Origin of the sequence: Kitasatospora sp. NPDC094028, from assembly GCF_049543595.1 — a bacterium.
GTDB lineage: Bacteria > Actinomycetota > Actinomycetes > Streptomycetales > Streptomycetaceae > Kitasatospora.
Genome location: NZ_JBMVFA010000017.1, coordinates 54,894 through 154,734, shown reverse-complemented (window position 1 = coordinate 154,734; position 99,841 = coordinate 54,894). Strand labels below are relative to the sequence as shown.

Below are 99,841 nucleotides of genomic sequence, written 5' to 3'. Positions count from 1 at the left end.
ACGTCGTCCAGGGCGACGACCCTGGTCTCGCCCTCCCCGTAGACCTTGTTCAGGCCGGTGGCGCGGGCAGCCGCCCGGCCGGTACGGACGGCGGTCGCGATCGACGTCACGGGGATTCCTCCGAGGGTGGGAAGGGATGGAACGGATGTGCTGATTCCGATCCATCCTCCCAAGCCGTTCGGGGCCGATCCGTATGCCACGGGGACGGTCCGCCCCCGCCGACCCGGCGGCGCGGCGGGGGCCCACTCCTCCTCAGGTATGACGTGGGCCCTGAGGACCAAGGTCCCGCCGTACCCCACGGCCACGCCGTCGCTACTCCACGGCCACGCCGAAGGCCGTCGCCAGCCCCGCCAGGCCGTTCGTCACCGCGCGGCCGGACGGCGCGAACCGCCAGCCGCCGTCGGCCCGTCGGAAGGCGCCGAGGAGCATCGCCGAGTCCGGGACCCCGCCGTTGGAGCCCGGCCACCTGGCCGGCCCGTCCGCCCCCGGCCCGTACGAGGCGGCGACGGCAAGCCCGTACACGTGGCCCAGCGGCAGCGCCGGCGGCTCCTCCTCCTCGGTGGAGACCGCGACCACCACCTCCTCGACGGCCGCCGGCAGCCGGTGCAGGTCCAGGGTCAGCCGGGCCGCCCGGGTCGGCTCGCCCGGCACCGACCGGGTCGGGTGCAGCCGCACGGCGCCGTCCGGGTCCTGCGGGTTGTTGAAGAAGACGAAGTGCTCGTCGCTGAGCACCCGGCCGCGCGCGCACAGGAAGGCGGTGACGTCCAGGTCCACCGCGTCCCCGCCGGACGTGCGGCTCTGCCAGCTCACGGTGAGGCTGCTCTGCGCCGCCGCCGGCTCCTCGCGGGCCTCGACGGGGGCCGGGGCCGGGGCGCTGCCGCCGCCGAGGCGGGCGCGCAGCCCCTGCTCCGCCAGCAGCTCCACCAGCTCGGGGCCGGTCACCAGGGTCAGCGGCTTGCCCTCGATGTAGCTGTACGAGCCCCGGCCGAAGCCCGCGGTGGTGACCAGGATGCCCTTGATCGCGCCGTGGTGGCGGACGGTGGACTCCAGGTCGCGCACGGCGGTCGGCGGCACGGTCTTCCTGTAGCGCTTGGCCTGGATGACGATCTTGCCGCCGGTCACCGGGTCCAGGTCCTCGGCGACCACGTCCACCCCGACGTCGCCGCTGCGGGCCGTGGTCATCACGCGGAAGCCGCGCAGCCGGAACAACTCGGCGATCAGGTCCTCGAATTCGAGCGGGTCCATCTCGAACAGGTCCGGCTCGTCCTCGCCGCCGTGCCCGGCCAGCACCCCGCCGACCGTCTCCGGCAGCCGGTCCGGCTTCACCTCGTCCAGCCGCTCCGGGCGCGCCGACAGCTTGCCGCCCAGACCCTGGAAGCACTCCACCGGCGCCACCCGGTCCAGCGCCAGCGCGGCGAAGTCGGCCCGGGACGCGGTCAGCGTGGACAGGAAGCGCTCGGCCTCCCGGCCGGTCGCCGGATCGATGCCGAGCACGAAGCCGTTCAGCACCACCGAGTCCAGCATCCCGTCCCGGTCCGCCCGGAACAGCTCCGCCGCCACCCGCAGCGCCGACTGCGCCAGCACCTCCCGGTACAGCGCCTTGCGCTCGGTCGCCGGGCGGGCCACCTCGGCCTCGCGGTCGTCCGACTTCACGTACCGGACGCGGGCGGCCGCCGGCACCACGTCCGGGCCCGGCAGCTCCCAGTTCACCACCAGCTGGCGGCCGGACGCCTCCCAGGCCGCCACCAGCCGGTGCGGGAAGCCCTCCGGCCAGGCCGCCGAGGCGTACAGCCCGGCCGTGAAGTACTCCTGCACCGCCTCCGGATCGCCCGCCCGCAACCGGCGCAGCAACTCCTCCGTCCGCGCCCCGCGGTCCGCCTCCGCACGGCGGAACCGCTCCGCCCACTCCAGGTACTCCCGGTGGTACGCGGCCAACCGCTGCTGCCGGTCCGCCTCCTGGGCCTGCGCCGCGTACCAGTCCTGCTCGAACCGGGCCCGCGCCTGCGCCACGTACTGCTCGTACTGGCGCCGCACCCCCGCGTTGCGGGCCTGCGCGGCGTCCGGAGCCGGCACGTGGTACGCCGCCGCGTGCTGGTCCGGCATCGCGACCGGCACGCCCAGCGGCCCCGGATCGAACGGCGGCACCTCGCGCTGCACCAGCAGCGCCTGCGGACCGAACGCCGGCGCCGCCAGCCCCGCCGCCAACAGCCCGCGCAACTCCTCTACCCGGGCGGCCAGTTCGGCCGTCCGCCGGGCCGCCTCCGCCTCCCGGGACTGCTGGTACGCGCGCTGCGCCTCCCGCTCGTCCCGGGCCGCCGCCCGCTGCGCCTCCCGCTGCGCGCGCTCGTGCCGCCGCAGCTCCGCCTCCTCGGCGCGCCAGCGGACCTCCTCCCGGCGCTGCTGCTGCCGCTGCGCCTCCGCCCAGATCGCCAGCACCCCGCTGTTCCGCCGCCCCGCCACCAGCCACCCCTTCACGTCCACGCGCCGTCCCGGCCGCACCACCCGCCTCCCGGCGGCGGCGCGGACCGCGCCCGCCACAATAGAACGTGGGCGGCCCACCGGGCGAAGTACTGGCGCCGCTGGACCCGGGGCGCACCTCCACCGCCCCCGCGGCACCGGCCGGCGGCCCGGCCGCGCAGCGGTAGCCCGCGCGGCCCTCACGGGCGGCGGCCGCGGAAGGTGCGGCGCAGGTCGTCGATCCAGGCCCGCGGGTTCTCCCAGGGGATGAAGTGGCCGCCGTGCTCGTGGGCGGTGAGGTTGACGTGGTGGTACCAGTCGGCCCGGTCGCTGTCGAGGAAGCTCCGCACGCGCTGGTCCGTCGTCACGCCCGGGGGGTTCTCGAAGCCGACGAAGGTGATCCCGGTGGGCGCCTCGACGACGGGCCGGCGGTCGTGCGAGGGCCGCCAGGGGTGGCGGTTGATGTTGGCGTAGTAGCGGATCGAGCTGCCGATGGCGTTGGTGGCCCAGTACAGGGTGGCGTGGGTGAGCAACTCGTCCTTGCTGAACACCCGCTCCACGTCGCCGCCGTGGTCGCTCCACTTGGCCCAGCGGGCGAGCAGCCAGGCGAGCAGGCCGGCGGGGGAGTCGCTGAGGCCGGGGGCGAGGGTGGCGGGTTCGAGCATCTGGGCGGCGACGTGGACGGCGAAGCGCCGGTCGAGCTCGATCGTCCGCTCCCGGACTCCGGCCGGCGCGTCCTCGGGGATCGGGCGGCCCTGGGCGACGTCCCAGGCGCGGTCGCCGTTGAGGAAGTCGAGCCGCTGGCCGGAGCCGATGTGGATGCCGTACAGCGAGTCGGCGTACTTGTGGCCGAGCTGACCGCAGATCAGCGCGCCGATGTCGCAGCCGCCGGCCGCGTAGCGCTCGTACCCGAGGACGTCGGTCATCAGGGTGTGCCAGAGGTCGGCGACCCGGACGAAGGTGAGGTCGGGTTCGCCGGTGAGCGGGCCGGGGAGGCCGAAGCCGGGCAGGGTGGGCACCAGGACGTCGAAGGCGTCGGCCGGGTCGCCGCCGTGCGCGCCGGGGTCGGCGAGCGGGTCGATGACCTTCGACCAGTGCCAGAAGGTCCATGGCCAGCCGTGGCTGAGGATCAGCGGCACCGGGCGCGGGCCGACGCCGGCCCGGCGCAGGACGTGCACGGGCACGCCGTCGACGGCCACCGTGTAGTGCTGGTACGCGTTGATCGCGGCCTCGGCCCGGCGCCAGTCGAAGCCGTCGCGCCAGTGGGCGAGCAGTTCGGCGAGGTAGCCGCGCGGGACGCCGTACGACCAGTCGTCGGGGTCGCCGAGCGGGGCGCGGGTGCGGGCGAGGCGCTCGCGCAGGTCGTCGAGGACGGCGTCGGGCAGGTGGACCGGGGTGGGCGGGAGCGGGAACGGATCGGTGGCCAACTCGGCTTCCTTAGCTGAGTGGTGGAGACGCCGCCGGTTGCTCGGCGCCGAGCGCGGCGATCTCCAGCAGGGCGGGCAGCGCCGCGGCGACGGTCCGCCGCCGGGGCGCGTCGAGGTGTGCGGTGAGGGCGGTGAGCCGGGCCACCCGGTCGGCGCGGCGGCGTTCGACGACGGCGCGGCCGGCGGGCAGCAGGTGGACCAGGACGGCCCGCCGGTCGGTCGGGTCGGGCTCGCGGCGGACGAGCCCGTCGCGTTCGAGCCGGGTGACGAGCTGGGTGATCGCCGGCTGGGTGACCTGCTCGCTGGCGGTGAGCTCGGACAGCCGCAGCGGGCCGCGCCCGGCCAGGGTGTGCAGCACGCCGAGGGTGGTGAAGCTGAGCTTCTCCACCGAGGCGAGGCGGATGAACATGCCGGTGAACTGTTCCAGTGCGTCGGCGAGGGCCGCCACGTCGAGGCCGTCCGGCGAGCCGGGCGGGGCGGGGGACCGCGGTGGTGCCATGTCCTGGAATGTATCAGCAACTTATCTAAGCTGCTTATGCATTTTTGGCTCCGACCGGCCCTGTCAGTGCCACGGGGTAGCCTCACTGGAGCCGAAGGGAGGGAGAACGACGTGACGATCGCACCGCAGCGCCCCGACCGGCCCGCCGGCTGGATCTCCACCGGCCTGAGCTGGCAGGACGGCCGCGCCGTGCTCGGGGCCGTGGCCGGCACCCGGGTGCACGAGCGCGCCGTGACGCCCGGCGCCGAGGTCGGCTGGCTGCTCGGCGGCCCGCGCCGCTGCACCGGCGCCTGGCTGGCGGGGGCGACGGAGCGCACGCCCTGCCCGCACCGGGCGGAGATCGACCCGGACGGCGGCCCCACGCAGTGCCCGGCCTGCCAGAGCGTGGACCGCGGCCTCGCCCTCGCCCGGGACCAGATCCTCGACGACGGCCGCACCTACCTGCTCTACCTCGCCTGGTTCGGCGAGGGCCTGCTCAAGGTCGGCCTGACCGCCGAGCAGCGCGGCGACAGCCGGCTGCTCGAACAGGGCGCGCTGGCCTACGCGTTCACCGCGCGCGGCGGCCTGCCCGCGGTGCGCCGCGCCGAACTCACCGTCGCCGCCTCGGGGATGGCCCGCGAGCGGTTCAAGTCCCGGATCAAGACGGACCACTGGTGGTCGCACGGCGACGCCGCGCACCGGCGCGCCGTGCTCACCGAGGCCAGACGGCGGGCGCACGGGCTGCTGGACGGCCACGCCGTCGAACGGCTCGCGGACCGCCCGGTGGTGGACCACGTGGACCGCTTCGGCCTGGCCGCCGGTGCCCCGGAGACGTACCACGAGGTGGCCGGCCTGGCCGACGGCGCGGTGCTGGCGGGGGCGCTGCGCCCGCCGGTCGGCCGGCACCTGTTCCTCGACCGGCCGGACGGCTCCGGCCCGCTGCTGCTGGACACCCGGAAGCTGACCGGCTGGACGCTGACGCCCGTCACCGGCCGCGCCTGCGCCGGGCTCACCCTGCGGGAGCGGGTGCGCCCGCCGGAGCCGGACACCCAGGAGGCGCTGTTCTGACCCCGACGTTCTAGGACAGCTTGCCGCGCACCCCGCCCGGCCCCTTGCGGGCCCGGCGGGACAGCGGAGGCCGGGACGGCCGGACGTCGCCGCGCCCGCCCGCGGCCGGCTCGGCGGTGTCGGCGGCCCGCCGGGCGAGCGCGGCGCGGGCGGCGGCCAGCGCGACCCGGGCGAGCAGCGGGTCCTCCCGGAGCCCGGCGGTGTGCTTGGCGTGCTGGCAGGTGGCGCACCAGAGCGGCGAGGCGGGCCCGTCCGGGTAGGCCATGCCCTCCGGTGGCAGGTAATGCCCACCGCACTCGACGCACTCGAAGACCAGCCTCATCCGACGATCACCGTCCCTGACCCGTGGCACCGACCGCAGGGCGACCAGAATTCGTGGACCCTGGGCACCATGCTTCCTTCCTCGTCCAGTTCGACCGTTGCCTCGGTCTTCTGGGTCCCCCCGGACCCGCCGCAGCCGGAACAGGACTGAACCTCGGGCATATGCCGTCCCTCCGTAGCGGAGGACCACCGTAGCGCGATTCTCCGCGGCACAGCACCGCTCTTGACGTTCCACCACCCGTACGGGGAGCGCGAACGGGGGCCGCGCGCCCCGCCTCCGCACGCCCCCGCGCACGTCCCCGTGCGCCCCGCGCACGGCGAAGACCCCCCGCGTGAGCACCGCGCGGAGGGCCTTCCGTACCGAGGGGGCGTCAGCCGAGCGACGCCCGCAGGAACTGCCGGTTCATCGCGGCGATGCCGGTGAGCGGGATGCCCTTGGGGCAGGCGGTGGCGCACTCGCCGGTGTTGGTGCAGCCGCCGAAGCCCTCGTCGTCCATCGCCGCGACCATGTTCCGCACCCGGGCGGAGCGCTCGGGAGCGCCCTGCGGCAGGATGTTGAGGTGGACGACCTTGGCCGAGGTGAACAGCATCGCGGAGCCGTTCGGGCAGGCCGCCACGCAGGCGCCGCAGCCGATGCACTCGGCGTGCTCGAAGGCGGTGTCGGCCGCCTCCTTGGGGACGGGCGTGGCGTGCGCGTCGGGGGCGCTGCCGGTGGGCGCGGTGATGTAGCCGCCCGAGCCGATGATCCGGTCGAAGGCGGTGCGGTCGACGACGAGGTCCTTGACCACCGGGAAGGCCGAGGCCCGCCACGGCTCGACGTCGATGGTGTCGCCGTCCTTGAAGTGCCGCATGTGCAGCTGGCAGGTGGTGGTGCGCTCGGGGCCGTGCGCCTGGCCGTTGATGACCATGCCGCAGGCGCCGCAGATGCCCTCGCGGCAGTCGTGGTCGAAGGCGACGGGCTGGTCGCCGCGGGTGATCAGTTCCTCGTTGAGGGTGTCGAGCATCTCCAGGAAGGACATGTCCGGGCTGATGCCGCTGACCTGGTAGGTGGTCATCGAGCCGGGGGCGTCCGGGCCCGCCTGGCGCCAGATGCGCAGGGTGAGGTTCATGCGTAGCTCCGCTGGGTGGGGTGGACGTAGTCGAAGTCGAGGGCCTCGCGGTGGAGGACGGGCGCGGTGCCGGTGCCGGTGAACTCCCAGGCGGCGGCGTAGCTGAAGTCCTCGTCGCGGCGGGCGGCCTCGCCCTCGGGCGTCTGGCTCTCGGTGCGGAAGTGGCCGCCGCAGGACTCGGCCCGGTGCAGCGCGTCCAGGCACATGAGTTCGGCGAGCTCGAAGTAGTCGACGAGCCGGTTGGCCTTCTCCAGCGACTGGTTGAGCTCCTGGCCGGTGCCGGGCACCTTGATCCGGCGCCAGAACTCCTCGCGCAGCTCGGGGATCCGGACGAGCGCCTGCTTGAGCCCGGCCTCGTCGCGGGCCATGCCGCACTTGTCCCAGAGGAGTTCGCCGAGCTCGCGGTGGAAGGAGTCCGGGGTGCGGTCGCCGTTCACGGCGAGGATCCGCTCCAGCCGGTCGGTGACCTCGGTCTCGGCCCCGGTGATCGCGGGGTGGTCGCCGGGCACGGCGGGCAGCGGGTTGCGGGCCAGGTAGTCGTTGAGGGTGGGCGGCAGCACGAAGTAGCCGTCGGCGAGGCCCTGCATGAGCGCGCTGGCGCCGAGCCGGTTGGCGCCGTGGTCGGAGAAGTTGGCCTCGCCGACCGCGAACAGGCCGGGGACGGTGGTCTGCAGGTCGTAGTCGACCCAGAGCCCGCCCATGGTGTAGTGGATCGCCGGGTAGATGCGCATCGGCACCTTGTACGGGTCCTCGGCGGTGATCCGCTCGTACATCTCGAACAGGTTGCCGTACTTGGCCTCGACGGCGCTCCGGCCGAGCCGGCGGATGGCGTCGGCGAAGTCCAGGTACACGCCCTGCCCGCCGGGGCCGACGCCACGGCCCTCGTCGCAGACGTTCTTGGCGGCCCGGGAGGCGATGTCGCGCGGCACCAGGTTGCCGAAGGAGGGGTAGATCCGCTCCAGGTAGTAGTCCCGCTCGTCCTCGGGGATCGCCGCCGGCGGGCGGGTGTCGCCCTTGGCCTTGGGCACCCAGATCCGGCCGTCGTTGCGCAGCGACTCGCTCATCAGGGTGAGCTTGGACTGGTGGTCGCCGGAGCGCGGGATGCAGGTCGGGTGGATCTGGGTGAAGCACGGGTTGGCGAAGTAGGCGCCGCGCCGGTGGGCCCGCCAGATCGCGGTGGCGTTGGAGTTCTTGGCGTTGGTGGAGAGGTAGAAGACGTTGCCGTAGCCGCCGCTGGCGAGCACGACGGCGTCCGCGGTGTGGGTGCGGATCTCGCCGGTGACGAGGTCGCGGGCGACGATGCCGCGGGCCCGGCCGTCCACCACGACGAGGTCCAGCATCTCGGTGCGGGCGTGCATCTCCACGTTTCCGGCGGCGATCTGCCGGGAGAGCGCCTGGTAGGCGCCGAGCAGCAGCTGCTGGCCCGTCTGGCCGCGGGCGTAGAAGGTGCGGGAGACCTGGACGCCGCCGAAGGAGCGGGTGTCGAGCAGGCCGCCGTACTCGCGGGCGAAGGGCACGCCCTGGGCGACGCACTGGTCGATGATCTCCACCGACACCTGGGCGAGCCGGTGCACGTTGGACTCGCGGGCGCGGAAGTCGCCGCCCTTGACGGTGTCGTAGAACAGCCGGCGGATCGAGTCGCCGTCGTTGCGGTAGTTCTTGGCCGCGTTGATGCCGCCCTGGGCGGCGATCGAGTGGGCCCGCCGCGGGGAGTCCTGGAAGCAGAACTGGACGACGTGGTAGCCCTGCTCGGCGAGGGTGGCGCCGGCGGCGCCGCCGGCCAGGCCGGTGCCGACCACGATCACGGTGTGCTTGCGGCGGTTGGCGGGGTTGACCAGCTTGGCCTGGAACCGGCGCTCGTCCCAGCGCTGTTCGATCGCCCCGGCCGGGGCCTTGTCGTCGGCGATGGGCTCGCCCACGGAGTACTCGGGGTAGGTGGTCACTTCACGACTCCGAACATCACGGCCAGGGGGACGGACACGAAACCGACGCTGAGCAGGAGCGCCAGCCCGTTGGCGGCCAGCTTCAGGATGAAGTTCAGGCGCGCGTTGTTGGCGCCGAGCGTCTGTGCGGCGCTCCAGAAGCCGTGCCGGATGTGCAGGCCGAGGGCCAGCATCGCGAGGATGTAGAAGATGCAGCTGTACCAGCGGTCGAAGGAGGCGACGATGTTCTGGTACGGGTGCTCGTGCTCGCCGACCGGGTTCACGGTGCCGGTGGTGAGGTCGAGGATGTGCCAGATGATGAACAGGCCCAGGATCACCCCGCCCCAGCGCATCGTGCGGGTCGCGTAGGTGGCCCGCTGGCGCTGGTGCGCGTACTTGGTCGGCCGGGCGGCGATGTCACGGCGGCTGAGCTGGTACGCGGACACGCCGTGCGCCACGACGCAGACGGTCAGGCCGGCCCGGAAGATCCACAGCAGCCACTCGTAGCGCAGGAACGGCATGCCGAGGGTGCGCAGCCAGTGGGCGTAGTAGTTGATCTCCTGGGGCCCGAAGAAGATCTGCAGGTTCCCCAGCATGTGGAAGACCAGGTACAGCAGCATGAGGAGTCCGCTGACGGCCATGACGGCCTTCTTGCCGACGGTCGACCGCCACAGGTTCAAGAGCAGGGACGGAGGGCGGCCCGTCCGCGTCACGGTTGTCATGGCGGCAACCGTAGGGATGCATTCCAAGCCGTGTCCAAGACATGATCTAGCTCGTGACGATAGCCGCAGCCTATGGAAGGCCTTTACGCTGGGCTTATGCAGCTCCAGCAACTCCGGTACTTCCTGGCCGTGGCCGATACCTGTCACTTCACCCGGGCCGCAGAGACAGTGCGGGTGGCCCAGCCGTCACTCTCGCAGCAGGTTCGGGCACTGGAGCGCGAGCTGGGTGCCGAGCTGTTCCACCGCACCCGCGGCAACATCGCGCTGACCGACGCCGGGGAGGCGCTGCTGCCGCTGGCCCGGCGCATCGTGGCGGACACCGAGAGCGCCCGGCTCGCCGTCCAGGAGACGGTGCAGCTGCGCCGCGGCCGAGTACGGCTCGGCGCGCCGCCGAGCCTGTGCACCAGCCTGGTGCCGGACGTGCTGCGGCTCTTCCGGGACCGCTACCCGGGGGTCGCGCTGGCGGTGCGCGAGGGCGGCTCGCGCGACCTCACCGGGCTGCTGGCGGCGGGGGAGCTGGACCTCGCGCTGGTGATCACCCCGGAGGGCGGGGAGCGGCCGCCGGACCCGGCCGTCACCGAACTGCTGCACGAGGAGCTGGTGTTGGTCTCGGCCGGGCACCCGGCCCGGCGCAAGGCGCGGGTGGCGGAGCTGAAGGGCCGGCCGCTGGTGATGTTCCGGGAGGGCTACGACGTCCGCGAGGCCACCCTGGAGGCCTGCCGGGAGGCCGGGTTCGAGCCCGAATTCGCCGTCGAGGGCGGGGAGATGGACGCGGTGCTCGGCTTCGTCCGGGCCGGGCTGGGGCCCGCCGTGGTGCCCGGCATGGTGGCCGCCCGCTCGGGGCTCGCGGTGACGCCGTTCGCCGGCCCGGGCCTGGGCCGCACCATCGCCGTCGCGCACGGGCCCGAACTGCGGCCGACCCGCGCGGCCGAGGCGCTGCGCGACACCCTGCTGGCGCACCTGCGCGACGCGGCCCGGGCGGGTGAACTCCCGCCCGGGACGCGGCTGTTGCTCTGAGGAGCGGGATCAGGCCGGGAGGACGGCCTCGATCGCGGTGATCACCTCGGCCGCCTCCGGGTCGACGGCCGGGCGGATCCGGGCGGTGACGGCGCCGTCCGGGGAGACGACGAACTTCTCGAAGTTCCAGGCCACGTCCCCGGCCTGGCCCTCGGCGTCGGCGTGCCGGGTCAGCACCTCGTACAGCGGGTGCCGCTGCTCGCCGTTGACGTCGATCTTCTCGAACAGCGGGAAGGTCACGCCGTAGGTGGTGGAGCAGAACGCCCGGATCTCCTCGGCGCTGCCCGGCTCCTGCCCGGCGAACTGGTTGCACGGGAAGCCCAGCACGGTGAACCCGCGCCCGGCGTAGCGCCCCTGGAGCCGCTCCAGGCCGGTGTACTGCGGGGTGAGGCCGCACTTGGAGGCGACGTTGACGATCAGCAGCGCCTGGCCCTTGTGGTCGGCGAGCGAGGCGGGCTCACCGGCGAGGGTGCGCAGCGGAATGTCGTACAGGCTCACGGTGGTGGTCCTTCCGGCGGGGTCGTGGAGCGGGCGGGACAGGGCCCGGTCCGGGGTCGTTCCGGGGCCGTGCCCGGCATCACGGTAGCGGCCCCGGACGGGTCAACCGCGCCGACGCCGCGGCTGTTCCGCGGGCGCGGGGGCGTACGCGAACGGCGTGCGGCCCCCGCGCGCCCGGGAGGACCCGAGGGGCACGCCTCAGACCGTGAGCGGGCGCACGGCGGTGGGCGCGTGCTCCGGGCGGGTGGCCGGCTCCTCGAACTCGTTGACCTTGTCGATGTCGGCGGCCGCCATCGAGATGTTGGTGACCCGTTCCAGGATCGCCTCGACCACCACCGGGACGCGGAACTCGGCGGCCAGCTTCTTGGCCTCCTCGAAGGCGGGCAGCAGCTGGTCCGGCTCGGTGACCCGGATCGCCTTGCAGCCCAGGCCCTCGACCACCCGGACGTGGTCCACGCCGTAGACGCCCAGCTCCGGGGCGTTGATGTTCTCGAACTCCAGCTTGACCTGGAAGTCGATGTCGAAGGCGCGCTGCGCCTGCCGGATCAGGCCCAGGTAGGAGTTGTTCACCAGCACGTGGACGTACGGGATCCGGTGCTGGGCGCCGACCGCCAGCTCCTCGATCATGAACTGGAAGTCGTAGTCGCCGGAGAGCGCGACGACCTGCCCTTCCGGGTCGGCGGCGGCGACGCCGAGCGCGGCCGGGACGGTCCAGCCGAGCGGGCCGGCCTGGCCGCAGTTGATCCAGTGCCGCGGCTTGTACACGTGCAGCAGCTGCGCGCCGGCGATCTGGGACAGGCCGATGGTGGTGACGTAGCGGGTCTCCGGGCCGAAGGCGCGGTTCATCTCCTCGTAGACCCGCTGCGGCTTGAGCGGCACGTCGTCGAAGTGGGTGCGGCGCTGCAGCCGCGCCTTGCGCTCCTGGGCGGAGGCGGCCCAGGCGCTGCGGTCCTTGAGGGTGCCGGCGGCCTTCAGCTCCTTGGCGACCTCGACGAACAGCTCCAGCGCGGCCCCGGCGTCGGAGGCGATGCCGAGGGCGGGGGCGAAGATCCGGCCGATCTGGGTGGGCTCGACGTCGACGTGGACGAAGGTCCGGCCGGCGGTGTAGACGTCGAGGCCGCCGGTGTGCCGGTTGGCCCAGCGGTTGCCGATGCCGAGGACGAAGTCGGAGGCGAGGAAGGTCTCGTTGCCGTAGCGGTGCGAGGTCTGCAGGCCGACCATGCCCGCGTTGAGCTCGTGGTCGTCGGGGACGGTGCCCCAGCCCATCAGGGTCGGTACGACGGGCACGCCGGTCAGCTCGGCGAACTCCAGCAGCAGCGCGGAGGCGTCGGCGTTGATGACGCCGCCGCCGGCCACGATCAGCGGGCGCTCGGACTCCTGGAGCAGGGCGATCGCCTTCTCGATCTGCACCCGGTTGGCGGCGGGCTTGTAGACCGGCAGCGGCTGGTAGGCCTCGGGGTCGAAGTCGATCTCGGTCAGCTGGACGTCGATCGGCAGGTCGATCAGGACGGGCCCGGGGCGGCCGGAGCGCATCAGGTGGAAGGCCTGCTGGAACACGCCGGGGACCTGCGCGGCCTCCAGCACGGTGGTGGCCTTCTTGGTGACCGGCGCGGCGATCGAGGCGATGTCGACGGCCTGGAAGTCCTCCTTGTGCAGCCGGGCGACGGGCGCCTGGCCGGTGATGCACAGGATCGGGATCGAGTCGGCGATGGCCGAGTACAGGCCGGTGATCATGTCGGTGCCGGCCGGGCCCGAGGTGCCGATGCAGACGCCGATGTTCCCGGCGGCGGCCCGGGTGTAGCCCTCGGCCATGTGCGAGGCGCCCTCGACGTGCCGGGCCAGCGTGTGCCGGATCCCGCCGGACGCCCTGAGCGCGGCGTAGAAGGGGTTGATGGCCGCGCCCGGCACGCCGAAGGCCGCCTCGACGCCTTCGAGCTTGAGGATCTCCACGGCCGCGCGGGCGGCTGTCATTCGGGGCATCGGGTCTCTCCTGCGTCGGCCCGCAGTGGGTCGGAGGGCTCATCTCCAGAATTCCACCATACGGAAGAACGGTTTCTGTATGTGGAATGAAAGTACGATGGGCCGGGCGGGCCGTCAAGGGGACTTCAACAGAATGTGGAACGCCGGCCGGCGGTGGTCGGGAAGGTCTCTTTACCTCCCGGTTCGCACGGGCGGGCGGCGTTCGCGCAGGTGTACCCGGGGAGCCCGCCCCTCCGCCCCCGAAAACGCGTCCGGTGTGGAGCGCCGGTGAAGGGCCGGTGCCGGAGGTCGGCCCGCCCCGCGCGCCCGGGTACCGTCGGTGCCACGCCGGGCCCGTGACGTCCAACTGAGGCCGCGGCAGGGGGGTTTGAGGGCGTCCAGGAAGCGGGGGAGCTTCCGGGGGCAGCCCCGTCCAGGACCATCGCGCCCGGTCCGCCGCACCCGAGCGAGGGACGCACCCCCTGACCGCACCGACCCGACACCCGCCGCCGCCCTCCGGTCCAGCCGGACGCGCGGGCGTACCGTTGTCGCCCGCCGCGGTCAATCCCTCTCTCCTCGGCCTGCAACGGCGTGCCCGCGGTCGCGGGTACGCGGAAAGAAGCACCCCCATGCGCTGTTCCCTGCCCCCCTTCCGGCGGTGACCGGGTGAACCCGTACCCGCGCCGTCGCAAGAGCCCGCCGGGCCACCCCCGCACGAGCACCCCGAAGGGCCGCCGCCGGCCCCCGCTCGCCGCGCTGCGCGCCGTCCCGTGGCGTCACGACCTGCCCGCCTCGCTGGTGGTGTTCCTGGTCGCCCTGCCGCTGTGCGTCGGAGTGGCCGTCGCCTCCGGCGTCCCGGCCGAACTCGGCCTGGTCACCGGCATCGTCGGCGGCCTGGTGGTCGGCCTGCTGCCCGGCAGCACCCTGCAGGTCAGCGGCCCGGCCGCCGGGCTGACCGTGCTGGTCGCCGACGCCGTCCAGCGCTTCGGCGTCGGCGCCCTCGGCCTGCTGGTGCTCGGCACCGGTCTGCTCCAGCTGGCGATGGGGGCCTTACGCCTCGGTCGCTGGTTCCGCGCCATCTCCACCTCGGTGGTGCACGGCATGCTGGCCGGCATCGGCCTCACCCTGCTGACCGGCCAGCTCTACGCGCTCGCCGACCGCCGCGCCCCCGCCACCGGCCCGGACAAGCTCGCCCGGCTGCCCGCCCTGCTCGGCGACGTCCTCGGCGGCGCCGCCCACCCGAGCGCCGTCCTGCTCGGCCTCGGCACCCTGGCGGTGCTGGTCGGCTGGAAGCACCTGCCGGAGCGGATCGCCCGCGCCGTCCCCGCGCCGCTGGCCGCGGTCGGGCTGGCCGCCGTCGTCACCGCCGCCGCCGACCTGCCGGTGGCCCGGGTCCGGGTCTCCGGACTGCTCGACGTCGTCCACCCGCCCGAGCCGGCCTCGCTCGGCGCCCTGGCCGGCACCGCCGGGCTCGGCACCGTGGTCGCCTTCACCCTGATCGCCTCCGCCGAGACGCTGTTCAGCGCCGCCGCCGTCGACCGGATGCACCACGGCCCGCGCACCGACTACGACCGGGAACTGACGGCCCAGGGGCTCGGCAACACCGTCTGCGGGCTGCTCGGCTCGCTGCCGATGACGGCGGTGATCGTGCGCAGCGCCGCCAACGTCCAGGCCGGCGGCCGCAGCAAGGCCTCCCGCTTCCTGCACGGCCTGTGGCTGCTGCTGTTCACCGCGCTGCTGCCGGGCGCCCTCGGGCTCGTCCCGCTCTCCGCGCTGGCCGCCGTGCTGGTGCACGCCGGCGCCAAGCTCGTCCCGGTGCGCCGGATCGTCGCGCTCTGCCGGGAGCACCGGAGCGAGGCGCTGGTGCTGGTGGTCACGGCCGTGGCGATCATCGCCACCGACCTGTTCGAGGGGGTGCTGATCGGCATCGGCCTGGCGGTGGTCACCTCCGCCTGGCAGACCTCCACCCTGCAGATCGCCGTCGAGGAGGTGGTGCTGACGACCGGGCAGCCGCTGCACCGCGTCCGGCTCAGCGGCAACGCCACCTTCCTGCGGCTGCCCCGGCTGCTCGACACCCTGGAGCGGCTGCCCGCCGACCGGCCGGTCGAGCTGGACTGGTCCGGCCTGCGCCACCTCGACCACGCCTGCACGGTGGCGCTCACCTCCTGGGCGGCCCAGCACCGGGCCCGCTCCACCGCCCCGCTGGCCGTCGAACCGCCGCTGCCGACGATCGCCTGAGCAGGCCCTAGCCTGGTCGCGGCCCGGGGTGATCCGGGCCGCGGCCGGTGCCGTCGACACAAGGAGCGCAGAACAGTGATCGCAGCTTTTTCGGTGACCCCGCTGGGCATCGGCGAGGACGTGGGGGAGGCGGTGGCGGCGGCCGTCCGGGTGGTGCGGGCGAGCGGCCTGCCGAACCGGACGGACGCGATGTTCACCAGTATCGAGGGGGAGTGGGACGAGGTGATGCCGGTGATCCGGGCGGCGATCGAGGCGGTGAAGGAGTACAGCGGGCGGGTGAGCACGGTCATCAAGATCGACGACCGGGCCGGGGTGGCCGACGGCCTCACCGCGAAGGTGGCCACCGTCGAGCGGCACCTCGCGGAGGGCTGACCGGGTGGCCGGCGGAAGTATCTTGACCGATCGGTCTCGAAAGACATAGCGTTCCCTCATGGCGCGAACGAAGGAATTCGACCCGGACGCGGCGCTGCAGGCGGCACTCGACCTGTTCTGGCGCCGCGGCTACGAGGCCACCTCGATGGCCGACCTGGTCGAGGAGCTCGGGATCGCCAGGGCGAGCATCTACGCGACCTTCGGCAGCAAGCACGAGCTCTACCTGCGCGCGCTGGAACGGTACGCCGAGCAGACCGACCCGGTGCTGCTGGCCGAACTGTCCCAACCCGGGCCGGTGCTGCCGGCCGTCCGGGCGATGGTGCGCCGGTACGCGGCGTCCTCCGCCGAGGAGGGGCGGGAGCGCGGCTGCTTCGTCACCAACACCGCCGTCGAGCTCGCCCCGCACGACCCTTCGGCGGCCCGCCGGGTGGACGCCAGCCTCGGCCACCTGGAGACGGTGCTGGCCGCCGCGCTGGTGCGGGCCCGGGCGCAGGGGGAGCTGCCAGACGGGCGGGAACCCCGGGCGTTGGCCCGGATGCTGATGGTGCTGATGCAGGGTATGCGGGTGATGGGGAAGACCGCGGACGGCGCGGCCCGGGTGCGGGACGCGGCCGAGCAGGCGCTGGTGCTGCTCGACTGATCCGCTCGGGGGTGCGGGGTCCGTCGTCGCTCTGCGGGGTGCTGCCGTGCGGGCCTTCTGCTGTGCGGGGTTTCTGCCGTGCGGGGTTCTTGCTGTGCCGATACTGGACCGAACGGTCATGTTAGAGAGGGGGGTCTCATGCGTGTCACCACGGCCGGTCGGCCGGGCTTCGCGCTGCTGGGCGGCGTGCAGGCCGCGCTGATCTTCACGATCATGATCCTCTCCGTGCCACTGCCCCTGGTGGCCCGGGAGTTCGGACTCGGCCCGTCCGGAGTGCTGCTGCTGAGCGCCGCCTACGGGCTCTCCTTCAGCGCGCTGCTGCTGCTCGGCGGCCGGCTCACCGACCGGCACGGCGGGCGCCGGATGCTGCGGTCCGGCCTGGCCCTGCTCGGCGCCGCCTCGGTCGGCTGCGCCCTCGCACCCGACTTCGCCGTCCTGCTGGCGGGCCGCTTCGCCCAGGGCGTCGGCGCGGCCCTCACCGCCCCGGCCGCGGTCGCGGTGGTCCGCGAACTGCGCCCCGAACCCGCCGCCTTCCGGCGGGCGATGGCCACCTGGGGCGGCCTCTCGGTGCTCGGCGCGACGGCCGGCAACCTGGCCTCCGGCGCGGTCGCCGCCGTCGCCTCCTGGCGCTGGCTGTTCGCCGTGCCCGTGCTGGTCGCCCTCGCCGGGCTGCTGCGCTCCGGCTCGCTGCCACCCGCCGCACCCGCCGGCCGCCGCCCCGCCCTGGACCTGCGCGGCGCCGTCCTCGCCACCGCCGGTGTCTGCGCGGCCAGTTACGGCCTGGTCGGCTCCGCCGAACACGGCTGGCGCACCCCCGCGACGCTCGGGCTGCTGCTCGCCGGGCTCGCCCTGCTGCTCGCATTCGCCGCCGCCGAACGCCGCACCCCCGACCCGCTGCTGCCGCCCGGCTTCCTCGCCGACCGGCGCCGCGCCACCGCGCTCGCCGCCGTCACGGCGACCGCCGCCGGCACCGCGCTGACCTTCCTGCTGCTCGCGCTCTACCTCCAACAGGTCCGCGGCTGGGGGGTGCTGGCCACCTCCGGAGCCTTCCTGCCGTACGCGGCGGTGCTGCTGCTCGCCGGCCGGCTCGCCGGGCCGCTGACCGCCCGGTACGGGCCCGTCCCGGTCACCGCCGGCGGGCTCGCCCTCGCGGCGGCCGGGCTCGGCCTGCTGGCCGGGATCACCCCCGGCAGCGGGTACGCCACCGGTCTGCTGCCCGGACTGCTCCTGCTGCCCGCCGGAGCCGCGGCCGCCTTCGCCGGCTCGGCCGTCCTCGCGACCGGCGGCGTGTCGCCCGAGCGGACCGGCCTCGCCGCCGGCGTCCTCAACACCGCCATGGAGCTCGGCCCCGCCGCGGGCCTGGCCGCCCTGATGGCGCTCGCCGCCACCCGCCCGACCGTCGTCGGCGGCTACGCCGCGGCCTTCGCGGCCGCCGCCGCCGGGCTGGCGCTCACCGCCCTCGCGGTCGCCGCCCTGCCCCGAACCACCACTGACCGCACGACATCCGAACGCACCACTCTTATCAGGGAGTTCACCTCATGACCGCACGTTTCGCCGACTCGTCCGTCCTGGTCACCGGCGCCGGCAGCGGGATCGGCCGGGCCATCGCGCTCGCCTTCGCCGCCGAGGGCGCCCGGGTCGCCGTGGCCGGCCGCACCGCGGCGCCGCTCGCCGAGACCGTCGAGCTGATCGAGCAGGTCGGCGGCAAGGCCATCGCGCTGACCGGTGACGTGACGAACGGCCAGGACGCCGCCCGCCTCGTCCGCGAGACCGTCGAGCAGTTCGGCGGGCTGGACGTGGCCGTCAACAACGCCGGGGTGTTCGGCGCGGCCGGCCCGGTCGCCGACATCGACGAGACCGAGTGGCAGCGGGTGTTCGACATCAACGTGACCGGCACCCTGCTCGCGATGAAGCACCAGATCGGCCACATGCGGGCCCACGGCGGCGGCGCGATCGTCAACGTCTCCTCCAACCTCGGCGCCCACAAGCGGATCGAGGGCGTCGGCGCCTACGCCGCCAGCAAGGCCGCGGTTACCGCGCTCACCCGTGCCGCCGCCCGCGACCACATCGGCGAGGGCGTGCGGATCAACACCGTCAGCCCCGGCCCGGTGCAGACCCCGATGTCGAGCCGGCCCGGCGAGAGCGCCGCCGACAAGGCCGCCCGGATGGAGACCGAGGTCCCGCTCGGCCGGGCGGGCGCGGTGGAGGAGATCGCCTCCGCCGTGCTCTACCTCGCCTCGCCCGAGGCGGGCTACACGGTCGGCACCGACCTGGTGCTGGACGGCGGCATCAGCGCCTGACGGCAGCCCGACCCACTCGAAACCGGCTCAACGCCAGCGCGCCGCGCGGGCGTTGAGCCGGTTTCGTTTCCCCCGTCGCGCCCCGCGCCCCCCCGCCGGGATTCGGCCGTCGCGGACGGCGAGCCGGAGCCGCTCCGGTGCGCGCCCGCACCGCCCGGCACCCTGCCGACACCGGTGCCGGTGCCGGGCCGGGCCGGGCCGAGGACGCCCGGGCCCGTCCGCGCACGACCGGCCGAATATGACGCGAACGCGTAATCCCGCCGACACCCGCTGCTCATCGCGAGGTTTCCGCGCCGTCGTTCGGGCAAGACACGGTTTCGGCCGGAACCGACATACGAAAGGCGGACGCGCAACCCATGCCGACCGCACCGCACGCCGCAGCCCCCCGGGGCCGCACCCCGTCACCACGCCGGCGAGGGCGCTGGGGCGAACACGGGCTCGCCTGGGCCTTCCTGCTGCCCTCCCTGGTGGTCTTCGTCCTCTTCATCGGCTACCCGCTGGGGCGGACCCTGTACCTGAGCGCCCACGCCAACGACCTGTTCGGCGCGCCCTCGAAGTACGTGGGACTGAAGCACTACACCGACCTGCTCAGCTCGGCCGACTTCGCCGAGACCCTCCTCACCACGGCGCTGTTCACGCTGTTCACCGTGGTCCCCGGGGTGCTGGGCGCGCTCGTGCTGGTGCTGCTCCTGGAGAACCGGATCAGGGGCGTGCGGCTGCTGCGCTCCGCCTTCGCGCTGCCGTTCGCCTTCTCGGTGGCGAGCGCGTCGGTGGTGTTCGCGGTGTTCTACAACCCCGCCAGCGGGGTGCTCAACGGCCTGCTCTCGCAGGTCGGCCTCGGCCCGATCGGCTGGCTGACGGACTCCCGGTACGCACTGGTCTCGGTCGCCGCCACCACGGTGTGGATGAACCTCGGCTACAACGTGCTGGTGCTCTCCGCCGGCATCGGCTCGATCCCCACCGAGATCGTCGAGGCGGCCCGGCTGGACGGCGCCTCGGGCCTGCGCCTGGCCCGCTCGATCACCGTGCCGATGCTCGGCCCGAACCTGTTCTTCCTCACCGTGGTCTCCACCGTCCACTCGCTGCAGAGTTTCGGCCAGATCCACATCCTCACCAAGGGCGGCCCGGACAGCTCCACCAAGACGCTCGTCTACTCCGTCTACGAGAAGGCCTTCGCCTACGGCTCCAGCGACTTCGGCCGGGCCAGCGCCCAGGCCGTGGTGCTGCTCCTCGTCGTCCTCGCCTGCACGGCCGTCCAGTTCGGCGTCCTGGAGCGGAAGGTGCACTACGCATGACTTCGATCGCCACCGAGGCCCCCGAGAAGACCGCGACCGGGCCCGCCCGCCCGCGGCCGTTCGCCGGCCGTTCGCCGCGCGACCTGCTCGGCCGGGCCGTCGTCTACCTGCTGCTCGCCGTCGCCGTGCTCACCGTGGTCTTCCCGGTGTACTACGCGATCGCCGGCGCCTTCATGGGGCCGTCCGAACTCTCCAGCTACCCGCCCGCGCTGGTGCCGCATTCGCTCACCGGCCGGAACTTCACCGGCGCGATCGACGCGATCCCGCTGGTGCGCCAGTACGCCAACTCGGCGCTGGTGGCGACGGTCATCACGCTCGCCCAGCTGGTCACCTCGATCCTCGCCGCGTACGCCTTCGTCTTCCTGCCGATGAAGGCGCGGGCCGTGGTGTTCGGGGTGTTCCTGGCGACGCTGATGGTCCCGTGGGAGGCCATCATCATCCCCAACTACCTGACGCTGTCGGACTGGGGCTTCGGCAACACCTACTTCGGCCTGGTGCTGCCCTTCCTCGCCAGCGGCTTCGGCACCTTCATGCTGCGCCAGTCCTTCCGCCAGCTGCCCGGCGAACTGCGCGACGCGGCGCGGATCGACGGCGCCGGCCACTGGCGCTTCCTGTGGCGGGTGGTCGTGCCGCTCAACAAGCCGGCCCTCGCGGCGCTGTCGATCTACGTGTTCCTGTCCGCCTGGAACCAGTACTTCTGGCCGCTCATCATCACCCGCACGGCGGAGATGCGGACCCTGCAGATCGGTCTGACCTCGCTGCGCGACTCCGAGATGGCCGACCCCGGCCTGATCCTGGCCGGCGCCGTCCTGTCGCTGCTGCCCACGCTCGCCCTGGTGGTCTTCGGCCAGCGCTTCATCGTCCGCGGCCTCACCGCGGGCGCCGTCCGGTGACCGGGCAACCGTCCTCCCCTCCCCCCGACAGAGAGAGAACCCCCGTGAAGAAGAGTGCCCGCGCGCTCGCGGCCCTGCTGGTGGCCGGCCTGTCCCTGACCGCCGTCACCGCCTGCAGTTCCTCCGGCTCCGACTCGGGGTCCGGCGGCGCCGCCGACGCGGCCCCCGGCGCGCAGGCGCTGGACCAGGCCTCGGGCGTCACCACCGTCGAGTTCTGGCACTCGATGACCGGCAAGAACGCCGACGTGCTGAACGGCCTGGTCAGCCAGTTCAACGCGGCCCACCAGGGCAAGATCGAGGTCAAGGCGCAGTTCCAGGGCAAGTACGACGAACTGGTCACCAAGTACAAGGCCGCGGTGCAGCAGAAGGGCACCCCCGCCCTGGTGCAGGTCTACGACATCGGCACCCGGTTCATGATCGACTCCAAGCAGACCGTCCCGGCGCAGGCCTTCGCCGACAAGGACGGCTACGCGCTGGACGACCTCGACGCCAACATCCGCAACTACTACTCGGCCGGCGGCAAGCTCGTCTCGATGCCGTTCAACTCCTCCATGCCGCTGCTCTACCTGAACGACGACGCGTTCAAGGAGGCCGGTCTCGACCCGGCGCAGGCGCCCAAGGACCTGGCCGGGCTGGGCGAGCTGGCGAAGAAGCTCACCAAGAAGGACGCGGATGGCAAGACCGTCCGGTACGGCTTCGGCGCCGCGATCTACGGCTGGTTCGTGGAGCAGCTGCTGGCCGAGTCCGGCACCATGTACTGCGACAACGACAACGGCCGCACCGACAAGGCGGGCAAGGTCGTCTTCGACTCCGACAAGGGCGCCGAGATCGTCCAGTGGTGGGCCGACCTGGTCAAGAACGGCTATGCCGTCAACACCGGCCGCAACACCGACGACGCCCAGGCCGCCTTCAAGGCCGGCACCGTCGCGATGCACCTGGAGTCCACCGGCGTGCTGCGCGGCTACAAGGAGGCCGCCAAGTTCGAGGTCGGCACCGCCGCGTTCCCGAAGACCTCCGCCGCCGACCAGGGCGGCCCGGTGATCGGCGGCGCCTCGCTGTGGATCAGCGGCCCCGGCCACTCGGACGCCGAGAAGCGCGCCGCCTGGGAGTTCGAGAAGTTCGTCACCTCGCCCGAGCAGCAGGCCGTCTGGCACACCGGCACCGGCTACTTCCCGGTCAACAAGAAGTCCCTGGACGACCCCAAGGACAAGGAGTGGGTGGCCAAGTACCCGCAGTTCCAGACCGCCATCGACCAGCTCAAGGCCACCAAGCCCACCCCGGCCACGGCCGGCTGCCTGCTCGGCGTCATGCCGCAGGCCCGCAAGGGCGTGGAGACCGCCATCGAGCAGACCATCGCCGGCACCAAGCCCGCGAAGCAGGCGCTGGCCGACGCGGCCAAGGAGATCCAGCCCGCGATCGAGAGCTACAACAGCTCGGTGGGGTGACCCCTCCCGGCCGGTGAACGGTGACGGCCCGCCCGGCACGCGGTCGCGTGCCGGGCGGGCCGTCGTCCGTTCTTCGAGGGCAGCAGCCGCCCGTCAGGCGGACAGTGCCTCGCCGCCGGCGTCCTCGGGCAGGGCGCAGGCCGCCGCCAGCTCGTCCAGGGAGAGGTCGAGCGCGAAGGCCAGCGCGGCGATCGTGAAGAACGACGGCGTCGGCGCCCGGCCGGTCTCGATCTTGCGCAGCGTCTCCGCCGACACCCCGGCCACCGCCGCGACCTCGACCATGCTGCGCGCGCCGCGCGCCTCGCGCAGCAGCGCCCCGAAGTGCTCGCCGCGTGCGCGCTCCCACGGGGAAAGCGGAGTCCTCACCATGGCGCCGAGTCTACGGCCATCCGCGGCCGCGGCGCCCGCGCCCGGCGATCCGGGCGCCGGCGCGGTCGATGGCGGGGCCGGTGACGGGGCCGGTGCCAGGGTGAGGCGGTCGGTGCCCGGGTCGGGCCCTCAGTGCTCCGCGGGCCAGGACGGCAGGGTCTGGATCGGGCCACCCGGCCGAGCGGCGTTCACGGCCAGGCAGAGGGTGACGACGGAGGAGCGGCGCTCCTCGGTGTAGGAGCCGAAGACCTCGTCCGGCTCGGAGTCGCACGGGTGCTTGTCGTGCTCGTCGTGGACGACCTTGGTGACCTTGAAGTCCGCGTTGGGCTTCGCGCAGTCCACGAGCTCCATCTTCGGCTTGGTCCCGTTGCCGAGGTCGTGCACGCAGTCGCCGGCCTGGGCGGCGGCGGGCTCGGACTTCTCGGCGAAGGCGGCGACGGTCAGGGCGCCGGCGACCAGCACGACGAACAGGAGCGGTCCCCACGCGCGGCGGCCGAAGCGGCGCAGTCGGGAGGGCTCGGCCGGGGCGGCGGGGAAGGCGGCGTGCTCGGGCTGCTGGGCGAGGGGCTGGGCGGGGGGCTGGGTCTCGTCGGCGGAGTCGAGCGGCGGGGTGGTCACGTCGGGTCCTTGAAATCAGATCATCGGAGTATGCGGGCGAACACTAGCGGATCCCGGACCGTCGGGTGTCACGAATTCCCTGGTGAGCGGCCTGCGACCGCCTTGTCCGCCCTCCTCCGTCCTCGTCCCCCGCGGTCGCCGCCGAGGCCCCGATCCGGCGCCGGTGACGCCCGTTCACCAGGGACCGTGATACAAATACCGGTATAAGAATTGGATCCAGGGAGGAAACCGTCATGGTCGAACTCAAGTCGGACACCGCACTCGCCGCGATGCGCGAAGCCGGGCGGGTGGTGGCCCGGGCGCTGGCCGCCGTCCAGGAAGCGGCCGGCGTCGGCGTCAGCCTGCTGGAACTGGACGAAGCGGCGCGCGCCGTGCTCCGGGACGCCGGGGCCGACTCGCCGTTCCTCGGCTACCGCCCGTCCTTCGCGCCCGTCCCCTTCCCGGCCGTCATCTGCGCCTCCGTCAACGACGCCGTCGTCCACGGCATCCCGGACGGCTACCGGCTGCGCGACGGCGACCTGGTCAGCATCGACTGCGGCGCCGTCCTCGACGGCTGGGCCGGCGACGCCGCCGTCAGCTTCACCGTGGGCACCGCCCGCCCCGAGGACACCGCCCTGATCGCGGACGCCCGCCGCGCCCTGGACGCGGGCATCGCCGCCGCCGTGGTCGGCAACCGCACCGGCGACATCGCCCACGCCATCGGCACCGTCGCCCGCTCCGGCGGCTACGGCCTGCCCGAGGACTTCGGCGGCCACGGCATCGGCCGCCGCATGCACGAGGACCCGCACGTGCCCAACGAGGGACGCCCCGGCCGGGGTTACCCGCTGAAGGCCGGCCTGGTGCTCGCCATCGAGCCGATGCTCACCCGCGGCGGCCGCGACGACCACCGCACCGACCCGGACGGCTGGACGCTGCGCACCACAGACGGCAGCCGTGCCGCCCACGTCGAGCACACCGTCGCGATCACCGAGGACGGCCCGCGCATCCTCACCCTGCTCTGACGCGCCCCTGGCTGAGGTCGCCGACATGATCAAAGCTGTGATTCGATTTTTCCGGCACCCTCCCGCGCGTCATCTCCACCGCCGAGTGGCCGGCCGCGCACCGACCGGCGGGCGGACGGCGGCGCCGCGGCCCTCGGCTGCGCCTTCCTCCCGGTGGACCACCTCCCGGTCGCCCAGCGCCCGGACGGCCTGGCCCCGGTCCTGGACCTGCTCGCGCCCTGACCCGTCGTCAGGCCGCCCCCCCGGTCGGCCGGGGGAGAACCCCACCCCCGGCCGACCGGCTGCCCGGATGGGCCCAAGTCCCCTTCCCCAGCAGACTCTTGGGCATGCCAAAACCCCAACGCGCCGCTGCGGCCGCCGCGCTCGCCGCCGCCGTCCTCAGCACCCTGGCCGTCGCCCCCGCCTCCGCGGCCGACCAGCGGCACGGCCGCCACGACGGCCTCGCCTGGGCCGACTGCCCGTCCACGCCCGGCCAGTCGTACGACCCGGCCCAGCAGTGCGCCACCCTCGCCGTACCGCTGGACTACCGGCACCCGGACGGTGACCGGATCACCCTGACCGTCTCCCGGATCGCCACCGCCAAGCCGGGCCTGCGCCAGGGCGTGCTGGTGATCATCCCCGGCGGCCCCGGCGACAGTGGCCTCGACCGCCCCGGCCGCGCCGTCAAACAGCTGCCGCAGGCCGTGAAGGACCGCTTCGACCTGATCGGCTTCGACCCGCGCGGCGTCGGCGCCTCCACCCCGGTCGGCTGCGGCCTGGACAGTGCGGACCTCGCGCCGGTCAAGCTGCGCCCCTGGCCCGCCCCGGACGGCTCGATCGACGCCAACCTCGCGTTCGCCCACCGCTTCGCCGACACCTGCGCCCGCAACGGCGGCCCGGTGCTGCGCAGCATCAGCACCGCGAACGAGGCCCGCGACATCGACAGCATCCGCCGCGCCCTCGGCGAGCGCCGGATCTCCGCCTGGGGCACCTCGTACGGGACGTACGCGGGCGCCGTCTACGCGACGATGTTCGCCCGGCACACCGACCGGGTCCTGCTGGACAGCAACGACGACCCGGACCCGGCGAAGGTCGCCCGCGGCTGGCTGGCCGCCTACGACCAGGGCGTCGAGGACCGCTTCCCCGACTTCGCCAGGTGGGCCTCGGCGCCCGGCAATCCCGACCGGGTCGCGGACACCCCCGAGGAGGTCCGCCCGCTGTTCCTCGACCTCGCCGCCCGCCTCGACCGCACCCCGCTGCCCTGGCCCGGCGCCGACCCGGCCGAGCTGAACGGCAACGTGCTGCGCACCGCCATGCTGCAGAGCCTGTACGCCGACGTGCGCTTCCCCGATCTCGCCCGGCTGATGCTGGCCGGTCTCGGCCGCCGCCCGCTGCCCGCGCCGGTGGTGGCGACCCCGGCGGCCGAGGCGGTGGCGCAGAACCACATCGCCGCCTCCGCCGGCACGATGTGCAACGACCTGACCTGGCCGGCCGACCCGGCCGGGTACGCGAAGGACGTCGCCGCCGACCGCGCGGCCCATCCGCTCACCGCGGGCATGCCGGTCAACGTGCTGCCGTGCGCCTTCTGGCCGTTCGCCCCGGCCGAGCCGCCGGTCCGGGTGACCGACCGCGGCCCGGCGAACGTGCTGCTGGCGCAGAACCTGCGCGACGTGGCCACGCCGTACGCGGGCGCCCGCAAGCTGCTGGCGGCGTTCGGCGAGCGCGCCCGGATGGTCACCGTGGACTCCGGCGGCCACGACGTGTACCTGGCCAACGGGAACGCCTGCGGCGACGCCGCGGTGACGGACTTCCTGGTCACCGGCAGTCGGCCGGCCGAGGACGTGTTCTGCCCGGCCGGCTGAACCGGCCGCACGGGGCAAGGGTGGTGGACGAACGGCCCTTGCCCCCGCGCGAGCGCCCGTTCGACGCTCGCGAATGCGTCGAAGCTGTCGCGATTTTGTGACAATCCTTCGCCAACGGGCCGCCCACGCAGGGGTTTCGCGGCCGTAATCTTCCGACTATGTCACCGAAGAGCCGCATACCTGCCCAGGACCCGGGCGACACCTGGGTGCCGCGCCCCCGCCGCCGTGAGACCCCGATGGGACTCCTCGGCCACGCGGGCAAGTTCCTCGGCAGCAGCGTGCTCGGCGGCGTCCTGCTCGCGGGCCTCGTGCTCCCGGCGGCCGGCGCCATCGGGCTGGGCGCCAAGAGCGGCGCCGAGAGCTTCGACAACATCCCGGACGACTTCAAGACCCCGCCGCTCACCCAGGCGACCCAGATCTTCGACGCCAAGGGCGGCCTGATCGCCAAGGTCTACGAGCGCGACCGCACCGTCATCCCGGCCGAGCAGATGTCCCCGCTGATCCGCAAGGCGCAGGTGGACATCGAGGACGCCCGCTTCTACGAGCACGGCGCCGTGGACCTCAAGGGCGTGCTGCGCGCGATCACCAAGAACGCGGAGAGCGGCTCCGCCGTCCAGGGCGCCTCCACGCTCACCCAGCAGTACGTGAAGAACGTCAACGTCGAGAAGGCGGGCGACGACCAGGACGCGGTGCGCGAGGCCCAGCGCAAGACCCTCGGCCGCAAGATCCAGGAACTCCGGTACGCCATCAAGCTGGAGGAGGACCTGACCAAGGAGCAGATCCTCACCAACTACCTGAACATCACCTTCTACGGCCACCAGGCGTACGGCATCCAGGCCGCCTCCCAGCGGTACTTCGGCAAGGACGCCAAGGACCTCTCCCTCCCCGAGGCGGCGATGCTCGCCGGGCTGGTGCAGAACCCCTCCCAGTACGACCCCAAGCTGCACCCGGTGGCCGCGCAGAAGCGCCGGGACACCGTCATCGACAAGATGCTGGAGCAGAAGCACATCACCGCCGACCAGGCGAAGGAGGCGAAGGCGGCCCCGCTCGGCCTCAACTACCGCGACCCGCAGAACGGCTGCATCACCGCCAAGGCCGGCATGGGCTTCTTCTGCGACTACGTGCGGCGCGTGGTCAAGCAGGACCCGGCCTTCGGAAAGAACGCCGCCGAGCGCAAGAAGCTGTGGGACACCGGCGGCCTGAACATCTACACCACGCTCGACCCGGACAAGCAGGGCGCCGCGCAGAACGCCGTCTCCACCAAGGTGTACGTCACCGACCCGGTCTCGGCCGCGATGACCATGGTCGAGCCGGGCACCGGGAAGATCCTGGCGATGGCGCAGACCCGCCCGTACGGCCTGGCCAAGGAGAAGAACGAGACCGTCGTCAACTACAACGTGGACGCGGCGATGGGCGGCGGCATCGGCTTCCAGCCCGGCTCCAACTTCAAGCCGATCGTGGCCGCCGCGGCCCTGGAGGCGGGCCTGCCGCCCACCCAGAGCTACGACTCGCCTAACCGGATGGACTGGCCGACGATGACGACCTGCGGCGGCACCTGGAAGAACGTCAACAAGGGCAAGAAGGACGGGGTCATCCCCAACGAGAGCCCGCGCGAGAAGGGCCCGTACCAGCTGAAGGAGGCGATGGCGCTCTCCGTCAACACCTACTTCGTGCAGATGGAGCAGGAGATCGGCCTCTGCGCGGTCAAGCAGATGGCCAACAAGCTCGGCGTCGCGACCAAGGCCAGCGGCGACCCGCTGGAGGAACTGCCCGGCCTCGGCCTCGGCACCGAGGAGGTCACCCCGCTGACCATGGCGAACGTGTACGCCACCTTCGCCGCCCGGGGCACCTACTGCGCGCCGCTGGCGATCAGCCGGATCAGCACCGTCGACGGCAAGGACGTCCCGGTGCCGGCCCCGCACTGCAACGCGGTGATGTCCGAGAACACCGCCGACGTGATCAACACCGTGCTGCTCGGCGTGACCGAGAAGGGCGGCACCGCCCGCAGCCTCGGCCTGGACGACGGCCGCCAGATCGCCGGCAAGACCGGCACCACCGACGAGAAGAAGTCGGCCTGGTTCACCGGCTACACCGGCAACCTCGCGGGCTCCGTCTGGCTCGGCAGCCCCGGCACCAAGGTGCCGATGCGCAACATCCGGATCGGTGGCGAGTACCAGGCCGAGGTGTTCGGCGCGACCGGGCCCGGCCCGATCTGGCAGAAGGCGATGAGCGACGCCGTCCAGGGCCTGCCGGAGAAGGACTTCACCACCGTCTACATCCCGGACCCGCCCAAGCGCGACCCCAACTGCCCCAGCACCGGCCCCACCCCCGGCGCCACCTGCACCGGCGCGCCCGCCACGGGCGGCACGGGCAAGCCGCGCGGCGGCGACCCGGTCGGCCGCTCCGCGCCGTCCGCCCCGCCGGCCGACCAGCCGGACGACGGCGGGCAGTGAGCCCGGGGCCGGAGTCCCCGCGGTGCCTCGGCCCGGGCGTCCGGGCCGAGGCACCGGTCAGCGCGCCTCGATCGGCTCGCCGGTGTCCTGGTCGAGGTTGAACACCCGACGGTAGGAGTCCGTCACCACGGTGATCTGGTCCCGGTCCGTCCAACTCGCCGTCACCAGCCGGGAGTCGTCCGGCCCGCCGATCTCGGCCAGTGACCAGCGGCGCGCCGACCAGCCCTGCCCGGCCTCCAGCAGCACCTGCCACCGCTCCCCGCCCCCCGGCCCGGCCGGGAACTCGCGGTGCACCACGACCAGGGTGCGCTCCGGCACGGCCGGGGCGGCCTCCCGGCTGCGGGTCTCGGCGGCCGACACCTTGTGCGCGGTCAGCACGCCGAGCAGGAACACCACCCCGGCGGTCACCGTGATCGCCCGGGTCGCCTGCCGGACGGCGGTGCGGCGATCGCCCAGCCAGGCCGCCGCGATCAGCGCGGCCAACGCCGAACCGAGCAGCAGCTCCGGCTGGTTGAGCAGGTCCGCGACCGCCATCCGCCCGCCCGAGCGGCTCTCCCACTGCCCCTCGGTGTACAGCAGCACCGCGGCCACCCCGGCCGCGGCCAGCAGCCGGGCCAGGACGCGCCTGGCACGGCGCCGTCCGGATTTCTCAGCTGTTCCGATCACTTCATCCCCCCGGTCGCGGTGTCACAGTTCGGCGAGCAGTGTCCGGCCCTCCGGCCAGTCGCCCAGCCCGGAGGCCGAGTTGAGGTGCCCGTACGCGCCCGGCTCGACGTACCGGGCGCCCCACGCCGCGGCGAAGGCCCGGGCCCGCTCCGGCCGCACCCACGGGTCGTCGGTCGAGGACACGACGACGGCCGGGAACGGGAACGGCGCCAGCGCCACCGGGCGGAAGCCGACCAGCTCCGGCACCTCGGCGGTGTCGATGTCCGCCGGGGCGACCAGCAGCGCGCCCCGCACGGCGGCGGTCCGCTCGGCGGAGGCGCCGGCCACCCAGCGGGCCGCCGTGATGCAGCCCAGGCTGTGCGCGACCAGCACCACCGGCCCGTGCGCCGCCGCCTCGGCCACCGCCGCGTCCACCCGGGCCACCCAGTCCACCGGCTCCGGGTTGTCCCAGTCGGCCTGCTCGACCCGGCGGAAGGCCGCCGGCTCGGCCGCCTCCCAGTGGGTCTGCCAGTGCTCGGGCCCCGAGTTCTGGTAGCCGGGCAGGACGAGGAAAGTGGTGCGGTCCGGCAAGGCGGTCCTCCGGGAATCGGTTCGTTCGGGCAGCACCCCGGCCGCAGCCGGGCACCAGGAGTCTAGGCCGCGCCCCACCCCACCGCCGCAGCCGGTCGGCGACCCGGCGCCCGCGGCTCACGGCCGGCGCGCGTGGGTGGCTACGCGCCGTGCCGGACCCGGTGCGCCCTGTTGCCAACGGGCCTGCCGGTACGGAAGGTTGGACCCGGCCCGGGCAGCGGCGATCACACCGCGCGGGCGCCCGCCCCGCCCTGGGGAACGATCACGGGCTCGACCACGTGGAGGAATGTCGGCGATGACAACGAAGATCCTGCTCGTCACCGGGGACGCCGCCGAATCGCTGGAGGTGTTCTACCCGTACCAGCGGCTGCGCGAGGAGGGCTACCAGGTCGACATCGCGGCCCCGAGCAAGAAGCGCCTCCAGTTCGTGGTGCACGACTTCGTCGACGGCTACGACACCTACACCGAGAAGCCCGGCTACACCTGGCCCGCCGACGTGGCCCTCGCCGACGTCGACCCGGCCGACTACGCCGCCCTCGTCATCCCCGGCGGACGCGCCCCCGAGTATCTGCGCAACGACCCGCACGTGCAGCGGATCGCCCGGCACTTCTTCGCCGCCGACAAGCCCGTCGCCCAGATCTGCCACGGCCCGCTGATCGCCGCCGCCGCCGGAGTCCTCGACGGCCGCCGCAGCTCCGCCTACCCGGCCCTGGAGCCCGACATCAAGGCCGCCGGGGGCGAATTCGTCGACGGCGAGGCCGTGGTGGACGGCGTGGTCGTCTCCGCCCGCGCCTGGCCCGACCACCCGGCCTGGCTGCGCGCCTTCATCGACATCCTCCGCGACAAGGCCCCCCTCACCTGATCCACCCCACCCCGACTCGGCGCCCCCGGCCGGCACTGTCCGAAACAGTGCGGGCCGGGGGCCGCCGTGTGTGCTGGGGGTGATCCGGAAGACCCGGTGAGTCCCACCCGGAAACCGGAGGGGACCCGGCGTGGTGGCCGGTGACGTGAGACCGGTGCCGGTACGGAGTCCAGGCGTTTCGTCGCGTTCCGTCGCCAGGTGGCGGCCGGATCACCCGGGTTCGAGGTGAACGCCCGGTTGTGGTGCTGCCGTGGCCCGGTTGTGTTTCGTTGCGGGCGTCGTGTTTCGTCGCGTCGGGGCGGGTGCGCCGGGTGCCGGCGGCCTGCGGGCTCCGCGCCTCCCGGGCGGTCCCGTGCGCGGATTCGGCGGCCTGCGTCGGGGCTCGGACGCTGCCCGGCGGGCGGGTCCGGCGAAGTCCGTCTCGTCCGCCGGGCGGGCCGCCACCGTCTCGGCGGCCGGGAGCCGCCCCGGTCCCGGTGGTGCGGTCTCCGGGCCGGCTCGGTGAGTTGGGCCCTGCGGCCGGCCGGTCGCGGCATGCCTCCTGAACGTGCATGGCGCGCAGATGAGACCTGCGCTCCCTCCCGGCGGGGGTCCTGACCTGCGAGTCTTCTTCCCAACGGCAGCCGCCGCCGAGGCGGGTCGCCGACCCGATGTCACGTCACGGAGCAGTGGGGGAAGGAGTTCCCGTGGAGAAGAGGTTCGCCCGGCGGGCGGCGGCCGCGGTGCTGGGGCTGGCGCTGACCGGCCTGGCTGTTCAGGTCAGTGCCGGTGCCGGTGCCGGTGCCGGTGCCGGGACCGTGGGCGTCGATGCGAGCGCCCGGGCCGCGGCGGCTCTGGGAGCGGCGCCCGCGCCCTCCGATCCCTCCCGGCCGTGCCCGAAGGTCCACACCACGGCCTGGGGTGACAGCATCCACGGGCACTGCCCCAGCTGATCCCCCCCGAGGCGAGCGAGGCGGGTGCGATCCCCGCCCTCGCCTGTCATGTCTGCGACACCTCACTCCTCCGTGTCGCCTCGCCCGCCCGGCCCGCGCACCAGCGGCCCCGGCGTCGCGATCCGTCATCCCGTCATCCCGTCATCTCGTCATTCCGTCATTTCGCCATCTCCGGCACCCCTCTTTCGTCGAAGGAGCACGTCTTGCGTCGTCGGATCACCGGCACGGTCCTGCTGACCGCCGCCCTCCTGGGCACCGCCACCACCGCCCACGCCGCCACCACCCAGCCCTCGGCGCCCCGCGCCGCAGCGGCCGTCGGCTTCTACGGCGGCAAGTACGCCAACTACCGCGACTGCACCGCCGCCGGATCCCTGGCCATCGGCCTGGGTCTGTACAACGGCTACGTCTGCGACCCCGTCCCGGGCAGCAAGGCCTACTGGCTCTACTACCGCTGACCGGCCGCCGCCCGTACCACCCGGGCACCTTCCCCAGGGCATCCGCCCCCATCGCCACGAAAGGACAACGCTTCCCCATGACCGAGAACACCGCCCCCACCCGGCGCGCCCGCGCCGGTGCCCGGCTCGCCGGCACCGCCGTCACCGCCGTCCTGATCGGGGCCGCCGCGCTCACCGCCGCCCCCGCCGCCCAGGCCGCCGCCCCCACCGCCCAGCCGCCGCGGGAGCTGTCCGCCCGCTCCACCCAGGTCAGCCTCGCCAACACCACCGACCTCAACCTGCAGCTCCTCAACACCTCGCTCTCCGGCGGCTGCTGGGACAACAACAACCTCCCCCCGGGCAACATCCCCTACGGCCACACCTCGTCCTGGGGCAGCCACTCCTGCGGCTTCGCCACGGGTACCCAGGGCCAGGCCAAGTTCAAGGGCGTGAACGCCAACGGCACCGAGGTCGTCGACGTCAGCGTCGGCTGGAACAACCCGTACTGGGGCAGCAACACCAACACCTGCACCACCTCCAACGCGGACTACGCGTGCGCCACGTCCGGCGGCAGGGGCAACAACGCCGCCGTCACCTTCACCCTCACCTCCACCAAGCGCGCCCGGGCCGCCACGCCCGCCGGCGACGTCGCGCCCGCCGGTGACGTCGCGCCCGCCGGTGACGTCGCGCCCGTCTCCCGGGCGGCCCGCAGCACCCGGGTCACCCTGGTCAACAACAGCGGCTACAGCCTCGGGCGCACCGGTGCGGGACTCGACCACGGCATCTGGTCGGGCAGCCAGCTGCCCCCCTCGCTGATCAACCCCTCGGACAAGGTGTCCTGGGCGAGCGAGTCGGGCGGCTTCCTGACCGGCACCCAGGGCTACGTGAACTACTTCATGGCCGGCTACGGCCCGCTCACCATCACCTGGGACAACCCCTACAGCGGGTCCAACAGCTACAGCTGCACGGCCCCGAGCGGTCACAAGTGCTACCGCTCCGGCGGCGGCGGAAACAACGCCGCGGTCACCTTCACCGTCTACTAACGGCCAGCCCGACCGCCCGACCGCCCGTCCCGTGTCCCGGCGGACACCGCGGCCCGGCCGCCCACGCGGCCGCGGTGCCGCGGTGCCGCCGGGCCGCGCCCGCACCCCGCCCGTACCCCGTCCCCACCATCGACAAGGAACAGCACATGACCCGCCGCCGCCTCACACCCCTGATCACCCTGGCCACCGCCGTCAGCCTCCTCGTGCCCGCGGCCTCCGCCGCCGCGGCCGCCCCCGCCGCACCGGCCGCCCCGGCGGTCCAGCCCGTCGAGCACGTCATCACCAACACCATCACCTGGCGCCTGTCCGACGGCGCCGGCGGCTATGCCGCGTACCGGACCATGCTCAACCAGCTGCGCGCGGCAGCCACCCAGGACCGGATCGGCAACCACCCCAGCCTGCCCATGACCTACTCCGCCAACAACGACGGCGTCATCGCGCTCAACATCTCGGGCGGGAACGCACGGCTGACCCTGTACTTCACCCGCTCCAACCTCTACCTGCGCGGGTTCGGTGTGACCAACTCCAACCAGGTGTTCCAGTTCGGCGACAGCGACTACGACCTGAACCAGCAGATCGACGCGACCGCGATCACCAACCTCAACTTCAGCGGCGACTACGTGGGAGACCGCTCGCTCCAGAACACCGCGCGCACCAACCGTGCGGGACTCCAGTACGGCATCGGTCAGTTCACCACGGACATCGCGGAGCTGTCCCGCTACGCCCCGGGCGGGGACAACGCGCAGGCCGCAACGTCGCTGCTGCGGCTGATCGGCGCCACCTCCGAGGCGGCCAGGCAGACCCCCCTCGCCGACACCATCGCGACCGCGATCAGGAACAGGACGCAAAGCACTCTCACCGGCAGCGAGCTCAGCTACGAGAACATGTGGAACGCGCTCTCCACCTACTTCTCGGCCCTCGTCGCCGGGCAGCACCCCGCCCCCGTGACCTTCAACAACGGCCAGCAGATCATCACCGTCAACGGTGCCAACATGGTCGCCGCCGTCTTCGCCCTGCTGCTGCGCCCCGGCGCCGGCGGCACCCACGGGTGAACCTGAACGGGTGAGGTCGGCACCCTGCCGCCCCTGCCCCCGATGGCCCATGCGGGCGCGGGGGCGGGCCCGCCCGCCCGGGGGGGGCGGCCCCCCCGCCCGGGGGGGGCCCCCCCCCCCCCCCCCCCGGCGCCGGGCCCCCCCCCCCGCGCCCGCCCCCGGCGCCCCCCCCCCCCCCCCCCCCCGGGGGCCCCGGGGGGGGGGGGGGCGGCCCCGGCGGGGGGGGGGGGCCCCCCCCCGCGGCCATGGGGGAGCCCCACCGCCGCCCGCACGGTCGACGTGCCCCCGCTCCGGCGCCGGCCGCGGGCCGGGGCCGCACCCCTCCCGGACGGCGCCGTGACGCCGCCCCTACGCTGGCCGGCGACAGGTACGGCACACCGTCAGCAGGAGGACGAGACCATGGCAGAACCGCTGATCGCCGGCGTCGGGGGCCTGGTGCCCAGCGTCGACCCGAGCGCCTTCGTCGCACCGAACGCCGTGGTGGTCGGCGACGTGACCATCGGCGCCGGGGCGAGCGTCTGGTACGGCGCGGTGCTGCGCGCCGACGCGGGGCCGATCACGGTCGGCGCGGGCAGCAACATCCAGGACAACTGCAGCCTGCACGCCGACCCGGGCTTCCCGCTGGTGGTCGGCGAGCGGATCACGGTCGGCCACAACGCGGTGCTGCACGGCTGCACGGTCGAGGACGACGTGCTGGTCGGGATGAGCGCCACCGTGCTCAACGGCGCACGGATCGGCACCGGTTCGCTGATCGCGGCCGGCGCCGTCGTCCCGCAGGGCACGGTCGTGCCGCCCGGTTCGCTGGTCGCCGGCGTCCCGGCCAAGGTCCGCCGTGAGCTGACCGAGGAGGAGAAGGCCGGCATCAAGGCCAACGGTGAGGGCTACCTGCTGCTCGCCGAGGCCCACCGGGCGGCGTTCTAGAGCGACGGCGCCAGGACGGCCGGCTCGGCCTCCCGCACCGCGGGTACGGCGGGCCGGCGCCGGTCGGCCGCCCAGGCGAGTACCGCGATCAGTGCGCCCGAGGCGGCCAGGCCCGCGCCCACCAGCGTCGGGGCCGTCCAGCCGAGCCCGGCGTCCAGCGCCAGCCCGCCGAAGTACGCCCCCTGCGCGTTCGCCAGGTTGAACGCGCCCTGCACGGTGGCCGAGGCCAGCGTCGGCGCGCTGCGCGCCTTCCGCATCACCAGCGTCTGCACGGCCGGGACGATCGCGAAGCCGAACAGCCCGATCAGCACCACCGTGACGGCCGCCGACCAGCGGGCGTGGGCGGTCACCGCGAACAGCGCGAGGGTGGCGGAGAGCAGCACGAAGGACACACAGACGGTCGGGCGCAACGCCCGGTCGGCGGCGAACCCGCCGAGCACGTTGCCGATCGTCATGCCGACCCCGAAGAGCGCCAGCACCACGGTCACCGAGGCGGTGGCGTAGCCGGAGACCTCGGTGAGCAGTGGCGCGATGTAGCTGTAGCAGGCGAACATGCCGCCGCAGCCGAAGACCACGGTGGCCAGTGCCAGCCACAGCTGCCCGCTGCGGAAGGTCCGCAGCTCGTGGCGGAGCCCGGTGTGGCCGGGGGAGGGCAGTGCCGGCACCAGCCGGGCGATGGCGAGCGTCCCGGCGGCGGCGATCAGCACCACCACGAGCATGGTGGCCCGCCAGCCCAGGTACTGGCCGAGCAGGGTGGCGGCCGGGACGCCGACGATGTTGGCGACGGTCAGCCCGGAGAACATCACGGCCACCGCCCGGGCCCGCCGGTCGGGCGTCACCAGTTCGGCCGCGGCCACCGCGCCGGCCCCGAAGAAGGCGCCGTGCGGAAGCCCGGTGACCAGCCGCGCGGCCGCCAGCGTCCAGAAGTCGGGGGCGAGCGCGCACAGCAGGTTCCCGGTGGCGAACAGGCCGGCCAGTGCCACCAGCACCGCCTTGCGCGGCCGCCCGGCGGCCAGCGCGGTGAGCAGCGGCGCGCCGAGCACCACCCCCAGCGCGTAGGCGGAGATCAGCCAGCCGGCCTGCGGGATCGAGACGTGCAGGCTGTCGGCGACCTGGGGGAGCAGCCCCATGGCGGCGAATTCGGTGGTGCCGATGGCGAATGCGGTGACGGCCAGCGCGACCAGCGCGAGAGGCAAGGCGGTGCTCCGGGGTGCTGCCCGCGCCGGGGGCGCGCGTCAGGGCGCGCGGGGCGGGTGGGAATTGGTTCGACCGGCATCCTAATCCGCCCGGATGACGCCCTTGTGAAACGGATGTCACGGGAGGGGGTCGCCTGCGCGGCGTCCGCGCGCGAGACTGGGGTCATGTGCCGCAACATCAAGACACTGCGACCGCCCGTCACGCCGGACGCCGACGAGGAGGACTTCCACGCCGCCGCGCTGCAGTACGTGCGGAAGGTCTCCGGTTTCCGCGCTCCGGCGGCGCACAACCGGGAGGCCTTCGACCGGGCCGTGGCGGCGGTCACCGAGGCCACCGCCCGGCTGCTCGGCGAGCTGGAGGTGCGCGGCTCGCACACCGGGGCGACGGTCGGGCCGGTCGTCGCCGAGCCGGTCGTGGTGGAGGTCGCGGCCCGCTAGGCGCGCGAGCCCGCTGGATGCGGGAGGCCGGGAGCCGGGGGACCGAGGAAGCAGGGACCAGGAGGCCAGTGATGGGACCAGTCGACCGCTACGCGCTCACCTTCCCCGGCACCCCCGGCACCCAGGCCCCGCAGGACGTGGTCGTGGTGGTGCGCACCAGCGCGAACGGCCCGGGCGGCCACCCCGTCTACGAGGACGAGAGCGGCATCGTCCGGGCCGAGATCAGCGACGCGGGCGAGGTGCGGATGCTGGCCAGCGGCGGCCACCAGAGCCCGCACCTGCCGGTCCACGCGCACCCGCTGCCCTGAGGGCCGGGGGCGCCCCGAGCCGAGGGACGCCCCCGGGGCCGATGCGGACCGCTCAGCCGGCCGGCGGCGCCGGTGCGGTGGCGCCCCCGCCGGCCTTGACGCCGTTCACCATCGCCTGGTGGATCGCCCGCGCGGTGGTCTCGTCGGCGGCCGGCACCGGGCTGCCGGCCACGGTGTACCAGTCCAGGGCGCCGGTGTACTGGACGGTGAGCCGGGTCTCGCCGTCCACCCAGGTGGTGTGCACGGTGAGGTCGCCCGAGATGGGTCCGACCTCGGCGGTGGTCACTCCGCCGGGGCCGCTGATGATCGATTGGGTGGTCCAGGTCGCCCACGAGGTGCGCGGGTCCGCCGGGGGCCGGGCCTGCCGGCCGCTCTGGTCGTGTTCGGTCATTCGCCAGTCCTTCCTCGCCGGTGCGCCCCGGCCAGGGCGGCGGCACCCGCGGTCGCGGCGACCGCCCGGTCGGGCCCGGGCGGTCGTGGTCTCGGCGAACCTCAGCCGTTTCGGCCGGGTTCCTCCAGCATGTCCTCGCCCTCGGCCTGGGAGGTGTCCTGTGCGTGCAGGTTCTGCATCGAGGTGATGCCCTCCTCCGGGTCGGCGGCGCGGACGTCCTCGTCGCGGTCGGTGCTCGGCTCGAACCGTCCGCTCATGTCGGTCATCGCGGGCTCCGTCTCCTCGGCCGGTCCCGTGGGCGCCCGAACGCGGGCACGGCGGGGCCGGTTCCTCTGTGCCCCTCAAGCCTGCCTCCGCCCCGCCGCCCCGGCCAGCCGGGTGCGGTGTGCCCGGGCCGGTCACCACGCGACGGGCAGTGACGGCATGCCGTGGATCAGCGTGTCGGCACGGAACTCCAGCTCCTCGGCGGGCACGGCGAGCCGCAGCCCGGGCAGCCGCCGGAACAGCGCGGCGAGCGCGATCTGCAGCTCGGCCCGGGCCAGCGGCTGGCCCAGGCACTGGTGCACGCCGAAGCCGAAGGCCAGGTGCCGGCGGGCGTCGCGGCCGAGGTCGACCTCGTCGAGCGGCCTCCGGTCGGGGCCGCCGAAGACCGCCGCGTCCCGGTTGGCCGTGGAGAGCAGCGCGAGCACGCCCTCGCCGGCCCGGATCACGGTGCCGGCCAGCTCGACGTCCTCCAGTGCCACCCGGGGCAGCCCGCTGTGCACGATGGTGAGGTGGCGCAGCAGTTCCTCGACGGCCCCGGGCAGCGCGGCCGGGTCGGCGAGCCGGGCGATCTGCTCGGGCCGGCCGAGCAGCAGCGCGGTGGACAGGGCGATCATGTTCGCGGTGGTCTCGTGCCCGGCGATCAGCAGCAGGAGGCCGGTCCGGGCGGCCTGGCGCGGGGTGAGGTCGTCCCGGGCGGCGAGCCGGCTGAGGATGTCGTCCTCCGGCTGCTCCCGCTTGTGGGCGGCCAGGTCGCCCAGGTAGTCCAGCAGTTCCTGCTGCGCGGCGGCGACGTCCGGTACCGCGCTGTGGCTGCTGAGGAGCGTGCGGCTGAGCCGCTGGAAGTGCTCGCGGTCCTCGTACGGGACGCCGAGCAGCAGGCAGATCACCAGGGAGGGGACGGGCAGTGCGAACTCGGCGAACAGGTCGGCCGAGTCGCGGCCTTCGGTCATCCGGTCGAGGGCGGTGTCGACGATCTGCTGGATGCCCGGGCGCAGTGCCTCGATCCGCTTGACCAGGAAGTCGCCGGCGACCATGCGGCGCAGCCGGGCGTGCTCGGGGTCGTCGAGGCGCAGGAAGGTCGGGTTGGCGGCGAGGATCTCGCGCCGCCCGGGCAGCAGCAGCGGGAGCGCCGGGTGGCGGATGTCGGCGCTGAAGCGGTGGTCGGACAGGACGGCGCGGACCTCGGCGTAGCCGGTGACCAGCCAGCAGGTGTCGCCGCCGGGCAGTTCGGCGCGGGTGAGGGGGCCGGTCGCGGCCGCCTCCAGGTAGGCGGGGGGCGGGTCGAAGGGGCAGCGGGCGGAGTGCGGGGACGGCATCGGGACGGCCGGGCGGGCGGGTGCGGGGGTGGTGGTCACGGTGGGGCCTCCTTGGTCGGCGGGGTCCTCGGAGTGGGTGGTCGGTGGAACGGGGGACGGATGGTGCGGGCCGGGGGACGGGAGTTGCGGGCGCGGGGCGGACGGTTGCTCAGGCGTTGCCCGGGGAGTGCTCAGGTTCTGCCCAGGTGGTGGTCACGCGGTGCTCGCGCAGCGCTCACGCGGTGCTCACCCGTGCGGTGTCCTCGTCCTCGACGACACTGATGGCGCCACCCGGGCACAGGTCGGCCGCCAGCCTCAGTCCGGCGAACTGATCGGACCGGAAGGTGGATTGACGCAGCATCACCAGTCCGTCGCGGTCGTCCTGGTCGAAGATCTCGGGGGAGTTGGTGACGCACATGCCGGAGCTGCAGCACAGCTCCCGGTCGACCTTGACCTGCACGGGTGGGTTCCTCTCGACAGTGCGGCGCCGACAGCCCGGCGGCCGCGTCTCGTTGTCATTACCAACTTTGTAGCCAACCTCGGCGCCGATATTCCGTCCCCGGACGGCGTGTTGGCGGGATCGTCGAGAATGGCCGATTCGTCCCGGTCCGAAGTGGACGGGCGGGCCGGGGATTTGACTTGACGCCACTGCGCCGGGTGGCGGCTCACAGCCCCTCGGCGGCCGCGATCTCCCGGACGGTGGCCACGGTGTCCGCCTCGGCCGCGCCCTTGTCCGGCCGGTAGCGCACCACCCGGGCGAAGCGCAGCGCCAGCCCGGCCGGGTAGCGCGGGCTGCGCTGGACACCGTCGAAGGCGATCTCCACCACCAGCTCCGGCCGTACCCGCACCGTCCAGTCGTCGCGGCCCGTCTCGCGGGCCAGCAGCTCCGCCGTCTGCCAGGCCAGCGTCTCGTCGGTCAGCCCCTTGAAGGTCTTGCCCAGCATCACCCACGGGCCGAGCCCCGGCTCGCCCGCCGCCCGCGCTCCCAGGTGCAGATTGCTCAGGAACCCGCGCCGCCGCCCGCTGCCCCACTCGGCGGCCAGCACCACCAGGTCCAGCGTGTGCCGCGGCTTCACCTTGATCCAGCCCGCGCCGCGCCGCCCCGCCGCGTACCCGGCCGACTGGTCCTTCACCAGCACGCCCTCGTGGCCGAGCGCCAGCGCCTCCCGGAAGAACGCCGACGCCCGCTCGCGGTCCCCCGTCTCGGTGCGCCCCACCCGCAGGCCCGGCGGCACGGCCTCCGCCAGTGCGGCCCAGCGCTCCCGGCCCGGACGGTCCACCAGGTCCGCGCCGTCCCGGTGCAGCAGGTCGAAGAAGCGGACGCTGAGCGGGACTTCGGCCCGCAGCCGGTCCGGGTCCCGGCGGGAGGCGGCGCGCGCCGCGGTCTCCTGGAACGGGCGCGGCCGCCCGTCCGGGCCGAGCGCGATCGCCTCGCCGTCCAGCACCGCCGACCGCAACGGCAGGGCCGACGCCGCCTCCGCCACCTCCGGGACCCGCCCGGTGACGTCCTCCAGGCCGCGGGTGAACACCGCCACCTCGCCGCCGTCCCGGTGCACTTGCACCCGGACACCGTCCAGCTTCCACTCCAGCGCGGCCGGGCCCGTCCGTTCCAACGCCGAACCCACGTCGGGTGCGGAAGCCGCCAACATCGGCCGCACCGGACGGCCCACCTCCAACCGGAACGCCGCCAGCGCCGATTCCCCGCCCGCCAGCGCCGCCCGGGCCACCGCGCGCGCCGACCCCCGGAACATCAACGCCCGCCGCACCGCCGCCACCGGCACCCCGGCCGCCTGCGCCACCGCCTCCCCGACCAGCGCGTCCAGCGCCCCCTGCCGCAGATCCCCCACCAGCACCGCCCGCAGGAACTCCTGCTCCACCGCCGTCGCCCGCGCGAACAGGCCCACCAGCAACCGCCGCCGCTCCGCCCGCGCCCCCGCGCCGTGCACCCCGGTGATCCGCTCCAGCTCCCGCTCCACCTCCCGCACCCCGAGCGACGCCTCCGCCGCCGGCCCCGGCAGGTCCCGCAACCCCGCCGGCCCCACCCCGGTCCGCAACCGCTGAGCCTCCCCGGACAGCAGCGCCACCGCCGCCGGCCCCTCCTCCGGCCCCAACTCCCGCAGGCACTGCGCCAGCAGCGCGGTCTTCGCCCGCCGGCCCGACTCACCGGCGACCGCCCGCGACACCAGCGCCACCCGCCGCAACCCGCTCGGGCCGCTCAGCTCCATCCCACCAGCATCGACGACCACCCCCGCCCCCGCACCGCGAGCCCGAGCCGGGCGCGCCCCGCGGCCGGCCGCCCGGTGGGTCGACGTCATGGTCCACATGCTCACCGAGACCGGCCGGCACGCGGGACACGCCGACATCCTGCGCGAACAGGTCGACGGCTCGACCGGGACGACGGCCCTGCGCGCGGTTGCGCGGCACGACGCGGCCCTCCGGGAGGCCCGGCGCGCGAGGATCGAGCGAGCCGCCGAAGCGGCCGTCAGGCGGGCCGGACGGTGACGGTGCAGAGGCGCTTGGTGGCCCGGGTCAGGGCCACGTACAAGTCCCGGTCCCCACCCGGTCGGGCCGCGATGATCTCGTCGGGGTCCACGACGACGACCCCGTCGAACTCCAGGCCGCGTGCTTCGGACGCCGGCACGACGCGCGCGTGCTCGGCGACTCCCCGGGCCGTCAGCTCGCCCACCCTGCTGTCCGCGCAGACCACGCCCAGCAGCTCGCCCGGGTGCGCGGCGGCCTGGGCGCGGAGCTCCCGGAGGACGGCGGTCACCGACCCGTCCGCGGGTGTGGTCACGGTGCGCGGGCTCGCGCCGCTGCGCAGTGACCGGGTGGGTTTCTGGTCCGGCGCGATCCGCGCGAGCAGGCCCCGGACGCTCTCCAGGATCTCCTGCGTGGTGCGGTAGCTGACGGTCAGGTCGTGCAGCTTGAACCGCGGCCCGACGTGGGGGCTCAGGGCTTCCTGCCAGCCGCGCGCCGTCGCGACCGGGCCCGCCTGGGCGAAGTCGCCCACCAGCGTCATCGCCCGCGCCGGGCAGCGGCGGACGATCATCCGCCACTGCATGGCGGTCAGTTCCTGCGCCTCGTCGACGACGACGTGCCCGTACGTCCGCTCCGGAGGGCCGTCGAGCAGGCTCGCCGCCTCGTCCAGCAGCGGCACATCGGCATCGGTCCACGGTTCCGCCGGGCCGCGCAGCAGGAGGGACCGCTCCGGCGCGGTCAGGCCGGGCAGGTGCTCGGCCAGGGCGTCGGCGTCCGTCAGGAGCGCCCGCACGAGGTCGCCGGGTACCAGCCGCGGCCACAGCACCTCGACCGCCCGGTCGACGCCGGCGTCGTCGAGGAGGTCGGCCCGGATGGCGTCCAGGTCCAGTTCGTGGGCCGGGCCCGGGTCGGCCGCGCCCTCGGCACGGCGCCGGGCGGTTCCGGTGAACCGGTCGAGGTCGATGCCCGTCATCAGCTCGGCATCGGCGTCGATCTGCTCCAGGAGGTCGCCCATGTCCCGTTGCATCGCGTCGGTGACGGCGTCGACCAGGAGCTCCTTGAACACCCGGCGCGCGGGGTTGTGCCCCGGTACGGCCGCCAGCGCGGCGTCGCGTGCCGTGGCGACCTCCGCGCCGGAGAGGTGGACCAGGTCCCGTCCGACCCGCACGGTGAAGTCGCCGGCCGGGGCCTGGTGACCGCGCAGCAGGCCGGCCAGGGCGTCGGCGAGGTCGGAGCCGCCCTTGAGGCGCGCCGTGTCGAACGGGTCCACCGCCTCCGGGGACACCCCGGCCAGGTCCCGGCAGGTCGCCAGGACGACGTCGTTCTCGCCGAGTGAGGGAAGGACCTGGGAGATGTAGTCGAGGAACCGGGCGTTCGGGCCCAGCACCAGGACGCCTTCCTCCGCGGCGCGCGGGAACGCGTACAGGACGTAGGCCGCCCGGTGCAGGGCGACCACCGTCTTGCCGGTGCCGGGCCCGCCCTGCACCACGGTCACCCCGCGGTGGGCGGAGCGGACGATCTCGTCCTGCTCGGCCTGCAGCGTCGCGACGGCCGCGTGCATCCTGCCCGTGCGCCGCGCCGACAGGGCCTCGGTCAACGGGCCGTCCCCCACGACGTCGTCGTCGGTCGGGGCGGTCCCGTCCAGCAGTTCGTCGCTCACCGAGACGACCGTGCGCTCCTCGACGCGCAGGTGCCGGCGCCGCCGCAGACCCATCGGGTGGACGGGCGTCGCCTCGTAGAAGGGCCGCGCCGCTTTCGCGCGCCAATCCACGAGCAGGGGAAGGTCGTCCTCCTCCGTCTGCAGTCCGATCCGCCCGATGCGCAGGGCCGTACCGTCCGTCCAGTCGATGCGTCCGAAGACCAGCCCATTTTCGGCGCCCTCCAGTCGACCGATTTCCTTGGCCAGCCGCTCGGCGGCGATTTCCCGCTCGTATGCCTCACCGGCGCTTTCCGCCGGGGCCCTCAGCAAATCCGCTCGCTGTACCCGTGCTTCGGAAAGCCGCTCGGCGAGTACCTCGTACAGGGAGGACACATAATCCCGCTCCGAGTCAACCGCGCGCGCAGCGAGATCGTTCACGTTGTGCAACAGGGGCTCCTTCGATTCGCACCACACCCTACGGTCCGCTTTCCCGAAAGGTAAGTCTTGACTTACTTGCCGGCGCCATGTCCCTGTGAATGAATCCGGGACGGCCGGGCGATGGGTGTTTTCCCGCATTCCGCCGATCCGCATATCGGCAATTTGCGTCATCGATTCCGGTATGCCTCAGGAGAGTCCGGCCTCGGTTGCCGGCGAGGCTGTGCCGCGCCCGGAAACGGGCGGTCGAGGTTCAGCGGGCCGCTGCCCGGCCGGGCGAGCGGCCTCGCGCTCCCCGGGCTGCCGGACGGGTGGCGGGGCGCCACCTCGGTCGGTCGGAGCCGTTCTCCCAGGAGGCGGCCCGATGGGGCGGCCGGAGGTGCTGGCCGGAGGTGCAGGCCGGAGGTGCAGGCAGGAGGTGCTGGCGGGAGGTGGCGGACATTCGTTCGGAGTTTTTGTTATCGCCCTCCGGCCCACGGGTCTCCTGGGTGTCGGCACCCGATCGGCCGGCCCGGACAGAAAGCGTGACCAGGTGAACAGCGACGACAGGACGACCATCCTCCCGGCGAGCGGCAGCGGTGCCGACAGCGGCTCCGGCGGCCGGGCCGCGCGCCGTGCGGCCCAGCGGCACGCGGGCCGGGGGCGGCGGTCGCGGCGGCGTGGCGCGCTGACGCCCGTGACGGCGGCGGTCGCGGCGGTCGCGGGTACGGGTCTGCTGGCGGCGCTGGCCGGGGCCGGGTACGCGGCGTACGGGGGGAAGCAGACGGACCGGGACATCGCCGGGCAGTCGGTGGCCGCGGACAGCCTGATATCCGCCGAGCTCGGCACGCACGACGGCATCCAGGTGCCCGGCGCCGGGGGAGTGACGCGGGCGGTGCCGGCGGCGGGCAGCCCGACCGGGACCCCGACCGCGACGGACACCCCGACCGCCACGGCGACGCCGTCCCCCACGGCCACCGCCACCGCGACGCCCACCGCGACCGCGACCGCCACCGCCACGGCCTCCGCCAAGGCCGCCCCGACCGCCGCCAGGGCCGCCGCGACCGGCACCCCGGGCGCGGCCCAGCGCACGGCCGGCGGTGCCGCCGCCGGCACGGGCGGGAGTTCGGGCGGGGGCTCGGGCAGCGCGGGCGGAGGCCCGGCGTCGGGCTACGCCCAGCAGGTGGTGGACCTGGTGAACGTCGAGCGGTCGAAGGCGGGCTGCGGGCCGGTCACCGCCGACTCGCGGCTGGCCAGCGCGTCCCAGTCGCACAGCGACGACATGGCCGACCGGAACTACTTCGACCACGCCAGCCCCGAGGGCTACCACGCCGACCACCGGATCGAGGCGACCGGCTACCGCTGGAGCACCTGGGGCGAGAACATCGCCCGGGGCCAGAAGGACCCGGCCGCCGTGATGGACGCCTGGATGAACAGCCCCGGCCACCGCGCGAACATCCTGAACTGCGCGTTCAAGCAGCTCGGGGTGGGCGTGCGGACCGGCGCGGACGGCCCGTGGTGGACGCAGGTGTTCGCCACGCCGTCCTGAGCGGGCGCCGATCCGCCGGTCCGAGGCACCGGTCCGAGGTGCCGGTCCGAGGTGCCGGTCCGACCGGCCCATCCGAGCCGATTTTCCGATTCGGTCCACATTGTTGTTATCTGATCACTCTCCACGGGTCTCCCAGGAGGCAGCGGCGGACGGATAGACGGCAAGACGGAGTGCGGACCATGAACGCTGACGTGCACGGCAGGGACTTGCGGAGCGAGACCGGGACCACCCTGGTCCGCGAGGCCCAGGGCGGCGACCGGCAGGCCCAGGAGGCGCTGGTCGCCACCTGGCTGCCGCTCGTCTACAACGTGGCGGGCCGTGCCCTCGACGGCCACGCCGACGTCGACGACGTCGCCCAGGAGACCATGATCCGCGCCCTGGACGGCCTGGACGGGCTGCGCGACCCGGGGTCGTTCCGGTCCTGGCTGATCGCGATCACCATGAACCAGATCCGCCGCCGGCACGCCGCCGGCCAGCAGCAGCCCACGGTCGGGGGCCTCGACGAGTCCTGGGAACTCGCCGACCCCCGGGGCGACTTCACCGACCTGACCATCCTGCGCCTGGGTCTGTCCGGTCAGCGGCGGGAGGTCGCCGAGGCCACCCGGTGGCTCGACCCGGACGACCGCGAACTGCTCTCCCTGTGGTGGATGGAGGCCTCCGGCGAACTCACCCGCACCGAACTCGCCGAGGCCCTCGACCTGACCCCGCAGCACACCGCCGTCCGCGTGCAGCGGATGAAGAAGCAACTGGAGGCCGGGCGGATCGTGGTCCGGGCGCTGAGCGCCTACCCTCGCTGCCCGGAACTCGCCGAGGTCACCGCCGGGTTCGACGGCACCCCGAACTCGGTGTGGCGCAAGCGGATCGCCCGCCACATCCGCGGCTGCGCCGACTGCGACGGTCTGGGCCGCGACCTCTTCCCGGCCGAGGGGCTGCTGGCCGGACTCGCCCTGGTGCCGATCCCGCTGAACCCGCCGAGTCTGCTGCAGCTCCAGCAGACCGCGGCGGCCGCCGCCGCAACGCCTGGCGCGCCCACCGCGCCGCCCGCGCCTGCCCCGGGCGGCACCGGAACCGGCAGTGGCACCGGTAGCGGCAGCGGCGCGGGGAACACGGGCGGCGCGACCGGAGGCCACGGCGGCCACGGCGGCTGGACGGGCACCGCGGCCCGGAAGGCCGTGCTGGCCGGCAGCGCCGCGGCCGTCCTGGCCGTCACCACCCTCGCGCTGGTCTGGCCGCGGCACGAGCAGCACGAGGAACCGCCGAGGAGCGCGCCGCCCGCGCCGACCGCCCCGGACACCGCCCCGACCACCCTCGCCGTTCCGGTCTCCACCGCACCCGCCCCGGTCGTGACCCCGACACCGGAACCCACGCCCACTCCCACGGCCACGCCGACCCCCACGCCGACCGTTTCGACGGTCAGCGCCCGGCCGAGCACCCCACCGGCACCCAGTCCGGAGCGCCAGTTGGTCGACCTGGTCAACGCCGAGCGCGCGAAGGCCGGTTGCGCCCCGCTGCGGATCGACCCCCGGCTGCACTCCGCCGCCCAGAAGCACACCGACGACATGGTGGCCCGGGGCTTCTTCGACCACGTCAACCCCGATGGCGCCCGGGCCGACGCCCGGATCACCGCCGCCGGCTACCGCTGGTCCCAGTGGGGCGAGAACCTCGACCGGGGCCCGAGCGCCCCCGCCGTCGTCTTCTCCCACTGGATGGACGGCGGCATCCACCAGAGCAACATGCTCGACTGTGGCTTCAAGGACGTCGGCGTCGGCGTCGCGACCACCCCGTCCGGCACCTACTGGACCCAGGACCTCGGCGCCCCGCAGTCCTGAGCGGTGCCACAAGCCACCCGCCGGCCGCCACCCGCCGGCCGCGTCCCCGACCTCACGGGTCGGAACACCTAGGCAGGGGTGACCCCGACCAGCCCGTCCGCCGAGCCGGTGACGTAGCCGGTGGCGTGGCCGACCACCCCGCCGGCGTCCCCGACCTGCCCGGGCACCACGTCGGGGGCGCTGGACAGCGGCCCGGGCAGGCCCTCCTGGCCCCCGACCGCACTGGCGTGCGCGGAGGGGGCGGTCAGGGAGGCCAGGACGCCGACGGCGAGCGAGGCGACGGCGAGCATGCTGCGCTTCTTCATGGCCGGTCCAACGAGCGCTCCGCCACCCGGGTTACGGAGTGCCGCCGAATCCGACGCGAATCAGCGCGCGGGGACGCCGCGTCAGGCCCGGTAGAACGTCCGCCCACCGGGGCCGGGGGAGACCGACCAGACCTCGGCTATCAGCCCGCCGGACAGCCGCAGGATGTCCGTGCCGCTCAGCGCCGTCGTCCCGCCCTCGCCGTCCGGGACGCTCGCCAGGTACGGCCTGGCGACCAGCCCGGACACCGCCGGGGCGTCGGCGCCGGCGTCCACCGCGACGTCCACCACCGGGACGCCGTCGACCTCGAACCGGATTCCCGGCCGCGCCGCGCGCCACTGCCCGATCAGCTCCGCCAACTGCGCGGGCGTACGCACCTCGTCGAAGGCGTCCGACCCCGGCTGCGCGTACCGCAGCGTGAACTCGGGCGCCATGATCTCCTCGGCGAGACCCAACGCGCCGTTCCACAGCGCCGTCCACCGGTCGTACACCTCGACGCCGGCCGTCCGAGGCCCGCCTTCCGCGAGCAGTTCGACACCCATGACAGAACCCCCGTTCGTGCGACGACCGTTCCTCGATCGTGCTCGGGACGCTAGCAGCACCCCCTGACAATCGAGCCCGGCGCCGTCCGCCGCCACCCGCCGACCGACCGCCCGCCGACCGCCCGCCCGCTACGGGCTCCGGATCGAGTCGATGACCTGCTGCACCTGGGCGAGCGTCCGGTCGGACGGATCCCGGAGGCAGGCCGTCAGGTCGATGCGCATCAGCCCCCCGTTGGCGGCGACCTGGCGGTGGCCGAGGAGTTCGCGGTTGCCGCCCCGGGCGCCGCACTCCTTGCCGGGCACGACGGCGGCCAGGACGGCCGGCGAGGCGGTGCCGCCCGTGCTGCTGTCCGGCGGGACACCGAGGCGCAGTGTGACCACGACACCGTCGATCGGGAGCGGCCCGGTCGGCAGGCAGGAGAGGTCCGCGGCCTTGCAGCCGGTGTTCGGGTCGAAGGGCAGGTTGGCCAGGTGCGCGGCGCCGTCCCGGGGGTTGGTGGCGAAGGTCCGGGCATACCAGTCCGGCGGGAGGTTCCCCACGAGGCCGTACAGGGGGAACCGGATCGGCGAGGCCTCCGGCGCGGGGGGCGAGACGGTGGCGGCCGGCGTGCGCGCGGCCGGCCCCTGACCGGCGGCCGAGTCGGGCCCGGGCGCCGGCGCGAGGGCGGGCGCGGCGGCCAGCACCGCCGCGAGCAGGCCGCTGCCCAGCCCGCCCGCGAGTCCGGCCCGCCGTCGTCGGGCCCGCGTCCGGTCGGCCCGTGCGAGCACCCGCTGCACCCGGTCGTCCGGCGTCGCCAGCGGGGGGACGGCCCGCTGCAGCAGGCCGCGCAGCTCCCGTTCCTCCCACGGTTGTTCAGGCGTATCACCGGCTTCCGGCAGGTGTACGAAGTCAGACGGGTTCACGACGCCCCCCGGTGAGCAGCAGCTCGCGGTCCGGCAGCCGTCCGCGCAGGGCGGCGAGCGCGCGGTGCGTCTGGCTCTTGACGGTGCCGGTCGAGCAGCGCAGCACGTCGGCGGTCTCCTCGACGCTCAGGTCCTCGAAGAACCGCAGCACCACGACGGCCCGTTGGCGCGGCGGCAGCGCCCGGACGGCCTCGGCGACGACCTGGCCGAGCACCACCCCCTCGTACGGGTCGGGGTCCGTCGGCGGCTCCGGCAGGTCGCCGTGCGGCAGTTCCCCGGTCCAGCGGCGGCGCCACCAGGAGACGTGCGAGGTGACGATCACCTTGCGCAGGTACGCCTCGGGCCGGTCGAGGGCGAGCCGCCCCCAGCGCGGCCATAGCTTGGCGAGGGCGGTCTGCAGCAGGTCCTCCGCCTGGTGCTGGTCGCCGGTCAGCAGCCAGGCCACGCGCAGCATCTTCGGGCCGCAAGCGGCGACGAACTCGGTGAAGTCCGGTGTCGCGTCGCTCATCCCGCCGTTCCTGCCATGGTGTCCGTGCCGTTCCTGTCAGCCGTGGCGGCCGGGTGGGCCGCGTCGTCGGTGAAGCTCTCACAGCTGGTGAACGCGGTGGGGGGCGGTCCGGGTTGCCTGCCCGGGCGGGGAATCCGCGCGGGCGCTGGACGGCCCGCGCGCCGGCCGGGACTCGGCCGGGCGGCGGGCGGGCCGTGGGCACCACGATGGCCGCCCGGACGGGGCCCGGCCAGGCGTGCGGACGGGCGCCCGGAAGCGGAGCGGCGCGCCGGGGCGTACGGCGCCGGCCGCGGCGGCGCCGTCAGAGCGTCCCGGACCCCTGCGCCGTCCCGGACCTGGTCCCAGCGGACCCCTGTGCCTCACCGGACCCGGCCCGGGCGTCGGCGGGCCCCGCGCCCACCGGCGCGACCGGCCAGTCCGGGTGCCCCGGCATCGGTGGGGTGCGCCGCCCGTACAGCCAGTCGTCGAGGAAGCCGTCCAGGTCCTGCCCCGACACCTCGGAGGCGGTGCGCTCGTAGTCCCGGGTGGTGGCGACGCCGTGGCGGTGCTCGCGCAGGAAGGTGCGCTCGATCCGGTCGAAGGTCTCGGCGCCGACCTTCTCGCGCAGCGCGTACAGCACCAGCGCGCCGCCGAGGTAGCGCTGGTCGCCGAAGAGGTCGGCGGCGGTGGGGGCGGCGACCGGTCCGGAGTCGTGGCGCCACTGGTCGCCCTGGCCGTAGACCTCGCGCATCCGGTCGGCGAGCGTGGTGTGGCCGGAGGTGTCGGGCCAGCCGCGCTCGTAGCGGTACATCAGACCGTAGAAGTCGGCGTGGCCCTCGTTGAGCCAGAGGTCGGCCCAGGTGGCGGGGGAGACGCTGTCGCCGAACCAGGAGTGGACCAGTTCGTGCATCATGTGCGAGCCGATGGCGGGCTCGGGCTGGCGCAGGAAGCCGGGCTTGTAGAGGGTGAGGGTCTGGGTCTCCAGGCCGGTGAAGCGGAACGCGGCCGGGTCGTCGGTGTCGGCGGGCAGGATGCCGTAGGTCTCGAACGGGAACGGTCCGAGGCGCTGTTCGGCCCAGGCGAGCTGGTCGGGGGTGAGGGCGAGCGCGGGTTCGAGCTCGGCGGCGCGCGCGGTCGGGACGACGTCGCGCAGCGGCAGGCCGTGCGGGCCGGTGCGCTCGCGGACGGTGTACCGGCCGACCGAGACCTGCAGCAGTTCGGTGGCCAGCGGTTCGCGGGAGGCGTACCGGCGGGTGGTGCGGCCGTCGTCGTGGTGCTCGGTGGCCGTCAACTCGCCGGTGGCGACGCCCAGCAGGTCGTCGGGCGCGGTGACGGCGACGGTGAAGCGGGCCTTCTGGCTGGGGTGGTCGTTGCAGGGGAAGACGGTGTGCGCGACGTCCGGCTGGCCGGCGACCGCGAAGCCGTCCGGGGTCGGCACCCAGGCGGTGTGCGGGAGCGCGGCGCGCGGATCGGCGGTGTACTCGACGCTCAGCCGGGCGGTGCTGCCGCGCTGCAGCGGTCGCTCCGGGGTGACGACCAGCTTCTCGTCACGGGTGCTGAACCGGGCCGGCCGCCCGTCCACGCGCACCGATCGGACGTCCAACCCGAGCGCGTCTAGCCGCAGTTCGGCGAGGGTGCGGGTGAGCCGGGCGGTGACGGTGGCGTCGGCGCGCACGGTACGGCTGTCGGCGCGGTAGTCGAAGGCCAGCTCGTAGGCGAGCGCCTGGTAGCCGGGGTTGCCGAGGGCGGGGAAGACGGGGTCGCCCAGGCCGTCCGCGGCGGTGGCCACCGGGGTGCCGGCGGACAGCAGGGCCGCGCCGAGCACGAGCGACAGGGCGAGGGCGGCACGGGGGCGGGGCAAGGCGATCACCGCATTCCGGGAGTCGTCGGCAGTCGGACGATAGCGGACCGGCGGGCCGGGCCGGGCGGAGTTCCCGACGGTCCGTCGACGACACGTGGCGGCTCCCCCGGACGGCCCAGCGTGCTGGCGGAGCGGCCGGGGCCCGCCTAGTCTCGGAAGTGCTTCGTCCCCTGACGGACGGGGCCACGGCCGCCGGAGCTCCTGGCCAGATCCGGCGGCCGTACTCGTGCGCCCGGCCGTCGCCCGGCCGTGCTCGTGCGCCCTGCCGGGCCCGGCGCCGGACGCCCCCGCGTAGGCTGGCGGCCGAGACGACGCCCCGTACGGATGCCAGGAGCCCGCCCGTGACCAGCCCCGAATCGCCCGTTCTGGTGATCGGCGAGTGCGTCGCCGACATCGTCCGCACCGACGGCGCCCCGGACCGGGTGCATCCCGGCGGCAGCCCGGCGAACGTCGCCTACGGCCTGGCCCGCCTCGGCCGCCCCGCCACGCTGCTCACCGAGCTCGGCCCGGACGCCCACGGGCGGCTGATCCGCGCGCACCTGGAGTCGGCCGGGGTGGTGGTCCGGGCGGCCGAGGCGGCGCGGACGGCCTCGGCCGTGGTGCGGCTGGACGGCCTCGGGCGGGCCGAGTACACCTTCGACATCGGCTGGACGCTCCCGCCGACCGGGCTGATCGAGCCGACCGAGCCCGCCGAGGCGCCCGCCGCGATCCACCTGGGCTCGATCGGCGCGGTCGCCGAGCCGGGCGCGGCGGCGGTGCTCGCGCTGGTGGAACGCTGGCGCGGCCGGGCGCCGGTCAGCTACGACCCCAACGTGCGCCCCGCGCTGATGGGTGAGCGGGCCGAGGCCGTCCGGCGGGTGGAGCGGTGCGTGGCGCTGAGCGATGTGGTCAAGGCGAGCGACGAGGACCTGGCCTGGCTGTACCCGGGCGAGCGGCCGGAGGCGGTCGCCGAGCGGTGGCTCGGCCTCGGGCCGGCCGTGGTCGCGGTCACCCTGGGTGCCGAGGGCGCCTTCGCGCTGACCGCCGAGGGCGGGTACGTCCGGGCGGCCGCCGTGCCGGTGCCGGTGGCCGACACGGTCGGCGCCGGGGACTCCTTCACGGCCGCGTTCCTGGACGCCCGAGCCGCCGGGGTCGAGCTCCCCGGCTGCCTGACCCGCGCTGTGACGGCCGCCGCCCTCACCGTCTCCCGCCCCGGCGCCAACCCGCCCTCGGCCGCCGAGCTCGCGGCGGCCCTGGCCGGCTAGCCGACTACTCGGGCGCGGGCGCCCGGTGGCCCTCGGCGCTGTCCGGCGTCGGGGCAACGCCCCTACCGGGCAGGGCAGGTGAGCTCCTTGCCGTACCAGACCTCGGCGTACGGGCCGTCGCTGTAGGCGGGGATCTCGCGGTAGCCGGTACGGGTGTAGAGGGCGCGGGCCTCGACCAGGTCGAGGCGGGTGTCGAGGACGATCCGGCGGGCGCCGAGGTCCAGGGCGGCCCGGTCGACGGCGGCCATCAGGCGGCTGCCGCCGCCGGTGCCGCGGACGTCCGGGCGGACGAAGACGCGGGTCAGCTCGGCGGTGCCGTCCTCGCTCAGGCGCAGGCCGGCGCAGGAGTGCGGGGTGCCGTCGTAGCGGCCGATCAGGAAGACGCCGGTCGGTGGCGCGAGGTCCGTGCTGCCGGAGCCGGCGAGCCCGGTCTCCAGCTCCTCGGTGGTGCACTCGCGGTCGAAGTGGAGGCGGTAGTAGCGGTTGGCCACGTCGTAGTAGTACTCGCGCAGGAGCTGCAGGGCCTCGGGGGAGTTCACGTCGGCCGGGGTGACGGTCCAGAGGTCGGGGCGGCGGGGCGCGGTGTTCGTCATGCGCGCATGATCCGGTTCGGCGCGGTCCGGGCGCAATCGGGTTTCGCACACCCGGTCGACGGCGGGGTCGGAATCGGGCCGGGCGGCCGGACCACGGCAAAGGAACGGCAAGGCGTTCGGCGCGTCGTTGCCCCGCACGGGTGACGGAAGGATTGACGGGGGCACAGCACGGGGGAGCAGTGCCCTTATGATCAGACCATCGGATTGTCGGATTAATGGGGGTTTGAGGGGGAGTCAGCGGACCCGGCAGGGTCGGCGCACGGCCCGCACCGGCCTGCTCGCCACCGTCTGCCTCGCCGCCGTCGTGGCCGGCTGCGCCGGGCCCACCGGCCCCGCCCGGCCCGCCCCCGAAGGCGCGGCCGCCGCCAACGCCGCCGCGAACGCCGCGAACGCCGCGAAGGCCGCCAGCGCCGCGAACGCCGCGAAGGCGGAGAACGCCGAGGGCAGCGCCGCCACCGCCAACGCCGCGCCGCCGCAACTGCCCGGCCTCGCCCGCAAGGAGGAGGAGACCAGCAGCGAGGCGGCGGCCCGTCAGGAGGCGGCCGTCCGGGCGGCCTTCGAGACCGCGCAGCGCTGGGGCCTGGAACGCCCGCCGATCAAGGCCCCGCAGCGCCCGGCGACCAGGGCGGCCCTGACCCCGATGACCGGCGTCAAGGTCAAGGACGGCCTCCCGCCCGTGGTCTACCGCGTGCCGACCGACGACAAGGTGGTCTTCCTGACCGTCGACGACGGCTGGGAGAAGGACCCGGAGTTCAACCGGATGGCCGAGGAACTGGGCATCCCGCTCAGCGCCTTCGTCTCCGACTACCTCGCCCGCGAGAACTACGGCTACTTCCGCGACCTGCACGCCCAGGGTGTGGAGATCAACAACCACACCATCAACCACCGCAACCTGAAGGTCCTCGACTACGAGACCCAGCGCGGCGAGATCTGCCGCCAGCAGGACCAGCTGGAGCAGCAGATCGGTGTGCGCCCCCGGCTGTTCCGGCCGCCGTACGGTGAGTACAACGACGACACGCTGCGCGCGGCGGCCTCCTGCGGCGTGCAGGCGGTGCCGATGTGGAACGAGGAGGCCTTCCCGGACCACATGGACTACCGCTACGACGACCGGGAGCTGCACCCGGGAGACATCATCCTGACCCACTTCCGGGGCATCGACATCTGGAAGGCCACCATGCCGGACCTGCTCCGCAAGGTGCTCAACGACGTCACCGCGGCCGGCTTCTCGCTGGGCCGGCTGGACGACTACATGTAGTCCCGGTGAGCTCCCGGGATCTCCTTGGAGCTCCCCGGAGCCACCCGCGGCGGGACGCGGTGCGGATCAGCCGATCGAGAGGGCGTCGAGGTACACCCAGGCGCCCTCGTGCCGGACGAAGCGGCTGTGCTCGGTGAGCACGCCCTCCTCGCCGCCCTGTGTCCAGCTCGCCCGGAACGCGACCGTCCCCTCGGCGTGGAACGCGCCGCCGTCCGAGGTGGAGACCACCTCCAGGCCGGTCCAGCGCAGGCCCGGGTCGAAGTCCACCTCGGCGGGCCGGGTGTCCGGGTGCCAGGTACGCAGCAGGTACGCCTCGTCCTGGGCGACGAAGGCGCTGTACCGCGAGCGCATCAGCGCCTCGGCGGTGGTGGCGGCGGACGTGCCCCGGTGGAACCGGCCGCAGCAGTCGCCGTAGCCGGCGGACAGGCCGCACGGGCAGGGGGAGGAGGGCAGCAGCCGGAGGGCGGCGGGGCGGGGCGCGGAGCGGCGTCGGGACATGCGGCCCATTCTCCCCCAACGGCCGCGGGCGGACGCGCCGGGCCCGCCCCGCCGCGGCGGCGTGCGCGCGCAGGGGCGGGCCCGGTCGGGTCACTTCGCCCGTTGGATGCGGTAGTTGAACTCGGCGGTGCCGAGCGTCCCCATCAGCCGGAGCCAGAGCGGCATCATCATCTCGGTCGCGCGGGCGGCCGTGATGTCCCCGAGGTCGATGATCCACTCGGCCGGCCAGCCGAACCCGCCGAGCAGCGCGACGGTCTCGGCCTTGGCGTCCGCGTCGTTCCCGGCGATGAACAGCTGGTGCTCGCCGGCCAGCCGGTCGGGGGCCACCATCAGGGCGCAGTTCACCGTGTTGAGCGCCTTCACCACCTTCGCCTCGGGGAACTCGCGCTGGATCTGCTCGCCGATGCTGTCGGTGTTCGCCGGGTCGAGCGTCACCTGCCCGTCGGCCCCGAAGACCAGCGGGTTGGCGAGGTCGATCAGCAGCTTGCCGCCGAGGTGTTCGGCCCCGGCCGCGCGCAGCGCCGCCAGCGAGACGGTGCCGCCGGTGGCGTTCAGCACCACTTCGCCGAAGGCCGCCGCCTCGGCGAAGGTGCCGGTGCGCCCGTCCGGGCCGGCCTGTTCGGCCCAGGCGAGCCCCTTCTCGTTGTCCTTGGTCCGCGATCCCAGCATCACCTGGTGGCCGAGCTCGACCAGCTTGCTCCCCAGGGTCTGCCCGACCATGCCCGTGCCGATGATTCCGATGCGCACAGTTTCCCCGTCTCGTCCGTGGAGGCCCGCCCCCGGTGGGGCGGGACGGCGACGACGATAGTTGACCGTGCGTCAGTGGCGCCGTGTGCCCGGGGCGCGTGTCCGCCCCCTCGGCGGCGGGGGCTCAGGCGCGGGGTGCGCCGAACCAGGTGCGCAGCGCCCGCTCCAGCCCGTCCGGGTCCGGCGCGCCGGCGTCGCAGGCCCAGGCGACGTACCCGTCCGGGCGTACCAGCAGGGCGCCGGCCGGCGCCTCGGGGCAGTCGGCCGCGAGGGTGTCCACCCGGTCCTTCCAGCCGGCCGCGCGGTCCGCGAGGCCGAGCCCGCCGCCCGTCAGGTCGAGCAGCAACGGCCTTGCGCCGCGGCTGAGTTCGGCTAGGCGGGCGGCTCCTTCCGAAGTCCGGAGGGTGAGGTCCGGGGCGAAGCGGCCGGCCAGCGGGTGGGCGCAGTCGACGGCGTAGCGGACGTCGCCGCCGGCCATCAGCGAGGCGATCCGGCCGAGGTTGTCCGGGTGGGCGAGCAGTTCGCCGAACAGCGCGCGGATCGCGGTGATCCCGGGGCCGGGGGACATCAGCGCCATCTGGGCCTGGGTGTGCATGTACACCCGCTCCCCGATCGGGTACCGCTCGTCGTGGTAGCTGTCGAGCAGGCCGTCCGGTGCCCAGCCCCGGACGTCGGCGGCCAGCTTCCAGCCGAGGTTGGCGGCGTCCTGGAGACCGAGGTTGAGGCCCGGTCCGCCGACGGCGGCGTGCACGTGCGCCGCGTCGCCGACCAGCAGTACGCGGCCCTGGCGGTAGCGGTCGGCGAGCCGGGTGTTGTGGCCGGCCTGCCGGCGCACGCCCTGCGGGTGGGGCGCGGGGGCCGGGGTGAGCTCCAGGTCGGCGCCGGTCACCCGGAGCAGGCTGGCCCGGAGCTCGTCCAGGGTGGCCGGCGTGTTCTCGTCGGCGGCCGGGCGGCCCCACTCCATGGTGGCGAGGATGCAGGCGTCCGGGCTGATCGGGGCGAGGACGACCACGCCGTGCTCGGTGCGGGTGTGGGTGAACGGGGCGATCGGCGTCGGGCAGCCGGGCAGCAGGGCCGCGCCGGTCCCGGTGGTGCGGACGGTGTCGGGCAGGACCGTGTGCGTGGTCAGCGAGACCGGGTCGGGGGCGGTGACGCCGGGGAAGCCGATCCCGGCGAGCTTGCGGACGGTGCTGCGCCCGCCGTCGGCGCCGACCAGGTAGCGGGTGCGCAGCCGGCGCTCGCCGTCCGGGCCCCGGTACCGGACGGTGACGCCGTCCGGCTCGTCGGTGAAGCCGGTCACCTCGCAGCCCTGGCGGATCTCGACGCCGAGTTCGCGGGCGCGCTGTTCGAGCACCGTCTCGATCCGGTGCTGCGGGGCGAGCAGGGTGTACAGGGCGTTGTCCGCGACCTCCCGCAGGTCGAGCGGGAAGGCGCCGAAGACGAAGCGGGGTACGGGCTGCGGCGTGCCGGTGCCGCCGAGCGGCTCGTACAGGCCGCGCCGGTCGAGCAGTCGGACCACCTGGCCGGCCAGCCCGTTGGCCTTCTGTTCGGTGGAGCGCTCGGTGAGGCGGTCCAGCACCACCGGCCGGACGCCGGCCAGGGCGAGTTCGCAGGCCAGCATCAGGCCGACCGGGCCCGCACCCGCGATCACGACGTCGGTGCTCAGTTCGGAGTCGGTCATCTCGAATCCCCCCTCAGGGACGGTGAGTTCAGTGCGACGAGGGGTCCGGCAGCCCGGCTGCCAGCTGCCGCAGCGCGTCGGTGAGCAGCGGCTTGTACGGCACCACGGGGTCGGCGGCGAGGTACTGGTCGTCGGCGGTCTGGAGCGCGGCCAGCGCCACCGCGGCGACCAGCTTCGGGTAGAGGTCGCGGGTGGCGTCGGTCCCGGTCCGGGCGGCCACCGCGGCCGCGAGCCCGGTCCGGGCCACCACCGCGCCGCGGGTCAGTTCGGCCTGCAGCGACGGCTCGCGCAGCAGCAGTCGCACGGCCGCGGTCCAGTTCGGGTCCGGCTCCTCGGTCGCGCCCTCGAACCGCGCGAGCAGGGCGTGGGTGAGCGCCTCCCACAGTGGCTCCCCGGCCGGGCGGGCGCGCAGTTCCTCCGCGGCCTGCCCGATCCGGTCGTGCTGCCGGGAGACGATCGCCTCGGCCTTGCTGGAGTAGTAGTTGTTGTAGGTGCGCGGTGACACCCCGGCCCTGGCCGCGATGTCCTCCACCCGTACGTTCTCCAGCCCCCGCTCGACGGCCAGGCACAGTGCGGCCCAGCTGATCGCGTCCCGCGTCGCGGCCTTCTTCTTCTCCCGCAGTCCGGGCTGCCCCTTCGTCATGTGCCCACTCTCGCCGCAAAGTTGCGTGGCGCGCAAGTGTGCGCGGCACGCAACTTCGCAACTGCCGGTCGGTCGGATCGCGCCGTCCCTCCGGAGGGTCGGCGAGTCGCCCCGCGACCTGCGCTTGGTCACTGGTAGTAGTTGCCTGGTCGCGCGGCGACCCATCGCAGGAGCGAGGTCCCGCCCGGCGAACCGGGCGGGGCGACCCGACAGCACGTGAGGAGCGGTCATGGCTGGCAGACGGCGTCCGCCGAGGACGCGGGCCCCCCGGCAGGACAGGCCCGCGGGCGTCGGCCGGGCGGAGTCCAGGGTCGGGATCGCCCGGCTGGAGGGCCTGCTGGCGTGGGAGGCGGAGGTCGCGGCGGCCGAGCGCGACGCCCGGGCCTTCGCCGAGCAGTTCCCCTGGCTGCCCGCCGCGGAACGGGAGAGCCTGGAGCAGGCCTACACCGCCGACCGGCTGCGCTACGCCGAGGAGGTCGTCGACCGCGCCGTCGAGCGCTGCCGCCGCCTGGCCGCCCGCTACCGCGCCGAGTGCCGGCGGATCTGCGCCCGCTGGGCGGCGCTCTGCCTGTCCGTCACCCTGGTGGCGGCGCTGTTCGCCGTCGTCCCGGCCGCCCTGCGGGGCTGAGCGCCACGCGCAGAAGGCCCGCCGCGCCGGTGACGGCGCAGCGGGCCTTCGCGGTGCCCGGGTCCCGACGGTGCCCGGGGCGGTGATCAGTGGTGGCCGTGGCCGCTGCTGATCTCCTGGTGCTCCTCGACGGTGGGCTTGGCGATCTGGCTGCCCTCCCCGTAGAAGCCGCGGGAGAGCTTCACCCGGGCGCGGGTCCACACGCTGGTCTTGCGGGCCACCCCGTTCTCGTCCACCGCGGGCGGCAGCTCGGACGGCTCCGGCTGGTCGTGCGCGGTGAGGGTGTACAGCCGACCGGGCGGCAGCGGAGCGTGCACCTCGATGAACTCGCCGTGCTGGAGCCGCTGGATGACGCCGGTCTCCCGGCCGTGCAGCACCTTCTCCTTGTCGCGCCGCTGCAGGCCGAGGCACCAGCGCTTGGTGATCACGAAGACGATCACGGGGACGGCGAAGAAGCCGATCCGCACCGCGTAGGTGATCGCGTTGATCGACAGGTGGAAGTGGGTGGCGAGCAGGTCGTTGCCGCCGCCGGCCAGCAGGATCAGGTAGAGGCTGACCCAGGCCGCGCCGAATGCGGTGCGCACCGGCGCGTTGCGCGGCCGGTCGGCGATGTGGTGCTCGCCGCGGTCGCCGGTGACCCAGGCCTCCAGGAACGGCCAGGCCCAGATGAGCAGCAGCACGGTCGGGAAGACCATCAGTGGGATGAACACCCCGAGGTTCAGGGTGTGGCCGCCCCAGACGCTGATCTCCCAGCCGGGCATCACCCGGATCAGGCCCTCGGAGAAGCCCATGTACCAGTCCGGCTGGGCGTCGGTGGAGACCTGGTCCGGCCGGTACGGGCCGTACGCCCAGATCGGGTTGACGGTGGCGATCGCCGCCATCGCCGCGACCACGCCGAACACCAGGAAGAAGAAGCCGCCGGCCTTGGCCATGTAGATCGGCAGCAACGGCATGCCGACCACGTTCTCGTTGGTGCGGCCGGGCCCGGCGAACTGGGTGTGCTTGTGGTAGAAGACCAGGATCAGGTGCGCGGCGAGCAGGCCGAGCATGATCCCGGGGATCAGCAGGATGTGGACGGTGAACAGCCGCGGGATGATGTCGTGGCCGGGGAACTCGCCGCCGAAGATGAACATCTGCAGGTAGGTGCCGACGATCGGGACGGCGAGCACCGCGCCCTCCATGAACCGGATGCCGGTGCCGGAGAGCAGGTCGTCCGGCAGCGAGTAGCCCATGAAGCCGTCGAACATGCCGAGGAACAGCAGCAGCGCGCCGAAGATCCAGTTGATCTCGCGGGGCTTGCGGAAGGCGCCGGTGAAGAAGACGCGCATCATGTGCGTCAGCATCGCCGCGATGAAGACGATCGCCGCCCAGTGGTGGATCTGGCGCATCAGCAGGCCGCCGCGCACCTCGAAGCTGATGTTGATCGTGGAGGCGTAGGCCTCCGACATCTGGATGCCCTTGAGCGGCACGTAGGAGCCGTCGTAGACGACCTCGCCCATGCTCGGGTTGAAGAACAGGGTCAGCCAGACGCCGGTGAGGATGATGATGACGAAGGTGTAGAGCGCGACCTCGCCCAGCATGAAGGACCAGTGGTCCGGGAAGATCTTGCGCAGGTTGGCCTTGGCCAGGGTGTAGATGCCGAGCCGCCCGTCCGCCCAGTCGGCGACGGCCTCGGCCTTGTTGGCGGGCTTGGCGCGGGTGCTGGTGACCGGTCCCGGCCGCGACTGCTGGTCGGTGCTCACGACGGGCTCCCCGGCGTTCGCGGCGTGCCGAAGTGCGGGCCCGCCGACGGGAACCCAGGCCGGCGAAGTGTTGTGATCATGGGACCTCTCGATACGGGCCTGCCGGTCGCACCGGCGTGCGGATCGGCCTGATCCGCTGGACCCGCTGCTCAGAGTGATGGATCGCTTACTCTGTCATGCTGTCGGCAGGGGGCCGACTGTGCACGTCCATCGGCCCGTCCGGCGGCTCGTGTCGGGCCGGACGGGGGGTCCTGGCGCCCGATCGGTCGACCGCCGGGTGGTCGAACGAGCCGCACTGCTGCGCCCGGGTGCCGCTGAACCGTTTCGGCGCGCGCCGCGCCCGCCGGTCGCGCGGCCGGCGGCCTACGCTGCGCCAATGGTGGAACACCGTGAACTCTGTGCGTCCGTCACCGAGGCCCTGGCCGGAGCCGGTTTCGACACCGCGCCCGGCGCCTCCCCGCTGCGGATCGACCCCGGCCCCGAGGGCGTCCTGGTCGACTGGCCGCCGGACGGGGAGGGCGGCGGGCCGCTCTCCGGGGAGGTCCGCGCGGCGGTCAGCGGCGCCGCCGCCGTGGTGCTGCGCGAACGCGGCCACCTGGTCGCCGAGACGGCCGGGGGCGGACTGCTGGTCACCGCCGCCGAGCCGGTGGCCGTCGCGGCCGAGCCGGAGGCCGTCCCCGAGCAGTGGTGGGGCTGAACCGGCAGAACGCCCGCCCGGCGCGCCGTTTTGACGTGCGCACAGGCATCCTCATACCGAACCCTTACCTTTCCGAGGGGTTCAGTTGACCTCGGGCCCTCTAAGGTTTGCCTAAGCTAAGCCAATGCGCCCTGGACCATGCGTCCGGGGCGTTCGGCTGTGCCGCTCCGCCCGCCGCCGGCGTCCGGGGCGTTCGGACAGGTACGACCGGCCCGGGGATCCCGGGGGGAGGAGCCCGCTGCATGTGGGATGAGGCGTTTCCCAGCTTTCTGATCGGGCTACGCGAGGGCTTGGAGGCCGGACTGATCGTGTCGATCCTGGTCGCCACGCTCGTCCGCTTCGGCCACAAGGCCCGGCTGCCCCAGGTGTGGACGGGCGCCGCGGCGGCCGTCGCCCTCAGCCTCAGCTTCGGCGCGGTGCTCACCTTCACCGCCGCCAGCCTCTCCGGTCACGCCCAGGAGGCGTTCGGCGGCGTGCTGAGTCTGATCGCGGTCGGCTTCGTCACCGCGATGGTGTTCTGGATGCGGCGCTCGGCGCGCACCCTCTCCGCCGAACTCAAGGAGAAGGTCCAGGCCTCGCTCGCGATGGGCGCCGGCGCGCTGGTGCTCACGAGCTTCCTCGCGGTCGCCCGCGAGGGCCTGGAGACCTCGCTCTTCCTGTGGACCAACGTGCGCACCGCCGGGGAGAGCACCGGCCCGCTGCTCGGCGCCGGGGTCGGCCTGCTGCTCTCCACCGGCCTGTGCTGGGGCCTGTACCGCCGGGCGCTGAAGATGAACCTCACCCGGTTCTTCACCATCACCGGCGCCGGCCTGATCGTCGTCGCGGCCGGCGTGCTCGGCTACGGGCTGCGCGACCTGCAGGAGTCCGGGCTCATCGGTGGCGGGAGCACGTACGCCGTCGACCTGAGCGGGCACCTGGACGCCTCGTCCTGGTACGCCACGCTGGTGCAGGGCACCCTCAACCTGACCGTCACCATGACGGTCCTCCAGGTCGTCGGCTACGTCGCGTACCTGTGCGTCGTGATGACGCTCTTCATCGAGGGCGTCCGGGGCGGGCAGCCGGCCCCGGCCAAGGCCGCGGCCGAGAAGACCGCCGAGCAGGCCTCCGACGAGGCGTCGGAGAAGGCCGGGGACAAGGCCGGGGACAAGCCCGCCGCGCCGGTGCGCTCCGGCCGGCCGCGCTGGGTGCTGCCCGCCGCGCTGGTCGCCGTCCCCGTCGTGGTCGCCGGCACCGTCATCGCGGTCAGCGACGGCAAGCAGGACAGCTCCTCCACCGTCGCCGTCTCCGAGGACGAGTGCGGCAGCGGCTTCAAGGCCCCGCTGCCCGGCCAGCAGGTGTTCCAGATGCACAACACCGGGGACAAGGTCTCCGAGGTCTACCTGGTCAACCCCGGCACCGGCGCCGTCTACGGCGAGATCGAGGGCCTGGCCCCCGGCACCACCCGCGCGCTCACCGCCACCATCGGCTCCGGCGACTACGCCTGGCGCTGCGTGCCCACCGGCGGAAAGGCCGTCACCTCCACCGCCGTGCACGTCACCGGCGGCGTCGAGGTCAAGGCCGTCAAGCCGGTCGCCGAGGACGACCTCAAGGCCCCGCTCGACAGCTACAAGGACTACGTCAACAAGGGCCTCGCCACCCTGGTCACCGAGACCCAGAAGCTGCAGGCCGACGTCCACGCCGGCGACCTCGCCACCGCGAAGACCGACTGGCTCACCGCCCACCTGCAGTACGCCTCGCTCGGCGCCGCGTACGGCACCTTCGCCGACCTCGACGGCAAGATCAACGGCCGCCCGGACGGCCTCGCCGACAAGGCCAAGGACAAGGACTTCACCGGCTTCCTGCGCCTGGAGTACGGCCTCTGGCACGGCCAGTCCGCAGCGGAGCTGACCCCCGTCGCCGACCAGCTCGCCGGCGACGTCACCAAGCTGCAGCAGGACTTCCCCGGGCAGCAGTTCGACCCGGGCGACCTGCCGCTGCGTGCCCACGAGATCCTGGAGAACACCCTCCAGTTCGAGCTCACCGGCGACACCGACCAGGGCAGCGGCACCAACCTGGCCACCACCCAGGCCAACCTGGCCGGCACCCAGGAGCTGCTGACCGTCCTCAAGCCGCTGCTCGACGAGCGCGATCCGCAGGTGCTGGTGCGCGCCGACGCCGGGATGAAGCGGGTCGGCGACCTCGTCGCCGCCGCCCACAAGGCCGAGGGCTGGACCCCGCTCGACCAGCTCCCCGCCGACAGCCGCCGGCAGCTGAACGGCGCCACCGGGCAGCTGCTCGAAGACCTCTCGCCCATCCCCGCCCTGCTCGAGATCCGGAAGGCCGCCTGATGACCGACCACACCGCAGCCGCCGGAGGCACCTGTCCGTTCCCGCACGCGGCCGAGGCCGTCGAGGCCGCCGGGACGGGCGGCTGCCCGGCCGGACCGGCCCGGCGCAGCTTCGTGCGCGCCGCGCTCGGCGCGGGCGCCGGGGCCGCCGTGATCGCCGGCGGGGCGTCCCTCGCCCTCGGCGCGTCCCCGGCCGCCGCCGGGGACGGCAAGGAGGCCAGGAGCGGGGTCGTGCCGTTCCACGGCGACCACCAGGCCGGCATCACCACCCCGCAGCCGGGCTACGCGGCCTTCGTCTCATGCCAGGTCATCGCCGCCGATCGCAAGGGCCTGGAGGACCTCTTCAAGACCCTGACCGAGCGGATCCGCTTCCTCACCGCCGGCGGCACCCCGCCCGACCTCGGCGTCGGCGCGCCGCCCGCCGACAGCGGCATCCTCGGCCCGACCGTGACCACCGACAACCTGACCGTCACGGTCGGGGTCGGCGCCTCGCTCTTCGACGACCGCTACGGGCTGGCCAAGGCCAAGCCGGTCAAGCTGGCGCCGATGAAGACCTTCCCGAACGACAACCTGCAGGCCGCCGAACTGCACGGCGACCTCTCCCTGCAGATCTGCGCCGACCAGCAGGACACCGTCCTGCACGCGCTGCGCGACATCACCCGGCACACCCGCGGCGCGATGCAGATCCTCTGGCGGATCGACGGCTTCCAGAACCAGTCCCGCCCGGACGGCAGCCAGCGCAACCTGCTCGGCTTCAAGGACGGCATCGTCAACCCGGACATCAAGTCGGCCCGGGAGATGGACCGGCTGATCTGGGTCACCGACGGCACCGGCGAGCCCGCCTGGGCGACCGGCGGCAGCTACCAGGTGATCCGGATCATCCGGATGCTGATCGAGTTCTGGGACCGCGTCACCCTCGCCGAGCAGGAGAAGATGTTCGGCCGCCGCCGCGACACCGGCGCCCCGCTGGACGGCCACCTGGAGACCGACGCGCCGGACTACGGCAAGGACCCGGACGGCAAGGCGATCCCGCTCAAGGCGCACATCCGCCTCGCCAACCCGCGCACCGCCGACACCGACAACTCCCGGATCCTGCGCCGCGGTTTCAACTACGACCGGGGCGTCGACAAGGCCGGCAACCTGGACATGGGCCTGGTGTTCTGCTGCTACCAGCAGGACGTGGTCCGGCAGTTCGAGGCCACTCAGACCCGGCTCGTCGACGAGCCGCTGGTCGACTACATCTCGCCGACCGGCGGCGGGTACTTCTTCGTCCTCCCGGGCGTGAAGGACAACGCCGACTGGCTCGGCCGCGGCCTGCTCGCCGCCGTCTGACCGGCGACCGCCCGAACGGGCCCCGGCGTTCGCCGGGGCCCGTTGCCGTGCTCCCGGTGGGCCGTCCGCCGTGATCGGCCGACTTCCGGCGCGGCGTCAGCGCGGCGGCCGCGCAGGGCCGGCGGGGGCTCGCAGACTGGGCGCATGATTCGACTCCGAACCACCGCCGCGGTGGTCCTCGCCCTGTCCCTGGCCGGTCTGTCGGCCCCCGCCCCGGCACTGGCCGCCGAGTCGCCGCGCACCGCGCAGACCCAGCGCAGCCTGACTCCGGCGGAGCAGCAGGTCAACAGGTTCTTCTCGCAGTACTGCAGCGATGTCCTGGCGGGCGACCTCCAGGGCGCCCGTGCGGTCCGTCAGCAGTACCTGACCGCCCACCTGAACGCCGTGCTCGACGCCTGGGCCGCGGCCCATGACGCCGACCCGGTGTTCCGGGCCCAGAACGTGCCGACCGGCTGGAGCCTCGCCCAGGGGGACAGCGGGGCCGGCCACACCCGGGTGTTCCTCACCGAGCAGTGGGACGACGGCTCCACCACCAGGGTGGTGTACGAGCTGCGGCTGGCCACCCTGGTGGTCGACGACCTGGAGGACGCGCCGGCCTGATCGCGCCGGCGCGCCCGGTGTCGCGCCCGGTGTCGCTCGGTGCCGCCCGCGCTCAGGGGGCGCCGAGGGTGAAGCCGATCACCGCGCCGCCGCCCTCGCGGTTGGTGGCGAAGGCGGTGCCGCCGTGGGAGCGGGCGACCTCGTGGACGATGGCCAGGCCGAGGCCGGATCCGGGCAGGCTGCGGGCGGCCGTCGCGCGGTAGAAGCGGTCGAAGACCCGGTCGAGGTCGGCGGCATCGATGCCCGGGCCGCGGTCGCGGACCTCGACCCGGGTGCCGCGCACCACCACCTCGATCGGGGCCGTGCCGCCCGGGTCGAACTTGGCGGCGTTGTCGAGCAGGTTGCCGACCGCGCGGGCCAGCGCCTCCGGCCGGGCGGTGACGACGGTGTCGTCCGCGTCCACCACGACCTCGCGGCCGGTGCGCCGGCGGGTCTGCGCGGCGGCCGTCCGGGCGAGCTCGGCCAGCGCGAGTTCGGCGGGCAGCTCGTCCGCCCGGTGGTCCGCGGCGAGCGCCACCAGCTCCTCCACCAGCTGGGTCAGCTCCTTCGCCTCGTCGGCCAGGTCGGCCATCAGCGCGGCGCGCTCGGCGGGCGGGAGGCGGTCCAGGCTGGGCAGCACCGCGAGGTTGGTGCGCAGGCTGGTCAGCGGGGTGCGCAGCTCGTGCCCGGCGTCCTGGACGAGCCGGCGCTGGTTCTCCTTGGCCGTCGCCAGCCGGACCAGCATCCGGTCGAAGGCCCGGCCGAGCCGGCCCACCTCGTCCTGCCCGGCGGCGGGCACCGGGACGTCCAACCGGCCGCTGGCGGCGACCAGTTCGGCCGCCTCGGTGAGCCGGACCAGCCGGCCGGTGATCCGGCCGGCGACCAGCCAGCCGGCCCCGCCCGCCACCACCACGACGACTGCCACCACGGCCACCATCTGGCGCCGCAGCATCTCCAACAGCTCCTCGATGTCGTCGAGTTGCTGCACGATCTGGACGGCGCCGCGGCCGCCGCCGAGCGAGACCACGCCCACCCGGCAGGTGGTGCCGCGGACGTGGCGCAGGCCGGTCGCCGTCCGGGCGGGGGTGCCGGTGCGGGCGAGCTCGCGGTCGTCCGGGGTGGTGGGCAGTTCGAGGTTCGAGGCGCCGGGGAGGACGGCTCCGTTCGGGTCGATGGCCTGCGCGGTGACCCGGACGGGGTGCAGCAGCTGCTCGCTGAGCCCGCTCGGGCCGTTGAAGTCCCCCGGGAACAGCTTCCCGCTCGCGACCTGGCCGCTCACCGCGCGCATGGCCGAGGCGAAGTCGTCCATCTCGTCGTCCCGGATCAGGCCCGCCGCGGCGTGGTAGCCGAGCGTGCCGATCAGCACGGCGACCAGGGCGGCCATCGTGGCGAAGACGAGCGAGACGGTCATGCGCAGGCCGGGGCGGGGCAGCCGGCGGCGGGGGCCGGTCACGGCTCGCGCAGCGTGTAGCCGACGCCGCGGACGGTGTGGATCAGCGGGGACAGGCCGGGCAGGTCGAGCTTGCGGCGCAGGTAGCCGATGAACACCGCGAGGTTCTTCGAGCCGGGGCCGAAGTCGTAGCCCCAGATCCGCTCGTACAGGGTGGCCTGGTCGAGCACCGCGCCGGCGTGCCGGGTCAGCAGCTCCAGCAGGTCGAACTCGGTGCGGGACAGCTCCAGCTCGCGCCCGGCCCGCCAGGCGCGCCGGGCGGGCGGCTCGATCCGCAGGTCGGCGACGGTCAGTACGTCCTCGGTCGGCTCCGGCGGGTGGCGGCGCAGCAGGGCGCGCAGCCGGGCGAACAGCTCGTCCACGTCGAAGGGCTTGACCAGGTAGTCGTCGGCCCCGGCGTCGAGCCCGGCGATCCGGTCCGGCACCTCGACGCGGGCGGTCAGCATCAGGACGGGGGTGTGGTCCCCGGCGGCGCGCAGCCGGCGGCAGACCTCCAGGCCGTCCGGCGCGGGCATCATCACGTCCAGGATCAGGACGTCCGGGCGCTGCTCGGCGAGGGCGGCGAGGGTGCGGGTGCCGTCCGGGGCGCTCCGGACCACGTAGCCCTCCAGGGTGAGGGCGCGGGTGAGCGAGTCGCGGATGGCCCGGTCGTCCTCGGCGATCAGCACGGTGTGGGTCATGGGGAGTGATTCTCCCCGGCGCGGTGTCGGCGGTGTCGGGCGGGGCCGGAATCGGGGACCGGCGGGGGCCGCGGCGGGGTCTTGGCGGGGTCTTGGCGCGGGGTGTGGTCGGGTCGCGCGGTCGGCGGCGGCGGCCGGGAGGCGGCTCGCCTTTTGCGTCCTGCCGCGGGGGCGTACGGTGGCCTCACGGTGGCGCGCCCGCCGGGTGCGCGCCGGGGAGAACGTCGGCACGCCCCGCCGGAGGCCGCGATGGCAGACCGGATGGCCTTCCTCACCACCCCGCGCAGCGAGCGGGCGCGGCGGGACGCTCGGGAGCGGCTGGGGGACCGGCGGGAGGTGTACCGGCCCGGGGAGCCGCTGCCGCTGGTGGGCGGGCAGGCCGGGCGGTGCATGGACTGCGGACTGCCGTTCTGCCACAACGCCTGCCCGCTGGGGAACCTGGTGCCGGAGTGGAACCGGCTGGCCGCGGACGGGGACTGGCACGCGGCGGCGGACCGGCTGCTGGCGACGAACAACTTCCCGGAGTTCACCGGGCGGCTCTGCCCGGCGCCGTGCGAGAGCGCGTGCGTGCTGGCCATCGACGGGGCCGCGGTGGCGATCAAGAACGTGGAGCTGGCGATCGCCGACCGGGCCTGGGAGCAGGGCTGGGACCGGCCGCAGCCGGCCGACCGGTGCTGGCGGCCGGGCGGCGGGCGGCGGGTCGCCGTGATCGGCTCGGGCCCGGCCGGACTGGCGGCCGCCCAGCAGCTGACCCGGGCCGGGCACGCCGTCACGGTGTACGAGCGGGCGGACCGGGCGGGCGGCCTGCTGCGCTACGGCATCCCGCCGTTCCGGTTGGAGAAGCACCGGCTGGACCGGCGGCTCGGCCAGCTGCGGGACGAGGGAACGCAGTTCCGTACCGGGGTGCGGGTCGGGCGGGACGTCTCCGGCGAGGAACTGCGGGCCGGGTACGAGGCGGTGGTGGTCGCGGTCGGGGCGGCGGCCCGCCGGGAGCTGCCGGTGCCGGGGCGCGGGCTGCCCGGGGTGCACCAGGCGATGGACTACCTGACCTGGGCGAATCGGGTCGACGAGGGCGACCGCCCGGTCTCGCCGCTGTCCGCCGAGGGCCGGGACGTGGTGATCGTCGGCGGCGGGGACACCGCGGCCGACTGTCTGGGGACGGCGCTGCGCGAGCGCGCCGCGACCGTCGTCCAGCTGGACATCAACCCGCGGCCGCCGGGTCGCCGGGCGGCGGGGCAGCCCTGGCCGGTCCATCCGAAGGTCTACCGGGAGACCACCTCGCACGAGGAGTCCGGGGCGGCGGAGGCCGGCCCCCGGGTGTTCGCGGCGACCACGCTCGGCTTCGAGCCGGGCCCGGACGGCCGGCTGGCCGCCGTCCGCTTCGCCGAGGCCGATCCGGCCGACCGCAGCCCCCGGCCGGGCACCGAGCGCCGCGTGCCGGCCCAGCTGGCGCTGCTCGCGCTCGGCTTCACCGGGCCGGAGCCGGACGGGCTGATCCCCCAACTGGGGCTCGCCACCGGCCCGGACGGCACGCTGGAGCGGGACGAGGGCTTCGCCGCCGGTCCGCCGGGCGTGTTCGTGGCCGGGGACGCCGGGCGCGGGCAGTCGCTGATCGTCTGGGCGATCGCCGAGGGCCGGGCGGCGGCCGCCGCGGTGGACCGGTACCTGCGCGGGTGGACGGAGCTGCCCGCGCCGATCGGTGCGTCGGCGCGGGCGCTCAGCCTGTGAGAGCGGTGCGGGATCAGCCGAGGCCGAGGACGGACAGCGCGGTGGTCCAGTCGGTGGCGATGGCGTTCTGTGCGGGTGCCAGGTCCACCTGGTGGTTGCAGACGGCCCGGTAGAGCTTGTACTCCACGGTGTCCTTGTCGGTGGAGGACATGCCGCTGGAGCCGGTGGCGTAACGGGGCTGCGGCCAGAGGTTGTTCGGGTCGGTCGGGTTGCCGCCGAGCGACAGCGGGATGAAGTGGTCCTCCTCGTAGTCGGCGGTGTTGGTGTCGGCGTAGCCGTACTGGGCGATCTGCTGGATCTTCAGTCGCGTGGTGTACGAGCTGGACGGGCGGATCGAGGTGCTGTAGCCGGAGACGCAGATGGTGGAGTCGATGGTGTCCTGGGTGACGTCCGGGTTCAGCGCGCCGGGGGTGCAGGCCGGGTCGGGCAGCGGGAGGTAGGCCTGCGAACAGGTCGCGGCGAGCGCGGTGCGGGCGGTGTGCGCGGCGGGGGCGGCCTGGGCGGCACCGGTGGTGGCGACGGCGGCGGCCGTCAGCGCGACGGTGACGAGGACGGGGGCGATGCGGTGGGGGCGACGCATGGTGTGGGGGCTCCTAGACGTGGCCCGGACTCGGTTCGCCGGGCGATGTGTCCATGGCATCACCGAAGGGGTCTATGCGGGTAGACCGTGGACGGTTAACTATTGACGAAGGGTCAGTCAAGGAATCGGAGGAAAGACTTCGCTTGACGAGGCCACGTCCAATGGGGTTTCGCGGGTGCGCGCGTCGGGCGCGCGTGGGGTGTGCGTCAGGTGCGCGTCGGGTTCGCCCGGTCGGAAGGGGTCTCATGGGGCGGTGGAGGCCGCCGGTTCCGCGTGGGCCCGGGCGTCGTAGCGCCAGAGCGAGGGCAGCGCGGCGGTCAGCACGGCGGCGCTGCCGAGGCAGAGCAGGCCGCCGGTGCGCAGCGCGGCCCGGATGCCCTGGCGGGCGGCCAGTCCGCCCGCCCGCAGGTCCCCGAGGGCGGGCCCGGCGGATCCGATCAGCATCTCCAACCCGGCGGCCCGGCCGCGCAGTTCGTCCGGGATGGACTGGTTCCAGATGGCACTGCGGAAGGTGTCGCCGGCCCAGTTGGCGGCGCCGGCCACGGCCAGGCAGAGCAGGACGGCCCAAAGGCCCGGGGCGAGCGCGGCTCCGGCGGTGGCGGCGCCGACCACGGCCGCGGCGAGCAGCACCGGCCGGCCGTGCCGGTGCACCCGGTCCGTCCAGCCGCCGGTCGCGGCGGCGAGCAGGCTGCCCGCGGCGGCCGCCGAGTAGAGCAGGCCGAGCGCCCACATCGCGTCCAACTCCTCCGCCAGGAACGGGAACAGTGCGGTGGGCAGGGCGAAGACGGTGGCCGCGAGGTCGGCCAGGTAGGTGCCGAGCAGGTCCGGCCGGCCGGTCGCGTACCGGGCGCCGTCGATGAACTCGCGCAGCACCGGTGCCTCGGCGTCGCGCTCGGACGGGACGGGCCGGACCCGCGCGAGCAGGGCGATCGAGGCCAGGAAGGTGGCCAGGTCGACGAGGTACGCCGCCCGGACGCCCGCGCCGGCGATCAACAGTCCGGCGGCGGCCGGCCCGGCCACGCCCGCGATGCTCCAGCGCAGCGACAGCAGCGAGCCGGCCGCGACCAGCTGCTCGTGCGGCACCAGCCGGGGGACCATCGCCTCGACCGAGGGCTGCTGGACGCCCTGCAGGGCGGCGGCCGCCCCGGCGGCGACGTACAGCGGCCAGACGGCGGGGGCGCCGAGCAGCGCGTTGGCGAGCAGCAGGGCGGTGAGTACGGCGAGGGCGATCTCGGTGGCCAGGGCGACGGTGCGGCGGTCGGCGCGGTCGGCGAGCACGCCGCCGTACAGGCCGAACAGGATCGCGGGCAGGAGTTCGACCGCGCCGACCGCGCCCACGGCGAGCGGGGAGTCGGTGAGGTGGGCGATCTGCAGCGGGATCGCGGTCATGGTGAAGATCGAGCCGAGCAGGGTGACCGTGCCGGAGGTCCAGGTCAGTCGGAAGTCCCGGGACGACCGCCAGGGTGCGGTGTTCGGCAGCAGTCGGGACAGGGTCGAGGTCATGCGGAGGTCGGTCCCTTCGTGGCCGTCGACGGCGCGACGGCCTTCCTTATCGCTGATAAATTCCAGCTCGGGAACTTATCGGCGATAAGGTGGCCTCGCAAGGGGATTTCGAAGGGGCCGGCGGCCTCGGACGACCCGGGAGCCCGGAGAGGCGGATCGGATGGCGCTGAAGCGCGACGACGTGGTGCGCACCGCACTGCGCGTGCTCGACGAGGAAGGCATCGACGGCCTCACCACCCGCCGGCTCGCCCGCGAACTCGGCGTCCAGTCACCGGCGTTGTACTGGCACTTCAAGAACAAGCGGGAGCTGCTCGACCTGATGGCCGAAGCCATGCTCGCCGAGGCCCTGCCCCCCGACCGCGCGCCGGACCCGGAACACTGGCCGGACTGGATCGCCGCCGACGCCCGCGCCAAGCGCAAGGCCCTGCTCGCCTACCGCGACGGCGCCCGGGTGCACGCCGGAACCCTGCCCACCGAGACGGAACTGCCGGCCGTTGAGGCGCAGTTGAGCGCTCTGTGCGGGGCCGGGCTGCGGCCCCGGACGGCACTGCGGCTGCTGCTCACCGTCGACCGGTACGTGATGGGCTGGGTCACCGAGGAGCAGGCCTGGCGGCAGGACGCGGCCGAACGCGACCGGCCCGCCTTCCCGGACGAGGCGCTGCGTGAACTCCCGCTGCTGCGCGAGGCGGTGGACGTCCTGCGGATGACGGACCACGACGCGGACTTCGAGTACGGGCTGCGCGTGCTGATCGAGGGCTTCCGGGCCGAGATCGCGCGTGAGGGCGGGGTGGAGGCGGGGTAGCGGCCGTGGTGCCGGGTCAGTCGGCGTGAGCCTCGGCTCCGAGGGCCCGGTTCGCCCGGTCCGCCCTGTTGGCCCGGTCCGCTTTGTCGGCCCGGAGCGCGCGGAGCCCGATGGTCCCCAGGACGAGCCCCCAGACCAGGAACCACGGCGAGTAGAGGAACAGCGACCAGCGGGCCACCGTGTCCGCCTCCGCGCCCGTCACGTCCGGGTAGTGCGAGGAGATCGCGCCGGTCAGGTAGAGGGTCTCCTGAAGGATTCCGGCGATGCCGCGCAGCACGGTGAACGCGCAGCCGATCCCGATCGGCAGCTCCAGCATCCAACGCGGCACCACCGACCCCCACGGCTTCACCAGCGCGAACGGGATCAGCGCCCCCAGGGCGGCGAGCAGCACCGTGCCCCAGAGGCCGAGCGCCTCGAAGAGCGGATCGTGCCAGAGGTCCTCCGAGAACCCGATGGTGGACTTCAGGCCGTCGCCGCCGAACGCCCAGTACAGCTTCAGCGCCGCGTACAGCGCCGCCATCCCGGCGGCCACCCCCTCCACCCACAGCCGGCCCGGGCGCGGGGCGGACGGGAGGCCGGCGGCGGGGCCGTGGGCCGGCGAGGACGGGATGCGGCTGCTCATTCGGGGTCGAACTCCTTCGTGAGGTCGTCGATCTCCTGGGGCAAGCTTAACCAGCCGGAGTCACCGGAAGTGACGATGCGTCACCGAGGTCGGGCCCCCGGGCGTTCCTGCTCTGGCTCTTCGACGCCCGCGGGCGCTAGCGTGATCACCGTGACCACTCTCGACGCACGCCGCACGGCCCTCGTCCTGATCGACCTGATGGACCGGATCATCGCCAACCAGCTCGGCCCGTACACCGGTTCGGAGGTGCTGGCCACCTCCCTCGACCTCGCCCGGACGTTCCGGGCGGCCGGTGCGCCCGTCGTCGCGGTGCGCGTCGAGCGGCCGAACGTCGCCGAGCAGCCGCCCGGCAGCGAACTCGCCGCCGAGGTCGCGGCGGTGGCCGACGAGGTGGTGGTCAAGGGCACCATCGGCGGCTTCCACCGCACCGGTCTGCACGAGGTGCTGCAGGCGCGCGGCGTGGACACCCTGGTGTTCGCCGGGATCGCGACCAACCTCGGGGTGGAATCGACCGCCCGGGTGGCGGGCGACCACGGGTACCGGGTGGTGTTCGCCGAGGACGCGATGACGGCGCTCACGGCGGAGGAGCACCGGGCGTCGGTGGAACTGGACTTCCCGCGGCTCGGCGAGGTCGTGGCGGCGGGGGAGCTGCGGCTGAAGTGACCTCCGTCAGCTGAGGCCGGCGGCGCGCAGCGCCTCGCGCAGCCGGCCGTCCGAGGCGGCGAGCAGGCGGGCGGCGGTGGCGGCGTCGACCCCGGCGAGGAGGGTCAGGACCGCGTCCTTGGCCCGGCCTCCGGTCGCCGCCAGCGCGCGGCGGACGGCCGCGTCGTCGGCGCCGGTGGCCTCCGCGACGATCCGGTGGGCCCGGTCGCGGAGCTTGGCGTTGGTGGCCCGGACGTCGACCATCAGATTCCCGTACGTCCGGCCCAACCGGACCATCACGGCCGTCGACAGCAGGTTGAGCACCAGCTTCTGCGCCGTGCCCGCCTTCAACCGGCTCGACCCGGCCAGCACTTCGGGGCCCACCTCCACCTCGACGGCCAGCTCGGCGGCCGCGGCCAGGGCCGAGCCGCGGGTGCAGGCGAGCGCGACGGTCAGCGCGCCGGCGGCGCGGGCGGCCCGGACGGCGGCCACCGTGTACGGCGTCCGGCCCGAGGCCGAGACGCCCACCACGGTGTCGGCCGGGGTCGGGCGCAGGTCGGCCAGGTCGGCCTCCGCCAGGTCGGTGCGGTCCTCGGCGCCCTCGGCCGCCGCCGTCACCGCCGCCGGGCCGCCCGCGATCAGGGCCACCACCAGCGCCGGATCGGTGCCGAAGGTCGGCGGGCACTCGGCGGCGTCCAGCACCCCGAGCCGGCCGGCCGTCCCCGCGCCCGCGTAGACCAGCCGCCCGCCCCGGGCCATCCGGGCGGCGACCGCGTCCACCACGGCGGCGATCCGCTCCGACTCGGCGGCCACGGCGAGCGGGACGGTGCGGTCCTCGGCGTTCATCAGCCGGAGCAGGTCGAGGGTGGGCAGCTCGTCGATCCCGGCCCAGGCGGCGTGGACCGCCTCGGTGGGCGGTACGGCGGCGGGGCGGTCGTGCGGGGCGGGCTGGCCGTGCGGGGCGGGCTGGCCGTGCGGGTCGGGGTGGTCGTGCGGGTCGGGGTGGTCCATGGGGAGGAGCGTCCCCGGGTGCGGCGGTGGCGAACCGGGCGGAGCTCAGCGGGAGAGGACGCCGCGGAGGACGGCGCCGAGGTCCGCCGCCGGGTCGGTGCCGTGCCAGGCCACGTGTCCGTCCGGGCGGATCAGCAGCGCGGTGGACGCGCCGACGAGGCGGTCCCACTGCCCGGGGGCGGCTTCCCGCTGCGTTCCGGTGTCGACCGCCCGGTGGGTGACGGGGGCCCCGGCCCGCCGCGCGGCTTCGGCCTGCCGTCGCCAGGCCGGGCCGTCCGTCGCGGTGAGCAGGGTGAAGCCGGGGCCGACGAGGTCGAGGGTGGACGTGACGCCCGCGGGCCCGCCGATGAGACGGAGATGCGGCAGGCGGGCGCCCGGACGGGCACCGGGGCGGTAGCCCTCCGCGCTCAGGCCAGTGGGCTCCGGGGCCGTGCCGGGGCTCCGGACGACGGCGGTCGAGTCGTAGGCGGCGGTCAGCAGGAGCTCGTCGTCGATGCGGTAGCCGGTGCGGTTGCGGGCGTTGGCGGTGGAGATGTCGATGACCTGGCGGGCGACGGGCCGCCGCTCCGCCTCGTAGGTGTCCAGCAGGGCGTCGCCGGCGTACCCGGCGGCGATGGCCGCGAGCTTCCAGGCGAGGTTGTCCGCGTCGCCGATGCCGGTGTTCATGCCGTGCCCGCCGGTCGGCGGGACGACGTGGGCCGCGTCGCCGGCCAGCAGGACACGGGAGCGGCGGTAGGCGGTGGCGAGCCGGGCGTCCATCCGCCAGGTCATCGTGTCGCGGATCGTCACGTCCAGGTCGGGGACACCGGCGGCGGTGCGGATGAGGTCGGCCAGCTGCCCGTGGTCGGACGGGTCCGAGGCGGGCGTGTCCGGGGCGAGCGGGTACTGGTAGATCCAGTGGCGGTCGTTGTCGACGGCCATGAACCCGCCCCGTCCGGGAGCGGTGAGGAAGTAGGAGGCGCTGGCCCGATCCGCCACCACCCGGCCGAGCGGCGCCTCGAAGCGGACGCTCAGGTATCGCCCCAGCCCGGTGGGGCCCTCCATCGCGATGCCGGCCCCGGCGCGTACGGCGCTCGCGGAGCCGTCGCAGCCGACCAGCCAGTCCGCGCGCACGCGGTGCCGGTCACCGGTGGCCACGTCCGCCAGGTCGGCCAGCACGCCCGGGCCGTCGTCCGTGAAGCCGACCAGGCGCGTGCCGAACCGGATCCGCGGGCCGGCCAGGGCCTCGGCGTGCCGCAGCAGGACGGGCTCCAGGGCGTCCTGCGAGCAGATGATCCCGGGCGAGGGCGTGTGCTCCTCGCCGCCGGAGGGCTGCTCGGCGAGGCCGGTGCGGACGAAGTCGGGATCGACGAGGTCGCGGCCGCGGTAGAAGGACACCTGATCGGCCGGCAGGCCGGCGGAGCGGACGGCCCCTTCCAGGCCGAGGCGGCGGAAGACCTCCATCGACCGGGCCGAGACCCCGCGGGCCTTGGGGTGGCGGGAGGTCGTGGGGTGGGCCTCGACCAGCACGTGGTCCACGCCGTACCCGGACAGCAGGGCCGACAGCGTCAGGCCGATCGGCCCGCCCCCGACGATCAGTACGGACGTCTGCGGCACAGTCATGGCGAACCCCTCGCGCGGCGATCGGCGATGTAACGGACAAGATTAAATTTGACGTTACCATGGGCTCGACGGACCGGACCGGCGACGGGAGACGCGCATGCGGCAGGACTTCGACGACGACAATCCGCGCGGCCTGTACTTCCTGGCCGACCTGGTCAACACCGTCCAGGACCGGCCCGAGGCCGACGCGGCCGACCTGCGGGCCGTGCTGGACCGGCACGGCGGACCGCCCCTGCGCCTCACCGACCGCGCGGCGGAGGAGATGCGCGAAGCCACGGCGACCATCGCCGGCATCCTGGAGCTCACCGACGAGGACCGGGCCGCCGACGCCATCAACGCCCTCCTCGACCGCTACCCCGCCCGGCCCCGGCTGGTCCGCCTCCCGGAGCGTCGCTGGTCGGTCCACGCCCAGGCCTCCGACGACGCGCCGCCGGCCCACTGGCTGCTGTCCACCGCGGCCCTTGCGCTGGCGCTCTGGCTCGGCGAGCGCGGCCACTGCGCCTGGGGCCGCTGCGCGGCCCCCGGATGCGACCGCTACTTCATCGACACCGGGCGCCGCACCCCGCAGCGCTACTGCTCGACCCGCTGCGGCACCCGGGTGCGGGTCTCCGCCCACCGGCTGCGCAACGGCCGCTGAGCGGCGGGAGTGCCCCTTTCGCTTTCTGAGTCGCCGTCACCTTCGTTCCGGGCGTCCTCGCCGCCACGAGTTCCGGTCGTGATCAAGCGAGGTGTAGTGTCTTCGGGACGTGCCGGTGCGGACGTCCTCGGGGTGGAGCGCGCGGCGGATGGCGGTCGACTTCGGGGGGTCAGATGCCGGCGGTTCAGCGGATCACGTCGCGCAACGCGCGCTTCCAGCAGTGGGAATCACTGCTGGGCAATCGCAACAAGCGGACGCGGGCGGGGGAGTTCCTGGTGCAGGGGGTCCGTCCGATCTCCTTGGCGGTCCAATACGGCTGGCCCGTCCGGGCGTTGATCTTCGACGGAGAGCGGAAGCTGTCGCGGTGGGCGGAGGAACTGCTGCGGACGGTCGACGCCGAGCGGGTCGCCATGGCGCCCGAACTGCTGGCGGATCTGGGGGAGAAGGACGAGCGCGCGCCGGAAATGGTCGCCGTGGTGGAGATGCCGGCCGACGATCTGGGCCGGCTGCGACGGGCCGGGAGCAGCTTCCTGGGTGTCCTGTTCGACCGGCCGACCAGCCCCGGCAACATCGGCAGCATCGTCCGGTCCGCGGACGCCTTCGGTGCGCACGGGCTCATAGTCTCGGGTCACGCCGCGGACGTGTACGACCCCAGGGCGGTGCGGGCCAGTACGGGATCCCTGTTCGCACTGCCCGCCGTGCGCGTGCCGTCGCCCGACGACGTGATGGCCTGGGTCGGCGAGCAGCGGGCCGGCGGGCAGCGGATCGCCCTGGTCGGCACGGACGAGAAGGGTGACTGCGACGTCTTCGACTTCGACTTCACCCAGCCGGTGCTGCTGCTGATCGGCAACGAGACGTCGGGGCTGAGCAACTCCTGGCGGGCGTTGTGCGACCACACCGTCAGCATTCCGATGAGCGGCTCGGCGAGCTCCCTGAACGCGGCGAACGCCGCGACCGCCGTGCTGTACGAGGCTTCGCGGCAGCGGCTCGCCGCCGGGAAACGCCCGGCCTGACCTACCCCCTTCCCGGCCGCTCCGACCCGACCGAAGCTGTCCTCGAACGGTCGGGTCGGCCCGCCGTCCTCCCGCCTAGCGTTGGCCCGGTGGGGCGGCGCCGCTACGTGCCGACAGCCCGCTCCCCGTCCACCGACCGCGATGGAAAGCAGCAGCATGCGCAACGTTCTGACGTCGGATCAGATCGACCGATTCGTCTCCGACGGCTTCATCCACCTCGAAGGGGCGTTCTCCCGGTCCCTGGCCGATGAGTGCCGGGCGTTCCTGTGGCGCGAGACCGGCCTGGATCCGGACGACTCCGCCACCTGGACCCAGCCGGTCGTCAGGCTGTGGGGATCCGCGGAGGAGCCGTTCCAGCGCGCCGCGACCACGGAGCGCCTGCACGGCGCGTTCGACCAACTCGTCGGCCCGGGCCGCTGGTTGCCGCGCACCGGCCTGGGCACCTTCCCCATCCGCTTCCCGCATGCCGACGATCCCGGCGACACCGGGTGGCACATGGACGCCAGCTACACGCCGGAGGGGGAGACCGGGTACTGGCTCAACCTCCGATCCCGTGAACGGGCGTTGCTGATGCTGTTCCTGTTCTCCGACGTCGACGCCGACCACGGGCCGACTCGGATCAAGGTCGGCTCGCACCTGGACGTGCCGGCCTACCTGGAGCCGATGGGCGAACGCGGTGTCGACGGCATGGAACTCTGCCGGACCATGGACGCCGCGGGCAGGCTCGACGCCCCCGACCGCCCGCTGGCGCACGCCACCGGGCGAGCCGGGGACGTCTACCTCTGCCACCCGTTCCTGATCCACGCCGGCCAGCCCAACCGCGGCACGCAGCCGAGGTTCCTGGCCCAGCCTCCGCTCATGGCGGCGGCCCCGCTCGATCTCGACCGCGTCGACGGCGCGTACACGCCGGTCGAGCGCGCGGTGCGGCTCGGACTGGGCCGGGCCGGCGGGTCCACGGCTCGGTGAGTGCCGAGTCACACCGGGTGTCCCGGCGTGGGGGTGGTCGGTCCGCCGCGTGAGGCGCTCGGTCGCGGGGCCGTTCCCTGGCTCCGGGCGGGCGTCTTCGGGTCGTCCGCACCGTTCATGGAGTCGGTGGAGTCGGTGGAGCCCAAGTGGGCCAAGTGGTCCAGGTGGTCCAGCTGGTCCAGGTCGGCCTGGGACAGCCGGAGGGCGCCCGCGGCGAGGTTCTCGATCAGGTGGCCGGGGTCGGAGGTGCCCGGGATGGCCAGGACGTTCGGGCCGCGGTGGAGCGTCCAGGCCAGCCGGATCTGCGTCGGCGTCGCGCCGTGGGCGTGCGCGATCGCCTGGAGCCGGTCGTGGTGGGTGTCGGCGGCGGGTGCCTCGCGTCGGCGGCCGGAGATGGCGAAGAACGGCACGAAGGCGATGCCCTGCCGGCGGCAGCTGTCCAACAGGCCGTTGGTGTCCGCGAGTCGCTGGTCCAGGCCGTACGCGTTCTGGACGCAGACCACGGGCGCCAGGGTCCTGGCCTCGGTGAGGTGGTCGGGCGTGACACCGGACAGGCCCAGGTGGCGGATGAGCCCGGCCTCCCGCAGTTCGGCCAGTGCGCCGAAGTGCTCGGCGATCGACGGGCCGCCCATCCACCGCAGGTTGACGACGTCGAGGTGGTCCCGGCCGAGCTGGCGGAGGTTCTCCTCGACCTGCCCGCGCAGTTGCGAAGGTGTGGCCATGGGCAGCCACTCGCCGGACGGGTCCCGCCCGGGGCCGACCTTGGTGGCGATGACCAGATCGTCGAGGTAGGGCGCCAGGGCCCGGTTGACCAGCTCGTTGGCGGATCGCGACGGCGAGAAGTAGAACGCGGCGGTGTCGATGTGGTTCACCCCGTGCTCGACCGCGCTCCGCAGGATCCCGATGGCGAGCTCGCGGTCGATCGGGGCACCGTCCGAGTTCCCGCGCATGCCGTTGCCGGTCAGCCGCATCGTGCCGAACCCGAGCCGGTTCACCTCCAGATCGCCGAGCTTCCACGTGCCCGCCGCCGCTGCGGTGACCGTCGCTGATTCCACCCTGACCCACTCCCCGTGTTGCCGCACCGCCCGGCTCCCGGCCGGCGCTGGTCCTCGCCGACCGGTCGACCGTTGCGGCCGCCGGCGGGTTCGAACCAGGAGTATGGGGTGGCCGCCGCCCCGGCGAGAAGGCGCGGACGGTCGGCGAAAGGTCACACCGCGCACGGGAACTCCCGGCCGGCGACGAACCGTTGGAAGGGGCGTACGGATGCACCGGCACCGGTGCTCTGACGCCGGCCCCTGAGCCCCTGGGCCCCTAGCCGACCAGGCGGCGGCGCCAGTCCAGGGGAGTGACGGTGATGGCCCGGCCCGGGTCCCGGTCCCACTCGGTGGGGAGACCGACCGCTTCGAGGGCGGCCACGACCTCGTGGCCGATGGCCGCGGTGGTCTCGGACGAGCCGTCGAAGCCGCCGTAGAGGAGCGTCAGGCCGCGGCCGGCGGCGGCGGAATCCGTGCACTGGGTGTGGAAGTAGACGAAGCCACGGGCGTCGGGCCCGCCTTCGGCGCCGATCTCGGACTGGCCGCAGCCACGGCAGCAGGTGAAGTTCTCCCGGGCGGTGATACCGGCCTCCTGCAGGGCGGTGAACGCCCGAGTGAGCCGTTCGGGGTCGGTCTCTCCCCGCCACGCGGCCTGCTCCGCGACCCGCTCCAGCCACAGCCGGTCGGCCAGCGCCTGCGCCTGGTCGCGCGAGACGGGCCGACGGTCCTTGGTGACCAGGTACTCCTCGGCGAGTTCGGCCAGTTCGGCGCGGGAGGCGTAGCCGCCGACCAGCACCTCGCGGACGCGCTTCTCCACCTCCGCGCGCTCGCCTTCGGCAAGGTCGAGCGGCGGCACCTCGCGGGCAGGGCCCATGTCCAGCAGCGACCACGCCAGGCCCCCGTCCCATCCGGCCTCCTGGCGGGCCCAGCCGGCCAGTGCCGCGATCACGACCTCGGGCCGGTCGGTCATCACCTGGAAGTGCCGGTCGGCGGAACCGTCGCGGTACTCCAGCTCGTAGTCACCACCGGCCCGGTGGTAGACCTGGGCGAAGACGTCGGGCAGGTCGGGTATCCGGTGGACCACCAGGAACCGGTCACCCTCGTCACCGATCCGCCGGACCAACCCGGCCAGCTCCTCGGCGGACACACGGACGTGCCGCTCCCAGTTCTCCGTCTTCACCACGATCTCAAGCATGCGCGAACTCTGACACACGCCTCTGACAGCAGACCTCCGGGACCGGCCGCGCGACTGCCACCGCGGCGGCTCGGCCCGCCCTGATCCTGGATGTCGTCGGTCGGGGTCGACCCTTGCCCTCACACTCATCGCGGGACCAGGGACTTGTCCCGCACCCTCGTCCACTCGGTCAATGCGACCGAAGCCAAGGCCACGACCATGAACCCGGTCGCCGAGCGCATCGTCCGGGCCGCCTTCGCCCCTCGGCAGTGAGGCCAGCGGACAGTCGGCGATCAGAACAGGGGCGAGGATTCCGCGAGAAGAGCGGCGAGCCAGCTCCGGTACTCGGCCCGGCGGGGACAGGCCGTGGTGGAACGGGGCTCGACCCGGCAGCCGTCGGACGGACCCCCGGTGGGGCACACCCCGCCGGGGGTGCTGGCGTGGGCCGGGTCCAGGGCGGCCGACAGCTGGGCCAGCCGGCAGTCGGGCATCGCGTCACGGTTCTCCGGATTGCGGAAGGAGTACCGGCCGTCGTCGACCCGGACCCCGTGTGCACCGGCGCTCCACCGGGCGGGGCCCGCCATGCCCTGACGGCGGAGCATGAAGGCGGCGAGCCGGCCGGGCTGCGCGGCGCCGAGGCGGGCGCGCAGGACCGCGGCAAGCCGCTTTGCCGCCGCCGGTGGCAGGTCGGCATCGCCCAGTGCGGGGAGCAGCAGGAGCAGCCGGGTGTCGGGGTCGATGGTGGTTCCGCCCGGCAGCGCGTTGTCGGCGGCCGCGGTCAGCTCGGACCAGGACAGGCCCGGGCCCCGCCAGTGTCCGGAGTCGCGGGCCAGGACCTCGGCCTCCTCCCAGGAGGGGTGGTGGGCCACGTATTCCACGCTCGGATCTTCGCCCGCGTTCTCGTAGACCACGTGCAGGCGCAGGCCGCCGGACAACGGCACCGTGAACGCGGGCCGGTCGCCCGCACGCCACAGGCGGCGCCTGAAGTCCCGCTCGGCGTCGGGATCGTGCGGCCCGAGCCAGGACCGGGGCACGCCGCCCCGCAGGCAGGGCTGCAGATGGCCCCACCAGAACAGCTCTTCCGTGAGGAGCCGCGGGCGGTGGGCGTAGGGCCCGGGTTCACGGGTGGAAAGGCGGACCGGGTGCAGATCGGGTGGCGGTGGCACCACGTCATGATGGGCGACAGCGCTGACAACCGGAGGGGCAGGCACCGGTTGCCGGCTGCGGACCGGTTGCCGGCTTCGGCTGCTCCGGTCGAGGATCCGCAGTCGGCCCGGGGGCACGGGACCTGAGGGGTGCTCGCGAGCCCCGGGCGGACTCCGGTACGGGCCTCAGGCCATCCAGAAGAAGACCGCCGTCATCCGGCGCTCCGGCAGCTCGGTGCCGTAGTAGTTCGTGGCGCTGTGGATGAGGTTGGCGTGGTAGAGCAGCAGTTGGTTGTAGCGGTTGGGGACGCGGACGTCCTCGGTGAAGTGGTCGGCCGGCACGTGCCGGGTGCCGAGCGCTTCGACCAGGTTGTTGTGCGGGGCGTTGACCAGGTTGCCGCCGAGTCGGCCGCCGGGGAACTGCTGGCGGTAGAAGCTGGTGCCGGCGTCCTTCGGCGCGCCCGGGCTGAGGTAGAGCACGGCGGCGTAGCGGCAGAGCGCGCGGGAGTCGGTGTGCGGGCGGGACTCCGACTCGCCGGCGCCGACGAGCTGGACGCAGTTGTGGTTGAGCGTGCCGCCGCCCGGGGTGCTCTGGACCCAGAGCCGGGAGGCGCCGGTGGCCTTGCGGACCAGGGACTCGACGCGGGCCAGCTCGTCCGGTTCGAGGCCGGGCATGGTGCGCAGGCCGGGCCAGGTCTCGGGGCGGTGGGGGTAGCCCTCGGTCCAGTCGCCGCGGGTCAGGACGCGCTCGCGGACGGCGTCCGGGTCGGGCAGGACGTTGTCCAGGACCCAGTAGTCCCGGCCGCGGGTGGGCTTGCGGTACGGCAGGACCGGCAGGGCGGTGGGCCTGATGGGCTGTGAGGGCATGCGCCGACGATAGGGGCGGGATGCTTCAACCTTCTGCCGTGAACAGGTCAACTTTTCGTCAAGTGCGAGCTCGGGGCGGGTGGCCGGTTCTGATCACCGGCTCGGGTCGGAGCGGACGGCGAAGTTGCCGAGGGGGCCCTCCAGGCGGTCGAAGGCCTGGATCACCGAGGGGCGGACGGCGGCCGTCACGGCGGCGTGCTCCTCGCCGGCCAGGACACGGTGGAACACCTCGGCGAACACCGCCCGGTCGACGGCGGCGAGCAGGGCGGCGGCGACCCGGCTCTCGAAGTCGACGGTGGTGGCCGCGTCGTCGGCGGGGGCGGAGTGGGCGGGTTCGGCCAGCGCCCCGGCCAGTGCCTCGGCCAGGGCGGTCTCGCCCTGCTCGTGCAGCTCGCGCAGCCGGGCGAGCAGGGCGGGGCTGTCCGCGACGGTGCGGGCGAAGGCTTGCTCGGCGAAGCCGAGTCGGGCGTCGTGCCGGTCGAGCGCGGCCAGGCAGTCGCGGCGCAGCGCGGCGAGGGCGGACTCGCCGGGGGCGCGGTCGGCGACCGTGCGGGCGAGCCGGCCGGCGAGCTCCTCGTGCAGGTCGAACAGGAGGTCCTCCTTGCGCGGGAAGTGGTTGGTGACGGTCATCTTGGCGACGCCGGCGGCGGCCGCGACCTCGGCGATGGTGGTGCGGTCGAAGCCCCGGTCGATGAAGAGCCTGGTCGCGGCGTGCGAGATGGCCTCGCGGGTGCGGCGCTTGTTCAGCTCGCGGAGCTTGGGGGTGGGGGTGGCGGGCGTGGCGGGGGTGGCCGCGTCGGTGGCGGGGGTGGTGGCGGGGGTGGTGGCGGGGTGGGTGTCGCTGTCGGGCCTGGGCTTCGTCATGGGGGGAGTCTAGCGCGGGTCGGTGGGTCGGGCACAGAAAATAGGCTTGACCTAATGAGTGTGTTCGCCCTAAGTTCGCTCCGGGCGGTCGGGGAGGCCGCCGGACGGGCGGTCGCCGATCGCCGGTCACCGACCGATCGACCGTGGAGGCAAGCATGTTGACCCAGCACTCCGGCGGCCTGCGCCTGCTCACCGTGCACGCCCACCCGGACGACGAGTCCAGCAAGGGTGCGGCGACCCTTGCCCGCTACGCCGCCGAGGGCGTGGACGTCCTGGTCGCGACCTGCACCGGCGGCGAGCGCGGATCGGTGCTCAATCCGGCGCTGGACCGGCCCGAGGTCCGGGCCGATCTGGCCCGGATCCGCCGGGCGGAGATGGCCGCCGCCCGGGAGATCCTCGGCGTGCGCCAGCAGTTCCTGGGCTTCGTCGACTCCGGGATGCCCGGCCCGGACGAACCGCTGCCCGAGGGCTGCTTCGCCGCCCAGCCGGTGGAGGTCGCGGCGGCGCCGCTGGTCGCGCTGATCCGGGAGTTCCGTCCGCACGTCGTGATCACCTACGACGAGACCGGCGGGTACCCCCATCCCGACCACGTGATGACCCATCGGGTCGCGGTCGCGGCGTTCGAGGCCGCGGCCGATCCGGCCCGCTACCCGGAGGCGGGCGAGCCCTGGCAGGTGGCGAAGCTCTACTACCACCTCGCCCTCTCCCGGGCCTGGTTCCAGACCCTGCATGACGCCATGACGGAGCGGGGCGTGCCCTCGGCCATGGGGGAGCTGCTGGCCGGCTGGCCCGACACCCCTCCCGCCCTGGCCACCACCACCCGGATCGCCTGCGCCGAGCAGTTCGCGGTACGGGACGCGGCGTTGCTGGCGCACGCCACCCAGGTGCAGCCGGGCGTGGCGTTCATGGCCCACCCCAGGGGCATCGAGCGCGAGGTCTGGCCGACCGAGGACTACCACCTGGCCCAGTGCCTGGTGCCGACACCGAGGGGAGGCGGCCGGATCGAGACCGACCTGTTCGCCGGGCTGCGCCCTGGAGAGGAGTGTGAATGATGCGGGTGTAGAGCGGTAATGGGCGAAGGGTGACGCAAGAACCTCAGGCAGCCCGGAGAAGGGAAGGGAGGGGAGGTGGCGAATTGAGGACCTGAGCGACTGTGGGGAAGGAACAGTGCCGCGAACTCGTGGATGGTCGCGCCCGGCCGGTCGTGCGCGGCGATCGGCGAGCCCGTGCGCCGGTATGCCTCCGATCAGAGTCCGAGGTTCAGGTCGAAGGCCGCGTCGAAGGAGGCGTACCCGACGCACGCGGCCAGCCAGCCGCCGAGGACGGCGGTGACGGCGGCGGTGATCCGCCCGATCCGGCTGCGCCGTTCCTTGGGCCGGCGAAGGTGTCGGATGCCGTGGACCACGGCCAGCAGGCCGAGTGCGGCCAGCGCGTAGGCGCCGGCGGCGCTGGCCCGGTGGAGGTGCTGGGCGACGTGGAACGTCCCGGCGAGCGAGGCGGTGGTGAGGGCCATGAGGAGGAGGCCGCCGACCACTTCGCCGACCAGCTCGCCGAGGCAGCCTCCGGCCTTCTGGAGGACGAAGGTCACCGGGCCGACCTGGCCGCCGGGGACGGGTGTCGGGTCGCCGGGCTGATGGGTGGTCGACGGTCCGCCGTCCGCCTCGACGGCCTCGGATGCGCCCGTGTGCGCGTTTGCCTGGTCCCCGGTCATGCCCGCCCCACCGTCACTTTACCTGTTCTTTGCGTTCGGGGCATCGTAGCGGTGGTCGGGGACGGGCGGGTTCGGTGGTGCCGAAGGGGCGGCGGAGGCCCTCTCCGGGTACGGGCGGGGCCGGCCGGGTGCCGTCGGGCGTGCGCCGGGCGGCACCCGGGCGGTGAGGATCCGGGCGGTCAGGCCCGCTCGGCGGTGAAGACGAGCGAGGCGTTGTGCCCGCCGAATCCGAAGGAGTTGGTGAGCGCCGCGCCGAGCGTGCCGCGTCGCGGCCGGCCGGCGACGACGTCGAGCTTCACCTGCGGGTCGAGGTCGTCGAGGTTGCGAGTGGCGGGGATGACCCGGTCGCGGAGGGAGAGGATCACGGAGACGGCTCCGAGGGCGCCGGCGGCGCCGAAGAGGTGCCCGGTCATCGACTTGGTGGCGGTGACGGCCGGGTGCAGGCCGATGGCCTCGGCGATGGACTCGGCCTCGGTGAGGTCGCCCTTCGGGGTGGAGGTCGCGTGGGCGTGCACGTGCTGGATGTCGAGCGGGTCGAGCCCGGCCGACGCGAGGGCGAGGCGCATCGCGCGGACCTGCCCCTCCGGGTGGGCGGAGGTGATGTGGTGCGCGTCGGAGGTGACCCCTGCGCCGGCCAGGACGGCGTGCACACGGGCGGCGCGGGCGGCCGCGAAGTCGGCCCGTTCCAGGACGACCAGGGCCGCCCCTTCACCGATGACGAAGCCGTCCCGGTGGGCGTCGAACGGCCTGGACGCCTCCTGGGGCGCGTCGTTGCGGGTGGAGTGGGCCTTGGCCTGCGCGAACCCGGCCAGCGGGAGGGGGTGGATGCAGGCCTCGGCCCCGCCCGCGACGACGACGTCCGCGCGCCCCAGGCGGATCAGGTCGAGGCCCATCGCGATCGCCTCGGCCCCCGAGGCGCAGGCGCTGACGGGAGTGTGGGCACCGCCCCGGGCGCCGAGCTCGATGCTGACCCAGGCCGCGGGCCCGTTGGCCATCAGCATCGGCACGGTGTGGGGCGAGACCTTGCGCACGCCGGAGGCCTCCAGGACGTCGTCCTGGGCCAGCATGCTCAGTGCGCCGCCGGTGCCGGTGCCGATCACCACGGCGAGGCGTTCCGGTTCGACGGCGGGCCGCCCGGCGTCGGCCCACGCCTCGCGGGCGGCGATCAGCGCGATCTGCTCGCACCGGTCCAGCCGCCGGGCCTGCACCCGGTCGATCACCTCGCCGGGCTCGACGCGCAGTCGGCCCGCGATCCGCACCGGCAGCTGGGCCGCGCAGTCCTCCTCGATCGCGCTGATCCCGGAGTCCCCGGCCAGCAGCCCGGCCCAGGTCGACGGGATGTCGCCGCCGAGCGGCGTGGTGGCTCCCAGGCCGGTCACCACGACCTTCGTCGCACCGGCCGTACCGGCCGTGTCACTCGTGCCACGCGCGCCACCCATGCCCGTCGTACCCGAAATACCCGTTGTCATCGAACAGCCCCCTTTGTGGATGAGACACACCTCACGTCCGAAGCCGGAACGCGAGGTGATCACGGCATCTGCCACTCTTCCAGCGGAGTTACACACCATCAGGTGCCGTGATCAACGGAGCCGCGCGCGTGGAATTGTCGAGTTCTCACAATGACAGGACGGTGTGGCAGGGGGTCAGCGGATGCCTTCGACCGCCGCCTGCGCCGCGCGGGCCAGCTCCCGGCGGGCACCCGCGCGGGTGGGGTGCGGCGGGGGCGGGGGGATCGGCGGCCGGAACGTCACCTCCGCGACCAGGCCGCGCACCGCGACGACCCGGGCCAGCGAGGTGAGCAGTCCGTCGTCGCCGACGAAGGCCGGCACGCTGGTGGGGCGACCGTCCGCCAGCCGGTAGCGGATCGTCACCGGTTGGACGAGGGCGCCGGCGTCCACCGCGGCCTGGAACAGCGCGGGCCGGAAGCGTCCGCTCTCCAGCCCGCACCACGTCGATCCCTCCGGGAAGACGATCACCGGCCGCCCGTCGCGGAGCACCTCGGCGACCGCCGCCACGGTGTCCGGCAGGGTCCGCAGCCGGTCCCGGTCCAGGAAGACGGTGCCGCCCCAGGCGACCAGCGGCCCGAGCACCGGCCACTGCCGGACCTCGGTCTTGGCCAGCGACCGCCCCGGCCGGCCGGCCGCGAGCAGCGGGATGTCCAGCCAGGACACGTGGTTGGCGACCACCAGTACCCCGCCGCCGGCCCCCGCCCCGCCGGCGGCACCGAGGCCGGCCCCGGTCCCGGCCCTGGTACCGGTCCCGGCCCCGGTCAGGTAGACCGTCACCCCGAGGCTGCGCAGCACCAGCCGGGCCCAGAACCGGACCAGGCGGTCCTGGGTGCCGTAGGGCAGCAGCCGCACCGGCAGGATCAGCGCCACCCCGGCCAGCACGACCGCGAGGCAGGCGGTCAGCCGCAGCGCCCGCCGGGGGCGGGAGACCTCCGGCGCGTGCCCGGCCAGGCAGGTCTCCGGCCGGCAGGGCGCGGTCGGCAGCCAGACGCTCATGAGGAGGTGCCCAGGGCGGCCGCCCCGGAGAGGAAGTGCCGCAGGTAGCGCGGGTCGGTGCGCTCCAGCGAGAGCAGCACGTACAGGTCGGCGCAGCCGAAGTCGGGGTCGTGGGCGGCCTCGCCGCAGACCCAGGCGCCGAGCCGCAGGTAGCCGCGGAGCAGGGCCGGCAGGGCGCCCTGCGCGGCGCGCGGCACGCCGGTGGCGTCCCAGCGGCGGCGCGGGGTGACGCGGTACTCGGCGGGCGCCAGGTACTTGGCGCTGACGGTGTCCCAGACCCGGGCCGCGGTGGCGCCGCCGTCCGCCAGGTCGATGGAGCAGCAGCCGCCGACCCAGGTGTTGCCGGTGTCGGCGAGGTAGCGGGCGATGCCGCCCCACATCAGGTTGATGACGGCGCCGTTGCCCCGGTGGTCGGGGTGGATGCAGGAGCGGCCGAGTTCGACCAGGCCGGGGCGGACGGGCGCGAGCGCGGAGAGGTCGAACTCGCCGTCCGAGTAGAGCCGGCCGGCCCGGCGGGCGGCCTCGGGGCGCAGCAGCCGGTAGGTGCCGACGACCGTGCCGTGCTCGCTCTCGCGGACGAGGAGGTGGTCGCAGAACTCGTCGAAGGGGTCGACGTCGAGGCCGGCGAGCGGGCTGTGCAGGACGGCGCCGAGCTCGGCGGCGAACACCTGGTGGCGCAGCCGCTGGGCGGCGCGCACGTCGTCCTCGTCGCGGGCGAGGGAGACGGTGTAGGCGGCCGGGTCGGCCTTCGGGGCCTGGGTCTGGGCCGGGGCCTGGGCCGGCTGTCGGCGGGGCGCGGGCACCGCCGGGGCCTGCTGGGCGGGGGCGACTGCGGTCGGAGCGTACGTGGGGACGGTGGTCATGGCGGACCCTCCAGGGCAGCACGATCGGCGGTGCCTGGCATCGCCAGGGCACCGTCCCGGTTCGCAGGCGGTGGAGCGGGGACGCGAACCGGTCACCGTATGTCTGTCCGAGCCGGTTGGCATTCACGTTGCCGCGCGGCGGAGCGCAGATGTGCAGCTGCTGAATGGGACCACCCGTGGCCTGGTGGCCATCTGCCGGGCACCGGACGCTCGTTCGCCGGGGGTGGACAGCCCCCGGGGGCGTGGTGCACGGCGGGGGCGTGCGCCGTCGACGCGCGCCCCCGCCGGAGGGCTCAGTACGCGCGCCAGCCCTGCGGGTCGACGCCGCCCGGCACCGCCCCGCCCGGACCGTACGGCTCGCGGGTGTAAACGAAGGAGCCGACGTCCAAGTGCCCGATCGTGCCATCGGAGTTCCGGACCACCCGCAGGGTCTCGCCCGCGTAGTAGCGGTCGAGGCCGAGCCAGGTGCCGTCCGGCTGCGGCCGGAACCGGGCGCTCCGGCCGTGGCCGGCCAGCGACGTCAACTCCAGGACGCGGCCCGGCCGCAGCCGCAGGATGTTGGGTGTGGCGCCCCAGTACCACGGGCCGGTGAGTGCCAGCAGCTCCTCGTCCACCTCGGGCAGCGGGCGCCAGGGCTCGGGCAGCCGGGGCTCGCGTTCGGCGGTGAGCGCGATCAACTCGGCGGCCAGCAGCTGGGTGTTGGCGCCGCTGGTGGCGTTGGCCAGGGCGAAGGCGGCCAGGCCGTCCGCCTCGCTGACCCACAGACCGGCGGTGAAGCCGGGCATCGAGCCGGAGTGCCCGTACAGCACCCGGCCCTCGTGGCGGCGCAGTTGCAGGCCGAGTCCGTAGGCGGAGGTCCAGTCCTCGTCCTCCGGGCCGATCGCCGGGCGGCGCATCTCGGCGAGCGAGTCGGCGCCCAACACCTTGTCGTCGCCGGCCGCGAGGAAGGCCGCCCAGCGGGCCAGGTCGGCGCCGGTGGACCAGAGTTGGCCGGCCGGGCCCATCAGGCCGGTGTCGGTGAGCGGTTCGGGCATCATGACGTCGGCCCACGGGTGGACGGCGAAGCCGCCGGCGTGCGGGTGCTCGGGCAGCAGCGTGGTGCGGTCCATGCCGAGCGGCGCCAGCACCTCGCGCCGCAGCACCTCGCCCCACGGCTCGCCGCGCAGCCGCTCGACCAGGGCGCCGAGCAGCGCGTAGCCGGGGTTGGAGTAGTGGTGCCGGCGCCCGGCCGGGTGCTTGACCGGGTGTTCGGCCTCCAGCAGGTCGGCGAGTCCGGGCCGCAGCGCGCCATCGGTCCGCTCCCACCACGGCGGGGGCGTCTCGGCCGCGAGCCCGGCGGAGTGCGCGAGCAGCTGGGCGACGGTGGCCGCGTCGGCGGGGGTGCCGGGCAGGTGGCGGCCGAGCGGGTCGCCGAGGTCGAGCAGGCCCTCGTCGCGCAGCCGCACCACCAGGACGGCTACGAAGGTCTTGGTGAGCGAGCCGATCCGGAACTGCACGTCCGGGGTGGGTGCGTGCCCGTCGATCATGCTGCGCGCGCCGGTCCAGACCGGCTGCCCGTCCCGGACCACGCCGGCCACCACGGCGGGCGCGCGCCCCTCGGACTGGGCCAGGGCGACCTGGTGGAACAGCGCGCGGCGGGTGTCCGGCAGCAACTCGCCGGGCAGCTCGGTCAGGTGTTCTGGGAAACTCGTCGGCATGGGGACGGACAGTAGCCCAGCCCGCCCCCGGAGTCGGCCGATTAATCGTCGGAGCGGCAACGGTCAGCCGTCAGAGCGGCAGCGGCGGAAGCTCCGGCCGGTGCAGCCAGGCCTCGAACAGCGGGCCGAGCGGCCCGTCGGTGTACCGGGCGGCGTGCAGCAGCAGGTCCTCGGTGCCCACGGCGCCGCCCCGGTGCACGGCCGTCCAGTCCCGCAGCATGGCGAAGAACGCGTCGTCGCCGAGCGCGCGGCGCAATGCGTGCACGGCGAGGCCGCCGCGCTGGTACAGCCGGTCGTCGAACATCAGCTTGCGGCCCGGGTCGGCCAGCCGGAGGTCCTGCGGCAGACCGGCCAGCAGGTGGTGCGCGGCGGCCGCGTGGGTGGCCGCCGCCGGGCCGCCGGCGTGCTCGGACCACAGCCACTCCGCGTACTTGGCGAAGCCCTCGTTGAGCCAGATGTGCCGCCAGTCGGCGATCGAGACGCTGTTGCCGAACCACTGGTGGGCCAGCTCGTGCGCGATCAGCCGCTCGCGCTCCCAGCCGCCGCCGAGGTGGTTGGTGCCGAAGGTGGCGACGCCCTGCGCCTCGACGGGAACGTCCAGTTCCTCGTCCGCCACCACCACCGCGTACTCGCCGAAGGGGTACGGCCCGAACGCCTCGTCGAAGAAGGCCATCATCGCGGGCTGCCGGGCGAAGTCCCGGGCGAAGTCGGCGGCCAGCCGCTCCGGCACGTACCCGGTCTGCGGCACGTGGCCCGGCCCGGCCATCGGGCCGGAGCGCTCGGTCAGCGGCACCGGCCGGTACGGTCCGATCGACACCGTCACCAGGTACGGCGAGGTCGGCGCGCTCTGCTCGTACACCCAGGTGGTGCTGGACGCCCGGGTGGTGCGGGTCAGCAGCCGGCCGCTCGCCACCACGGTGAACGGGGACGGCGTGGTGACCGACAGCTGGTAGGAGGCCTTGTCGGCGGGCCGGTCGTTGCACGGGAACCAGGACGGCGCGCCGATCGGCTGACTGGCCACCAGCGCGCCCTCCGACAGCTCCTCCCAGCCCAGGCCGCCCCACGGGCTGCGCACCGGGCGCGGGTTGCCGGTGTAGTGCACCTCGACGGTGAAGGCGGCGCCCGCCGCCAGGGCCTTGGCCGGGCGCACCCGCAGCTTGCCGCCGCGGTGGGTGTAGCGGGCGGCCTTGCCGTCGACCAGCACCCGGCCGATCCGGAACTCGGCCAGGTCGAGCGCGAACTCGGCCAGCGCGGCGTCGGCCACCGCGGTCAGCCGGGCCGAGCCGGCCAGCCGGTTGGGCCCGGGCCGGTAGTCGACGGCGAGTTCGTAGCGGTGCACCCGGTAGCGGTGGTCGCCGCTGGTCGGGAAGTACGGGTCCGGGGCGCCGGCGGCGGCCGGGGCGTGCTTGGGCTTCACGGGGACGGGCGCTTCCTGCGGGCCGGGACGGGCGGTCTCGGGGGTGGTCACGACGTGGTCTGCCATGCCTCGATGGGGTTGCCCAGCCACCGCGTGTCGGCGGGGACGGACTCGGCACGCATCACCAGCGAGGCCGGGCCCAGCGTGCTGCGCGCGCCCACCGTGCTGCCGGGCAGCACGATCCCGCCCGGGCCCAGGGTGGCGCCCTCGCGGAGGACCACAGTATCCATCCGCATGATCCGGTCGTGGAAGAGGTGGGTCTGCACCACGCAGCCCCGGTTGATGCTGACGCCGTCGCCGAGGGTGACCAGGTCCGCCTCCGGCAGCCAGTAGCTCTCGCACCAGACGCCCTGCCCGACGCGCGCGCCCAGCGCCCGCAGCCACAGGTTCAGCACCGGGGTGCCCGGCACCGCGCCGACCAGCCACGGCACCGCCAGCACCTCGACGAAGGTGTCCGCCAGCTCGTTGCGCCACACGAAGCCGCTCCACAGCGGATGCTCCACCGCCCGGAATCGCCCGACCAGCAGCCACTTCGCGGCCACCGCGACCAGGCAGGCCAGGCCGCCCGCCGCCAGCAACACCAGGCCGGAGAGCAGCGCGGCGAGCAGGACGGAGCCGTCCGCCAGCCAGGACAGCGCCGCCACGGTCAGCAGCCCCAGCGCCCCCGAGGCGAGCACCGGCAGCAGCCGGGCCAGCTCGACCAGCCCGCGCGCCCACAGCAGCCGGGTCGGCGGCTCGTACGTCAGGCTCTGGTCGGCCTCGTCCGCGGCGCGCGGCAGCCGCATCGGCGGCATGCCCAGGTAGGAGCTGCCCTTCTTCGCCTTCTCCGGCGTCGCCGACAGCACGCCCACCAGGCCCCGCTTGGGCACCGAGCGGCCCGGCGCGGTCATCCCCGAGTTGCCGAGGAAGGCCCGTTCGCCGACCTTGGCCTCGCCCAGGCGCATCCAGCCGCCGCCCAGCTCGTAGGGCGCGATCAGGGTGTCGTCGGCGAGGAACGCGCCGTCGCCGACCGTGGTCAGGCTGGGCAGCGCCAGCACCGTGGACACCTCGGCGCCCCGGCCGACCCGCATCCCGAGCGCCCGCAGCCACAGCGGTGTCACCAGCCCGGCGTACAGCGGGAACAGCACCTCGCGGGCCCGGTCCATCAGCTGGGTGACGGTCCACGCCTGCCAGCTGACCCGGCCCTGCAGCGGGTGCACCCCGGGCGCCAGGCCGATGCTCAGCAGCCGGACCAGCGCCACCAGCTGCGCCGCGTACACAGTGCCGTACGCCAGGGTGGCGGGCAGCAGGCCGAGCAGTGCGCCGCCGAGCGCCGGGCCGAGGCTCGCGCCCTGGTCGACGAAGCGGGAGAGCACGGCCAGCCCGGCCACGGCGGGCAGCACCGGGAGCAGGCCGAGCACGGCGTCGCCGGCGCCGTAGACCGCGGCCCAGGCCGGCCGGCGGACCGGGGGCTCCGCGGGCCAGGACCAGGTGGCCCGGCCCAGCTTGACGGCGGGCGCGCCGCCCCAGCGCTGGCCGGTCGGCACCTGGCCGGTGACGCTGGAGCCGGGCAGCACCTGGGCGCGCTTGCCGACCCGGGCACCGGGCAGCAGCGTCGAACGGGTGCCGACCACCGCGTCGGCGCCGACCTTGACCTGGCCGACCTCCAGCCGGTCGCCGTCCAGCCAGTAGCCGCACAGGTCGACCTCGGCCTCGACGGCGCAGCCCCGGCCCAGCTTGAGCATCCCGGTGACGGGCGGCAGCGAGTGCAGGTCCACCTCCTTCGCGACCTTGGCGCCCAGCACGCGGGCGTAGGGGACCAGCCAGGCGCCGGACAGTTCGGTGGCGCCGCTCAGTTCGGCGAGCCGCTCGGCCGCCCACAGCCGCAGGTGCACGGCGCCGCCGCGCGGGTAGCTGCCGGGCCGCAGGCCGCGCAGCAGCAGCCGGGCGCCGCCGGCCCCGATCGCGAGCCGGCCCGGCGCGCTGTACAGCGCGAGCGCGCCCGCGCCGACCGCCCACCACGAGGCGGTGGGCGCCCACGGGAAGTCGCCGAGGTGGGAGAGCAGGTTCCCGGCGGCCAGCAGGGCGACCGTCCAGCGCAGGCCGACCACCGTGAACAGCGGGACCAGCAGGAGCAGCTGCAGCAGCTTGGCCCTGGTCGGCACCAGGGCGACGGTGCGGGCCTCGCCGCCGTCCGCGGCGGTGCGCTCCAGGTGGCGGGCGAGCTTGCGCAGCGTCGGGTGCTGGTAGATGTCCAGCACGGCGGCGCTCGGGTAGCGGGTGCGCAGCAGGGTGGTCAGCCGGGCGGCGGCCAGGCTGCTGCCGCCGATCGCGAAGAAGTCGTCGCGCGCGCCGCCCACCTGGACGCCGAGGATCTCGGCCCACTGCTCGGCCAGCCAGGCCTCGGTGCCGTACAGCTGCTCGCTCGGCCCGGCGGCCTCCAGTTCGGGCAGCGGCCAGGGCAGGGCGGCCCGGTCGACCTTGCCGGAGGTGCGGGTGGGCAGCGTGTCGACGGGCGCGAGCAGCGGCACCAGGGCGGCGGGCAGCTCGGCCCGCAGCCGCTCGACGGCCTGCTCGCGGTCGAAGCCGTCCTGCACGACCAGGTAGCCGACCAGCAGCTGGTTGCCGCCGCGCGCCGTCCGCACGGCGGCGGCCGCGCCGGCCACCCCGGGCAGCGCCTGCAGCGCGGCGTCCACCTCGCCGAGCTCGATCCGGCGGCCGCCGAGCTTGATCTGCTCGTCGGTGCGGCCGAGGAACAGCAGGCCGGCCGGGTCGGCCTGGACCAGGTCGCCGCTGCGGTAGGCGCGCTCCCAGCCGAGTGAGGACAGCGGCGCGTACTTCTCGGCGTCCTTCTCCGGGTCCAGGTAGCGGGCCAGGCCGACGCCGCCGATCACCAGCTGCCCGGCGGCGCCGGGGGCGACCGGCTCGCCGGCCTCGTCGACGACGGCGAGGTCCCAGCCGTCCAGCGGCAGGCCGATCCGGACCGGGCCCTCGCCGGTCAGCAGCGCCGCGCAGGCGACCACGGTGGCCTCGGTCGGGCCGTAGGTGTTCCACAGCTCGCGGCCCTCGGTGACCAGTCGCTGCACCAGCTCGGGCGGGCAGGCCTCGCCGCCGAAGATCAGCAGCCGGACCTCGTTCAGCGCCTCGGCCGGCCACAGCGCGGCCAGCGTCGGCACGGTGGAGACCACGGTGATCTCCTGCTCGGCCAGCCACGGGCCGAGGTCGGCGCCGCTGCGCACCTGGGAGCGGGGGACGGGCACCAGGCAGGCGCCGTGCCGCCAGGCCAGCCACATCTCCTCGCAGGACGCGTCGAACGCGACGGACAGGCCGGCCATCACCCGGTCACCGGGGCCGATCGGCTCGTCCTGGAGGAACAGCGCGGCCTCGGCGTCCACGAACGCGGCGGCGTTGCGGTGGGTGACGGCGACGCCCTTGGGCTTTCCGGTCGAGCCGGAGGTGAAGATGATCCACGCGTCGTCCGCCGGGGCGGGGCGGTGCTCCCCGGCGGGCCCGCGGGTGCCGGTCGTGGTCAGGGCGCGCTCGGCGCCGAGGACGGCGGCGACCTCGGCCTCGCCGAAGACCAGCTGGGCCCGCTCGTCCGGGTCCTCCGCGTCCACCGGCACGTAGGCGGCGCCGGCGGCGAGCACGGCGAGGATCGACACGTACAGGTCGTTGGTGCCCGAGGGCACCCGCACGCCCACCCGGTCGCCCGGCCCGATCCCGGCGGCGGCCAGCCGGCGGCGCAGCCGCTCGACCTCGGCGGCCAGCGCGCGGTAGCTGAGCACGGTGCGCCCGTCGTCCAGGGCCGGCTCGTCGGGGTGGGCGCGCACGGTGGCGTCCAGGACGTCCACCAGGGTGCGCGGCGCGGCGGCCGGGCGGCCCGGGAACAGGGCGCGTGGCCCGGTGGTGTGCTGCTGTTCGTGGTGCGGTTCAGCGGTCATGGCGGACCCTGCGCTCCTCGTCCTCGCCCCGTGCGATCGATGCCCGGCCCTTGGGGGCGGTGGGAGCACTCCCGGACCGGGTGACCCCACTCCGGGGCCGGAGCGGACAACCCGACCGATGGTAGACCCGCCCTCCCGGCCCGGCAGGAGCGGACACTCGGCCCAACTCGGCCGGGAACGGCCGAATCTGATGGAACGTCAGTGAACAAGTGATGCGGTGTAGCTCCGATGTGACGACGCGTCAGTCGAATTGACGGTCCGTCAGGTCGATTTCCGGATCGTGATCCATCCCACAGCGGATCCTGCTCCTTTCGGGTGGCGGGCCCGGCGTTTCGGCCATCCGCCCGGCCCGCCACGCCGCGGCGGGGCTCAGCGGAAGTGGTGCAGGTGCTCGCCGAGGAAGGCTTCCAGGGTGCGCGGGGAGCGGCCGGTCAGGCGGGTGAAGACGCCGTCCGGGGCCTCCCGGCGGGCGACCGCGAGCTGCTGGATCTCGACCACGTGGGAGGCCAGCCAGTCCGGCATCCCGGCCCGGGCGACCAGGTGGGCGTGCAGCCCGGACGGGCTCAGCGCGAGGTGGTGGACCGGTCGGCCGAGCAGTTCGCCGAGCAGCGCGGCCAGCTCCGCGTAGCTGTACGCCTGCCCGCCGGTGAGCGGGTACTCGCCGCCGGCCAGCTCCGGACGGGTGAGCACCTCGGCCGCGGCGTCGCCGACGTCCCGGACGTCCACGTAGTTGCACCGGGCCCCGCCCATCGCGCTGTGGATCAGCCCGGAGGCGGCGATGCCGGGCGCCTGGAGCAGCAGCTTCTGCATGAAGGCGTACGGCCGCAGGACGGTGGTGGGAATGCCGCAGCCGCGCAGCCGCTCCTCGATCAGGTGGTGACCGCGGGAGACGGCGACCGGGGAGTCCGGTTCGGCGGCCGGCGCGGAGACCTTGACGATGTGCTCCACGCCGCAGGCGACGGCCGCGTCGATCGCGTTCAGCTCGTGCCGCACCTGCTGCGGGCCGTTGGCCATGGTGAGCAGGAGCTGGTGCGCGCCGCGGAAGGCCGCCCGCAGGGAGGCCGGGTCGGCGGCGTCGGCCGGGACGGTCTCGGTCCGGGCGAGGGTGCCGTCGTCGAGCGCGGCGGCCAGCCGGGCGGGGTCGCGGCTGAGGGCGCGGCTCGGCGCGCCGAGGGCGGCGAGGCTGCGCAGGGTGGCGCCGCCGGTGGCGCCGGTGGCGCCCATGATGACGATCATGCGGACTGCCTTTCGGGTCGGGTGGTGTCGGTGGGCGGGGTCGGGGCCGGGGCCGGGGTGGTGGGCGGGGTCGGATGTGGGGCCCGGCGGGACGGCCGGGTGCCGCGCCAGCGCCAGGTGACGATCGTGGCGGCGATCGCCGAGGAGACCGGCAGGTCGACCGGCAGCCGGCGGGGCCAGGGGCTGTCGGCGAGGGCCGGGAGGTGCGGGAGCCAGTGCGCGGCGGCCAGCCCGGTGGCGAGGCCGAGCGCGGCGGCGGCGAGGCCGAGTGCGGCGGCCGCGAGTGCGCGCGGCGTCCGGGGCGGCCGGGCGTGCAGCGGTCGGCGGCGCAGGACGGCGCCGAGGGTGGCGGCCACGACGGCGGAGGTCCCGCCGATGGTGGTCAGCGCGGCCACGACCAGCTGGGGCTGGCGGCTGACGGCCCCGCCGAGGCCGGCTGTCAGGGCGGGCATGGCGTAGGAGGTCAGCACCTCCTGCCACAGGACGAAGCGCGGGGGAGCGCCGGGGGCTTTCCTGCTCATGGCTCTCCTTCTGGTGAGCTCTGGTGCTTAGGCACCTAAGTATTTGTGCTTAGGTGCCTAACTATTGAGGCGAAGGGAAGGCGGGCCGCCGGTGGGCGGCCCGCCTCGGGCTGGTCGGATCAGTCGGCGGTCAGTGCGTCCACGCCCGCCACCACCCGGGCCAGCAGGTCCAGGAAGGTGGCGCGCTCCTCGACGGAGAGGCCGCCGACCAGGGCCTGCATCCGGGCGAAGTGCTCGGGCGCGAGCTCGCGCAGCCGGTCGGCGCCGCGCGCGGTGAGGATCACCACGTTGCCCCGGCCGTCCTCGGTGGACGGCCGGCGGGCCACCAGGCCCTCCCGCTCCAGGCCGTCGACCAGGCCGGTCACGGTCGCGCGGGAGACGCCCAGGCTCGCCGCGAGCTGGGAGGGCGACTTCTCGCCGCCGTGGTCCTCCAGGTCGGCCAGTAGTCGGTAGCGGCCGGTGGACAGTCCGAACCGGCCGAAGTGCACCTCCCCGGCCTGCCCGATCCGGGCTCCCGCCGCCATCAGCCGGGCCGCGACCAGCACTGCCTGCGGATCGGCCGTCAGGCCGTAGCGGGCGATCTGGCGGCGGGCCTGATCGAGGCTGGGGGAGGCCGGATCGGCCCCGGGGTGCTGCGTCATGGAAGTACTATGGCGCCTAATCAGATCGGCGGTCAAGCGGTGGCCGTGGAGCCCGCCCGCCGCGCCGGGGCGAGGACGGTGTCGAGCCAGTCGAAGGTGACCTGCTGGAACCGCGACATGGCCCCCATGTGGCAGTGCTCGCCCGCGCCCTCGGGCTCGGTCAGCGTGATCACCCTCGCCGCCGCTGCCCGAGGCCGCCCCCGCGGCGGCTCCCGGCCGCACCCCCGGCCGCCGGCTCCCCGGCGGCCCCGTCCTCCAGGACTCGGTGACCGAGGCGATCGCCGCCGCCTTCTTCGAGGAACTGGCGGCGGCCGGCTACGCGCGGCTGTCCCTGGAGGCGGTCGCCAAGCGGGCCGGCGTGGGCAAGGCCGCGATCTACCGCCGCTGGGCGTCCAAGCTGGAGATGACCGTCGACCTGGTCTCCGCCGTCGCTGTCGACGCCTCCGGGGCCGCCGACACCGGCAGCCTGCGCGGCGACGTCCTGGCCTTCCTCACCGAGGCCGCAGACGCGCTCGGCCGGCCGCTGCCCGCGCGGATCATCCCCGACCTGATCGCCGAGGGCGGCCGCACCCCCGAACTGGCCGAAGCGCTGTTCGCCGCCGTCCGCGACACCCGCCGCAGCCGGGCCACCGGGCTCCTGGAGCGGGCGGTCGAGCGCGGAGAACTCCCCGCCGACGTCGACCGCGAGATCGCGCTCGACCTCCTCGCCGGCCCGCTCTACTGGCGCCTCGCGGTCGTCCACACCCCGACCGCACCGGACTACCTGGACCGCCTCACGGACAAGCTGCTCGCCGCCTTCCGGGCCTGACGCCGCCGGGCGGGACACGCGAGTCCACGACCATGCTCCGGGCGCCGGGCCGTGGCTGAGAGGGAGGGCCTAGGGTGTCGGCAGGATCCGGAACAGGGGAGGGCGGACCGTGGCGGGTGAGTTCGACGCGCACGAGCGGCGGATGTGGGCGGGCGCGGCCCGGGCGTACGCGGGGAGCTTCGCGGGGCTGTGCGGAGGGACGACCGGGGCGTTGCTGGACGCGGCCGAGGTCGGTGAGGGGACGCGGGTGCTGGACGTCGGCACCGGGCCCGGCACGGTCGCGGCGGCGGCGCTGGCCCGGGGCGCCCGGGTCGTGGCGGTGGACGCCGAACCGAGCATGGTGGCGCTGGCCACCGCGAACGCCCCGGGGGCGGCGGTCTCGCACGCGGTGCTTCCCGAACTCCCCTTCCCGGACGACTCGTTCGACGCCGTGGTGGCCAACTTCGTGGTCAACCACGTGGAGGACCCGTGGGCGGCGCTGGCCGAGCTGCGCCGGGTCGTGCGACCGGGCGGCCGGGCCGCGGTGACGATCTGGGCCGAGACCGGCAACGAGGCGATGTCCCTGTTCGGCGACGCGCTGGACGAGGCCGGTGTGGTGCGCCCGGTGTTCGCGGCCCGGCCGATGAACTTCCCCCGGACCGTCGACGGCCTGCGCGGGCTGCTGGAGGAGGCGGGCTGGGCCGGGGTGGTCGGCGGCGAGCTGGCCTGGACGCACCGGGCGGACCCGGAGGCCTGGTGGTCCGGGCCGGCCGGCGGGGTGGCCAACATCGGCCTGGTGGTGACCGGGCAGACGCCCGAGACGATTGCCCGGATCAAGTCCGTCTACGACCGGCTGGCGGGTGAGCGCGTGGCGGAGGACGGCCTGCTCGACCTGCCGGCGGTGGCGCTGCTGGCCTCCGGCCGGGCCTGACGGCGGGACGTCGGAGGGGGCCGCCCGATCCGGGCGGCGGCCCCCTCCGGCATCGAGGTCCTCAGCAGGGGGCCTGGGCGGCGGGCTCCGCGATGCGGGGCGGCGTCCAGTCGGCGTGCCGCAGGACGGTGCGCATCATCGCGCCGGGCGGGGTGAGCCGGATCGCGGCGTTGCGCAGGCCGACCGCGAGCGGGTTGGACAGCTGCTGGCCCATCCGGCCCGCGCGGCGGGCGTCCCGGGCCACCGTCTGGCTGCGCGGACGGCGCTGCGCGTCGTAGTGGACGAGCCCGCCCTCGACCGTCCGGCTGTCCGCGACCGACGCCGCCAGGGTCACGGCGTCCTCCAGGGCCTGGCAGGCGCCCTGGCCGAGGAACGGGGTCATCGCGTGCGCGGCGTCGCCGAGCAGGGCGATCCGGCCGACCGCGTACGCGGGCAGCGGGGTGGCCAGTTCGTGGATGTCGTGGTGCAGCACCGCCTCCGGGAGGGTCGCGGCGAGCAGCGCCGGGAC

General features: G+C 74.5%; 95 protein-coding genes and 2 pseudogenes (1 of these 97 running past the window's edge). 41 read left to right on the top strand and 56 right to left on the bottom strand.

Features of this window, described 5'->3' with window-relative positions:
* From ACPC54_RS24865 to ACPC54_RS24850, 4 genes and pseudogenes are all read right to left on the bottom strand, one after another.
* Nucleotides 1-116: pseudogene (locus ACPC54_RS24865) on the bottom strand (ABC transporter ATP-binding protein); the annotation flags it as partial.
* A 196-nt stretch (nucleotides 117-312) separates the two neighbouring features.
* Nucleotides 313-2,481 (bottom strand): restriction endonuclease, encoded by a 2,169-nt coding sequence (locus ACPC54_RS24860; protein WP_498967787.1) that lies wholly within the window; start codon nucleotides 2,479-2,481, stop codon nucleotides 313-315.
* Between the two features lie 176 nt (nucleotides 2,482-2,657).
* On the bottom strand, nucleotides 2,658-3,884 hold the full coding sequence (locus tag ACPC54_RS24855; protein WP_498967786.1) for an epoxide hydrolase family protein: 1,227 nt from the start codon (nucleotides 3,882-3,884) through the stop codon (nucleotides 2,658-2,660).
* A 10-nt stretch (nucleotides 3,885-3,894) separates the two neighbouring features.
* A complete protein-coding gene (locus ACPC54_RS24850; RefSeq protein WP_498967784.1) occupies nucleotides 3,895-4,383 on the bottom strand; it encodes a MarR family winged helix-turn-helix transcriptional regulator in 489 nt (162 codons plus the stop codon).
* A 111-nt stretch (nucleotides 4,384-4,494) separates the two neighbouring features.
* Here ACPC54_RS24850 and ACPC54_RS24845 point away from each other — a divergent pair, with 111 nt between their 5' ends.
* Complete coding sequence (locus ACPC54_RS24845; protein WP_498967783.1) at nucleotides 4,495-5,430, top strand: DUF2797 domain-containing protein; 936 nt, start codon at nucleotides 4,495-4,497, stop codon at nucleotides 5,428-5,430.
* A gap of 10 nt (nucleotides 5,431-5,440) precedes the next feature.
* On the opposite strand, the gene ACPC54_RS24840 is transcribed toward ACPC54_RS24845, so the two are convergent.
* The 4 genes from ACPC54_RS24840 to ACPC54_RS24825 all read right to left on the bottom strand — a co-directional run bounded on the left by ACPC54_RS24840 (nucleotide 5,441) and on the right by ACPC54_RS24825 (nucleotide 9,504).
* The gene (locus ACPC54_RS24840; protein ID WP_498967782.1) at nucleotides 5,441-5,752 is read right to left on the bottom strand and encodes a hypothetical protein; all 312 of its coding nucleotides are present in this window, start codon (nucleotides 5,750-5,752) and stop codon (nucleotides 5,441-5,443) included.
* 370 nt (nucleotides 5,753-6,122) lie between these two features.
* A complete protein-coding gene (locus tag ACPC54_RS24835; protein ID WP_498967780.1) occupies nucleotides 6,123-6,860 on the bottom strand; it encodes a succinate dehydrogenase/fumarate reductase iron-sulfur subunit in 738 nt (245 codons plus the stop codon).
* Nucleotides 6,857-8,803 carry a fumarate reductase/succinate dehydrogenase flavoprotein subunit gene (locus tag ACPC54_RS24830; RefSeq protein ID WP_498967779.1) on the bottom strand — a complete coding sequence of 649 codons (1,947 nt, stop codon included), beginning with the start codon at nucleotides 8,801-8,803 and terminating at the stop codon, nucleotides 6,857-6,859. Before ACPC54_RS24830 ends, ACPC54_RS24835 begins: the two co-directional genes overlap by 4 nt.
* Nucleotides 8,800-9,504, bottom strand: coding sequence for a succinate dehydrogenase cytochrome b subunit (locus ACPC54_RS24825; protein ID WP_498967777.1), 705 nt, complete (start codon nucleotides 9,502-9,504; stop codon nucleotides 8,800-8,802). The genes ACPC54_RS24830 and ACPC54_RS24825 overlap by 4 nt, the downstream gene beginning before the upstream one ends.
* A gap of 96 nt (nucleotides 9,505-9,600) precedes the next feature.
* Here ACPC54_RS24825 and ACPC54_RS24820 point away from each other — a divergent pair, with 96 nt between their 5' ends.
* Complete coding sequence (locus tag ACPC54_RS24820) at nucleotides 9,601-10,521, top strand: LysR family transcriptional regulator (RefSeq protein WP_498967776.1); 921 nt, start codon at nucleotides 9,601-9,603, stop codon at nucleotides 10,519-10,521.
* Nucleotides 10,522-10,530: 9 nt separating this feature from the next.
* Here the strand turns inward: ACPC54_RS24820 and ACPC54_RS24815 are convergent, their stop codons facing one another.
* Nucleotides 10,531-11,019 (bottom strand): glutathione peroxidase, encoded by a 489-nt coding sequence (locus ACPC54_RS24815; protein WP_498967773.1) that lies wholly within the window; start codon nucleotides 11,017-11,019, stop codon nucleotides 10,531-10,533.
* A 198-nt stretch (nucleotides 11,020-11,217) separates the two neighbouring features.
* Nucleotides 11,218-12,999: a glyoxylate carboligase gene (gene gcl / locus ACPC54_RS24810; protein ID WP_498967771.1), complete on the bottom strand. Its 1,782-nt coding sequence runs from the start codon at nucleotides 12,997-12,999 to the stop codon at nucleotides 11,218-11,220.
* Nucleotides 13,000-13,644: 645 nt separating this feature from the next.
* Between gcl and ACPC54_RS24805 the strand changes: the two genes are divergently transcribed.
* The 8 genes from ACPC54_RS24805 (at nucleotide 13,645) to ACPC54_RS24770 (ending at nucleotide 22,161) form a co-directional block, all read left to right on the top strand.
* A complete protein-coding gene (locus ACPC54_RS24805; protein ID WP_498967770.1) occupies nucleotides 13,645-15,216 on the top strand; it encodes a SulP family inorganic anion transporter in 1,572 nt (523 codons plus the stop codon).
* Between the two features lie 75 nt (nucleotides 15,217-15,291).
* On the top strand, nucleotides 15,292-15,588 hold the full coding sequence (locus ACPC54_RS24800) for an MTH1187 family thiamine-binding protein (RefSeq protein ID WP_498967768.1): 297 nt from the start codon (nucleotides 15,292-15,294) through the stop codon (nucleotides 15,586-15,588).
* A gap of 58 nt (nucleotides 15,589-15,646) precedes the next feature.
* On the top strand, nucleotides 15,647-16,228 hold the full coding sequence (locus ACPC54_RS24795; RefSeq protein ID WP_498967767.1) for a TetR/AcrR family transcriptional regulator: 582 nt from the start codon (nucleotides 15,647-15,649) through the stop codon (nucleotides 16,226-16,228).
* Nucleotides 16,229-16,366: 138 nt separating this feature from the next.
* Entirely contained in the window at nucleotides 16,367-17,770 is a 1,404-nt protein-coding gene (locus ACPC54_RS24790; protein ID WP_498967765.1) for an MFS transporter, read from the top strand.
* Nucleotides 17,767-18,528 carry an SDR family NAD(P)-dependent oxidoreductase gene (locus tag ACPC54_RS24785; RefSeq protein WP_498967764.1) on the top strand — a complete coding sequence of 254 codons (762 nt, stop codon included), beginning with the start codon at nucleotides 17,767-17,769 and terminating at the stop codon, nucleotides 18,526-18,528. Before ACPC54_RS24790 ends, ACPC54_RS24785 begins: the two co-directional genes overlap by 4 nt.
* A 356-nt stretch (nucleotides 18,529-18,884) precedes the next feature.
* Nucleotides 18,885-19,823, top strand: coding sequence for a carbohydrate ABC transporter permease (locus ACPC54_RS24780; RefSeq protein WP_498967762.1), 939 nt, complete (start codon nucleotides 18,885-18,887; stop codon nucleotides 19,821-19,823).
* Entirely contained in the window at nucleotides 19,820-20,716 is an 897-nt protein-coding gene (locus ACPC54_RS24775; RefSeq protein ID WP_498967760.1) for a carbohydrate ABC transporter permease, read from the top strand. The genes ACPC54_RS24780 and ACPC54_RS24775 overlap by 4 nt, the downstream gene beginning before the upstream one ends.
* Before the next feature lie 44 nt (nucleotides 20,717-20,760).
* The gene (locus tag ACPC54_RS24770) at nucleotides 20,761-22,161 is read left to right on the top strand and encodes an ABC transporter substrate-binding protein (RefSeq protein ID WP_498967758.1); all 1,401 of its coding nucleotides are present in this window, start codon (nucleotides 20,761-20,763) and stop codon (nucleotides 22,159-22,161) included.
* A gap of 93 nt (nucleotides 22,162-22,254) precedes the next feature.
* Here ACPC54_RS24770 and ACPC54_RS24765 read toward each other — a convergent pair whose 3' ends face one another.
* Together ACPC54_RS24765 and ACPC54_RS24760 are read right to left on the bottom strand one after the other, a co-directional pair.
* Nucleotides 22,255-22,530, bottom strand: a complete 276-nt coding sequence (locus ACPC54_RS24765; protein ID WP_498967757.1) for a helix-turn-helix domain-containing protein — start codon at nucleotides 22,528-22,530, stop codon at nucleotides 22,255-22,257.
* A gap of 129 nt (nucleotides 22,531-22,659) precedes the next feature.
* Nucleotides 22,660-23,148: an LppU/SCO3897 family protein gene (locus ACPC54_RS24760; RefSeq protein ID WP_498967755.1), complete on the bottom strand. Its 489-nt coding sequence runs from the start codon at nucleotides 23,146-23,148 to the stop codon at nucleotides 22,660-22,662.
* 233 nt (nucleotides 23,149-23,381) lie between these two features.
* On the opposite strand from ACPC54_RS24760, the gene map reads away from it, so the two are divergent.
* The 4 genes and pseudogenes from map to ACPC54_RS24740 all read left to right on the top strand — a co-directional run bounded on the left by map (nucleotide 23,382) and on the right by ACPC54_RS24740 (nucleotide 28,443).
* Nucleotides 23,382-24,149 carry a type I methionyl aminopeptidase gene (gene map, locus ACPC54_RS24755; protein ID WP_498967754.1) on the top strand — a complete coding sequence of 256 codons (768 nt, stop codon included), beginning with the start codon at nucleotides 23,382-23,384 and terminating at the stop codon, nucleotides 24,147-24,149.
* Nucleotides 24,150-24,251: 102 nt separating this feature from the next.
* Nucleotides 24,252-24,371, top strand: a pseudogene (locus tag ACPC54_RS24750) (hydrolase); the annotation flags it as partial.
* Between the two features lie 104 nt (nucleotides 24,372-24,475).
* Entirely contained in the window at nucleotides 24,476-25,990 is a 1,515-nt protein-coding gene (locus ACPC54_RS24745) for an alpha/beta hydrolase (RefSeq protein ID WP_498967753.1), read from the top strand.
* A 158-nt stretch (nucleotides 25,991-26,148) separates the two neighbouring features.
* The gene (locus ACPC54_RS24740; RefSeq protein ID WP_498967751.1) at nucleotides 26,149-28,443 is read left to right on the top strand and encodes a transglycosylase domain-containing protein; all 2,295 of its coding nucleotides are present in this window, start codon (nucleotides 26,149-26,151) and stop codon (nucleotides 28,441-28,443) included.
* Between the two features lie 57 nt (nucleotides 28,444-28,500).
* Here the strand turns inward: ACPC54_RS24740 and ACPC54_RS24735 are convergent, their stop codons facing one another.
* On the bottom strand, nucleotides 28,501-29,109 hold the full coding sequence (locus tag ACPC54_RS24735; RefSeq protein ID WP_498967749.1) for a hypothetical protein: 609 nt from the start codon (nucleotides 29,107-29,109) through the stop codon (nucleotides 28,501-28,503).
* Between the two features lie 21 nt (nucleotides 29,110-29,130).
* Nucleotides 29,131-29,679 carry an RBBP9/YdeN family alpha/beta hydrolase gene (locus ACPC54_RS24730; RefSeq protein ID WP_498967747.1) on the bottom strand — a complete coding sequence of 183 codons (549 nt, stop codon included), beginning with the start codon at nucleotides 29,677-29,679 and terminating at the stop codon, nucleotides 29,131-29,133.
* 295 nt (nucleotides 29,680-29,974) lie between these two features.
* Between ACPC54_RS24730 and ACPC54_RS24725 the strand changes: the two genes are divergently transcribed.
* The 6 genes from ACPC54_RS24725 to ACPC54_RS24700 all read left to right on the top strand — a co-directional run bounded on the left by ACPC54_RS24725 (nucleotide 29,975) and on the right by ACPC54_RS24700 (nucleotide 34,923).
* A complete protein-coding gene (locus ACPC54_RS24725) occupies nucleotides 29,975-30,541 on the top strand; it encodes a DJ-1/PfpI family protein (RefSeq protein WP_498967745.1) in 567 nt (188 codons plus the stop codon).
* A 686-nt stretch (nucleotides 30,542-31,227) separates the two neighbouring features.
* Nucleotides 31,228-31,473, top strand: coding sequence for a hypothetical protein (locus tag ACPC54_RS24720; protein WP_498967743.1), 246 nt, complete (start codon nucleotides 31,228-31,230; stop codon nucleotides 31,471-31,473).
* 203 nt (nucleotides 31,474-31,676) lie between these two features.
* Complete coding sequence (locus ACPC54_RS24715; protein ID WP_498967742.1) at nucleotides 31,677-31,928, top strand: hypothetical protein; 252 nt, start codon at nucleotides 31,677-31,679, stop codon at nucleotides 31,926-31,928.
* A gap of 77 nt (nucleotides 31,929-32,005) precedes the next feature.
* On the top strand, nucleotides 32,006-32,950 hold the full coding sequence (locus ACPC54_RS24710) for a Crystal protein ET79 (RefSeq protein ID WP_498967740.1): 945 nt from the start codon (nucleotides 32,006-32,008) through the stop codon (nucleotides 32,948-32,950).
* Between the two features lie 146 nt (nucleotides 32,951-33,096).
* On the top strand, nucleotides 33,097-34,002 hold the full coding sequence (locus tag ACPC54_RS24705; RefSeq protein WP_498967739.1) for a ribosome-inactivating family protein: 906 nt from the start codon (nucleotides 33,097-33,099) through the stop codon (nucleotides 34,000-34,002).
* Between the two features lie 399 nt (nucleotides 34,003-34,401).
* Nucleotides 34,402-34,923, top strand: a complete 522-nt coding sequence (locus ACPC54_RS24700) for a gamma carbonic anhydrase family protein (protein ID WP_498967738.1) — start codon at nucleotides 34,402-34,404, stop codon at nucleotides 34,921-34,923.
* On the opposite strand, the gene ACPC54_RS24695 is transcribed toward ACPC54_RS24700, so the two are convergent.
* On the bottom strand, nucleotides 34,920-36,119 hold the full coding sequence (locus tag ACPC54_RS24695) for an MFS transporter (RefSeq protein WP_498967737.1): 1,200 nt from the start codon (nucleotides 36,117-36,119) through the stop codon (nucleotides 34,920-34,922). The genes ACPC54_RS24700 and ACPC54_RS24695 overlap by 4 nt on opposite strands.
* Before the next feature lie 165 nt (nucleotides 36,120-36,284).
* On the opposite strand from ACPC54_RS24695, the gene ACPC54_RS24690 reads away from it, so the two are divergent.
* Together ACPC54_RS24690 and ACPC54_RS24685 are read left to right on the top strand one after the other, a co-directional pair.
* Nucleotides 36,285-36,557: a DUF2277 domain-containing protein gene (locus tag ACPC54_RS24690; RefSeq protein ID WP_498967736.1), complete on the top strand. Its 273-nt coding sequence runs from the start codon at nucleotides 36,285-36,287 to the stop codon at nucleotides 36,555-36,557.
* Between the two features lie 71 nt (nucleotides 36,558-36,628).
* The gene (locus tag ACPC54_RS24685; protein WP_498967735.1) at nucleotides 36,629-36,865 is read left to right on the top strand and encodes a DUF6296 family protein; all 237 of its coding nucleotides are present in this window, start codon (nucleotides 36,629-36,631) and stop codon (nucleotides 36,863-36,865) included.
* Nucleotides 36,866-36,917: 52 nt separating this feature from the next.
* Here ACPC54_RS24685 and ACPC54_RS24680 read toward each other — a convergent pair whose 3' ends face one another.
* The 5 genes from ACPC54_RS24680 to ACPC54_RS24660 all read right to left on the bottom strand — a co-directional run bounded on the left by ACPC54_RS24680 (nucleotide 36,918) and on the right by ACPC54_RS24660 (nucleotide 41,040).
* Nucleotides 36,918-37,256: a hypothetical protein gene (locus ACPC54_RS24680; RefSeq protein ID WP_498967734.1), complete on the bottom strand. Its 339-nt coding sequence runs from the start codon at nucleotides 37,254-37,256 to the stop codon at nucleotides 36,918-36,920.
* A gap of 101 nt (nucleotides 37,257-37,357) precedes the next feature.
* Nucleotides 37,358-37,522 (bottom strand): hypothetical protein, encoded by a 165-nt coding sequence (locus ACPC54_RS24675; protein ID WP_369185071.1) that lies wholly within the window; start codon nucleotides 37,520-37,522, stop codon nucleotides 37,358-37,360.
* A 132-nt stretch (nucleotides 37,523-37,654) separates the two neighbouring features.
* Nucleotides 37,655-38,875, bottom strand: a complete 1,221-nt coding sequence (locus ACPC54_RS24670; RefSeq protein WP_498967733.1) for a cytochrome P450 — start codon at nucleotides 38,873-38,875, stop codon at nucleotides 37,655-37,657.
* 175 nt (nucleotides 38,876-39,050) lie between these two features.
* Nucleotides 39,051-39,275, bottom strand: coding sequence for a ferredoxin (locus ACPC54_RS24665; RefSeq protein ID WP_498967732.1), 225 nt, complete (start codon nucleotides 39,273-39,275; stop codon nucleotides 39,051-39,053).
* A gap of 205 nt (nucleotides 39,276-39,480) precedes the next feature.
* Nucleotides 39,481-41,040: an ATP-dependent DNA ligase gene (locus ACPC54_RS24660; RefSeq protein WP_498967731.1), complete on the bottom strand. Its 1,560-nt coding sequence runs from the start codon at nucleotides 41,038-41,040 to the stop codon at nucleotides 39,481-39,483.
* On the opposite strand from ACPC54_RS24660, the gene ACPC54_RS24655 reads away from it, so the two are divergent.
* Nucleotides 41,039-41,317, top strand: a complete 279-nt coding sequence (locus tag ACPC54_RS24655; protein ID WP_498967798.1) for a mycothiol transferase — start codon at nucleotides 41,039-41,041, stop codon at nucleotides 41,315-41,317. The genes ACPC54_RS24660 and ACPC54_RS24655 overlap by 2 nt on opposite strands.
* Here the strand turns inward: ACPC54_RS24655 and ACPC54_RS24650 are convergent.
* The gene (locus ACPC54_RS24650; RefSeq protein WP_498967729.1) at nucleotides 41,298-43,379 is read right to left on the bottom strand and encodes a HelD family protein; all 2,082 of its coding nucleotides are present in this window, start codon (nucleotides 43,377-43,379) and stop codon (nucleotides 41,298-41,300) included. The two genes, ACPC54_RS24655 and ACPC54_RS24650, sit on opposite strands and share 20 nt — an antisense overlap.
* Before the next feature lie 520 nt (nucleotides 43,380-43,899).
* Here ACPC54_RS24650 and ACPC54_RS24645 point away from each other — a divergent pair.
* Both ACPC54_RS24645 and ACPC54_RS24640 read left to right on the top strand, forming a co-directional pair.
* Nucleotides 43,900-44,895: a CAP domain-containing protein gene (locus tag ACPC54_RS24645; protein ID WP_498967728.1), complete on the top strand. Its 996-nt coding sequence runs from the start codon at nucleotides 43,900-43,902 to the stop codon at nucleotides 44,893-44,895.
* A 179-nt stretch (nucleotides 44,896-45,074) separates the two neighbouring features.
* The gene (locus ACPC54_RS24640; protein ID WP_498967726.1) at nucleotides 45,075-46,724 is read left to right on the top strand and encodes a sigma-70 family RNA polymerase sigma factor; all 1,650 of its coding nucleotides are present in this window, start codon (nucleotides 45,075-45,077) and stop codon (nucleotides 46,722-46,724) included.
* Between the two features lie 68 nt (nucleotides 46,725-46,792).
* On the opposite strand, the gene ACPC54_RS24635 is transcribed toward ACPC54_RS24640, so the two are convergent.
* The 5 genes from ACPC54_RS24635 to ACPC54_RS24615 all read right to left on the bottom strand — a co-directional run bounded on the left by ACPC54_RS24635 (nucleotide 46,793) and on the right by ACPC54_RS24615 (nucleotide 50,820).
* Nucleotides 46,793-47,029: a hypothetical protein gene (locus tag ACPC54_RS24635; protein ID WP_498967725.1), complete on the bottom strand. Its 237-nt coding sequence runs from the start codon at nucleotides 47,027-47,029 to the stop codon at nucleotides 46,793-46,795.
* An 81-nt stretch (nucleotides 47,030-47,110) separates the two neighbouring features.
* Complete coding sequence (locus tag ACPC54_RS24630) at nucleotides 47,111-47,569, bottom strand: nuclear transport factor 2 family protein (RefSeq protein WP_498967723.1); 459 nt, start codon at nucleotides 47,567-47,569, stop codon at nucleotides 47,111-47,113.
* Between the two features lie 129 nt (nucleotides 47,570-47,698).
* A complete protein-coding gene (locus ACPC54_RS24625) occupies nucleotides 47,699-48,472 on the bottom strand; it encodes a hypothetical protein (RefSeq protein WP_498967722.1) in 774 nt (257 codons plus the stop codon).
* Nucleotides 48,459-48,980 carry a SigE family RNA polymerase sigma factor gene (locus ACPC54_RS24620; protein WP_498967720.1) on the bottom strand — a complete coding sequence of 174 codons (522 nt, stop codon included), beginning with the start codon at nucleotides 48,978-48,980 and terminating at the stop codon, nucleotides 48,459-48,461. Before ACPC54_RS24620 ends, ACPC54_RS24625 begins: the two co-directional genes overlap by 14 nt.
* Before the next feature lie 301 nt (nucleotides 48,981-49,281).
* Entirely contained in the window at nucleotides 49,282-50,820 is a 1,539-nt protein-coding gene (locus ACPC54_RS24615) for a M1 family metallopeptidase (RefSeq protein ID WP_498967718.1), read from the bottom strand.
* A 341-nt stretch (nucleotides 50,821-51,161) separates the two neighbouring features.
* Here ACPC54_RS24615 and ACPC54_RS24610 point away from each other — a divergent pair, with 341 nt between their 5' ends.
* Nucleotides 51,162-52,064 carry a carbohydrate kinase family protein gene (locus tag ACPC54_RS24610; protein WP_498967716.1) on the top strand — a complete coding sequence of 301 codons (903 nt, stop codon included), beginning with the start codon at nucleotides 51,162-51,164 and terminating at the stop codon, nucleotides 52,062-52,064.
* Nucleotides 52,065-52,126: 62 nt separating this feature from the next.
* Here ACPC54_RS24610 and ACPC54_RS24605 read toward each other — a convergent pair whose 3' ends face one another.
* Nucleotides 52,127-52,657 (bottom strand): GNAT family N-acetyltransferase, encoded by a 531-nt coding sequence (locus ACPC54_RS24605; RefSeq protein WP_498967714.1) that lies wholly within the window; start codon nucleotides 52,655-52,657, stop codon nucleotides 52,127-52,129.
* 223 nt (nucleotides 52,658-52,880) lie between these two features.
* On the opposite strand from ACPC54_RS24605, the gene ACPC54_RS24600 reads away from it, so the two are divergent.
* Nucleotides 52,881-53,912, top strand: coding sequence for a polysaccharide deacetylase family protein (locus ACPC54_RS24600; protein WP_498967712.1), 1,032 nt, complete (start codon nucleotides 52,881-52,883; stop codon nucleotides 53,910-53,912).
* A 66-nt stretch (nucleotides 53,913-53,978) separates the two neighbouring features.
* Here ACPC54_RS24600 and ACPC54_RS24595 read toward each other — a convergent pair whose 3' ends face one another.
* The 4 genes from ACPC54_RS24595 to ACPC54_RS24580 form a co-directional block, all read right to left on the bottom strand.
* A complete protein-coding gene (locus ACPC54_RS24595) occupies nucleotides 53,979-54,410 on the bottom strand; it encodes a YchJ family protein (RefSeq protein WP_498967710.1) in 432 nt (143 codons plus the stop codon).
* A 90-nt stretch (nucleotides 54,411-54,500) separates the two neighbouring features.
* On the bottom strand, nucleotides 54,501-55,157 hold the full coding sequence (locus ACPC54_RS24590) for an NADPH-dependent F420 reductase (RefSeq protein WP_498967708.1): 657 nt from the start codon (nucleotides 55,155-55,157) through the stop codon (nucleotides 54,501-54,503).
* Between the two features lie 124 nt (nucleotides 55,158-55,281).
* On the bottom strand, nucleotides 55,282-56,838 hold the full coding sequence (locus tag ACPC54_RS24585) for an FAD-dependent monooxygenase (protein ID WP_498967707.1): 1,557 nt from the start codon (nucleotides 56,836-56,838) through the stop codon (nucleotides 55,282-55,284).
* Between the two features lie 28 nt (nucleotides 56,839-56,866).
* The gene (locus ACPC54_RS24580; protein WP_498967705.1) at nucleotides 56,867-57,481 is read right to left on the bottom strand and encodes an acyl-CoA-like ligand-binding transcription factor; all 615 of its coding nucleotides are present in this window, start codon (nucleotides 57,479-57,481) and stop codon (nucleotides 56,867-56,869) included.
* A gap of 229 nt (nucleotides 57,482-57,710) precedes the next feature.
* Here ACPC54_RS24580 and ACPC54_RS24575 point away from each other — a divergent pair, with 229 nt between their 5' ends.
* The gene (locus ACPC54_RS24575; RefSeq protein WP_498967704.1) at nucleotides 57,711-58,109 is read left to right on the top strand and encodes a hypothetical protein; all 399 of its coding nucleotides are present in this window, start codon (nucleotides 57,711-57,713) and stop codon (nucleotides 58,107-58,109) included.
* An 86-nt stretch (nucleotides 58,110-58,195) separates the two neighbouring features.
* On the opposite strand, the gene qcrB is transcribed toward ACPC54_RS24575, so the two are convergent.
* Nucleotides 58,196-59,851 carry a cytochrome bc1 complex cytochrome b subunit gene (qcrB, locus tag ACPC54_RS24570; protein WP_498967702.1) on the bottom strand — a complete coding sequence of 552 codons (1,656 nt, stop codon included), beginning with the start codon at nucleotides 59,849-59,851 and terminating at the stop codon, nucleotides 58,196-58,198.
* A gap of 376 nt (nucleotides 59,852-60,227) precedes the next feature.
* Here qcrB and ACPC54_RS24565 point away from each other — a divergent pair, with 376 nt between their 5' ends.
* The 4 genes from ACPC54_RS24565 to ACPC54_RS24550 all read left to right on the top strand — a co-directional run bounded on the left by ACPC54_RS24565 (nucleotide 60,228) and on the right by ACPC54_RS24550 (nucleotide 64,806).
* Nucleotides 60,228-60,548 carry a hypothetical protein gene (locus ACPC54_RS24565; RefSeq protein WP_498967701.1) on the top strand — a complete coding sequence of 107 codons (321 nt, stop codon included), beginning with the start codon at nucleotides 60,228-60,230 and terminating at the stop codon, nucleotides 60,546-60,548.
* A gap of 242 nt (nucleotides 60,549-60,790) precedes the next feature.
* The gene (efeU, locus tag ACPC54_RS24560) at nucleotides 60,791-62,875 is read left to right on the top strand and encodes an iron uptake transporter permease EfeU (RefSeq protein WP_498967700.1); all 2,085 of its coding nucleotides are present in this window, start codon (nucleotides 60,791-60,793) and stop codon (nucleotides 62,873-62,875) included.
* Nucleotides 62,875-64,206, top strand: coding sequence for an iron uptake transporter deferrochelatase/peroxidase subunit (efeB, locus tag ACPC54_RS24555; protein WP_498967699.1), 1,332 nt, complete (start codon nucleotides 62,875-62,877; stop codon nucleotides 64,204-64,206). Before efeU ends, efeB begins: the two co-directional genes overlap by 1 nt.
* Nucleotides 64,207-64,350: 144 nt before the next feature.
* Nucleotides 64,351-64,806, top strand: a complete 456-nt coding sequence (locus tag ACPC54_RS24550; protein ID WP_498967698.1) for a hypothetical protein — start codon at nucleotides 64,351-64,353, stop codon at nucleotides 64,804-64,806.
* Between the two features lie 52 nt (nucleotides 64,807-64,858).
* Here the strand turns inward: ACPC54_RS24550 and ACPC54_RS24545 are convergent, their stop codons facing one another.
* Both ACPC54_RS24545 and ACPC54_RS24540 read right to left on the bottom strand, forming a co-directional pair.
* Entirely contained in the window at nucleotides 64,859-66,238 is a 1,380-nt protein-coding gene (locus tag ACPC54_RS24545) for a HAMP domain-containing sensor histidine kinase (protein ID WP_498967697.1), read from the bottom strand.
* Nucleotides 66,235-66,915, bottom strand: coding sequence for a response regulator transcription factor (locus ACPC54_RS24540; protein WP_498967695.1), 681 nt, complete (start codon nucleotides 66,913-66,915; stop codon nucleotides 66,235-66,237). The genes ACPC54_RS24545 and ACPC54_RS24540 overlap by 4 nt, the downstream gene beginning before the upstream one ends.
* Before the next feature lie 249 nt (nucleotides 66,916-67,164).
* Here ACPC54_RS24540 and ACPC54_RS24535 point away from each other — a divergent pair, with 249 nt between their 5' ends.
* Nucleotides 67,165-68,643 carry a glutamate synthase subunit beta gene (locus tag ACPC54_RS24535; protein WP_498967694.1) on the top strand — a complete coding sequence of 493 codons (1,479 nt, stop codon included), beginning with the start codon at nucleotides 67,165-67,167 and terminating at the stop codon, nucleotides 68,641-68,643.
* Between the two features lie 13 nt (nucleotides 68,644-68,656).
* On the opposite strand, the gene ACPC54_RS24530 is transcribed toward ACPC54_RS24535, so the two are convergent.
* Both ACPC54_RS24530 and ACPC54_RS24525 read right to left on the bottom strand, forming a co-directional pair.
* The gene (locus ACPC54_RS24530; RefSeq protein WP_498967693.1) at nucleotides 68,657-69,223 is read right to left on the bottom strand and encodes a hypothetical protein; all 567 of its coding nucleotides are present in this window, start codon (nucleotides 69,221-69,223) and stop codon (nucleotides 68,657-68,659) included.
* Nucleotides 69,224-69,466: 243 nt separating this feature from the next.
* Nucleotides 69,467-70,726, bottom strand: a complete 1,260-nt coding sequence (locus ACPC54_RS24525) for an MFS transporter (RefSeq protein ID WP_498967691.1) — start codon at nucleotides 70,724-70,726, stop codon at nucleotides 69,467-69,469.
* Nucleotides 70,727-70,886: 160 nt separating this feature from the next.
* Here ACPC54_RS24525 and ACPC54_RS24520 point away from each other — a divergent pair, with 160 nt between their 5' ends.
* Nucleotides 70,887-71,528, top strand: a complete 642-nt coding sequence (locus ACPC54_RS24520; protein ID WP_498967690.1) for a TetR/AcrR family transcriptional regulator C-terminal domain-containing protein — start codon at nucleotides 70,887-70,889, stop codon at nucleotides 71,526-71,528.
* Between the two features lie 16 nt (nucleotides 71,529-71,544).
* On the opposite strand, the gene ACPC54_RS24515 is transcribed toward ACPC54_RS24520, so the two are convergent.
* A complete protein-coding gene (locus ACPC54_RS24515) occupies nucleotides 71,545-72,150 on the bottom strand; it encodes a DUF3995 domain-containing protein (RefSeq protein WP_498967689.1) in 606 nt (201 codons plus the stop codon).
* A gap of 150 nt (nucleotides 72,151-72,300) precedes the next feature.
* On the opposite strand from ACPC54_RS24515, the gene ACPC54_RS24510 reads away from it, so the two are divergent.
* Nucleotides 72,301-72,813, top strand: a complete 513-nt coding sequence (locus tag ACPC54_RS24510) for an isochorismatase family protein (RefSeq protein WP_498967687.1) — start codon at nucleotides 72,301-72,303, stop codon at nucleotides 72,811-72,813.
* Between the two features lie 6 nt (nucleotides 72,814-72,819).
* Here ACPC54_RS24510 and murQ read toward each other — a convergent pair whose 3' ends face one another.
* Entirely contained in the window at nucleotides 72,820-73,803 is a 984-nt protein-coding gene (gene murQ, locus ACPC54_RS24505; protein ID WP_498967686.1) for an N-acetylmuramic acid 6-phosphate etherase, read from the bottom strand.
* Between the two features lie 45 nt (nucleotides 73,804-73,848).
* On the bottom strand, nucleotides 73,849-75,405 hold the full coding sequence (locus ACPC54_RS24500) for an FAD-dependent monooxygenase (protein WP_498967685.1): 1,557 nt from the start codon (nucleotides 75,403-75,405) through the stop codon (nucleotides 73,849-73,851).
* 97 nt (nucleotides 75,406-75,502) lie between these two features.
* On the opposite strand from ACPC54_RS24500, the gene ACPC54_RS24495 reads away from it, so the two are divergent.
* From ACPC54_RS24495 to ACPC54_RS24485, 3 genes are all read left to right on the top strand, one after another.
* On the top strand, nucleotides 75,503-76,042 hold the full coding sequence (locus ACPC54_RS24495; protein ID WP_498967683.1) for a CGNR zinc finger domain-containing protein: 540 nt from the start codon (nucleotides 75,503-75,505) through the stop codon (nucleotides 76,040-76,042).
* Between the two features lie 173 nt (nucleotides 76,043-76,215).
* Nucleotides 76,216-77,055 (top strand): TrmH family RNA methyltransferase, encoded by an 840-nt coding sequence (locus ACPC54_RS24490; RefSeq protein WP_498967682.1) that lies wholly within the window; start codon nucleotides 76,216-76,218, stop codon nucleotides 77,053-77,055.
* 156 nt (nucleotides 77,056-77,211) lie between these two features.
* Nucleotides 77,212-78,021, top strand: a complete 810-nt coding sequence (locus tag ACPC54_RS24485) for a phytanoyl-CoA dioxygenase family protein (RefSeq protein ID WP_498967680.1) — start codon at nucleotides 77,212-77,214, stop codon at nucleotides 78,019-78,021.
* A gap of 8 nt (nucleotides 78,022-78,029) precedes the next feature.
* On the opposite strand, the gene ACPC54_RS24480 is transcribed toward ACPC54_RS24485, so the two are convergent.
* From ACPC54_RS24480 to ACPC54_RS24460, 5 genes are all read right to left on the bottom strand, one after another.
* Complete coding sequence (locus tag ACPC54_RS24480) at nucleotides 78,030-79,076, bottom strand: oxidoreductase (RefSeq protein WP_498967678.1); 1,047 nt, start codon at nucleotides 79,074-79,076, stop codon at nucleotides 78,030-78,032.
* A gap of 256 nt (nucleotides 79,077-79,332) precedes the next feature.
* Nucleotides 79,333-80,250: a DUF6891 domain-containing protein gene (locus ACPC54_RS24475; RefSeq protein WP_498967677.1), complete on the bottom strand. Its 918-nt coding sequence runs from the start codon at nucleotides 80,248-80,250 to the stop codon at nucleotides 79,333-79,335.
* A 272-nt stretch (nucleotides 80,251-80,522) separates the two neighbouring features.
* Nucleotides 80,523-81,395 carry a hypothetical protein gene (locus tag ACPC54_RS24470; RefSeq protein ID WP_498967675.1) on the bottom strand — a complete coding sequence of 291 codons (873 nt, stop codon included), beginning with the start codon at nucleotides 81,393-81,395 and terminating at the stop codon, nucleotides 80,523-80,525.
* Between the two features lie 165 nt (nucleotides 81,396-81,560).
* Complete coding sequence (locus ACPC54_RS24465; RefSeq protein ID WP_498967673.1) at nucleotides 81,561-82,241, bottom strand: DUF6445 family protein; 681 nt, start codon at nucleotides 82,239-82,241, stop codon at nucleotides 81,561-81,563.
* 93 nt (nucleotides 82,242-82,334) lie between these two features.
* On the bottom strand, nucleotides 82,335-83,105 hold the full coding sequence (locus ACPC54_RS24460) for a TetR/AcrR family transcriptional regulator (RefSeq protein WP_498967671.1): 771 nt from the start codon (nucleotides 83,103-83,105) through the stop codon (nucleotides 82,335-82,337).
* A 155-nt stretch (nucleotides 83,106-83,260) separates the two neighbouring features.
* Between ACPC54_RS24460 and mca the strand changes: the two genes are divergently transcribed.
* Entirely contained in the window at nucleotides 83,261-84,157 is an 897-nt protein-coding gene (mca, locus tag ACPC54_RS24455) for a mycothiol conjugate amidase Mca (protein ID WP_498967669.1), read from the top strand.
* A 194-nt stretch (nucleotides 84,158-84,351) separates the two neighbouring features.
* Here the strand turns inward: mca and ACPC54_RS24450 are convergent, their stop codons facing one another.
* From ACPC54_RS24450 to ACPC54_RS24400, 11 genes are all read right to left on the bottom strand, one after another.
* Nucleotides 84,352-84,816: a hypothetical protein gene (locus ACPC54_RS24450; RefSeq protein WP_498967668.1), complete on the bottom strand. Its 465-nt coding sequence runs from the start codon at nucleotides 84,814-84,816 to the stop codon at nucleotides 84,352-84,354.
* A gap of 179 nt (nucleotides 84,817-84,995) precedes the next feature.
* Nucleotides 84,996-86,255: a beta-ketoacyl-[acyl-carrier-protein] synthase family protein gene (locus ACPC54_RS24445; RefSeq protein WP_498967667.1), complete on the bottom strand. Its 1,260-nt coding sequence runs from the start codon at nucleotides 86,253-86,255 to the stop codon at nucleotides 84,996-84,998.
* Nucleotides 86,256-86,459: 204 nt separating this feature from the next.
* The gene (locus ACPC54_RS24440) at nucleotides 86,460-87,320 is read right to left on the bottom strand and encodes a lysophospholipid acyltransferase family protein (protein WP_498967665.1); all 861 of its coding nucleotides are present in this window, start codon (nucleotides 87,318-87,320) and stop codon (nucleotides 86,460-86,462) included.
* A complete protein-coding gene (locus ACPC54_RS24435; RefSeq protein WP_498967664.1) occupies nucleotides 87,317-88,183 on the bottom strand; it encodes a GNAT family N-acetyltransferase in 867 nt (288 codons plus the stop codon). Before ACPC54_RS24435 ends, ACPC54_RS24440 begins: the two co-directional genes overlap by 4 nt.
* 293 nt (nucleotides 88,184-88,476) lie before the next feature.
* Nucleotides 88,477-89,880: a serine hydrolase domain-containing protein gene (locus ACPC54_RS24430; RefSeq protein ID WP_498967663.1), complete on the bottom strand. Its 1,404-nt coding sequence runs from the start codon at nucleotides 89,878-89,880 to the stop codon at nucleotides 88,477-88,479.
* 70 nt (nucleotides 89,881-89,950) lie between these two features.
* Nucleotides 89,951-91,363: a M1 family metallopeptidase gene (locus ACPC54_RS24425; protein ID WP_498967662.1), complete on the bottom strand. Its 1,413-nt coding sequence runs from the start codon at nucleotides 91,361-91,363 to the stop codon at nucleotides 89,951-89,953.
* Complete coding sequence (locus ACPC54_RS24420) at nucleotides 91,345-95,217, bottom strand: Pls/PosA family non-ribosomal peptide synthetase (protein ID WP_498967660.1); 3,873 nt, start codon at nucleotides 95,215-95,217, stop codon at nucleotides 91,345-91,347. The genes ACPC54_RS24425 and ACPC54_RS24420 overlap by 19 nt, the downstream gene beginning before the upstream one ends.
* 369 nt (nucleotides 95,218-95,586) lie before the next feature.
* On the bottom strand, nucleotides 95,587-96,453 hold the full coding sequence (locus ACPC54_RS24415) for an NmrA family NAD(P)-binding protein (protein ID WP_498967658.1): 867 nt from the start codon (nucleotides 96,451-96,453) through the stop codon (nucleotides 95,587-95,589).
* Nucleotides 96,450-96,974, bottom strand: a complete 525-nt coding sequence (locus tag ACPC54_RS24410; RefSeq protein WP_498967656.1) for a hypothetical protein — start codon at nucleotides 96,972-96,974, stop codon at nucleotides 96,450-96,452. The genes ACPC54_RS24415 and ACPC54_RS24410 overlap by 4 nt, the downstream gene beginning before the upstream one ends.
* A gap of 119 nt (nucleotides 96,975-97,093) precedes the next feature.
* Nucleotides 97,094-97,615 (bottom strand): MarR family winged helix-turn-helix transcriptional regulator, encoded by a 522-nt coding sequence (locus tag ACPC54_RS24405; protein ID WP_498967654.1) that lies wholly within the window; start codon nucleotides 97,613-97,615, stop codon nucleotides 97,094-97,096.
* 32 nt (nucleotides 97,616-97,647) lie between these two features.
* Nucleotides 97,648-97,788, bottom strand: coding sequence for a hypothetical protein (locus ACPC54_RS24400; RefSeq protein ID WP_498967652.1), 141 nt, complete (start codon nucleotides 97,786-97,788; stop codon nucleotides 97,648-97,650).
* 92 nt (nucleotides 97,789-97,880) lie between these two features.
* On the opposite strand from ACPC54_RS24400, the gene ACPC54_RS24395 reads away from it, so the two are divergent.
* Both ACPC54_RS24395 and ACPC54_RS24390 read left to right on the top strand, forming a co-directional pair.
* On the top strand, nucleotides 97,881-98,423 hold the full coding sequence (locus ACPC54_RS24395; RefSeq protein WP_498967650.1) for a TetR/AcrR family transcriptional regulator: 543 nt from the start codon (nucleotides 97,881-97,883) through the stop codon (nucleotides 98,421-98,423).
* 142 nt (nucleotides 98,424-98,565) lie between these two features.
* Complete coding sequence (locus ACPC54_RS24390; RefSeq protein ID WP_498967797.1) at nucleotides 98,566-99,333, top strand: class I SAM-dependent methyltransferase; 768 nt, start codon at nucleotides 98,566-98,568, stop codon at nucleotides 99,331-99,333.
* 61 nt (nucleotides 99,334-99,394) lie between these two features.
* Here ACPC54_RS24390 and ACPC54_RS24385 read toward each other — a convergent pair whose 3' ends face one another.
* Nucleotides 99,395-99,841 carry the final stretch of an FAD-dependent monooxygenase gene (locus ACPC54_RS24385; protein WP_498967648.1) on the bottom strand. The gene runs 738 nt beyond the window's last position, so the window shows 447 of its 1,185 coding nt (coding positions 739-1,185); the start codon falls outside the window, past its right edge; it ends in the stop codon at nucleotides 99,395-99,397.

Bases quoted from the DNA above. Each gene is read 5' to 3' on its own strand.
- ACPC54_RS24435 (WP_498967664.1), bottom strand. From the start codon at position 88,183: ATGACCACCGTCCCCACGTACGCTCCGACCGCAGTCGCCCCCGCCCAG.
- ACPC54_RS24700 (WP_498967738.1), top strand. From the start codon at position 34,402: ATGGCAGAACCGCTGATCGCCGGCGTCGGGGGCCTGGTGCCCAGCGTC.
- ACPC54_RS24540 (WP_498967695.1), bottom strand. From the start codon at position 66,915: ATGACCCACACCGTGCTGATCGCCGAGGACGACCGGGCCATCCGCGAC.
- ACPC54_RS24790 (WP_498967765.1), top strand. From the start codon at position 16,367: ATGCGTGTCACCACGGCCGGTCGGCCGGGCTTCGCGCTGCTGGGCGGC.
- mca (WP_498967669.1), top strand. From the start codon at position 83,261: ATGTTGACCCAGCACTCCGGCGGCCTGCGCCTGCTCACCGTGCACGCC.
- ACPC54_RS24415 (WP_498967658.1), bottom strand. From the start codon at position 96,453: ATGATCGTCATCATGGGCGCCACCGGCGCCACCGGCGGCGCCACCCTG.
- ACPC54_RS24740 (WP_498967751.1), top strand. From the start codon at position 26,149: ATGTCACCGAAGAGCCGCATACCTGCCCAGGACCCGGGCGACACCTGG.
- ACPC54_RS24765 (WP_498967757.1), bottom strand. From the start codon at position 22,530: ATGGTGAGGACTCCGCTTTCCCCGTGGGAGCGCGCACGCGGCGAGCAC.
- map (WP_498967754.1), top strand. From the start codon at position 23,382: ATGGTCGAACTCAAGTCGGACACCGCACTCGCCGCGATGCGCGAAGCC.
- ACPC54_RS24440 (WP_498967665.1), bottom strand. From the start codon at position 87,320: ATGAGCGTCTGGCTGCCGACCGCGCCCTGCCGGCCGGAGACCTGCCTG.
- ACPC54_RS24410 (WP_498967656.1), bottom strand. From the start codon at position 96,974: ATGAGCAGGAAAGCCCCCGGCGCTCCCCCGCGCTTCGTCCTGTGGCAG.
- ACPC54_RS24710 (WP_498967740.1), top strand. From the start codon at position 32,006: ATGACCGAGAACACCGCCCCCACCCGGCGCGCCCGCGCCGGTGCCCGG.
- ACPC54_RS24495 (WP_498967683.1), top strand. From the start codon at position 75,503: ATGCGGCAGGACTTCGACGACGACAATCCGCGCGGCCTGTACTTCCTG.
- ACPC54_RS24780 (WP_498967762.1), top strand. From the start codon at position 18,885: ATGCCGACCGCACCGCACGCCGCAGCCCCCCGGGGCCGCACCCCGTCA.
- ACPC54_RS24605 (WP_498967714.1), bottom strand. From the start codon at position 52,657: ATGACGAACACCGCGCCCCGCCGCCCCGACCTCTGGACCGTCACCCCG.
- ACPC54_RS24425 (WP_498967662.1), bottom strand. From the start codon at position 91,363: ATGGCAGACCACGTCGTGACCACCCCCGAGACCGCCCGTCCCGGCCCG.
- ACPC54_RS24840 (WP_498967782.1), bottom strand. From the start codon at position 5,752: ATGAGGCTGGTCTTCGAGTGCGTCGAGTGCGGTGGGCATTACCTGCCA.
- ACPC54_RS24660 (WP_498967731.1), bottom strand. From the start codon at position 41,040: ATGGAGCTGAGCGGCCCGAGCGGGTTGCGGCGGGTGGCGCTGGTGTCG.
- ACPC54_RS24465 (WP_498967673.1), bottom strand. From the start codon at position 82,241: ATGCCCTCACAGCCCATCAGGCCCACCGCCCTGCCGGTCCTGCCGTAC.
- ACPC54_RS24565 (WP_498967701.1), top strand. From the start codon at position 60,228: ATGGTGGAACACCGTGAACTCTGTGCGTCCGTCACCGAGGCCCTGGCC.
- ACPC54_RS24420 (WP_498967660.1), bottom strand. From the start codon at position 95,217: ATGACCGCTGAACCGCACCACGAACAGCAGCACACCACCGGGCCACGC.
- ACPC54_RS24675 (WP_369185071.1), bottom strand. From the start codon at position 37,522: ATGACCGACATGAGCGGACGGTTCGAGCCGAGCACCGACCGCGACGAG.
- ACPC54_RS24725 (WP_498967745.1), top strand. From the start codon at position 29,975: ATGACAACGAAGATCCTGCTCGTCACCGGGGACGCCGCCGAATCGCTG.
- ACPC54_RS24640 (WP_498967726.1), top strand. From the start codon at position 45,075: ATGAACGCTGACGTGCACGGCAGGGACTTGCGGAGCGAGACCGGGACC.
- ACPC54_RS24430 (WP_498967663.1), bottom strand. From the start codon at position 89,880: ATGCCGACGAGTTTCCCAGAACACCTGACCGAGCTGCCCGGCGAGTTG.
- ACPC54_RS24445 (WP_498967667.1), bottom strand. From the start codon at position 86,255: ATGGGTGGCGCGCGTGGCACGAGTGACACGGCCGGTACGGCCGGTGCG.
- ACPC54_RS24825 (WP_498967777.1), bottom strand. From the start codon at position 9,504: ATGACAACCGTGACGCGGACGGGCCGCCCTCCGTCCCTGCTCTTGAAC.
- ACPC54_RS24630 (WP_498967723.1), bottom strand. From the start codon at position 47,569: ATGGGTGTCGAACTGCTCGCGGAAGGCGGGCCTCGGACGGCCGGCGTC.
- ACPC54_RS24745 (WP_498967753.1), top strand. From the start codon at position 24,476: ATGCCAAAACCCCAACGCGCCGCTGCGGCCGCCGCGCTCGCCGCCGCC.
- ACPC54_RS24490 (WP_498967682.1), top strand. From the start codon at position 76,216: ATGCCGGCGGTTCAGCGGATCACGTCGCGCAACGCGCGCTTCCAGCAG.
- murQ (WP_498967686.1), bottom strand. From the start codon at position 73,803: ATGGACCACCCCGACCCGCACGACCACCCCGACCCGCACGGCCAGCCC.
- ACPC54_RS24835 (WP_498967780.1), bottom strand. From the start codon at position 6,860: ATGAACCTCACCCTGCGCATCTGGCGCCAGGCGGGCCCGGACGCCCCC.
- ACPC54_RS24530 (WP_498967693.1), bottom strand. From the start codon at position 69,223: ATGCGTCGCCCCCACCGCATCGCCCCCGTCCTCGTCACCGTCGCGCTG.
- ACPC54_RS24500 (WP_498967685.1), bottom strand. From the start codon at position 75,405: ATGACTGTGCCGCAGACGTCCGTACTGATCGTCGGGGGCGGGCCGATC.
- ACPC54_RS24390 (WP_498967797.1), top strand. From the start codon at position 98,566: ATGTGGGCGGGCGCGGCCCGGGCGTACGCGGGGAGCTTCGCGGGGCTG.
- ACPC54_RS24705 (WP_498967739.1), top strand. From the start codon at position 33,097: ATGACCCGCCGCCGCCTCACACCCCTGATCACCCTGGCCACCGCCGTC.
- ACPC54_RS24485 (WP_498967680.1), top strand. From the start codon at position 77,212: ATGCGCAACGTTCTGACGTCGGATCAGATCGACCGATTCGTCTCCGAC.
- ACPC54_RS24525 (WP_498967691.1), bottom strand. From the start codon at position 70,726: ATGACCTCGACCCTGTCCCGACTGCTGCCGAACACCGCACCCTGGCGG.
- ACPC54_RS24820 (WP_498967776.1), top strand. From the start codon at position 9,601: ATGCAGCTCCAGCAACTCCGGTACTTCCTGGCCGTGGCCGATACCTGT.
- ACPC54_RS24690 (WP_498967736.1), top strand. From the start codon at position 36,285: ATGTGCCGCAACATCAAGACACTGCGACCGCCCGTCACGCCGGACGCC.
- ACPC54_RS24685 (WP_498967735.1), top strand. From the start codon at position 36,629: ATGGGACCAGTCGACCGCTACGCGCTCACCTTCCCCGGCACCCCCGGC.
- ACPC54_RS24520 (WP_498967690.1), top strand. From the start codon at position 70,887: ATGGCGCTGAAGCGCGACGACGTGGTGCGCACCGCACTGCGCGTGCTC.
- ACPC54_RS24515 (WP_498967689.1), bottom strand. From the start codon at position 72,150: ATGAGCAGCCGCATCCCGTCCTCGCCGGCCCACGGCCCCGCCGCCGGC.
- ACPC54_RS24795 (WP_498967767.1), top strand. From the start codon at position 15,647: ATGGCGCGAACGAAGGAATTCGACCCGGACGCGGCGCTGCAGGCGGCA.
- ACPC54_RS24850 (WP_498967784.1), bottom strand. From the start codon at position 4,383: ATGGCACCACCGCGGTCCCCCGCCCCGCCCGGCTCGCCGGACGGCCTC.
- ACPC54_RS24585 (WP_498967707.1), bottom strand. From the start codon at position 56,838: ATGACCGACTCCGAACTGAGCACCGACGTCGTGATCGCGGGTGCGGGC.
- ACPC54_RS24785 (WP_498967764.1), top strand. From the start codon at position 17,767: ATGACCGCACGTTTCGCCGACTCGTCCGTCCTGGTCACCGGCGCCGGC.
- efeU (WP_498967700.1), top strand. From the start codon at position 60,791: ATGTGGGATGAGGCGTTTCCCAGCTTTCTGATCGGGCTACGCGAGGGC.
- ACPC54_RS24595 (WP_498967710.1), bottom strand. From the start codon at position 54,410: ATGTCCCGACGCCGCTCCGCGCCCCGCCCCGCCGCCCTCCGGCTGCTG.
- ACPC54_RS24575 (WP_498967704.1), top strand. From the start codon at position 57,711: ATGGCTGGCAGACGGCGTCCGCCGAGGACGCGGGCCCCCCGGCAGGAC.
- ACPC54_RS24450 (WP_498967668.1), bottom strand. From the start codon at position 84,816: ATGACCGGGGACCAGGCAAACGCGCACACGGGCGCATCCGAGGCCGTC.
- ACPC54_RS24535 (WP_498967694.1), top strand. From the start codon at position 67,165: ATGGCAGACCGGATGGCCTTCCTCACCACCCCGCGCAGCGAGCGGGCG.
- ACPC54_RS24550 (WP_498967698.1), top strand. From the start codon at position 64,351: ATGATTCGACTCCGAACCACCGCCGCGGTGGTCCTCGCCCTGTCCCTG.
- ACPC54_RS24475 (WP_498967677.1), bottom strand. From the start codon at position 80,250: ATGCTTGAGATCGTGGTGAAGACGGAGAACTGGGAGCGGCACGTCCGT.
- ACPC54_RS24460 (WP_498967671.1), bottom strand. From the start codon at position 83,105: ATGACGAAGCCCAGGCCCGACAGCGACACCCACCCCGCCACCACCCCC.
- efeB (WP_498967699.1), top strand. From the start codon at position 62,875: ATGACCGACCACACCGCAGCCGCCGGAGGCACCTGTCCGTTCCCGCAC.
- ACPC54_RS24580 (WP_498967705.1), bottom strand. From the start codon at position 57,481: ATGACGAAGGGGCAGCCCGGACTGCGGGAGAAGAAGAAGGCCGCGACG.
- ACPC54_RS24620 (WP_498967720.1), bottom strand. From the start codon at position 48,980: ATGAGCGACGCGACACCGGACTTCACCGAGTTCGTCGCCGCTTGCGGC.
- ACPC54_RS24405 (WP_498967654.1), bottom strand. From the start codon at position 97,615: ATGACGCAGCACCCCGGGGCCGATCCGGCCTCCCCCAGCCTCGATCAG.
- gcl (WP_498967771.1), bottom strand. From the start codon at position 12,999: ATGCCCCGAATGACAGCCGCCCGCGCGGCCGTGGAGATCCTCAAGCTC.
- ACPC54_RS24680 (WP_498967734.1), bottom strand. From the start codon at position 37,256: ATGACCGAACACGACCAGAGCGGCCGGCAGGCCCGGCCCCCGGCGGAC.
- ACPC54_RS24775 (WP_498967760.1), top strand. From the start codon at position 19,820: ATGACTTCGATCGCCACCGAGGCCCCCGAGAAGACCGCGACCGGGCCC.
- ACPC54_RS24635 (WP_498967725.1), bottom strand. From the start codon at position 47,029: ATGAAGAAGCGCAGCATGCTCGCCGTCGCCTCGCTCGCCGTCGGCGTC.